The sequence below is a fragment of the Paenibacillus nanchangensis genome (genome assembly GCF_046543445.1).
GTDB classification, from domain to species: domain Bacteria; phylum Bacillota; class Bacilli; order Paenibacillales; family Paenibacillaceae; genus Paenibacillus_AQ; species Paenibacillus_AQ nanchangensis.
Window position 1 is genome coordinate 1 of record NZ_JBHOFD010000018.1, and the last position, 115,343, is coordinate 115,343.

At 51.3% G+C, this 115,343-nt stretch carries 89 protein-coding genes (1 of these 89 running past the window's edge); 25 read left to right on the forward strand and 64 right to left on the reverse strand.

Features of this window, described 5'->3' with window-relative positions; genetic code table 11:
- Window positions 1-658: 658 nt before the first annotated feature.
- The 5 genes from ACE6ED_RS15515 to ACE6ED_RS15535 all read left to right on the forward strand — a co-directional run bounded on the left by ACE6ED_RS15515 (window position 659) and on the right by ACE6ED_RS15535 (window position 5,303).
- Window positions 659-1,891, forward strand: coding sequence for an MFS transporter (locus tag ACE6ED_RS15515; RefSeq protein WP_410828099.1), 1,233 nt, complete (start codon window positions 659-661; stop codon window positions 1,889-1,891).
- Between the two features lie 341 nt (window positions 1,892-2,232).
- On the forward strand, window positions 2,233-3,126 hold the full coding sequence (locus tag ACE6ED_RS15520; protein ID WP_410828100.1) for a diacylglycerol/lipid kinase family protein: 894 nt from the start codon (window positions 2,233-2,235) through the stop codon (window positions 3,124-3,126).
- A gap of 211 nt (window positions 3,127-3,337) precedes the next feature.
- Window positions 3,338-3,817, forward strand: coding sequence for a GNAT family N-acetyltransferase (locus ACE6ED_RS15525; RefSeq protein ID WP_410828101.1), 480 nt, complete (start codon window positions 3,338-3,340; stop codon window positions 3,815-3,817).
- 177 nt (window positions 3,818-3,994) lie between these two features.
- Window positions 3,995-4,834, forward strand: a complete 840-nt coding sequence (locus ACE6ED_RS15530) for an alpha/beta fold hydrolase (RefSeq protein WP_410828102.1) — start codon at window positions 3,995-3,997, stop codon at window positions 4,832-4,834.
- A gap of 226 nt (window positions 4,835-5,060) precedes the next feature.
- Entirely contained in the window at window positions 5,061-5,303 is a 243-nt protein-coding gene (locus ACE6ED_RS15535; RefSeq protein WP_410828103.1) for a hypothetical protein, read from the forward strand.
- 88 nt (window positions 5,304-5,391) lie between these two features.
- On the opposite strand, the gene thrS is transcribed toward ACE6ED_RS15535, so the two are convergent.
- The 3 genes from thrS to ACE6ED_RS15550 all read right to left on the reverse strand — a co-directional run bounded on the left by thrS (window position 5,392) and on the right by ACE6ED_RS15550 (window position 10,911).
- Window positions 5,392-7,332 (reverse strand): threonine--tRNA ligase, encoded by a 1,941-nt coding sequence (gene thrS, locus ACE6ED_RS15540; protein ID WP_410828104.1) that lies wholly within the window; start codon window positions 7,330-7,332, stop codon window positions 5,392-5,394.
- A gap of 622 nt (window positions 7,333-7,954) precedes the next feature.
- Window positions 7,955-8,986 (reverse strand): alpha/beta hydrolase, encoded by a 1,032-nt coding sequence (locus ACE6ED_RS15545; RefSeq protein ID WP_410828105.1) that lies wholly within the window; start codon window positions 8,984-8,986, stop codon window positions 7,955-7,957.
- A 128-nt stretch (window positions 8,987-9,114) separates the two neighbouring features.
- On the reverse strand, window positions 9,115-10,911 hold the full coding sequence (locus ACE6ED_RS15550; protein WP_410828106.1) for an ABC transporter ATP-binding protein: 1,797 nt from the start codon (window positions 10,909-10,911) through the stop codon (window positions 9,115-9,117).
- 278 nt (window positions 10,912-11,189) lie between these two features.
- On the opposite strand from ACE6ED_RS15550, the gene ACE6ED_RS15555 reads away from it, so the two are divergent.
- The 6 genes from ACE6ED_RS15555 (at window position 11,190) to ACE6ED_RS15580 (ending at window position 18,089) form a co-directional block, all read left to right on the forward strand.
- Complete coding sequence (locus tag ACE6ED_RS15555) at window positions 11,190-12,206, forward strand: LacI family DNA-binding transcriptional regulator (protein WP_410828107.1); 1,017 nt, start codon at window positions 11,190-11,192, stop codon at window positions 12,204-12,206.
- A 95-nt stretch (window positions 12,207-12,301) separates the two neighbouring features.
- Window positions 12,302-13,714: a tagaturonate reductase gene (locus ACE6ED_RS15560; protein ID WP_410828108.1), complete on the forward strand. Its 1,413-nt coding sequence runs from the start codon at window positions 12,302-12,304 to the stop codon at window positions 13,712-13,714.
- A gap of 27 nt (window positions 13,715-13,741) precedes the next feature.
- Complete coding sequence (locus ACE6ED_RS15565; RefSeq protein WP_410828210.1) at window positions 13,742-15,229, forward strand: UxaA family hydrolase; 1,488 nt, start codon at window positions 13,742-13,744, stop codon at window positions 15,227-15,229.
- Window positions 15,226-15,948, forward strand: a complete 723-nt coding sequence (locus tag ACE6ED_RS15570) for a rhamnogalacturonan acetylesterase (protein WP_410828109.1) — start codon at window positions 15,226-15,228, stop codon at window positions 15,946-15,948. Before ACE6ED_RS15565 ends, ACE6ED_RS15570 begins: the two co-directional genes overlap by 4 nt.
- 170 nt (window positions 15,949-16,118) lie before the next feature.
- Window positions 16,119-17,219, forward strand: coding sequence for a mandelate racemase/muconate lactonizing enzyme family protein (locus ACE6ED_RS15575; protein WP_410828110.1), 1,101 nt, complete (start codon window positions 16,119-16,121; stop codon window positions 17,217-17,219).
- 27 nt (window positions 17,220-17,246) lie between these two features.
- Complete coding sequence (locus tag ACE6ED_RS15580; RefSeq protein WP_410828111.1) at window positions 17,247-18,089, forward strand: sugar phosphate isomerase/epimerase family protein; 843 nt, start codon at window positions 17,247-17,249, stop codon at window positions 18,087-18,089.
- A 180-nt stretch (window positions 18,090-18,269) separates the two neighbouring features.
- Here ACE6ED_RS15580 and ACE6ED_RS15585 read toward each other — a convergent pair whose 3' ends face one another.
- Window positions 18,270-19,970, reverse strand: a complete 1,701-nt coding sequence (locus ACE6ED_RS15585; RefSeq protein ID WP_410828112.1) for a DHA2 family efflux MFS transporter permease subunit — start codon at window positions 19,968-19,970, stop codon at window positions 18,270-18,272.
- 165 nt (window positions 19,971-20,135) lie between these two features.
- On the opposite strand from ACE6ED_RS15585, the gene ACE6ED_RS15590 reads away from it, so the two are divergent.
- Window positions 20,136-20,759 (forward strand): TetR/AcrR family transcriptional regulator, encoded by a 624-nt coding sequence (locus ACE6ED_RS15590; RefSeq protein ID WP_410828113.1) that lies wholly within the window; start codon window positions 20,136-20,138, stop codon window positions 20,757-20,759.
- A gap of 113 nt (window positions 20,760-20,872) precedes the next feature.
- Here ACE6ED_RS15590 and ACE6ED_RS15595 read toward each other — a convergent pair whose 3' ends face one another.
- Window positions 20,873-22,306, reverse strand: coding sequence for an erythromycin esterase family protein (locus ACE6ED_RS15595; protein ID WP_410828114.1), 1,434 nt, complete (start codon window positions 22,304-22,306; stop codon window positions 20,873-20,875).
- A gap of 381 nt (window positions 22,307-22,687) precedes the next feature.
- Between ACE6ED_RS15595 and ACE6ED_RS15600 the strand changes: the two genes are divergently transcribed.
- Together ACE6ED_RS15600 and ACE6ED_RS15605 are read left to right on the forward strand one after the other, a co-directional pair.
- On the forward strand, window positions 22,688-23,107 hold the full coding sequence (locus ACE6ED_RS15600; RefSeq protein ID WP_410828115.1) for a hypothetical protein: 420 nt from the start codon (window positions 22,688-22,690) through the stop codon (window positions 23,105-23,107).
- A 106-nt stretch (window positions 23,108-23,213) separates the two neighbouring features.
- Window positions 23,214-23,870, forward strand: a complete 657-nt coding sequence (locus ACE6ED_RS15605; RefSeq protein WP_410828116.1) for a copper amine oxidase N-terminal domain-containing protein — start codon at window positions 23,214-23,216, stop codon at window positions 23,868-23,870.
- An 85-nt stretch (window positions 23,871-23,955) separates the two neighbouring features.
- Here ACE6ED_RS15605 and ACE6ED_RS15610 read toward each other — a convergent pair whose 3' ends face one another.
- Window positions 23,956-24,201: a hypothetical protein gene (locus tag ACE6ED_RS15610; protein WP_410828117.1), complete on the reverse strand. Its 246-nt coding sequence runs from the start codon at window positions 24,199-24,201 to the stop codon at window positions 23,956-23,958.
- Window positions 24,202-24,328: 127 nt separating this feature from the next.
- On the opposite strand from ACE6ED_RS15610, the gene ACE6ED_RS15615 reads away from it, so the two are divergent.
- Window positions 24,329-25,126, forward strand: coding sequence for a hypothetical protein (locus ACE6ED_RS15615; RefSeq protein ID WP_410828118.1), 798 nt, complete (start codon window positions 24,329-24,331; stop codon window positions 25,124-25,126).
- Between the two features lie 228 nt (window positions 25,127-25,354).
- On the opposite strand, the gene ACE6ED_RS15620 is transcribed toward ACE6ED_RS15615, so the two are convergent.
- The 7 genes from ACE6ED_RS15620 to ACE6ED_RS15650 all read right to left on the reverse strand — a co-directional run bounded on the left by ACE6ED_RS15620 (window position 25,355) and on the right by ACE6ED_RS15650 (window position 34,955).
- Window positions 25,355-25,831, reverse strand: coding sequence for an NUDIX domain-containing protein (locus tag ACE6ED_RS15620; protein ID WP_410828119.1), 477 nt, complete (start codon window positions 25,829-25,831; stop codon window positions 25,355-25,357).
- Window positions 25,832-25,932: 101 nt separating this feature from the next.
- Window positions 25,933-26,325 carry a ribonuclease toxin immunity protein CdiI gene (cdiI, locus tag ACE6ED_RS15625; RefSeq protein WP_410828120.1) on the reverse strand — a complete coding sequence of 131 codons (393 nt, stop codon included), beginning with the start codon at window positions 26,323-26,325 and terminating at the stop codon, window positions 25,933-25,935.
- Window positions 26,326-26,341: 16 nt separating this feature from the next.
- Window positions 26,342-28,807: a peptidoglycan-binding protein gene (locus ACE6ED_RS15630; RefSeq protein WP_410828121.1), complete on the reverse strand. Its 2,466-nt coding sequence runs from the start codon at window positions 28,805-28,807 to the stop codon at window positions 26,342-26,344.
- Window positions 28,808-28,865: 58 nt separating this feature from the next.
- Complete coding sequence (locus tag ACE6ED_RS15635) at window positions 28,866-29,111, reverse strand: hypothetical protein (RefSeq protein WP_410828122.1); 246 nt, start codon at window positions 29,109-29,111, stop codon at window positions 28,866-28,868.
- 364 nt (window positions 29,112-29,475) lie between these two features.
- A complete protein-coding gene (locus ACE6ED_RS15640; RefSeq protein WP_410828123.1) occupies window positions 29,476-30,522 on the reverse strand; it encodes a glycoside hydrolase family 53 protein in 1,047 nt (348 codons plus the stop codon).
- Window positions 30,523-30,537: 15 nt separating this feature from the next.
- The gene (locus tag ACE6ED_RS15645) at window positions 30,538-32,886 is read right to left on the reverse strand and encodes a beta-galactosidase (RefSeq protein WP_410828124.1); all 2,349 of its coding nucleotides are present in this window, start codon (window positions 32,884-32,886) and stop codon (window positions 30,538-30,540) included.
- The gene (locus ACE6ED_RS15650) at window positions 32,886-34,955 is read right to left on the reverse strand and encodes a beta-galactosidase (protein WP_410828125.1); all 2,070 of its coding nucleotides are present in this window, start codon (window positions 34,953-34,955) and stop codon (window positions 32,886-32,888) included. Before ACE6ED_RS15650 ends, ACE6ED_RS15645 begins: the two co-directional genes overlap by 1 nt.
- A 132-nt stretch (window positions 34,956-35,087) precedes the next feature.
- On the opposite strand from ACE6ED_RS15650, the gene ACE6ED_RS15655 reads away from it, so the two are divergent.
- Complete coding sequence (locus tag ACE6ED_RS15655; protein ID WP_410828126.1) at window positions 35,088-35,948, forward strand: AraC family transcriptional regulator; 861 nt, start codon at window positions 35,088-35,090, stop codon at window positions 35,946-35,948.
- 72 nt (window positions 35,949-36,020) lie between these two features.
- Here the strand turns inward: ACE6ED_RS15655 and ACE6ED_RS15660 are convergent, their stop codons facing one another.
- From ACE6ED_RS15660 to ACE6ED_RS15750, 19 genes are all read right to left on the reverse strand, one after another.
- Window positions 36,021-37,580, reverse strand: a complete 1,560-nt coding sequence (locus ACE6ED_RS15660) for an ABC transporter substrate-binding protein (RefSeq protein WP_410828127.1) — start codon at window positions 37,578-37,580, stop codon at window positions 36,021-36,023.
- A gap of 74 nt (window positions 37,581-37,654) precedes the next feature.
- The gene (locus ACE6ED_RS15665) at window positions 37,655-38,518 is read right to left on the reverse strand and encodes a carbohydrate ABC transporter permease (RefSeq protein WP_410828211.1); all 864 of its coding nucleotides are present in this window, start codon (window positions 38,516-38,518) and stop codon (window positions 37,655-37,657) included.
- 145 nt (window positions 38,519-38,663) lie between these two features.
- The gene (locus tag ACE6ED_RS15670) at window positions 38,664-39,584 is read right to left on the reverse strand and encodes an ABC transporter permease (RefSeq protein WP_410828128.1); all 921 of its coding nucleotides are present in this window, start codon (window positions 39,582-39,584) and stop codon (window positions 38,664-38,666) included.
- Between the two features lie 199 nt (window positions 39,585-39,783).
- On the reverse strand, window positions 39,784-41,355 hold the full coding sequence (locus tag ACE6ED_RS15675) for a response regulator (RefSeq protein WP_410828129.1): 1,572 nt from the start codon (window positions 41,353-41,355) through the stop codon (window positions 39,784-39,786).
- The gene (locus ACE6ED_RS15680) at window positions 41,356-43,137 is read right to left on the reverse strand and encodes a sensor histidine kinase (protein WP_410828130.1); all 1,782 of its coding nucleotides are present in this window, start codon (window positions 43,135-43,137) and stop codon (window positions 41,356-41,358) included. It lies immediately after the preceding gene.
- A gap of 104 nt (window positions 43,138-43,241) precedes the next feature.
- Window positions 43,242-44,537: a galactokinase gene (locus ACE6ED_RS15685; RefSeq protein ID WP_410828131.1), complete on the reverse strand. Its 1,296-nt coding sequence runs from the start codon at window positions 44,535-44,537 to the stop codon at window positions 43,242-43,244.
- 126 nt (window positions 44,538-44,663) lie between these two features.
- Window positions 44,664-45,542 (reverse strand): carbohydrate ABC transporter permease, encoded by an 879-nt coding sequence (locus ACE6ED_RS15690; protein ID WP_410828132.1) that lies wholly within the window; start codon window positions 45,540-45,542, stop codon window positions 44,664-44,666.
- 13 nt (window positions 45,543-45,555) lie between these two features.
- Window positions 45,556-46,410 (reverse strand): ABC transporter permease, encoded by an 855-nt coding sequence (locus ACE6ED_RS15695; RefSeq protein ID WP_410828212.1) that lies wholly within the window; start codon window positions 46,408-46,410, stop codon window positions 45,556-45,558.
- Window positions 46,411-46,702: 292 nt separating this feature from the next.
- Complete coding sequence (locus tag ACE6ED_RS15700) at window positions 46,703-48,289, reverse strand: extracellular solute-binding protein (RefSeq protein ID WP_410828213.1); 1,587 nt, start codon at window positions 48,287-48,289, stop codon at window positions 46,703-46,705.
- Window positions 48,290-48,469: 180 nt separating this feature from the next.
- Window positions 48,470-50,764, reverse strand: coding sequence for an AraC family transcriptional regulator (locus ACE6ED_RS15705; RefSeq protein WP_410828133.1), 2,295 nt, complete (start codon window positions 50,762-50,764; stop codon window positions 48,470-48,472).
- 668 nt (window positions 50,765-51,432) lie between these two features.
- On the reverse strand, window positions 51,433-52,227 hold the full coding sequence (locus tag ACE6ED_RS15710) for a Nif3-like dinuclear metal center hexameric protein (protein WP_410828134.1): 795 nt from the start codon (window positions 52,225-52,227) through the stop codon (window positions 51,433-51,435).
- 529 nt (window positions 52,228-52,756) lie between these two features.
- Window positions 52,757-52,963, reverse strand: coding sequence for a hypothetical protein (locus ACE6ED_RS15715; protein WP_410828135.1), 207 nt, complete (start codon window positions 52,961-52,963; stop codon window positions 52,757-52,759).
- A 194-nt stretch (window positions 52,964-53,157) separates the two neighbouring features.
- Window positions 53,158-53,337, reverse strand: coding sequence for a hypothetical protein (locus ACE6ED_RS15720; RefSeq protein ID WP_410828136.1), 180 nt, complete (start codon window positions 53,335-53,337; stop codon window positions 53,158-53,160).
- A gap of 348 nt (window positions 53,338-53,685) precedes the next feature.
- Entirely contained in the window at window positions 53,686-54,831 is a 1,146-nt protein-coding gene (locus tag ACE6ED_RS15725; protein WP_410828137.1) for an alpha/beta hydrolase, read from the reverse strand.
- A gap of 49 nt (window positions 54,832-54,880) precedes the next feature.
- A complete protein-coding gene (locus tag ACE6ED_RS15730) occupies window positions 54,881-55,540 on the reverse strand; it encodes a TetR/AcrR family transcriptional regulator (RefSeq protein WP_410828139.1) in 660 nt (219 codons plus the stop codon).
- Window positions 55,541-55,900: 360 nt separating this feature from the next.
- Window positions 55,901-56,209, reverse strand: a complete 309-nt coding sequence (locus tag ACE6ED_RS15735; protein ID WP_410828140.1) for a helix-turn-helix domain-containing protein — start codon at window positions 56,207-56,209, stop codon at window positions 55,901-55,903.
- A complete protein-coding gene (locus tag ACE6ED_RS15740; RefSeq protein WP_410828141.1) occupies window positions 56,202-56,687 on the reverse strand; it encodes a hypothetical protein in 486 nt (161 codons plus the stop codon). Before ACE6ED_RS15740 ends, ACE6ED_RS15735 begins: the two co-directional genes overlap by 8 nt.
- Before the next feature lie 258 nt (window positions 56,688-56,945).
- Complete coding sequence (locus tag ACE6ED_RS15745) at window positions 56,946-57,122, reverse strand: hypothetical protein (RefSeq protein ID WP_410828142.1); 177 nt, start codon at window positions 57,120-57,122, stop codon at window positions 56,946-56,948.
- A 4-nt stretch (window positions 57,123-57,126) separates the two neighbouring features.
- Complete coding sequence (locus ACE6ED_RS15750; protein WP_410828143.1) at window positions 57,127-57,285, reverse strand: hypothetical protein; 159 nt, start codon at window positions 57,283-57,285, stop codon at window positions 57,127-57,129.
- A 309-nt stretch (window positions 57,286-57,594) separates the two neighbouring features.
- Between ACE6ED_RS15750 and ACE6ED_RS15755 the strand changes: the two genes are divergently transcribed.
- Window positions 57,595-58,491 carry a LacI family DNA-binding transcriptional regulator gene (locus tag ACE6ED_RS15755; protein WP_410828144.1) on the forward strand — a complete coding sequence of 299 codons (897 nt, stop codon included), beginning with the start codon at window positions 57,595-57,597 and terminating at the stop codon, window positions 58,489-58,491.
- Window positions 58,492-58,539: 48 nt separating this feature from the next.
- Window positions 58,540-59,877: an MFS transporter gene (locus tag ACE6ED_RS15760; RefSeq protein WP_410828145.1), complete on the forward strand. Its 1,338-nt coding sequence runs from the start codon at window positions 58,540-58,542 to the stop codon at window positions 59,875-59,877.
- A gap of 154 nt (window positions 59,878-60,031) precedes the next feature.
- Here ACE6ED_RS15760 and ACE6ED_RS15765 read toward each other — a convergent pair whose 3' ends face one another.
- From ACE6ED_RS15765 to ACE6ED_RS15795, 7 genes are all read right to left on the reverse strand, one after another.
- On the reverse strand, window positions 60,032-61,765 hold the full coding sequence (locus tag ACE6ED_RS15765) for a family 10 glycosylhydrolase (protein ID WP_410828146.1): 1,734 nt from the start codon (window positions 61,763-61,765) through the stop codon (window positions 60,032-60,034).
- Window positions 61,766-62,323: 558 nt separating this feature from the next.
- Window positions 62,324-63,955: an extracellular solute-binding protein gene (locus ACE6ED_RS15770; protein ID WP_410828147.1), complete on the reverse strand. Its 1,632-nt coding sequence runs from the start codon at window positions 63,953-63,955 to the stop codon at window positions 62,324-62,326.
- Window positions 63,956-63,991: 36 nt separating this feature from the next.
- The gene (locus ACE6ED_RS15775) at window positions 63,992-64,882 is read right to left on the reverse strand and encodes a carbohydrate ABC transporter permease (RefSeq protein ID WP_410828148.1); all 891 of its coding nucleotides are present in this window, start codon (window positions 64,880-64,882) and stop codon (window positions 63,992-63,994) included.
- A 29-nt stretch (window positions 64,883-64,911) separates the two neighbouring features.
- Window positions 64,912-65,838: an ABC transporter permease gene (locus ACE6ED_RS15780; RefSeq protein WP_410828149.1), complete on the reverse strand. Its 927-nt coding sequence runs from the start codon at window positions 65,836-65,838 to the stop codon at window positions 64,912-64,914.
- A gap of 24 nt (window positions 65,839-65,862) precedes the next feature.
- Window positions 65,863-67,161, reverse strand: coding sequence for a 6-phospho-beta-glucosidase (locus ACE6ED_RS15785; protein WP_410828150.1), 1,299 nt, complete (start codon window positions 67,159-67,161; stop codon window positions 65,863-65,865).
- 55 nt (window positions 67,162-67,216) lie between these two features.
- Window positions 67,217-68,200: an N-acetylglucosamine kinase gene (locus ACE6ED_RS15790; RefSeq protein WP_410828151.1), complete on the reverse strand. Its 984-nt coding sequence runs from the start codon at window positions 68,198-68,200 to the stop codon at window positions 67,217-67,219.
- Between the two features lie 21 nt (window positions 68,201-68,221).
- Entirely contained in the window at window positions 68,222-69,211 is a 990-nt protein-coding gene (locus ACE6ED_RS15795) for a LacI family DNA-binding transcriptional regulator (protein ID WP_410828152.1), read from the reverse strand.
- A gap of 779 nt (window positions 69,212-69,990) precedes the next feature.
- Between ACE6ED_RS15795 and ACE6ED_RS15800 the strand changes: the two genes are divergently transcribed.
- Both ACE6ED_RS15800 and ACE6ED_RS15805 read left to right on the forward strand, forming a co-directional pair.
- Window positions 69,991-70,401, forward strand: a complete 411-nt coding sequence (locus ACE6ED_RS15800; RefSeq protein WP_410828153.1) for a helix-turn-helix transcriptional regulator — start codon at window positions 69,991-69,993, stop codon at window positions 70,399-70,401.
- A 158-nt stretch (window positions 70,402-70,559) separates the two neighbouring features.
- Complete coding sequence (locus ACE6ED_RS15805; RefSeq protein ID WP_410828154.1) at window positions 70,560-71,027, forward strand: tetratricopeptide repeat protein; 468 nt, start codon at window positions 70,560-70,562, stop codon at window positions 71,025-71,027.
- Window positions 71,028-71,073: 46 nt separating this feature from the next.
- Here the strand turns inward: ACE6ED_RS15805 and ACE6ED_RS15810 are convergent, their stop codons facing one another.
- The 9 genes from ACE6ED_RS15810 to ACE6ED_RS15850 form a co-directional block, all read right to left on the reverse strand.
- Window positions 71,074-71,937 carry a carbohydrate ABC transporter permease gene (locus tag ACE6ED_RS15810; RefSeq protein WP_410828155.1) on the reverse strand — a complete coding sequence of 288 codons (864 nt, stop codon included), beginning with the start codon at window positions 71,935-71,937 and terminating at the stop codon, window positions 71,074-71,076.
- Window positions 71,938-71,951: 14 nt separating this feature from the next.
- Window positions 71,952-72,836, reverse strand: coding sequence for a carbohydrate ABC transporter permease (locus tag ACE6ED_RS15815; RefSeq protein WP_410828156.1), 885 nt, complete (start codon window positions 72,834-72,836; stop codon window positions 71,952-71,954).
- Window positions 72,837-72,866: 30 nt separating this feature from the next.
- Window positions 72,867-74,189: an ABC transporter substrate-binding protein gene (locus tag ACE6ED_RS15820; protein WP_410828157.1), complete on the reverse strand. Its 1,323-nt coding sequence runs from the start codon at window positions 74,187-74,189 to the stop codon at window positions 72,867-72,869.
- 168 nt (window positions 74,190-74,357) lie between these two features.
- Window positions 74,358-75,596, reverse strand: a complete 1,239-nt coding sequence (locus tag ACE6ED_RS15825; RefSeq protein ID WP_410828158.1) for a response regulator transcription factor — start codon at window positions 75,594-75,596, stop codon at window positions 74,358-74,360.
- On the reverse strand, window positions 75,554-77,266 hold the full coding sequence (locus tag ACE6ED_RS15830) for a cache domain-containing sensor histidine kinase (RefSeq protein ID WP_410828159.1): 1,713 nt from the start codon (window positions 77,264-77,266) through the stop codon (window positions 75,554-75,556). Before ACE6ED_RS15830 ends, ACE6ED_RS15825 begins: the two co-directional genes overlap by 43 nt.
- Window positions 77,267-77,413: 147 nt before the next feature.
- Entirely contained in the window at window positions 77,414-80,431 is a 3,018-nt protein-coding gene (locus tag ACE6ED_RS15835) for a glycoside hydrolase family 2 TIM barrel-domain containing protein (RefSeq protein WP_410828160.1), read from the reverse strand.
- 122 nt (window positions 80,432-80,553) lie between these two features.
- Entirely contained in the window at window positions 80,554-81,705 is a 1,152-nt protein-coding gene (gene dgoD / locus ACE6ED_RS15840; RefSeq protein WP_410828162.1) for a galactonate dehydratase, read from the reverse strand.
- A 13-nt stretch (window positions 81,706-81,718) separates the two neighbouring features.
- Window positions 81,719-82,363 (reverse strand): bifunctional 4-hydroxy-2-oxoglutarate aldolase/2-dehydro-3-deoxy-phosphogluconate aldolase, encoded by a 645-nt coding sequence (locus ACE6ED_RS15845; RefSeq protein WP_410828163.1) that lies wholly within the window; start codon window positions 82,361-82,363, stop codon window positions 81,719-81,721.
- 11 nt (window positions 82,364-82,374) lie between these two features.
- Window positions 82,375-83,328 carry a sugar kinase gene (locus ACE6ED_RS15850; RefSeq protein ID WP_410828164.1) on the reverse strand — a complete coding sequence of 318 codons (954 nt, stop codon included), beginning with the start codon at window positions 83,326-83,328 and terminating at the stop codon, window positions 82,375-82,377.
- A gap of 284 nt (window positions 83,329-83,612) precedes the next feature.
- On the opposite strand from ACE6ED_RS15850, the gene ACE6ED_RS15855 reads away from it, so the two are divergent.
- The 3 genes from ACE6ED_RS15855 (at window position 83,613) to ACE6ED_RS15865 (ending at window position 86,160) form a co-directional block, all read left to right on the forward strand.
- Window positions 83,613-84,281: a FadR/GntR family transcriptional regulator gene (locus ACE6ED_RS15855; protein WP_410828165.1), complete on the forward strand. Its 669-nt coding sequence runs from the start codon at window positions 83,613-83,615 to the stop codon at window positions 84,279-84,281.
- 486 nt (window positions 84,282-84,767) lie between these two features.
- Entirely contained in the window at window positions 84,768-85,388 is a 621-nt protein-coding gene (locus tag ACE6ED_RS15860) for a YczE/YyaS/YitT family protein (RefSeq protein ID WP_410828214.1), read from the forward strand.
- 58 nt (window positions 85,389-85,446) lie between these two features.
- Complete coding sequence (locus ACE6ED_RS15865) at window positions 85,447-86,160, forward strand: GntR family transcriptional regulator (RefSeq protein WP_410828166.1); 714 nt, start codon at window positions 85,447-85,449, stop codon at window positions 86,158-86,160.
- 159 nt (window positions 86,161-86,319) lie between these two features.
- Here ACE6ED_RS15865 and ACE6ED_RS15870 read toward each other — a convergent pair whose 3' ends face one another.
- The 7 genes from ACE6ED_RS15870 to ACE6ED_RS15900 all read right to left on the reverse strand — a co-directional run bounded on the left by ACE6ED_RS15870 (window position 86,320) and on the right by ACE6ED_RS15900 (window position 101,846).
- A complete protein-coding gene (locus ACE6ED_RS15870) occupies window positions 86,320-92,043 on the reverse strand; it encodes a GH32 C-terminal domain-containing protein (protein ID WP_410828167.1) in 5,724 nt (1,907 codons plus the stop codon).
- A gap of 180 nt (window positions 92,044-92,223) precedes the next feature.
- Window positions 92,224-94,503, reverse strand: coding sequence for a GH32 C-terminal domain-containing protein (locus ACE6ED_RS15875; RefSeq protein WP_410828168.1), 2,280 nt, complete (start codon window positions 94,501-94,503; stop codon window positions 92,224-92,226).
- Entirely contained in the window at window positions 94,500-96,968 is a 2,469-nt protein-coding gene (locus ACE6ED_RS15880) for a PfkB family carbohydrate kinase (RefSeq protein ID WP_410828170.1), read from the reverse strand. Before ACE6ED_RS15880 ends, ACE6ED_RS15875 begins: the two co-directional genes overlap by 4 nt.
- Window positions 96,969-96,992: 24 nt before the next feature.
- Window positions 96,993-98,621, reverse strand: coding sequence for an ABC transporter substrate-binding protein (locus ACE6ED_RS15885; RefSeq protein ID WP_410828171.1), 1,629 nt, complete (start codon window positions 98,619-98,621; stop codon window positions 96,993-96,995).
- Window positions 98,622-98,768: 147 nt separating this feature from the next.
- Entirely contained in the window at window positions 98,769-99,665 is an 897-nt protein-coding gene (locus tag ACE6ED_RS15890; protein WP_410828172.1) for a carbohydrate ABC transporter permease, read from the reverse strand.
- A 13-nt stretch (window positions 99,666-99,678) separates the two neighbouring features.
- Window positions 99,679-100,629 carry an ABC transporter permease gene (locus tag ACE6ED_RS15895; RefSeq protein WP_410828173.1) on the reverse strand — a complete coding sequence of 317 codons (951 nt, stop codon included), beginning with the start codon at window positions 100,627-100,629 and terminating at the stop codon, window positions 99,679-99,681.
- A gap of 248 nt (window positions 100,630-100,877) precedes the next feature.
- Window positions 100,878-101,846 carry a LacI family DNA-binding transcriptional regulator gene (locus ACE6ED_RS15900; protein WP_410828174.1) on the reverse strand — a complete coding sequence of 323 codons (969 nt, stop codon included), beginning with the start codon at window positions 101,844-101,846 and terminating at the stop codon, window positions 100,878-100,880.
- Window positions 101,847-102,249: 403 nt separating this feature from the next.
- On the opposite strand from ACE6ED_RS15900, the gene ACE6ED_RS15905 reads away from it, so the two are divergent.
- Complete coding sequence (locus ACE6ED_RS15905; protein ID WP_410828175.1) at window positions 102,250-103,578, forward strand: extracellular solute-binding protein; 1,329 nt, start codon at window positions 102,250-102,252, stop codon at window positions 103,576-103,578.
- Window positions 103,579-103,649: 71 nt separating this feature from the next.
- Here the strand turns inward: ACE6ED_RS15905 and ACE6ED_RS15910 are convergent, their stop codons facing one another.
- From ACE6ED_RS15910 to ACE6ED_RS15950, 9 genes are all read right to left on the reverse strand, one after another.
- Entirely contained in the window at window positions 103,650-105,254 is a 1,605-nt protein-coding gene (locus tag ACE6ED_RS15910; RefSeq protein ID WP_410828176.1) for a response regulator, read from the reverse strand.
- The gene (locus tag ACE6ED_RS15915; RefSeq protein ID WP_410828177.1) at window positions 105,247-107,037 is read right to left on the reverse strand and encodes a cache domain-containing sensor histidine kinase; all 1,791 of its coding nucleotides are present in this window, start codon (window positions 107,035-107,037) and stop codon (window positions 105,247-105,249) included. Before ACE6ED_RS15915 ends, ACE6ED_RS15910 begins: the two co-directional genes overlap by 8 nt.
- A 255-nt stretch (window positions 107,038-107,292) precedes the next feature.
- The gene (locus ACE6ED_RS15920) at window positions 107,293-108,240 is read right to left on the reverse strand and encodes an ABC transporter permease (protein ID WP_410828178.1); all 948 of its coding nucleotides are present in this window, start codon (window positions 108,238-108,240) and stop codon (window positions 107,293-107,295) included.
- 1 nt (window position 108,241) lies between these two features.
- Window positions 108,242-109,732: a sugar ABC transporter ATP-binding protein gene (locus ACE6ED_RS15925; protein WP_410828179.1), complete on the reverse strand. Its 1,491-nt coding sequence runs from the start codon at window positions 109,730-109,732 to the stop codon at window positions 108,242-108,244.
- 35 nt (window positions 109,733-109,767) lie between these two features.
- Complete coding sequence (locus tag ACE6ED_RS15930) at window positions 109,768-110,730, reverse strand: ABC transporter permease (protein ID WP_410828180.1); 963 nt, start codon at window positions 110,728-110,730, stop codon at window positions 109,768-109,770.
- A 77-nt stretch (window positions 110,731-110,807) separates the two neighbouring features.
- Complete coding sequence (locus ACE6ED_RS15935) at window positions 110,808-111,974, reverse strand: M24 family metallopeptidase (RefSeq protein ID WP_410828181.1); 1,167 nt, start codon at window positions 111,972-111,974, stop codon at window positions 110,808-110,810.
- Window positions 111,975-112,043: 69 nt separating this feature from the next.
- The gene (locus ACE6ED_RS15940; RefSeq protein ID WP_410828182.1) at window positions 112,044-113,054 is read right to left on the reverse strand and encodes a substrate-binding domain-containing protein; all 1,011 of its coding nucleotides are present in this window, start codon (window positions 113,052-113,054) and stop codon (window positions 112,044-112,046) included.
- 393 nt (window positions 113,055-113,447) lie between these two features.
- Window positions 113,448-114,236, reverse strand: coding sequence for a TrmH family RNA methyltransferase (locus ACE6ED_RS15945; protein WP_410828183.1), 789 nt, complete (start codon window positions 114,234-114,236; stop codon window positions 113,448-113,450).
- Between the two features lie 82 nt (window positions 114,237-114,318).
- Window positions 114,319-114,978: a potassium channel family protein gene (locus ACE6ED_RS15950; RefSeq protein WP_410828184.1), complete on the reverse strand. Its 660-nt coding sequence runs from the start codon at window positions 114,976-114,978 to the stop codon at window positions 114,319-114,321.
- A gap of 332 nt (window positions 114,979-115,310) precedes the next feature.
- Between ACE6ED_RS15950 and ACE6ED_RS15955 the strand changes: the two genes are divergently transcribed.
- Window positions 115,311-115,343: the 5' end (the start) of a small acid-soluble spore protein SspI gene (locus ACE6ED_RS15955; protein ID WP_410828185.1), read on the forward strand. 210 nt of this gene lie beyond the right edge of the window; only the first 33 of its 243 coding nucleotides appear in the window; its start codon is at window positions 115,311-115,313; the stop codon falls past the right edge of the window.

The window sequence follows — 115,343 nt, forward strand, 5'->3', positions numbered from 1 at the left end:
TGCAAATCTGCTTCAAAATGCCCCCAAAGTTTGGAAAAGCGAGACGGTGTTCAGGCAGGGAATGTTGTTATAACGTGGAGTTCGCACCTTCTTGTTGATATGGTTGGTCGCATTACCACGATCCGTAACAAGTGAGGTGTTTCGTATTATTAGGTCAGCCAGAGATTTTTCTTACTCACTCAAGGGTCTATGCCATTAGGGTCTATGCCATTTTCCAGCTGCGAAAGTTGAGTTTATTAGCAATTCGTGTAACTTGGAAGCTGTCTTCCTAACGTAAATCACTTCTAGGACAACCCGATGAGGTTAGGCACTTTACAACCGCCCCGGGAAGTTGACAGATTGGGCCGGTATCCTATATACTTGTCATAACAACTAATTGAATGGCGGACGCATGAAGATGAAGTCAGGAACGGTCCCTTGCATGCTGCTGCCGGTTTTGTCAGGAATACGCTGTTGCAGCATTATGTAGTTGCAGTATTTTGTAGTTGCAGCTTTATGTAGTTGCAGCATTTTGTAGTTGCAGCATTTTGTAGTTGCAGCATTATGCATCTGCAGGATGAAGCAGCTGCAGGATTACAATGTTGCAGGAAACACGCAGCACCGTTTTCTCTTCTCGGGGTGTCCGCACACAACTTTCCCGCAGAAAGAAGCGATGAATTTGAATCAAACGTTACACAGCAAATCCGCGCCCGGCGAGAAGCTTTGGGGGCGGAATTTTATTGCCATCAGCTTATCCAGCTTTTTTATTTTCATTACCTTTTACATTCTGGCGGTGACGCTTCCCGGGTTTGTGCTGGAGGAACTGCAGGGAAATAAAGACGGGATCGGATTGGTGACGACTGTCTTCGTTATTGCCGCCGTTATCTTCCGCCCGCTGGCGGGAAAATGGCTGGACGAAGTCGACCGCAAGCCGCTGGTTCTCGGGTCGCTCCTTTTATTTGTCCTTTGTACGGCCGGTTATCTCCTGATCCCGAGTTATGGCGTGCTGCTTATGCTCCGTTTTGTGCATGGCATCGCTTTTGGCGTGGCGGCTACCGCCACTTCCACACTCGTTCTGGACGTGATTCCCGCAGCGCGTAAAGGCGAAGGCATTGGCTACTTTAGTCTCTTTATGAGCCTGGCGATGGTAATCGGTCCGTTCGTCGGTCTGACGATCGCCGCGGATGCAGGTTACACGGCGCTGTTTTTCACCGTTGCCGGCTTCGCTCTTTTGGCGCTGCTGTGCGGTGCGGTAACCCACTACCCGCCGCGGCCGAAAACGCAGCTCAGCGGCACGGAGGATAAAGGCTGGAGCCTGCGGCGGTTGATTGAGCCGAAGGCGATGCCCGTTGCTTTGTCCGCTTTTTTCCTGGCATTCTCTTACGGAGGCATCTCCACATTCATTTCCGTATATGCGGGATCGCTGGGACTGGAACGGGTTGCCGGTTATTTTTTTATCGTGTTCGCCGCTATGGTACTGCTGTCCCGTCCGTTTACGGGCCGGCTGTTTGACCGCAAAGGCGCACATGTGCTGGTTTATCCGGGTATTTTTTGTTTCGTCGCTGGCATGATTTGGCTTAGCCAGGCATACGGCGCGGCTGCCTTTCTCCTGGCGGCCGGGGTCATCGGACTTGGCTATGGTGCCGTCATTCCCAGCTTCCAGACGCTTGCCGTCAAATCCGCACCCGCTCACCGGAGCGGGATGGCCACCGCCACCTATTTTGTCTTTTTTGATCTCGGGTACGGACTTGGCTCCTATCTGCTTGGTCTGATCGCCGGGTGGACCGATTACCATGTCATGTATTTTACCGGAGGTTTGATCGTTGCCTGTTCGCTGCTTGTCTATTACCTGCTGCATCATCGTCCGCAGCGGAGCGCCGCGGCTCCCATCCTGCCGGATGCAGGACGCTAACAACTCGACAGCCCGTCAGACGGATGATTCCATGCTGGCGGGCTGTTTGCGCCGGCGGTTGTCTTGTGCTGGTGATTGTCTTGTGCTGGTGATTGTCTTGTGCTGGCGATTGTCTTGTGCTGGTGATTGTCTTGTTCTGGCGGTTGTCCTCTGCTGGCGATTGTCCTGAGCAGCAGGTGACAGAACTTCGCTATAACCGCCATTTTTTCGGATTCCGGCATGCCAATTCACCACCCCCGATTAACGCCCGTGCAAACCGATCTGGCTGCACGTCACGCAATTGTCTTTTTTTCGGGTAAAAGAGAGAGAGGACTCTCTACATAAGAAAGGAACGTGCCGTGATGAAGCAGGCCATGGTGATTATGAATCCCTCCTCGGGCAAGGAGCTGGCGCTTGACTATGTAACGCCGGTGGAGGATTTGCTGAAGTTGGAAGGCTATGAAGTGACCGTAATGAAAACAGCCAAAGAGCTGGATGCCACGCGCTACTGCATCGCCGCCTGCGACCAGAATTTCGATCTTGTCGTCTCGATGGGTGGGGATGGCACGCTGCATGAAACGATCAACGGATTGCTCGGCCAGCCGCACCGCCCGACGCTTGGCGTGGTGCCAATGGGCACCGTTAATGATTTTGCGCGGGCGCTTGGGCTCCCCTTGGTTCCGGAAGACGCAATTGCCGCGCTGGCTTCCACCCGGACAAAGCGGGCCGACATGGGCCAGCTGAATGATCAGCTGTTCGTAAATGTTGTTGCCGCGGGATCGCTTGCCGAATCGCTTTCGGCCGTAACGACCGAAGACAAGTCGCGTTTGGGCGTTTTCGCCTATCTGAAGGAAGGCCTCAAGGAACTGGCTTCCCGTCCGGCCCATACGTTTACCGTACGTTATGACGACCTGGTGTGGGAAGGCCAAGCCGCCTTGTTTATCGCGGCGCTGACCAATTCGGTTGGCGGATTTGAGCGGCTGGCGCCGGATGCGGCCGTCGACGACGGGCTGCTGCACTGCTTCATTGTTAAAGACCTCGGCATCCTGAATACGCTGACGGTCAGTGTTTCCTTGCTGCTGGGGAATCTCCGCAGCCACAAGGATGTACTTTATTTTACGGCCAAAAATGTAGAAGTCAGCTCCCTCGAGCCGGTCCGGACCAATGTCGACGGAGAAGAAGGGCCGCCTCTGCCGATCAAGCTCCACCTGATGCCGAGCCATATTCGTGTCATTGTACCGGAAGATGCGGAGTAGATCATGTGTCTACACTTATATTCACGGGCGGTCTCAAAACACTGCATGTCCGCTGCCGGGTTCAAAACCATACTGTTCCCAATATAGCTTATAGCTGAAGTCTGAACAGCCGCCGCCAAGCGGGGCCTGGCCATTCTTACTTTTCCCGTTTATACTTGTGTTCATTGACGGCCCGGTGCCGTTGGATGACTGAACTGGGAGGGGAACACGGTTGGACTGGAAGCTGAAGACTTTTGAAGAATTGACCTTAAACGAGCTGTATACGATCCTGCAGGCCAGGACAGCGGTGTTTGTCGTTGAACAGGAATGCCCATATCAGGAGGTGGACGGCAAAGATATCTACTGCCGCCATTTGTTCCTGGAAGAGGAGGGCCGGCTGCTTGCCTACTCCAGGCTTGTCCCTCCTGGCGTTTCGTATCCGGAAGCTTCAATCGGGCGGGTGATTGTGGACGCCTCGGCCCGCGGCCGCGGGCTCGCACGGGAGCTGATGGCGCGGAGCCTCAAGCATCTGCGTGAAGACGGACATACCCGTGTGAAGATCCAGGCGCAGGCTTATCTGCACGGATTTTACGGTTCTTTCGGATTCGAGCCGGTCTCGGAAGTGTATGACGAAGACGGCATTCCCCATATTGATATGGTGCTGGATGAGCAGGAACAAGCGTTATCCGGCAGCCCGGAGCAAATCAAATGAATGAAGCGGCAAACTGGCGGCGGTAATCCTACCGGCGTTAGTTTTTTTATACTGCCCGAAACAAAGAATAGGGGGACCGGAGAATCAGGTCTATTATATAAAATTTTAATATCTTGAAATAGTGGTATAATGGTTTACTATGCTACCCGAATTCAGCGAATCCAGGAGGAAGCGTCAATGGACAGCGAACAGATTCTCATCCGCAACAACGTCAAAGTAACGGGCCATGGTTCTAAAACTCTTATTTTTGCCCACGGCTTTGGCTGTGATCAGAACATGTGGCGCTTTGTCGTACCCGCTTTTGAACAGAAGTACAAGGTGGTATTGTTTGACTTTGTAGGCTCGGGAAAATCCGATATAGGTGCCTACGATCCTCATGTTTATCGTGATCTGAACGGTTATGCCCAAAATATCCTGGACATTTGCTCAGCGCTCGAATTGAAAAACACCATTCTAGTGGGCCACTCCGTCGGTGCAACAATCGGTGCACTGGCGTCTATTCAAAGACCGGAGTTTTTTGAACGGCTTGTTCTGATTGGACCTTCCGCCCGCTACCTGAACGATTTACCTGATTACATCGGCGGATTTGAACGGGAAGATCTGATGGGCTTACTGGACATGATGGATCAGAATTTTCGGGGTTGGGCGAGTTATCTGGCTCCTGTCATTATGGGGAATACAGACCGGCCGGAATTATCCAAGGAGCTGGAGCTGAGTTTTTGCGCAACCGATCCTAAGGTGGCCCGGCAATTTGCGGAAGCAACTTTCCTTTCCGATTACCGTAAGGAATTCGGCAAGGTAACCGTACCTTCGCTGATCCTGCAATGCTCCGATGATGTGATCGCTCCGATGGAAGCTGGCGGTTATGTCCATCAGCAGATGCAAAACAGCGTTTTCCGGCTAATGGACGCAACCGGACATTGTCCGCATGTAAGCCATCCTGATGAAACGATTCAACTCATCAGCGAATATCTTGCTTCCATTGATTCAGTCCAGGGAAGCGAGATGCACCTATAATATGGACGAACGGTTGGATCACGCCCCTTGCGGTTATTTGTCGATGGATCGAAATCTAACTGTACGCACAGTCAACGCGACCCTTTGCCGCTTGTTAGAATATGAAAAACTAGGGATAAACGGCATCAGTATTGAATCCCTGCTAAACCGGTCCAGCCAGATTTTTTTTCGGATTTATTTCTTACCGCTGATTCAGCTTAATCATCATGTAAATGAGATGTATTTAATGATGAAAACGAGCAGCGGCGGAACACTTCCTGTTCTTTTAAATGCTGTGATTCGAGAGCGTGAAGGCGAATCGGTATACGATTGCGTCTTGATTCCCATGCTGCGCAGGAAGGAGTATGAGGAGCAGATTGAACAAGCGGAGAATACGTACCGGAGACTGGAAAATGAACTCAAGCGGATGAAGCACGAGCTGGAAAAGAAAAAGGGGGAAGCGGTATTTTTACGCAACCCTGAAATCTAGCCTTCGGATATCTTAAATGGCACCGGGAATCGGCCTCTCAGCCGTCCCGGTGCCTGTTTGTGTTTTCTCTTGTTTGATTGGCCTTACGCTACTCCAGCGACTTCGCCCGCACGGCCGCCGCAAGCTGCTCAGCCGCTTCGTCCAGCGGCTGGACGCCGAGGTCGCCTTCGCCCCGCTTGCGGACCGATACGGTCCGGTCGTTCCGTTCGTTTTCGCCGACAATGAACATGTACGGCAGCTTCTCCAGCTGGGCCTCGCGGATTTTGTAACCCAGCTTCTCGCCCCGCAGATCCGCTTCCACGCGCAGGCCCGCCTGGCGGAGCCGGTCGGCCACTTCGTTCGCGTAATCGTCAAAGGCCGAGGAAACCGGGATCACCTTCACCTGCTGCGGCGACAGCCACAGCGGCAGTGCACCTGCGAAGTTCTCGAGCAGGAACGCCACAAACCGTTCCATCGTACCGAGAATGCCGCGGTGCAGGACGACCGGACGGTGTTTTTGCCCGTCTTCTCCCACATACTCGAGCTCGAAGCGCTCAGGCAGCAGATAGTCCAGCTGGACCGTCGACAAAGTCTCCTCTTTGCCCAGCATTGTCCGGATCTGCACATCCAGCTTCGGTCCGTAAAATCCCGCTTCCCCTTCCGCTTCGTAGAACGGCAGCCCCGATTCCACCATAATCTCGCGCAGCACTCCCTGCGCCCGTTCCCACATCTCGTCGTCCGGGTGGTATTTCTCGGTATCCGCCGGGTCGCGGTAGGACAGCCTGAAACGGTAATCGTGAATGCCAAAATCGCGATAGACGCGTTTGATCAGCTCCAGTACCCGCTTGAATTCGTCTTTTACCTGGTCAGGCCGGCAAAAAATATGCGAGTCGTTCAGCGTCATCGACCGCACCCGGTGCAGACCGGTCAGCGCGCCCGACATTTCATACCGGTGCTGGATGCCGAGTTCGGCAAGCCGGATCGGCATCTCCCGGTAGCTGTGCATCGCACTCTTATAAATCATCATGTGATGCGGGCAGTTCATCGGCCGCAGCACAAACTCCTCGGTATCGATCGTCATTTTCGGGAACATATCGTCCACATAATGCTGCCAGTGCCCCGACGTATGGTATAACTCCACATTGCCCAGCACCGGCGTGTAGACATGCTCGTAGCCGAGGCTCGCCTCCAGATCAACGATATAACGCTCGAGGATGCTGCGCAGCTTGGCGCCTTTCGGCAGCCAGATCGGCAGGCCTTGTCCGACCAGGTTATTGAATGTGAACATACCGAGTTCCTTGCCCAGCTTGCGGTGGTCGCGTTTTTTCGCTTCTTCCAACAGATGCAGATATTCCTCAAGCTCCGTTTTTTTGTTCCAGGCGGTGCCGTAGATGCGCTGCAGCATCTTGTTTTTGCTGTCCCCGCGCCAATATGCGCCGGCGACACTCATCAGCTTGAACACCTTGATTTTACCTGTCGACGGCACATGCGGCCCCCGGCACAGGTCAAAAAACTCGCCCTGCTCGTAAATCGTAATCGCTTCACTTTCCGGCAGCGCCTCAATCAGCTCCAGCTTGTACGGGTCGCCCAGCTCCCCAAAAATCGCCAGCGCTTCCTCCCGGCTGACTTCCTTGCGCACGATCGGCAGGTTTTCCGACACGATACGCTCCATTTCTTTTTCGATCCGCTGCAGATCTTCCGGGTTGAGCGGATGCTCCAAATCCATGTCGTAATAAAAACCGTCTTCAATCACCGGACCGACGCCCAGCTTCACTTCCTTAGCGCCAAATAGGCGCTTCACAGCCTGGGCCATCAGGTGGGCGGTGCTGTGGCGCATTACGCCAAGCCCTTCTTCGGAATCCAGTGTGACAATTTCGACCTGCGCCCCGTCTTCCAGCGGAGCGGCAAGATCCACCACGATTCCGTTCAGTTTGCCGGCGGCGGCATTTTTGCGCAGACCGCTGCTGATGGAGGCGGCGACGTCCCCAATGCTGCTGCCCTCCGCGAATTCCCGGACCGAGCCGTCCGGCAGTTTGATGCTGATGCTCATCTTTTTTTCCTCCCTCCAGAAATGGAGCGGGAGCGGATGGCTTCACGCATGCAATCAAAAAACACCCGTCCCGCAAAGGGACGAGTGTTATACCCGTGGTTCCACCCAAATTTAATCCCGCTGCATACGTCTCATAAGGCTTATAGACGCTGAGGCGGAATCCTCTTCAGCATGGGATAACGGCCATGAACCGTCGATTCCTACTGCCGCCAAAGGCCGGGTCACAGCAGTGCCCGATTACAATGGCTGGGGTTCGGAACCGCAGCTACAAAGGGGTAAACCGATAGCCGTTACCGGAGGAACTTGCAGCCTGTGATTCCTCTCTCTGGACGGTCCGTATCTGCCGGCTCATGTCTTTGTCGATGCTGTTGAGCGTGAATTAGCTGTAATTATAGGGGGAACTTCTCCCTTTCGTCAAGCAGGCCGCCGCCAAAATTTTCCCGGTTGTTCCCGGGGAGGTTGTCAGAGTTGCGGAAAATGCCGCATTTAAAACCAAACCCTACAAAAAGTGCCGGACTCGAACTCAGCTACCGGAAGGAACCGTACCCGGCGCATCAGGCGCATCCGGCGCACCCGAAAATCCAGCGTCCCGCACAAGGTCCAACTGCCCAAGCGCCAGCCGTTATCGCGGATCAAGCTGCTTGGCCAGCCATGCATACGCAGGGCCGCCATGAATCTCATGTCCGCCTTCAAAAAAGTCGGCTTCCACTCCATCGGGAGTACCCGCTGCTTTGTAGATTTCCTGCAGCCGCCCCAGCGCTTCTTCGGAAGCATGGCGGGGAAACAGATGGTCGACCGCCCCGCATTCCAGGAACAGGGCGCGCGGAGCAATCAGGCCCAGCAGATCCGGCATTTCCGCATCCAGCAAAATACCCGGAATGTAGTTGTCCAGGCAGTGGCTGCGCGATAAAATACTCGCCTCAAACGTGCTGGCATAACCGCTGACGACCGCACACTTAATCCGCTGATCGAGCGCGGCCGCAAAGCCCGCAACCAGCCCGCCGCCCGAGATGCCCATTACGCCGATGCGCTCAGCCAGCACCTCGGGACGCGTCTCCAGGTAATCCAGCACACGCGTCGTTTCGTATACGCGGTAGCCCGCCATCGTGTGTCCCGCCAGCAGCAATGCCGCGGACAGGCGGAAGCAGGAATTTTGGCCCGGCTGTCCCGACTCCAGATTCTCCTTCAGCCGGCGGTCTCCGAAGCCGAGAATTTCGGGTGCCGCAACTACAAATCCCGCCTGTACCAGCGAGACCGCAAAATCGCGGTGCAGTCCCGGGTCGCCTGTCCGTTCCTCCCCTTCCGGCGTAAGGCCGACAATATCCCGGCTTCCGTAGCCATGTCCGTGCAGGGCAATCACCGCCGGACACGGGCGGGCCAAGGGCTGATCCGGAATCAGCATGTAGACCGCCATCCGCAGCCCCTCAAAGGTAGTGATTTCTACCCGCTCTCTGGTATAGCCTTTGCATTCGGTGCGCTCCAGCTCCACCGGATTCAGCTCTGCTTTCGTTTCGGGAACCGGGCCCAGCCGGCCGGCAAAACGCTCCGCCAGCTCCCCGCGCCATTCCGCCCAAGGCCGGCCGGGATGGAATCCCGCCGATTTCGGGGCACTCCCCGTTAACTCCGCCATATAGCTCGCCAATTTGTCTTCCATGTTCCATCCTCCTATGTTTAGCCGTAACCGGCAAAGCGGGCACAGCCTGCGTAGACCTAGCCCGTTCATCCCGTCACAACTCGCGCCGTTATGGTTTGTCTGTATCGCTTATCCTCTAGTGCTTTTTGTCATCCCTGAAGCTGCTTCAGCCGGTAAAACGCTCCGCGGCGCTCCATCAAATCATCGTACGTGCCGACCTCTTCCACCTGGCCGTTCGCCATCACCACAATCCGGTCCGCATCGCGGATCGTCGACAGACGGTGGGCCACGATAAACGTCGTGCGTCCCCGCGTCAGCTCGCGCATCGCCTGCTGCACCGAAGCCTCCGACTTATTGTCGAGCGCCGAAGTTGCTTCATCCAGCAGGATGATTTCGGGGTCGCGCACCATTGCCCGGGCAATAGCGATCCGCTGCCGTTGTCCGCCGGACAGCTTCCCGCCGTGCTCGCCGATCAGCGTATCCAATCCCTGCGGCATCTGCGCAATCGTGTCCTCCAGATTCGCGAGCCGGATCACCTCGCGCAGCTTCGCCTCCGGCACGTCCGGAAGGCCAAACGTGATGTTGCTGCGCACCGTTCCCGAGAACAAAACCGTCGTCTGGGGAACCACCGCCAGCTTTTGACGGTAGGTCCGCATGTCCAGCTGATCCATCGGAATGCCGTCGATCCGAATCTCCCCGCCTGTCGGGCGGTAGAAGCCGATCACCAAATTCAGCACCGTCGATTTGCCCGCGCCCGACTCCCCGACAAAAGCGATGCATTCGCCCGGCCGGACCGTCAGATTAAAATGGTTCAACACATGCCGGTCCGTCTCCTTGTAGCTGAACCGGACATTCCGGAATTCGTATCCGCCGGCCAAGGATTTCATCTTCATCGTGCCGCGGTATTCCTCCACCTGTGTGGAAGCAAGCACCTCTGTAATCGAATGCAGCGATTCGAAACCTCTGGCGAACTGCGGGTACACGTTCAGCATGCTGTTAATCGCGGCCATGATGGTGGCAAAAAAGCCTTGATACATCACCACATCGCCCACCTCGATCCGGCCGTTGAAAGCCATCACGCAGGTGAACGCCAGACACAGCACCTGAAACAGCGTAAACACCGCCCAGCTGGAGGCGCCGAAAAGCGCTTCGGTAATGTCAAGGTGGTAGCCCTTGCCCTTCAGTTTGAACAAGGTCGAGTCCACCTTCTCGATCTCCGCTTCGTCCAAGCCGTGCGCCCGGGTGACCGGGATCATCTCAAGCGTCTCGGCCACCTGGCCGGACATGTGCTCAATTTCCTGCCGGAACTCCCGGTTGCGGCTGCGGATGCGGCGCCGGAAAAAAGCGATCATCAACACGCCAAACGGGATAACAAGCACGAAGAACAGCGTGACCTGCGCGCTTTTGAACGCGGTAATTGTAATAGCAATCAGCACGTTGGTCACAGCGGGCATAAAAGAATACATCACCTGCTTGGACAGCGTCTCCACCGCTTCCACATCCCGCAGCACCTTGGCCTGCAGCTTGCCCGCACGGAGATCGCTGTGGTAAGACATGGACAAATGCTGCAGCTTACGGATCAGCGTGCCCCGCAGACCCGCCTCCACCTCCCGTGAAGAACGGCTCATAAAGCTAACGTGTGCAAAAGCCGACGGAATGTTCTGCAGCACCACTACGGCGGCGATCCCGATATCCATCCACAGCCAGGTCAAATTTTCCGTTCTCGGCCGGCTCAAATGGTTAATCATATCAGCCGTAACAATTGGAATAACCCAGGTCGGCGCATGTTTCATCACGTAAAACAGCAGGGACAGCAGCAGATTGACATGGAGTCCCTTATAGAGCAGCGCCAGCGTGCGCAGCGGCCGGTCTTTGCCGGAACCGCCGGTGTGAAACACGCGTTCAAAGTCAAATGTCTTGCCCTCCACCCTCTCCGTTCCTTCCAAGTTGTTGCCCCTCTCCCGGCTCTGGTGCCGTCCTTAGTCGCACAGGTTACGTTCGGGGCATCCATCCAGGCTGCGCTTAACGGCTTCAACCCGCATCCATGCGCTCCTCCCGCGGACCTGTCCCGCTTTCGGGTAAAAAACCAAGTTTATTATAGCGCTTTCACCGTCAGGTATCCAATATAATTTTTCACGTGTGCATAAATTGAAAATTCTTGACTGTACGAATAAGAGCTATTAAACTGAAATCGTTAACATTTTATTTTCCGGGAAGAGGTCTCATGATTACGATAAAAGACATTGCGCGCGTCGCCGGCGTCTCGCATACGACCGTGTCCAGGGCGCTGAACGGCAATCCGCTCATCAACAAGGAGACCAGGGAGAGAATCGCCAGGATCGCCGCCGACATGAATTACATTCCGAATTACAGCGCCAAGAGTCTGGTCATGAAGAAGTCGTACACCATCGGCTTGTTTTTCTCCAGTATCGAGCAGGGCACATCCGCAAGCTTTCTGGTGGACGCCATCAAGGGGATCAACCATGCGCTGGATGAGAATTACAACCTGACGGTCAGCGGAATCGACAGCCTGAACGGCTTCGAGGGTATTCATCCGCGGCGCTATGACGGCATTCTGATCATGAGCCAGAGCGACACGGACAACGCTTTTATTTATCACGTGAAGCAGTCGGGCATTCCGATGGTGGTGCTGAACCGCCAGCTGGACGATCCCGGCATTCCGAACGTGACCGCCGATGACCGTGAAGGCGTCAAGATGGCAATTGATTACGCGATTGCCGAAGGCCACCGCAAGCTCGCTATTATTGAAGGCAAATCCGGTTTCCGGTCCTCGGACCTGCGCCGGCAGGGTTTTCTTGACAGCCTGATTGCGAACGGCCTTCCGCCGATTCCCGAGTATTTTTCGCCTGGAGATTACAGCATCGAAAGCGGTTATACCCAGATGTCCCGGCTGCTCACGCTGCCCGATCCGCCCACCCTCGTGTTTTGTTCGAACGACGACATGGCAATCGGCGCGATGAACGCCTGTTACGACCGCAAGATTACCATCCCGGAGCAGGTATCCTTGATCGGGTTCGACGACATTATGTTTGCGCGCTACACGAATCCCGCACTGACAACCGTCCGCAAGCCGGTCGCCGATATCGGCGAGCTTGGCACGAAACTGCTGATCGGTCTGATGCGGACGCCTGCCCAGCAGGACCCCGCGGATTCCCGGCAGAGATTCGTCAAGACGGAGCTGACGGTGCGCAGCAGCGTAAGCCGGATCTCCCCTCCCTGAAGCATCACCAAAAAAAAGAGCGTCCCTCTTTTTTTGCCTTAAATTGTTCACGTGTGCAAAACATCACATCCCATTATTAAAGGAGACATGCGCAAATGAGTACAGAACGACTTTCCAGAACGGCACGGCCGGAGCTTCCGGCTTATCCTGAACGGATGATCCAATTTGGTGAAGGCAATTTTATGCGGGCATTTGTGGATTGGCAGCTGCATCAAATGAATGAGCAAGGCTTGTTCCAGGGCAGCGCGGTGCTGGTTCAGCCGATCGAGCAGGGGCTCGGAGGCATGCTGGCCGAACAGGATTACCTGTATACGGTGCTGCTGAACGGCATTCAGCAGGGCCAGCAGGTGAACTCGCGCGAGATCGTCACCAGCGTCAGCCGGGTCATCAATCCCTATACGGAATATGAGGCTTATCTGAAGCTTGCCGAAGACGACGGCCTGGAGTTCATCACCTCCAACACCACCGAAGCGGGCATCGCTTACCGTGCGGAAGACCGCCTGGAGGAATCGCCACCGAAAAGCTTCCCGGGGAAGCTGACCGCCCTGCTCCACAAACGTTACCAGCTCGGCAAAAAAGGCTTCGTCATCATCCCCTGCGAGCTGATCGACCGCAACGGCGAAAAGCTGCTGGAGCTTGTGAAACGCTACGCGGAGGAATGGAAGCTGGAAGAAGGATTCCTGTCCTGGCTGGAGTCGGAGAATACGTTCTGCTGCAGCCTGGTGGACCGGATCGTTCCGGGTTACCCGCGCGACAAAGCCGCCGAGCTCGAAGCGGAGCTGGGCTACAAAGACCAGCTGATGGTAACAGCCGAGCCGTTCCTGCTGTGGGTGATCGAGGGCCCGCAGTGGCTGGCAGACCGCCTGCCTTTGGCCAAAGCGGGACTGAATGTCATCGTGACGGAAGACATGACGCGTTACCGCGAACGCAAGGTGCATCTGCTGAACGGCCCGCATACCGCCATGGTGCCGCTTGGACTGCTGGCAGGACTGGAGACGGTGGAAGACGTGATGAACGACGACGTGTTCTCCCGGTTTGTCCGCGACCTGCTCGACAAGGAACTGGTGCCGATGCTGGATCTGCCAAAGGAAGAACTGCAGTCGTATGCCGAAGCGATTTTGGAGCGTTTTAAAAATCCGTTTATCCGCCATGAACTGACTTCGATTTATCTGAACAGCATTTCCAAGTTCAAAACGCGTCTGCTTCCGGTGCTGCTCCGTTACCAGCAGGAGCGAGGCACGCTTCCTCCGCTGATGACACTGTCGTTTGCCGCGCTGCTGCTCAGCTACCGGGGCGACAAGGTGACGCCGCAGGACGGCGCCGAAGTTGTCGGGCTGTTCAACACAGCCTGGAAAGACGCCGCGGGTTTTGTGCCGGCTATTTTGAAGGAAGAAAGCCTCTGGGGGCAAGATCTGAACGCCGTTCCCGGTCTGGCGGAGGCGCTTGCGGGCAAAATCCGCGAACTGGAGCAGTCGGGCAGCCGGGACGCTTTACTACAATTGGTATAGGGGAGAACAGCCATGAATCAAGTAGCGATCAAACGTCTGATGAAAATGAACGCCAGAGACACGGTGGCCGTCGCTTTAAAGCCGATCGCCGAAGGCGAAACGCTGGAGTTCGAAGGCCTGACGCTGACAGCGCGCCAAGACATTCCGCAGGGTCACAAAATCGCTTTGACCGACCTTGAAGCCGGCGATACCGTCCTGAAATACGGCGCCCCGATCGGGCACGCCATCACGGCCATCCGCCAGGGCGAATGGATTCATACCCATAATATCAAAACGAATTTATCGGGCGAAGAAGAATACGAATACCAGCCGGAGCTTCATCCGGTAACTTACCCGGTCCGGAACCTGACGTTTAACGGCTACCGGCGCGCGAACGGCAAGGTTGGCATCCGGAACGATCTGTACATCATTCCGACGGTCGGCTGCGTGAACGGCATCGCCGAACAGATGCTGACCGAATTCAAAGCGATTCATTCGGGTCCCGGCCCGTTCGACAACGTGACGGTGCTGAAGCATCCTTACGGCTGCTCGCAGCTTGGCGACGACCACCGGATGACGCGCAGTATTTTGCTGGATGCCGTGAAGCATCCGAATGCCGGCGGCGTACTTGTGTTTGGACTCGGCTGTGAAAACAACATCGTCGCCGAATTCTGCGAGCTGCTCGGCGAATACGACGAGAGCCGTGTGAAGTTCCTGGTCGCCCAGGAAGTCGGCAACGAGCTGGAAGCCGGCCTCGCGCTGCTGGAAGAGCTGTATGAAGCGGCCAAAGATGACCAGCGTGAGCCGGTTCCGCTGAGCGAGCTGAACGTCGGCCTGAAATGCGGCGGTTCGGACGGTTTTTCGGGCATTACGGCGAACCCGCTGCTTGGAGCCTTCTCCGACTTCCTTATTTCGCAGGGCGGCACCACCGTGCTGACCGAGGTTCCCGAAATGTTTGGCGCCGAGAAGGTGCTGATGGCCCGTGCGGAAAGCCGCGAGGTGTTCGATGATATCGTCTCCCTGATCAATAACTTCAAACAATATTTCCTGTCCTACGGCGAACCTGTATATGAAAATCCTTCGCCAGGCAACAAAGCCGGCGGCATCAGCACGCTGGAGGATAAATCGCTTGGCTGCACGCAGAAGGCCGGCTCCTCCCCTGTCGTCGACGTGCTGCAGTACGGAGAGAAGCTGCGCAAAAAGGGCTTAAGCCTGCTGCAAGCTCCGGGCAACGATCTTGTCGCCTCCTCCGCCCTCGCCGCTGCCGACTGCCAGCTCGTGCTTTTCACGACAGGCCGCGGTACGCCGTTTGGCAGCTTCGTGCCGACCGTGAAGGTTGCTACAAACAATGAGCTGTTCGCCAAAAAAGGCCACTGGATGGACTTCAACGCCGGACCGCTGCTGGAGACGCCGATGGAGGAAGTACTCGAGAAGTTCATCGCTTACCTGATCGACGTAGCCAGCGGAGCAAAAACGCGCAACGAACAAAACGACGTGCGTGAACTGGCGATCTTCAAAACGGGGGTTACGCTGTGAGCAAGCCCGTTCGTTTGTTCATCGCCGGCGATTCCACGGCGGCCGTCAAAGGCGGCGGCGACAAGCCGATGACAGGCTGGGGAGAATACCTCCAGTCTTACTTCCCGGCGGATCGGATTATCGTTGACAACCGCGCCGTTAACGGGCGCAGCACGAAATCTTTTATCGATGAAGGCCGGCTGGCGCATATCCAGCGGGATTTGCAGCCCGGAGACTATCTGTTCATTCAGTTCGGGCACAATGACGGCAAACAGGAGGACCCTGCCCGCTATACCGATCCGGAAGAGGCGTATCCGGCCAACCTGCGGCTGTTCGTCGAAACGGCACGGCAGGCAGGCGCCCATCCCGTTCTCCTGACTTCGGTCAGCCGCAGACGGTATCTTGCGGACGGCTCGCTTGATCCGCAGGCGGTCGATGGTTATCCCGCGGCCATGCGCCGGGCAGCCCGGGAGTGCGGCGTTCCGCTGCTCGACCTGTTCACCGCCTCCCAGGAGCTGTATAACGAACTCGGCCCGGAAGCCTCCAAGCGGCTGCTCATGCACCTGGCTCCGGGCGAGCATCCCAACTACCCGGACGGTGTGGCGGACGACACGCATTTTTCGGATGAAGGCGCCCGCGAGATGGCCCGGCTGGCCGCGGCCGCGATCCGCACCGAGCCTTTGCTCAAGGAGCTCGCGGCGCGGATGAAGCGGGAGAGCGTGCAGACGCAGACGGTATAGCCGCTTTATTGCCGAACCAGTGCCCGGCCATAGCCGGCTATAACCGGTCAGAACCGGCCAACCAACTGGACCACCATAGTCAGCTAACCCATTTTTCAGCACAGCAGCGGGCCGCCCGCGCCTACCCAGGCGGACGGCCCGCTGCTTGCATACGACAAGGAGTGAATGAAATGTCCAAGATCACGGAAGTTGTAACCGAATATTACCGGATTCCGCTGCCCGAGATTATGGAGGATGCCAAACACGGACTGCACACCCATTTTGAAGTGCCGATCGTCAAAATCCGCACCGACGACGGGCGCGAAGGTGTGGGTTACACCTACACCGGCGGCTTCGGCGGCCGGGCGATCTGTTCGCTCATCGCCAACGAGCTGACGCATATTTTGGTAGGCAAAGACCCTGCTTGCGTGGAAAGCCTGTGGGATCAGATGAACTGGGGTATCCACTACGTGGCCCGCGGCGGACTGGCCAGCTTCGCTATCGCCGCCTGTGACATCGCCCTGTGGGATCTGCGGGCCCGCAAAGCGGGAGAGCCGCTGTATAAACTGCTGGGCGGCGCCTCTCAGGGCGTAAAGTGCTACGGCGGCGCGATCGACTTGAATTTTTCGCTGGAGAAGCTGCTGCAAAACAATCAAAAATACCTCGATATGGGCCTCCGCGCCGTCAAAATCAAGCTCGGACAAAAGACGCTTGCCGAAGACATCGAACGGGTTGCGGCGGTCCGCGATCTGATTGGTCAGGACACCGTCTTTATGGTGGATGCCAACATGAGCTGGAGTGTGGAGAAAGCGATCAAGGCCGGACGCGAATTTTTGAAATACGACATCCTGTTCCTGGAGGAGCCGACCATTCCCGAGGATTATGCCGGATATGCACGGATTGCCGAGGAGTCGGGCATCGCAGTCGCCGGGGGCGAAAATCTGCGGACGCTGACGGAATTCCACCACATGCTGCAGTATGGGCACGTCGATTACCCGCAGCCTGACGCCTCCAATGTCGGCGGGATTACGGGCTGGCTGAAGGTTGCCCATCTGACGCAAGCTTACAATTTGTCGGTTTCCACACACGGGATACAGGAGCTGCATGTCAGCCTGCTGGCGGCGATGCCAAACGCGGGTTATCTCGAAATGCACAGCTTCCCGATCGACCAATATACAACCCGCCCGCTCGTAATCGACCGCAGCACAGGGCTTGCGATCCCGCCGGAAGAGCCGGGAACCGGCGTTGTTTTTGACTGGAACAAACTCGATCCGCACCGTCAGAATTTTTAAAATAAAAACATCACCCGGAGGTATAACATGACCGTTCCGCTTCAACTCGGTATCCGCGCCCATGATTTCGGCCAGCTTCCGCTGCCCGAGCTCATCGGCGGGATCCGGCAGTACGGGTTCTCCCATATTCAATTTGCCGTACGCAAGTCTTTTCCGGACAGCGTTCCCGAGTGGGAAGCGCTTAGTCCGGGAACGGCCGCGTATTACGGCGACGCTTTTCGTCAGGCAGGCATCCGCATTGCAGTGCTAGGCTGTTATGTCAACATCGTCCATTCTGATCCGGCAGAACGCAGACGTGCGCTGGACGCGTTTGGCACCCATCTGCGGCTCGCCCGCGATTTTGGCGCAGGTCTAGTCGGCACGGAGACCGGCAGCGTTGGCAGCGGATATACGGAAGCTAATTTTACGGAGGAGGCGTTTGAGCGCGTTGTCGAATCGGTCCGTGAAATGGTGGCCGAAGCCGAGCGCTTTGGGGCAACAATCGGGATTGAAGCCGGACTTAATCATCCGATGTACACGGCTCAATTAACGCGCAGACTGCTCGACCTGGTCCCTTCCCCCAATCTTCAGGTGATCCTGGACTGCGCCAACTTGATGCGGCCGGATAACACGCATGAGCAGGACGCCGTTGTCGCCGAAGCGCTTGAGCTGCTGGGCAGCCGGATTGCAGTCATTCACCTGAAGGATTTCCGCCTGGAAGACGGCAAAATCAAAATCGTTCCCGTTGGCCAAGGCGAACTCCGCTTTGAGCCCATCCTGCGCTATATGAAATACAAACGCCCGCATATTCAGGGCATTTTGGAAAGTACGCCGGAGCCCTACATCCGCGAAGCCGTTCAATTTTTGCAGGCGCTGTACCGGGAAGTGTAGGTGTTCAAACCAGCAATCTGCCAATCTGATCGGCATTAGGCATCTCTTGAAGTAGAGGCCGGTTCCCCTCTTTGGGTTCGAACCGACAAGTTCTGCTTTGGGAGGTGCATTTTTTTCATACCTAGATCCTAGGCGCAGGAGCAGCTTACATCTGTAGAATTTTAACCCTTACGGGTCCACTTAATTGTCTGCACGTTTAGGACGAAGGGCTGCCGCGTTCGATACAGGCTGACGTTTCCGGCTGCGGTCACTTAAATAGGCGAGAGGAATGCCAACGATAAGCAGCCAAGACGAGAACTTGAATGTCCCTCCAAACGCCTTTGCGGCAGCTTCGCGATAATCGTTCGTAATCGGGGGCAGTATACGCTGAACTTCTTCCGTCTGACGGGCCAAAGCAGCTTCTGCCGCTTTTCGCTGTGCTTCGGGCAGCTTGGCCGCCCGCTCTTTACTCTGCTCTGCTAGAGCAGCCCGAATCTGCTCCAGCTGCGCTTCGTCTGGCGGAAACGCCTGATTCGGATTCATGGTTTCCAGGAAATGAATAATCTGCCCCTTCAACTCAGGGAGCAAAACTTGATTGGTGTCGACCGCTTGGATTGCGGCCTGCTTTGAATCTGCCAGCCTATCTTCCATCTGGTTCTGGAGCACCGTTACAATAACCGCAACGCCCAGAACGCAGCCCAGCGCTTTTGTCATATTCACGATTCCCGACGAAATTCCCACCTTCTCCTCGGGCACATGGCGAATGGTTGAAGCCATAAGGGGCGCCATGGTAAGACCGATTCCTATTCCTGCAAGCGCCAGCCGGGGAATCACTTCGCCGGTAGTGGAGTTGGCATGTAATCCTCCTAGCCAATAAGAAGCCCCTATCAAAAAAACAATTCCACACACTGCAAACCACCGGGCCCCATACTTGTTAGACAGCGGTCCGGCGGCAAGCGACGCGACCATGGATCCAAGAGCGACAACCGACAGTATCAGTCCTGCCTTTAGCTCGGTCATTGCCAACACCCGTGTTAAATAAAACGAGGTCAAAAAGGAGATATTCATTAGCCCTGCTCCTACCACCAGGAGGGTGAGTGCCGAAGCGCTGAAAGGTTTTATTTTCAGAAGCGATAGCGGAAGCATGGGTTCCCTTCCCCTCCACTCCGCCAAAAGAAACAGCACGGTAAAGATGCAGCCGCCTGCCATTAAGAGCAGTTCTGCCGGAGAATCCCACCCGAAATCCTTGGCTTTTATTAAACCGTATGTAAAAAGGAACATCGCCGCTGTAATGGTAAGCGTTCCGGCGTAGTCTATTTTTTTCCCGGAAGTGGGGTCATAGGATTCCTTAATCAAAAAAATCGTTAGCAGCAGACTTAAGACGCCCAACGGAACATTGACAAAAAATATCCATTGCCAGCTTAACTTCTCTGTCAAAATCCCGCCCAGCGCAGGTCCGCTGGCAGCAGCCAGGCCGGAGATTGCCCCCCAAATGCCGATAATCGTGCCGTGCATTTCCTTCGGAAACAGTCTTGTCGCCATAGGGACAGTTACCGGTACGATAATTGCCCCTGCCAGTCCTTGCACAACGCGCAGCGCGATTAATGTCTCGACATTTGGAGCGACTCCGGCAAGAAACGATGTGGCGGTGAACAACACCAGACCGATAAGAAATAGCTTTTTTCGTCCGAACTGATCCGCTAACCGGGACGCAGTAAGGATAAATACGGCAAACGCCAGATTATATCCATTCATAATCCAGGAGATTTGCCCAACGTCCCCCCCATAATGGCGGGTGATTTCAGGTAAAGCCACATTTACGATGGTTGAGTCCAGCAGTGCCATAAAGAAACCCAGAATGATGGCGGTAAAAGGCAGCACACGATTGGAATGAACATTCATTTTCTCCACTTCCCCGATCAAAAGTTGAACCTTAGTTCACATTTGTGATTATATGAACTTTAGTTCAATTTTGTCAACAAAAAAAATATGAACTGGAGTTCATTTTTGTATTTGACACCTTGTACGTTCATTCTTTACAATCAGGGCAAAGGAGAGGTTATCACTTTGAATGAGAAAGCAGCGAAAGTCAGAAAACCAAAGCAACCGCGCAGCGTTCAGACGAAAGAAGCCATACTGCAGGCAGCGATGGAGCTCTTTTCCGAAAAGGGGTTTCATCATACCAATACAAAAGAGATTGCCGCCCGGGCTGGAGTGTCTACCGGCAGCTTTTATTCCTATTACATAGATAAACGGGCCGTCTTTATTGAGACCTTATCCGTCTATAACAATGAATTTCAACAGCTCCTGCTTCGTTCTCTAAATGAATTCGGGATGCCGGAGTTTAAAGCGCCCGAGCAGATGATGACGCATTTTTTGGACAGTATGATTGCTGCTCACGGTGTGTATACTCAATTCCACCAAGAGCTCGCGGTCATGTATCATTCGGATACGGAAATTCAGGCGATAATGAACCAGCAGTATCAAAAAGGGCTGGAAATGACCCAAACCCACTTGCTCCAGTGGAACGAAGAGCTTCGCACCAAGGACATTGAAGCCGCTTCCGTACTCATGTTTGAGACGCTTAACCGCCTAGTCGATGTCATCGTTTTCTCCGAATATCAACCAGACTTCGCGGATAGAATCAAAAGCGAGCTGGTTCAGATGGTTACGGGGTATCTATTCAAATAACAAACAAGGACCTCCACTTCCGCGGCTGGCGGAGCATGAGGTCCTTGTCATCATAAGTGAACTGCTGATAACGCTAAGTGACTAAGTGACAGGTTTAGTGCAAAAAGTCTGCCCTACTCTCCCTGCGTTGAAGCCAGGGGTGTCGGAGCGTGCACCTGGTCTATAACCAGCAATCCGTCGTATTGTTCTTTAGGCACAAACTTCATCGACATCTGACGAATCAATTCAGACGTCATGCCATCCTCCGCGGCATATACCGGCTGCCACATCCATGCTGTTTCTGCTGTTCTTTTGGTGAAAGAAGTCAAGTCAATGAAGGACTGCTTGTATCCGCTCTGCATGACGCGGTACTCCAGGCTGCCGGCTGGCATTTTTCGGATCTGGAACGGCTGGTTCGTTGAAATCGTAACGGCAGACCCTTGATTCATGTACAATCCGACCACGTACATTTTATCCTTGAGCTTTTGATGCAGGATCTCGCCCATACTCTTAAAACTGTTGATCCACTTTCCATTTTCGACGGTTTTCATCTTGGAAGTGTTTTTGGCCAGGTGGTCGTTATGCGCCCACAGGATCATCTTTTTGCCCGGGTACATTTCGCGGCTCAGCCACTCTACATGTTCGGCCATAATCCGGTCTCTGTATTCATAAGATTCCACCGTATCTTTCTGCATCATCCGCATAAATGCAATCCGATCCTCAAGCGACTTGACCGCCATGTCCAGCAGCTTCGGTTCAGTCGGATATGCTTTCAGCAGCTCTTTCTTATGCTTTTTCAAAAAGTCAATCGCCGCACGGTACTTGGGCGCATACGTCGCCTCCACTTTCTGAACCGCTTTTCGCTTTTCGGGACTGACGGTTTCCTCCAGCTCATTTCCGAAAGCCGCATACAATGCGCTCATGGCTTCCATGTCCATCTTTTGATAAGCTTCTCCGGTTGCGGGGTTTACCTTTGCCATCCATTTTCCAATAAACATAGTCGACAGATAAGATGTAAGCTGCATATCGTACCCGGCTAAAATCAGCGGATGATCCGTCTTGGCCTGCTCCTGAATATACTTGAACAGCTCCAGCGTTTCCTCGGAATGCCAAATCGGAAAAATCGAACCGCCCATCATCTGCTCTGGTGTCAGCTGATCTGTATTTGCGTTAACGGCCGCTGCCTCCATCATCCCGGACTCAAACGCAATAACATCATATCCCATTTCCTCATGCAAAAATTTAATCAGCCGGATTTTGACCTGGCTGTATTCCTTGACCCGGTGAAAATTCTCTCCCAGGCTTACAACCGTTTTGTTGGCCAACGTTTTTTTAAGAAACTGCAGATCCGTAAAATCCTCTGACGTCAGCGACCAGAGCGGGTGAGCTTGCTTTTTCATCGTTTGTGCCAGCCCTGCACTGTGGTTGGTGGTTGGGGTTTTGGTTGATGTTGACGTTGACGCAGTGGCCGGCACAGCGGTGTTCAGCAGCATAGCGCCCAATGCCAAAACCATGGCTGCTTTGCCGATTTGTTTTACATTTGAATTAAACCGTTTGTCTTCTTTCATTGTCGTAGCTCCTATGTAAAAGATTTAACGTCCTTGGCAGATTATCAGGAATCTATAAAGAATCGATAAAGCTGCCGTCCAAAGAAAAAATCCGGGTCACCTCCTGGGTTTAGTCCCGATTCAGCTGTCCCCATTCTAGCTGTTAGTATGGCCAAAGCAGGAGCGATGCTGAACGCCTATTACGGTTAGCTGAAGAAGTCAGCCAATGTTTGTTAGACGGCTTGTATCATTCTTTTCCCTGCAAATAATTAGGAGTAGGCTTGGCTGCACAAATATAGTAAGAGTTTAATTGACCAAATAGGATAACAGAAACTATAATTGGAATATTATGTTAATCGGTTGGGTGGCTAGGAATTTATTAAATGATTGGGAGACAAACCAATGACGATAAAGAAATTATTGGCTATATGCTTGTTGTTTTTAGTCGGTTTAACCGGTTGTAATGGAAACAGCCCCGAATCTCCAAATGGTATGGCAGTAGCAAATGATGAGTACCAGTACAATTTGATAATTACTAATAACAGTCCGCTATTTTTAAAAAGTGTAGTTGTGGCGCTTAAAGAAAAGGATGACGGCCAAATTAACGCTTTGATGGATAGCAATATTAATCATGGGGAAGCCGCAAAATTCAGAATTGAAAATGGAAAACACGCATTTAAAATTACGCTTAATCCAAAGAATAACTACTCCGTAAGTAAAGAATTCAGTGAAGTTTTTGAAGATGAGGAGGTTGTTGACTATCAAATAATAATTGAAGAAAACGAGGTGGTAATAGCTAAAAAGCTGACTGACGGCAGATAGCCGAAAGGAGTGGGAGAAAAATGGTATCGCCGATAAAAAGTCTGATCAGCAACATATATAGGGTAATTATGCTCTCTACTATAGAAAAGACAATGGAGGTAATTAAATGAAGCGTTTAACAAAAGTTGGTTTAACATCTCTGGTTTTAACTTCAGTGTTTAGTGCCGGCGCTTATGCAGCAACTGCACTTCCTAAAATTTTTGTGAATGGTAATGAAATAAAAACAAGTGTTCAGCCTAAAATTATTAATGGATCTGTATACGTTCCTATACGAGCTGTTTCTGAGGGGTTTGGGGCGAATATTAGCTGGAATAACACCACTAAAAGTTTGTATGTCAATTCGGATCCCAATTTTAAGGAGGAGCTAGCCAGGGCGGAGTATGTATTTTTACGGAATATGATCAACAAGTGGATTATGGCTTATGATGAAAGGGATTATACCACCATAGAGAAAGTGATAGCGGATGACTTCACTACAGATATTTATAAAGAATTTCCCGTAGGTGGTACGACTGAATCTAGCAGCATTATTGACTTCAAACTCATCGGTTACGAAGAATTAAACGGCGGATCGCAGCTAAAATTTACGTATCGTACAGTTTACAGACCGATTGACCATGAATACACGATTAGAGTCCAGGACTGGGCATTTACTGTATACGGTAATCAAATTCATTCCGCGAAGATTGTGCCTAATTCCACAAAATATTTGGATCGCTATACGACCGTTCCCAATGCTAATTTTGGGAAACCTCTTAAATGATCAACGTACAACAATTCGCATCCTAGGTCTACTTAATTACTGCTCTATGGTTTGTATGCCTACCCAAACTATCTTACTATTACGTTTACTTTTCTTTGGATTTTTTGATTAATGGTTCTACTTCTGCAAGCACTAAATAAATAATGCCTATAACTAGCGACAAAATACTCCACTGCTTCAATCCACTCCCGGTTACGTCTAATAATATTAAGAAAAATGATTCATTGTAGTTCGTTGCATTTGCACCATATATTGCTGCGCTAATATACCTGCCGATGTAGAGAAGTGCCGAAATTAAAATTAGTGAAATACCTGTACCTCTTCTGTTCATATTACCCTCTTCCATGTAATTTTTCAGACATCAAAGGCATCACAAAATCGATGTGTAATATATTACCAAATTCCGCGTATAGGGTAAACATTGTTAATCTCATTTTCACTGGCTGGGAGTGGTTTACATGTTATTGGTCCTTGACGGTATGAATGTTGATGCATTAACTAAAATGATTAAGATGTCATTTTCATGGGAAAATTGGTCGGCAATTTTAGAAATCTCGGAAAAACTTTTTGAACTTACAGCAATTATATATGATTCCAGTCAGCATCATCTTGGCAAAGTCCCTTTAAAAAGGAGTATGGCTTACTACTTTGGATACAGTCTCTGTATGAAAGGAATTGCTTTTCAAAAACTAGGAAGATTATCGGAGGCAAGAGTTTGCGTCAGTCAGTATTCAGATTTAAGTTGGATTAAAGATTTGGACGACGATGGTATTAGAGAAGTTGAGTTTTACAGAACGATATCGAAGGCGAACAATTATGTACTTGATCTGCTAGAAGGGAAAAATGAAGTTCTCCGGGAGTACATAGATTTTATACGCAATAGCGACAAAGAAGAACTTTTAGCAGGTCTTATAACGGTATTGGAGTCCGCCATTAAACACCATTATTGTATTGATTGGGTCTTAGATGAATTTAAAGACGAGGTAGAAAAATTGAATTTTAACGATAAAAGAGAAAATGTAAGATATTATGTGGACTATATGTATTTACATGTAATATATCGGTATAATAAGGGTTCAGTACCTGAAGCTATCAACTTGGTTCTGCATATGTTGGACATCAGCAGTGATTTAGATGATGAGGCAGGTTTTAGAAAATCTGTTTCTTTCTTCGAATCGCTAAAAGAACAAGCATCTACTTCTCAAAAAGCTAAGTATCAAGCTGTTATGAAAAATATGTATGGTATTGCTGACTAACTCAAATGAAGCCGTTACAACCGCTAGTTCGTTTCGGCAAATTCAGTCACAACTAACAGTGTATCTCCTTTTACCATGGCGTTGGTCTTTAGCCTAATACAGTCATCACAAGAATACCTCGTGTCGGAACTCGTATTCGACACGAGGTATTCTTTGCTTAGGATAAAAATATGCTGGAGGAGTCGAAGGTGAACGGATCGGGGGTAATACCGATTCAGATCTGACTTCCTATTTTTTTTCGAAGTCGGCTGCTTCTACTTGATCTTTACTAAATATATATTCCGGGTAATTGTTTATAAAAGGAGGAAGCTTACGTTCATTAAAGTATCTTAGCTCATACATTTCCTCATTACGCTGCCTTATTTCCCCACCCACATTCCTACATTCGAATACAATAGTCAAATATTCAACCTGATGTCCGTTGCTGTAGGTGTGACGCCGCTCTTTTCCTCCATAAACACCAATAATTCTTGTTGGTTCAACCTCCAGTCCTGTTTCTTCGTAGGCTTCTCTAATCATCGCCTGAGCAGGCGTTTCTCCCAGTTCAATAGCTCCAGCGATTAATCCCCAATGTTGTTCTTTGTGTTTTCTTCCGAATAAGATTTCTCCTCTGTCATTTCTAATTATTCCGGCTACTGACGGCACAAAAAGAAGTTCGTCCCCTATCTTCTCTCTTAAATTTCTGTAGTATTCCGACATTCCCATTGAAAAGCCCCCTAGTTATCTGACGATAATCGACCTGCTCAGTGTAACGGAATACCGTTATTTGGGTCAGCCACCTTATTAGAGCCTAAAATCTCATATCATTATTCTAATTTGAATCTCTTTCTGATATTTTTCAAACACTCCATAACCTCATCTTTTTGAACTGGGTTTTTCTTCAAATATTCCATGCTGTATTTTTCAATATAAGTATAGAATTCTGCTTCTTCCATTATCACTTCCTCATTCGATATATCATAGCTTATAGATACTTTATTCTCTCCTATATAATATTCATCATCGGGTATATAATAAGCTGACAAAGCACACCCGAATGACTCAGACCCACAAACATTGTCTCCAGATTCCGATTGAAATTCACTTAACATTCTAAATGGTTCTCGCGTATTTGAATCAAAAAAACCCATTGATAAAAAGAGTTGATGAATAATCCATTCTTTCCTTTCTGTATCTGTAACTTGTATATTATCATTCATAAAGTATCCTCCTCTGTCAAAATACTGGATAAATTGAGTTTATTTTACCCTCTACCACCAGCCACTCGAATTTCAACCCATTATCTGCAGCCCCACGATTTACTCCTTCTACCGTTGAAATACCTGCATTTTCTGAACCCGTTATAGCTTCTTTTGCCCATTTAACGATGTCCTCATTGGTAATAGGTGGACCATAAACTGTTTTGGGACGTTGGGCTGTTTTATAAACGACTTCTCCATTACTATCTAATTTGAGTTTTGTTCCACCATTTACATAGTCTGTTTCTAATGAAGGTATACGATACTTTATTTCATACACACCTTCTACTATTGGATGCGGTTTCGGTTCACCAATAATAAAATCAGAACGGGTCAAGTCATATTTCACTGCTTCACTATCTATTGTTTTATAAAAACCATCCAAATTGTGTGCACCTTTTACGCTGGGTCTACTCCCCCTTCCAATACCATGGCCATCAACCAAATGGTCAATCAATTCGCTGTTATCAAAATTTACAGTACTAGAAAGAGTATTAGCCTCACTCCTCCCCTCAGTGCCATTCCTCTCCGTCTCCCGCGGATTCGACAGTTCATTCATCTCCGGCCTTGTCAGCCCATCATTCCTCGGCCCAGAATACCCGTCCATATTACCGCCCGAGTTCATTTGCATACGCCAGTTCTTCTGCACCTCGGTAGGCTCCAAAATGTCGTGGTCCTTTGGCATCGGGCCTAAGTCTCTAGGGTTAAAGGGAAATCCAGGTCCGGCGGGTGATAACCCTGGGCCAAATCCGCTTTTAAAATTATCCATCATCTGCGGCACGGCATTTTTAGCCTTGTCCCACATCTCGGGGACGGCGTCTTTGGCTCTTTTTGCTTTCTCCATCAGTTTTGGTGCGGCATCCTTAAACTTTTTGGCCAGGTCACCAGTCATGTCCAGTCCTTCTTTAAAGACCTTACTCCCGCCAATGAAAACTGCACCGACTCTGGCGACGGCTTTGCCCCATTCCTTGCTCTCCGCGTAGGTTGCGGTTCCGTTCATCACTTTGTCTGTCAAGCGGTTCAGCGTGCCCAGCGGTTCAAGCAGTTCATCCTGGACGGTCTCGCTCAAGACAGCCTTCAGATCATCAATGCCCAGCTGTCCGCTTCGGATCGCTTGGGCCAGCTCATAGATGTCCGGAACCAGATTCACCGCACCCACAACGGTATCCAGCGCGTCCGACCCGAGCTGCACAACGATTCCTTCTCCCACCGCAACCGGCGTCAACAAGCCCGCTTCCTCAGTACTCTTCGCCAAGTCAAGCAGCGTATCGTCGAAGCTGCCGTCCGGCTTCCTGCCCTGCATCCCTTGAAACTTCTCCACCGCTAACAAAAATTCCTCGTTGTACCGCCCCGTAATTTCTCCGGGGTACATGCCCCGCTTTTTCAGTGCTTCCTGCATCGCCCGGATATCTGCGGGGGAGAACTTCTGGTTGTACTCTTCCATCAGCTGTCTTCGGATTTCCCGCTGCCGTTCCAGCTCCGCCGCTCTCTTCTTTGCGGCCTGCTCAATCGCCGGGTAATTGTGAACGGCCCAGTCCTGATAATTCGGGACCGTCATTCCGATGGCGATGACCAGCCGCAGCTCCTCCTCCTTCGGCATCGGGGAAAAATCCGACTTAAGCGGATTGTAGTCACAGGCTGACAGTGGCGGTCCTTTGTAATGCTTCCGCAGGCTGATTTCCGGTCCATACCATGCCGGATCAACACCAAGTCCCGCCAAAATATCCCGCTGCGCAGCAGCGGTCTGCTTCACCTGCTCCATGTACTGTTTGTGGTCATATGCCGCATACACGCTGTAAGCCGCCTGAGAGCGGGCCAGGGTATCGAACGCATTTGCAATCTCGTTCAGCTTCATCCGCGCCGCTTCCCGTAAGGCTTCGTCTCCCGTATGCAGCTTGTCCAGCAGCTCCGTAATCCGCGGCTCACTGCTGTAGGGGATCAGCCGCGTTTCGAGCTGCAGATCTTGCACACCGGTCACCGCTGCCTTTAGCAGATCCTTCAGTGACGGTTTCCCGCTCAACAGCTCCAGCAGATGCGCCCCGCCCTGCTCCTGCCGCCTCCGCCACATGTCCCACAGCCGGGCGCCAATCCCGCCGACCCGTTGGACCGCCGGGAACTTGCGCATAAACTTCGCGTTCAGCAGCGCCTTCATTTTGGACTCCGTGTAGCCATACTGCTCAGCCGTTTCCCGGACCGCCGTCGATTGGCGGTTCAGCTCATCCAAAATGATCTTTGTCTGACTCAGCACATCCCTGAGCAACGCTTCCGCCTTTGCGGCCGACTGCCCGACATACCACTCCTGCTGGTATTCATCCCTGGCAGCAGATAGGATGTTTGTAATTCCCCGTTCGACCCCGAACGCTTCCCGCTCCAGGTTCCGGCTGATCCGGTCCAGTGAGGCAGACAAATCCTGGAGACGGGAAAGATCGACTTTTTGCTGCATCTTGTGCCTCCTTAACCTTATGTATGAAAGGTCTGCTGGCTGTCAGACAGCCAGTAATTCAAGTACCTTCCCCAACGCCATTTTCCTCATAAAAAGCGGCACTTCCCCTTGTTTTACGAAGAACAACAGAGGGAATATATCTATTTCCAGTAATAACCATGCTATCATAATTTCTACTAAATTGACGAGAGGCTGATTGTCCCGAAGCAAACCAGGGTTTAGGAGAAAAGACCGAGAAGCTTCCCGCAGGTCTTCGCTCAAAAACACGGTTTTCCCCACAAAAAAATCCTACTAAATAATTCATCTAAACAAACCCAATTAATATACTCCAACTAAAAAAGTTCAACTTAAAAAAGCCCAGCCAGAAACTCTGACTGGACCTAACTATACGAGCAGCATATATCGAACAAGCAGCTTATATCAAAGCCTTATAAGAACCCCCGTTCAGCCACACACCGCTTTAGTACGCTTTAGTACGGTTAGTACGCTTTAGTACGGTTAGTACGCTTCAGTACGCTTTACCGCTTTAGTACGCTTTACCGCTTTAGTACGCTGTATCTCTTTAAGACGATTTAGCACCGCTGTTAGTACGCTCTAGCACCGCTTACAGCTCTAATACCGCTTTTAGCACCGCTTTATTAGCGTTTTAATACCGCTTTAATACCGCTTTATCCCCGCTTAAGCACAGACAATGAGTCCAACGCTTTGCCTTCATAATCAAACAACGTCAGATTGGACCAGTTGTTGGCGTGGCCGACGGACCATTCCGGTTTGCTCGGAATCCAGGCCGGCTCCCAGTAATGAAATCCGATGCCTTTGCCGCCCGGCGTACTGCGGATGACCTCGATAAAATCCCGTAAATACCGGGTCTGTCCCTCTACCGTGGCCGGATACTCCGGCAGCAGCTGGGTCTCGTCCTTCACGATCAGCTCCTCGCCCGACGCGGGCGGCGTAAGCGTCCACGGATAAGCGGTTTCCACCACCACAATCTCCTTGCTGTACCAGTCTGCCAGGTCGTGCAGATTTTGTCTCAGATCCTCCAGCGTACCGTGCCACCACGGATAAAAAGACAAACCAATCGTATCGAACGGCACGCCCAGCTCCGCAAACCGGTCATAAAACCTCCGGCTAGCCGGATTGTCCCCGCCCCGGTCGATATGGATCATGATCCGGATCCCTTCATCAACCCGTTTGGCTGCATCAATACCCGACTTAACCAGTTCGGCCAGGCGCCGCCACTGCTCATCCGTATCATATTGCTCGCCGCCTACTCTTCCTTCATCCCACAGCATGCCGGGGGTAATTTCGTTCCCGATCTGCACCATGTCCGGAAGCGCGCCTGCAGCCTGAAGCGCACGCAGCACTTCCTCCGTGTAATCACCAACCGCCTCGGTCAGCCGCTCGAAAGACAGAGCCTCCCATGCTTTGGGCTTCCATTGATTCATTGGGTCGGCCCATTTGTCCGAGTAGTGAAAATCCAGCAAAAAGTGCAGTCCCCGGCTCTTGATTTTTTGTGCCATCACGACCGTCCGCTCCAGGTTGCAGAACCCACCCGCCGGATCGTTCCACACACGCAATCGGATGGAATTGGCTCCGGCCCGCTTCAGGATGCCCAGTGCTTCCCCGGTATGTCCGTCCGCCGAATACGTCCCGCCGGTCTGTTCAATTTCATCCAGGAAAGACACATCCATTCCGTTCAAAAATATTTCGCTCATTTCGCCGCCTCCCTGTTAGTTCGTAAGCTTAATGCTGTATACCGGCTCCGCCTTAATGCTGTGGAACTCCGCAATTGCTTCTCCGTCAAACTGCCGCTCCACCGCCATCGCCGCATCGGCCGCCAGCGTAACCGAACCGGTACGCAGCGGTGTGGTCTCCAGGATCAGTTCTCCGTCCTTCAACCGGTCACGGAACCGGAACAACCCGATTTCCCAAGGCGCGCCGTTGTAGAAGTGGTCGTGGAACAGCCTGCCGCCGGCGAACGCATATCCGACATTACCGGTATAGTCGATGGACAGCAGCACATCCGATACACCGTCCCAAACCTCTTCCGCAAAGGTTAACGCCACTTTATGCTTATGAATAGGTTTCACCTGAAGCGGTACGGTCCGGGCCGGAACCCGGACGGTCCAAAGGGTATGCTCTCCCTCGCGGCTGCGGGTCAAAACCACATTTCCCGCTGCCTGGAAAGGGCTCCCGCTGCCGGCCGGATCGTATTCGCTGAATGTAAATTCAGACTGACCGATGCTGCTGAACTCCAGCCCATCCCCGGTCTCCGCAAGCGGAACGCTGGAAAACAGCACCCGGCTGTCTCCGCCTGCTCCGGTTACCCACAGCCGGTTCGCGTCCTCCTCCGCCATGACATAAATCCGGACTTCCCCGGCGCCGGCCCGCCGAATCCGCAGGATGGAAGACTGCGTACCCGGAACTACAGCGCAGAAGCTCCCATCCGCTTCCTGATGAACCGTACCAGAGTCACAGTCCACACGTTCGACCGACGCGCCCGCGATGCTGAATTCGGCGGCCGCAGGGTCAACGGCCCGGAAAAAGTAAGTTTCGATTTCTCCCGAGCGGTGCACGGTTACCGGCTGGGCTGTGGCGTAACGCAGCTGCACGCCGGACAGCTCCAGCTGCCATGGAAGCAGGAACGATGCATTTGGCCGCACGGTCAGTTCGCTGCGGACCGGAAAAACTAGCGTTTCACCGTTCAGTCCGATCCGGAACCGGACCTCCCGGTGCTCCTTCATTTCCACATGGTCCTGATAGTTGTTGACGAACAGGAATCCGGATTTGCCGTCGGTCCGGGCGGCGTACCGCAGCGGTTCGGAGTGCTCCGGCTGAATGGCCCCGGCGCCCTCTGGCAGCACGGTGGCCAGCGGCGCAAGCCGGGTGCCAAATGCCCGCAGGAAGAAGTGCAGCGACCGCAGCAGGTGGCTGAACTCGCGGACTTGGCCGAATTCGCCAAGCGGCGCCTGGAAATCGTACGTAATCCGCGGCGTCGTGCTTTCATTCAGGTACTGGCCCGTCGAACCTATCGGATTGGTTCCGCCGTGGAACATGTAATAGCCGACGAAATTGCAGCCGCCCGCGATTTTCATCAGGCTCATGGCCTGGACGCTTTCTGGCTCCACCTGAAAACGGCTCAAGTACCACGTCTGCATCCCCCCGCCCATCTCGCAGCAGGCGAACGGATAGCGGGTGCGGTCATAAGGAGGCCGAAACTCCGGGATTTCGGCAGCTTCATTGTGGTAATCGGCAAAGACATATTCGCCGGTCGGCTGCTGGTTCGGGTTCTTTTCGCTGATACTCCATGGAGTATACGCATAGCCGCCGTACAGCGGCAGTACCTCGTCTTCAAGCACGGGAGCTCCACCCCAGCCTGTGCTGGTGTAAATCGGCGCCTTAAGCCCTGCTTCCACAGCCATCTCCTTCAAAAGACGCATATGAGTCTCTCCGTCGCCGCTGCCTCCACTCATATATTCGTCGCCCTGCTTGGCGGTCAGCTCCCACAGCGCGGCGGCGGCGTTCCATTCGTTCTCCAGCTGGATGCCGATAACCGGCCCGCCTTCACCGAACATCATGCCTTCCGCCTGCCGGCCGATCTCGCCGTACAGTCTCCGGACATATGCGAGATACCCTTCGTCGTTGGACCGCAGGTCAAAGCTGCGGCCGAACATCCAGTCGGGGATGCCTCCATTGCGGACTTCGCCGTGGCAGAACGGGCCGATCCGGAGAATCACATACAAGCCGCACTCCGCGCACAGGTCAATAAACGCCCGCAGATTCCGGTCCCCCTGCCAGTCAAAATCCCCTTCGGTTTCTTCATGATGATTCCAGAAAATATAAGTGGCCACGATGTTGATGCCCGCCATTTTCAGCTTGCGCAGCTCGGTCAGCCAGCCGGAGGACGGGTAACGGGAATAATGAAATTCACCGCAAATTCCGAAAAAGGGTTCACCATTCAGCTCCATGTAATAATTGCTGAAACTGATGCAGTCGCCCGCTGGGCTGGTTCCTCCAAGTTTCAGGGTGGAAGGATAGATCTTTTTGGGCGCAACGCCCGCTTGGATGCTGTATTCCATCAATCCGCCCCCCTTTCTACCGCCCGTTTCAAAACAACGCAGCCGTTCACCGGCAGTTGGACGCGTCCGCCTGCTATTTCGCCGCTTTCCGCATCCGTATAACCGCGATCGTCCAGCTCCAATTCCTGCTCAGCACCACTGAAATTCATCACAAACAGGTAATCCGTCCCGCCATCGGTCCGCACCTGTGCGGTGACGCCATAAGGCAGCTCGGTTTCAAGCGCCCGGACAAGGCCGGCTTCGGCAGCGATCCGCTGGTAGAAATCGTTCAGGAAATCATCCCGCAGCAGGGTCGCCATATAATACGCTTTGCCTTTTCCCATATGGTTGACCGTCAGCGCCGGGCGGCCCGCATAAAAGCTGTCGGTATAAACGCCAAGCACTTCCGCCTGCTCCGCATGCACCAGCTCGCAAAGCTCACCGGATTCATAAACTCCCCCAAGGCCAAGCGCATTGCCATCCAACAGCTTCAGCCCGTTGCGGTCTTCGTCGTATAGGCCTTCAATCTCTTCGGCCCAAATGCCCAGCACCTTGCGGAGCGGACCGGGAAAGCCGCCCAGATGGCACAGATCATGCTCATCGACAATGCCGGACCAATACGTCGCCACCAGCGTCCCGCCGTTTTCGACGAACCGCTCCAGCTTGCGCCCGGTCTCCTCGCGGCACAGGTACAGCATCGGCGCAACAATCACCTTGTACGCATCCATTTCATCTTCGCTGCCGATGACGTCGGCCGGAATGCCCTGCGACCAGAACGCCCGGTGATGCGCCATAACCGTCTCTTCGTAATGAATCCCCATGTTGCGCGGTCCCTGCGCATCCTTAACCGCCCAGCGGTTGTCCCAGTCGAACAGGATGGCCGTTTCCGCCGGTGTCGCCGTGCCGGTCACTTCGGACAGACGGGCGAGCGATTCGCCAAGCTCGGCTACATCCCGGAACACCCGGGTATGCTCATGCCCCGCATGATCCACAACCGCGCCGTGGAATTTTTCGCTGGAGCCACGGCTTTTGCGCCACTGGAAGTACTGTACCGAATCCGAGCCATGCGCAATCGCCTGCAGCGAAGACAGACGGTGCATGCCGGGCTGCTTCAATTTGCTGACAGCTTGCCAGTTGGTCAAACTCGGCGTGCTTTCCATCAGCAGGAACGGTTTTTGCTGAATCGAGCGGTACAGATCGTGGTAGAAGGCGACCGAAGCCCCCAGCTCTACGTCATTGGTTCCTTTGTGCCAGCTTGGATAGGCGTCCCAGGAGATTACATCCAGCACATCCGCAAATTTGCGGTAGTCCAGCCCTTCGATCATATGCATGTTCGTGGTCGCCGGAAGGTCCGGGTTAAACGGCTTCACCGCTTCAATCTCATGCCGGCAAAAATCAACCGTCTGATCCGTCACAAACCGCCGCCAATCCAGGTTGTGCCCATGTACCGCGTTTTCCCCGTGCGGAGCCGGCGACTCCACCTGGGACCAATCGGTGTAGGTATGCGCCCAGAACGTGGTCCACCAGGCGGCATTCAACGCATCAAGCGAACCGTATTTGTTCCGCAGCCACTCCCGGAACGCCTGCTGGCACAGGTCGCAGTGGCAGTCGCCGCCGAACTCATTGGAGATATGCCAGCCGATCACCGCAGGATGATGCGCATACCGTTCCGCCAGCTTGCGGTTGATAATCGCGGTTTTCTCCCGGTATACCGGAGAGGTGTAGCAGTGATTATGCCGCATGCCGTGCAGATTGCGGACCCGGTTCGCCTCCGTCCGCAGCACCTCGGGGTATTTGGCCGACATCCAGGCGGGACGCGCGCCGCTAGGTGTCGCAAGCCACGCATAGATGCCGTTTTCCGCAAACCGTTCCAGCACCTGATCCATCCAATCGAACCGGAACACGCCTTCCTCCGGCTCCAGCGCTGCCCAGGAAAAAATCCCGATCGCCATCACATTGCACCCGGCCAGCTTCATGAGGCGGATGTCTTCTTCCAGCACCTTCGGATCATGTTGCCACTGGTCGGGATTGTAGTCCGCCCCGTGCATTAGTACAGGTAGTTTGCCGCTGATTGGAGAATGTTTTTTCATATGAGATATCGCTCCTTTTATAATTGTCGTATTCACTGATTCTATTTTGATCATAGTGCAAAATGGCTTTATAATCATTGAACAGAAGCATCTACAAATCGTCCAATCCGAACATGAAGGGAAAACCATATCATGATGCCTTTTTTGCTGGCCGAATCCGTAAGTCCGGACGCCCCGCTGCCGCTGTATGTGCGCTGCGTCGGCAGCCACGAGCAAAAACGGCTGGAGCGGCCGGACGGTTATCCGGCCCACCAGTTGTTTTTGTCGAGAAACGGCCGGGGAACCTTTTACATCGATGGGGGAGCCGAGCTCACGCTTGATCCCGGTACGGCGCTGCTGCTTCCGGCCGGGATCGGCCATGCCTACCGCCCGGACAGTGCGGACGAAGTGTGGGATCTCGGGTTTGCCGCCTTTCACGGCCCGGTCTCCGCCGCGCTGCTGGAGCAGATGGGCGAGCTTGTTCTGAAGCCGCTCCGCCTCCCCAACTTTAGCACGCTGTGGGAACAGCTCGAATCACTGTGGCACCTCATCAGCCTTAATGGAGAACGCGCCTATTGGGAATCGTCCAAACGGCTGTACGACCTGCTGCTGTCCGTGCTGGAAGGACAGCAGGCCGGCAGCAAGCCGGGCCGGAACCTCTATCCGGCCGGTCAGCCGAATCCGGCGCTGCAGGCTGCGGTCAAGCTTATTCACGATCATTACAACGAACGGCTCTTAATCGCCAACGTCGCCCGGGCGGCGGGTTATTCGATCCAGCATTTTCACCGGCTGTTCGCCGCCGATTACGGAATGACGCCTCAGCAGTACATTTTGCGGCTGCGCATGGTCCGCTCCGTCCAGCTGCTGGAGGAGAACCCCGGCATGCCGGTCGAGGAGGTCGCGGACAAGCTCGGGATGGACACCAGCTATTTCATCCGGATGTTCAAGCGCACCTACGGTGTTACGCCGAAGCAGCATGTCCGGCAAAAACTTGGTCCCGTGCGTCCCGAGTGACAAAAAAGCTGTCCCGGGAGCCCCCAGGGCCGCGGGACAGCTTCTTGTCTGTCAGCTAGGCTTGTGCGTTTCTTATTTTTGCGCCGCCAGGAATGCGTCGATTTGGCTTTGCATTTCGGCCTGGATTTCGTCGATGCCTGCGGATTTCAGCTGCTTCAGCAGGTCCGCCTGCCCTTGGTCCAAATCGTCAATCAGGCCGTATTCGAGCGGGATGGCGTAGCGCAGCATCACATTACCGACGTTGGCCGCCTGGTTCTTCACCTTGGTATCGTCGAATACGAAAGTCTCCAGCGGGTAATGGAATACTTTTTCCTGCCAGGAAGCCAGCATGTCGTCCGCTTCTTTCGGATAGGAAGTATCCGTCCGGTTCAGCAGGGAGTTCCATCCCCAGTTCGAGAAGCCGGTATAGCTTGTTGCGTTAGGGCCCGGGTTGTACTGCTTGTCTCCAACCGGCTCATAATGCTTGCCGGCGATGCCGTACATCGTCAAATCGTGAATTTCTTTGTCGTTCTGCAGCAGATCGATCAGCATCAGCGAACGTTCCGCATGTTTGGAAGTAGCGTGGATGGCCAGACCGTTTTGTGTGGAAATGGCGCTTTGTTTGTGTTTGTCCGGCGTCAGATCCGCAAACATCATTTCCGTGTCCGGCTTGTCGCGGCGCTGTTCAGCCACGTTGAAGGCTACTGTGCCCAGGTTCTGCGCGTAGGAAGCCACTTTGCCCGCTTTCATATCCTGCCATACGTCATTTTTGTTGCTGACGATGTTTTTGGACCAGGCGCCGCTGTCGGACAGGTCTTTATAGTACGTGAGCAGCTGCTTGAATTCCGGAGTGTCATATACGTTAAACAGTTTGCCGGCAGGATCGTCTTTTTTGAAGGCCAGCGGAACGTCCGTGTCTACGATATTCCAGTTGTTTTGCTGCTCAAGCATAATGTCGTCCAGCTCATGCCATTTCCAGCCGTCGGCCGGCTTGGCGCCAAAGCCGTTGACGCCTTTTTCGTTCGCAGCCACCGCTTTTACATAAGCGGCATACGATTCGGGGCTGTTTACAAGCTCCAGATTGTATTTTTTCCGCAGATCTTCGCGGATCAGGACGATTTTATCAACCACCTCGTTGCTGTTCTGGGGCACCATGTACAGCTTGCCGCCGACTTTAGCCTGCTCCCATGCCGCAGGAGGCAGCGCTTCCCAGGTCTTCGGCGCATACTGCTTCAGCATGTCTTCGGACAGCTCCATAAATCCGCCTTTGAGCGCCTGATCGTTGTAGAACGCCCAGTTTGCGGTGTAAGCGATGTCAAAATCTTCGTTAGCCGCAAATTTCAGCGGATATTTTTGCGTCCAGTCGGACCAGTCCAGGAACTCGACTTCGACGGTTGCGTTGATCTTTTCTTTGAGTTTTTTGTTCAATTCGCCGAATACTTCATCATAATCGACCGGCTTGCCGCCGATCAGCAGCATCTTCAGGGTTACTTCTTCTTCGGTGCCCGCATTTCCGGCTGCCGCGGTTCCGGTTGGAGCCGGGGCGCTGTTGTCCGCAGCCTTCTCATTCCCCCCGCCGCCGCAAGCGGCTAGCAGGCTCATCAGCATCAGCATCATGGCCAGCAGTGTTGCCGTGGTTCTTTTTTGTCTCATGACCGTTATCCCCCTTGATTGTACTAAAATATTATGATAACCAGGTTGCCCTGATGGTCATCCGTTATCCCCTATCAGCCCTTAACGGCGCCGATCGTAAGTCCTTGTACAAAATAACGCTGAATGAAAGGATACGCCAGCAGGATCGGGCCTGTCGCCACAATCGTCATCGCCATCTTCAGGCTTTCGGTCGGCAGGTTCGTATTGACCACCGCTCCCGATTCCATCATTGCTTTGCGCATGCCGTCCATGTTACCCAGCAGCCGGTACAGATAATACTGCAGCGGCATCAGATCGGAATTCGAAATGAACAGCAGCGCATTGTACCAGTCGTTCCAGTAAGCCAAGGCGATAAACAGGCCGATGGTGGCCAGCGCCGGCTTCGACAGCGGCAGAATCAGCTTGCGGAAGATGAGGAAGTCGCCCGCTCCGTCGATTTTGGCGGATTCGGTAATGGCTTCCGGGATGCTGCTCATAAAAGACTTCATGACGATGATATAAAACACGTTCAGCAAAAGCGGCAGGATCAGCACAATCAGCTTATCCTTAAGATGAAGGTAGTTCACCATCATCAGGTACCAGGGCACAAGCCCTCCGCTGAACAGTGTGGTGAAGAAGAAGTAGAAGGAGAAGTGATTCCGCCATTTAAAATCCTTCCGGGTCAGCACATAACCCGTCATTGCCGTCAGGAACAGCCCGACCGCCGTACCGATCACCGTCACGGTAATCGTAATGCCGTAGGCCTTCAGCATATCGGCCGGGTACTTAAATAAAATGCTGTACGCTTCGGCCGAGAAGCTGGTCGGCAGAATTTGAAAACCTTTTTCAATGATCGAGCTTTCCTCTGTCAGTGAGGAAGACACAACCAGGATAAACGGGAAGATACAGAACAGGGCCAAAATCGTCAGTGACGTGTAGCCGATCACGGACAGGAGCAGCTTGTCTCCTCCCTGCTTGCGTTTTTTATCCGGATGCGTATCCGTTCGTTTGTTTCTCGCGGCAACCGTTGTACTCACAGCATGACCTCCCTTTCTCTATTTCGCCTGCCTTCATCCGGGATGAATAGAGGCGGTATGGACTTTTCTAAAATAAAGCGCGGTCTTTATCGTATTTGCGAACCGCGTAGTTGGCAAGCATAATTGTGGCGAAACCAAGAATGGACTGGTAAAAGCCTGCAGCGGCCGACATGCCAATTTCGTTCGATGTCGTCAAGGAACGGAAGACAAAGGTGTCAATGACATCCGTGGAGGAGAACAGCAGGCCGTTGTTGCCGACCATGTTGTAGAACATTCCGAAGTCTCCCCGGAAAATATTGCCGATCGCCAGCAGCACCAGAATGATCACGGTTGGCATCAGGTTCGGCACGGTGATTTTCATAATCCGCTGGAACACGTTGGCGCCGTCGATTTCAGCCGCCTCGTACATTTCCGTATCAATGCTGGTAATGGCCGCCAGATACATGATCGTTCCGTAACCAAGCGTCTTCCAAGCCGATACGACGATCAGTATGACCGGCCAGTAGGCTGCGGTGTTGTAAATGTCGACGGGTTCCATGCCAAGCCCCTTCAGCAGCATGTTGAGGGTACCGACATCGAAGTTGAACAGGTTATAGGCGATCGCGCCGACGACAACCCAGGAGATAAAGTAAGGCAGGAACATGACCGTCTGCGCGAACTTGCGGAACCACTTGCCGGCAACCTCGAACAGCAGAATCGCCGCAAAAATTTGCAGGACATTGTTAACCACGATAAATGCGACATTGTAGAGCGCTGTATTGCGGGTTACGCGCCAGGCGTCGCCGGATTCGAAGAAAAACCGGAAGTTGTCGAACCCGTTCCAAGGGCTTCCGAATACCCCGCCGTCGTAATTGAATTGTTTGAATGCAAGGACGATGCCGGCCATCGGCACGTAAGCGAACAACAGGAAGAACAGCACGGCGGGTGTCAGCATCAGCAGCAGGGTCCGCTGCTTTTTCACCTCGCTCCAGAATCCATGTCGTTTCATCCGAACTCCCCTTTCTTGTCTCTCTATGCCTCAATTATACGGAAGCGTTTTCTGCCGGAGGATTCAGCCATTCAACGAAAAGTAATACTTTTGCACGGATGATGGGTTTGCTGGTGAATTTGTATCGCTCTATGCAAAAAAGACCGTCCCTAAAGGACGGCCTGCCCGCTGTACGCGGCATGTTTCTGCCTTCCGGCAGCTACACATTGTGTTTCTTGCGGTACTCTCCCGGCGTCATGCCCATGCTTTGCTTGAACTGGCGGTTAAAATAAATGATGTTTTTGTAGCCCATCCGCTCGGCGATTTCATAAATCTTGAGTCCGGGGTCCAGCAGCAGCTCGCAGACCCGCTCGGTCTTGCGCGTGTTCAAATAATCGCTGAAGTTTGTCCCGGTCTCATCTTTGAACAGTGTCCCCAGATAATTCGGAGTAAAATGAAAATGGGACGCCACTTCCTTCAGCGTCAGCTTTTGTTCCAGCCGGGCTTCAACAAACTGCATGATGTCTTCGATCCCTTTGCGTTTTTGCCGCTGGCGTTTGATGTAGAGCAGCTCGGACAACTCAAAAAACCGGCGCCGCAGCCACGACAAAATATCATCCAGCGTCTCAAACTCAAACAGCATATCCGGCTGGTGGCTTTCCCACTCCAGCAGCTCATACAAATTCTCATTGCGCTGCTGCAGATTGGCGTGAAGGCTGGAGGTCAGGCGCACGATCAGCTCGTACACATGGGTCCGGCCCGCCAGGCTGGTATCCTTCCGGAACAGCTCCTCCAGCACGTCATCAATGGTCACCAGATCATAATCGGTGATGGCGACAAGCAGCCGCTCGGCCGCCTCATGAATTCGGGTGCCCATCCCCGCCTGAACCGGCGCCTGGGCCGTATCCCGGATGACCCGGTTGTTGCCGAGCAGCCACTTTGTGCTGAGCGCAGTCTGGGCTTGTCTGTAAGAGGCGTGTAAGCTGCTTGCATCCGCTGCCTGGCTGCCAAGCCCTGCGGTAAGCGTATAAGACGAACGCTCGGCCACCGTCCGGGTCAGCCGGTCCAGCTCCAGCGCAAACGTCTCCGGCGGCAGGCTGCCGAGCACAAGGAACTGCGAATGGCGGACCGGAACCACCGTGCCCAGCCTCGCCTCCGCGGCCAGCGTGCGGACCAATTCACTGATCGCCTGCAGCTCGTCCCGGCGCGCTTCCTCTCCTAGTCCTTTCAACCGGCGCTCCAGATTATCGATCTCCAGCACGGCCACCGCCGTGCCATCCTCCAGAATCGGCTCCAATACTTTCGCCAAGTGCCCGCTTACAGATTTCGGCGCGGCGTCCTCCAGCCAGCGGAGCAGCAGCTCCTCCTGCACCAGGGACAGCACTTCCGTCATAGAGCGGTTTTGCTCCCGTTCCTGTTCGATTTGAGTACACAGCTTATTCAGCATCTGGAACAAATCCTGATCTTCCACCGGCTTCAGCAGATACCCGAGTGCGCTGACCGCAATGGCTTCCTGGGCATAACCAAAGTCCTCATGACCGCTGATAAAAACAATTTTGATATCGGGACGAAGCGCCTTGGCCTGACGTGCGAACTCGGTTCCGCTCATAATCGGCATCCGGATATCGGACAAAATCACATCCACCGGCTGCTCCTCCAGCAGCTTCAGCGCCGCAAAACCGCTGTTGGCCGTGCCGGCCACCTCAACCGGCAGCCCGCTGGCCAGCACCCGCCGCCGCAGCCACTCCAGGTCCACCGCTTCATCGTCCACCAGCAATATCTGTATCGCCACTTAGCGTTCCCTCCTTTGCGTGTCCTGCGGATCGGTTTGAAGCAGACGCGCTTCTTCTTCCTCATTTCCTCCGTCAGCGGGCAGTACAATGCGGACCGCAGTGCCCGCTCCGTACAAACTTCCGATTTGTACGCCGTACCCTTCCCCGTATCTCAGCTTGATCCGCTCGTCCACATTGCGGATGCCATAACCGCCGGATCGCCCCGCGGCTTCGGCGCCGCCGCCAAGCAGCGAATCCAGCGTCTGTTTCCGCATCCCGATCCCGTTGTCGATCACGCTGAGCTCAATTGTGTTGTTCACCTTGCGCCCTCTAATGATAATTGCAATGGATTCGCCGAACCAGGCATGCTTAAAGATGTTTTCGACAAACGGCTGCAGAATCAATTTAATGACCGGCGTCTCCTTGATTTCCGGGTCCACCTCCATATAAATCTTAAACGCGTCCGCATACTTCACCCGCTGAATATCCAGATAGGTGCCGACCTGCTCCAGTTCCTTCTCCAGCGAGATGGTGGACAACCCTTCATTCAGCGTAAGCCGGTAAAACCGCGACAAACCCTGCACCATCTCCGTCACCTTGCCGATTTCGCCGAGATTGGCCAGGCTGTTGATCGTCGACAATGTATTATACAAAAAATGCGGGTTGATCTGCGCCTGAAGCGCCTCAAGCTCGGCTTGTTTTTTCTGCAGCCCCTGCACGTAGACCCGCTTGATCAGCTCTTTGATGTTGCCGGCCATCACATTAAACGCATCGGCAATCTGCACGAATTCGTCGTTGCCCGAAAAGCGCAGACGTTTCTCCAGGTTCCCTTCCTGGAACGCGTGCAGCATGGCGGTAATGCGGGACATTTTGCGTCCGGACAGCCTGGCTACCAGGAACCCGATCAAAGCCATTCCGACAAAACTGATGGAGCACACAAACAAGATGAGCCGCTGCAGCTTGCGGGCGTTTTTGGTCAGATATTCGCTGGGCACCTGGGTTTCGACCACAAAGCTTGTCCCGGGAATGGGCTCCTCCAGCCGTAAATAATCGGACTTGCGGGCGATTCCGTCGCCGGGTCCCCGTTGAAACAGCGTTTCGTTCAGCCCGATATCCTTCAGACTCACGGTAAAGCCTTCTTCCACCGGAAACGTATCAAAATCGCCAAACAGATCCTCCAGGGAAGCGGTGATCCGCAAATAGCCAATTGTGCTGTAATCGCTGTACGAGATCAGCTTCCGGAAATGCGAAATATTGCCCAGCTTCCGGTCGGTGTCGATCTGCAGCCAGATGTCATCCTGGCCCGATCCGCGGAGTGTCTCAAACCACCGGGTCCCCTCCACTTCCGAAAGCGGTAAAATATAATAATCGCTGTCCTTGATCGGCATCTCCGGGTTGTCGCCCGCCACGACATTGAGGTCGCTGTTGGGCGTAAACAGCATCAGCCGGATGCTGTTCCCGAACAGCCGCAGCGGCGCCGTAATTTCAGGAATAATATAATCGGTCATCGTCAGGTAGATGTCATACGGCTCGCCTTTTACCTGCAGGGCCCGCTGAAACGACGAGCTGCCGAACATGGAATCGGACATCCGCTCGATCTCGTCCATCTGGTAGCGGATATTGTTGCGGGCCTGCTCCATGCCGGTGCGGATCGTCGTCTCCGCCATCTCCGTCCGGGATTCGGTCAGCACGGTGTAAGACATATAGCCAATCAGCACGTCGGTCAGCAAGACCAGCAGCAGGTAGGGAATCATCATCTTGTAGGTAAAAGGCATGTACCGCTGTTTCCAAAAAGACCGCATGTTGTTCCACCCCGGATTCAAATTTGACGGATAGCCGGCCATCTATACACCAACAGCCGGGGCATGAGCCCGCCCCGGCTGTGCGCTTGAAAGGAAGGAATCGGTTAGTTCAGCAGATTTACTGTAACAGCCCCGGCTTTGCGGATGCGTACGTTGTACACTTCCGGCGCACCCAAGGCTTGGATATATTCCTTGTAAGCCGCCGAATGCTCCTTGGGAATCAAGGCCATGATCACGCCAGCAAATCCGCCCCCGTGCACCCGGCAGGCGCCGTCGCCAATCGAGTCGATGTACAGCTCCGTCAAAGCCAAGTATACCGTAATCGCCTGGGAAGCGGGAGTGGAAGCCTGGTAGCAGTTCTGCAGCCACTTCCACGAGGAGTTGCCCGAAGCGGTCACCTGCCGCAGAAACTCGGACACCTGGCCGCGCTCCAGTGCTTCAATCTGCCGGTCCACCCGGTCATTTTCGGTGAAGAAATGCAGCGAGCGCAGCAGCGCCCGGTCCCCGGCGGCAGCCCTGACCGCCTGCACGCTGCCGAGCACATCCTGCTTCTCCACCTGCCGCAGCACAGTTGCGCCAAGCTCCTTTGCCACCGCTTTCATCTCCTGCGGAATCGAGGAGTACTCGTCGCTCAAGTCGGCATGATTTTCCCCTGTAGCCACGATCAGCAGATCGTATCCCTGTTCGATCGGGCTAAAATCGATTTCCTTGATTACCGGCGACCCTACCTCACGGAAGTCGATCGAGATTAAGCCGCCATATCCGCAGGCCGTCTGGTCCAGCAGCCCGGACTGCTTGTTCCACCGCTGGTTTTCAGCGTATTGACCGATCCGGGCAACAGTGACGATATCCATAGCATTCCCATTATAGAAATAGTTCAAAATGGTCCCAATCAGCATTTCAAACGAAGCGGAAGAGCTGACGCCCGCCGCGCTGATCACATTGCTGGTCAAGCAGATGTCGACTCCGCCGATGGCATAGCCAAAATGCTTGAACCCTTCCAGGATACCCTGCACCAGCGTATAGGTACTGGACGGATTGGACGGATCTACCTGCGCGTTCAGGTCGATCACGAACTGCTCGTTGTAAGTCACGCTGTGAATGCGGACTTTGTTGTCTTCGTTTTTTGCGGCAGCTCCGACACAGTCCATATTGATGCTGGCAGCGATTACCTTGCCCAGATTGTGGTCGGTATGGTTGCCGCTGATTTCCGTCCGGCCCGGCGAGCTGAACAGATAGACATCCCCTTCGCCGTAGCTTTGGTCGTACTGCCGGACCAGCGCCTGATAGCGGTCTGCCTGCAGACGGGTTTCGCCGGGCTGATTTCCGTATAATTCTCCCAATGTATGTTGAAACGCTTCCGATCCGATCCATTGCATCGTTTCCTGAATTGACGGCATTTCGCGACTCCTCCTCGTAATTTGCGGTAAAACGGACAGTCTCCGTCCACATGCTACCGCAAGTCGCGATTTTGTACTATGCAGAAAAGTAACTTCTATATGGACGGATATGACGTTTCGCGTGCCTTACCCTTTTAACGCGCCTACCATTACGCCTTTGACGAAGTATTTTTGCAGAAACGGGTACAGCAGCAGAATCGGCGCCGTCGTTACTATAATTGCGGCGTATTTCAGCGTTTCGGCCACATCCCGGCTTTGGATCAGTGTCGTTGTACCGATCATGTTGGCATTGTCGTTTTCCAAAATAATATTGCGGACCACAAGCTGAATCGGGAACAAGTCCTGATCCCTCAGGAAAATCATGGCGTTAAACCAGCTGTTCCAATGTCCCACGCCGTAGTACAAAATCAAAACAGCCACCACCGGCATGGACAACGGAATAAAGATGCGGAACAGGATCGTAAAATGGCCGGCCCCGTCCAGAAACGCCGATTCCTCCAGCTCTTTGGGGATCGACAAAAAATACGTCCGCATAATGATCAAATTGAAGGTGCTGACCGCTGTCGGCAGAATGAGCGACCACAGGGAGTTCAGCAGCCCGTAGGATTTAACGATCAGAAAAAACGGCACCAGCCCGCCGCTGAAAAACATGGTGAACACGATAAAAAACATAATCGGCTTCTGGAGCAGCACCCCCTCTCGGGACAAAAAGTACGCCCCAAGTGCGGTTAACGTCATATTGATGGCCAGTCCAATCGTCAGGATGAACAGGGTATTTTTGAAGCCCTGCATAATGGTCGAATTGCTCAGCACCGCCTTGTAGCCCTCCAGCGAAAAGCCCTGCGGCCACAGAAGAACGCCGTTAAAAGAAATCAGGCGGTTCCCTTCGCTTAAGGAAGAAAACAGGATATACAGCATCGGATACAGCGTCAAAACAATTAGGATTAGCATTATCAGCACATTTACGATGTCAAAAATGCGTTCTCCCAAGGTAGGTTTGATCATGTTGTTCCCCTCCTTACCACAGACTGTTTTTGCTGGTGCGTTTACTGAAATAGTTGGCCAGCAGCAGGATTGAGAAGTTGATGACGGAATTAAACAGGCCAACCGCGGCGCTGTATCCGTAGTTAAACTCCAGAATGCCTTTCCGGTATACATAAGTGGAAATCACATCGGCCGTTTCGTAAACACTTGGGCTGTATAAAAGAACTATTTTTTCAAACCCGATGTTCATGATATTGCCGAGCTGCAGAATCAGCATGATCATAATAGTCGGCAGTATGCCGGGGAAGGTAATATGGCGGATCTGCTGCAGTTTGGTCGCCCCGTCGATTTTTGCCGCTTCGTACTGCTGCTGGTCGATGCCGGAGATGGCCGCCAGGTATATAATCGTGCCCCATCCGATTTGCTGCCAGATTTCGCTGATCACGTAGATCGGCCGGAATGCGCCGGGCTGCTGCAGGAATGCAATCCGTTCGCCGCCGAAAAAGGCGATGATATCGTTAATCAGCCCATCTGACAGCGTGAAATAGCGGATAATGCCCGCAACAACAACAAGCGTAATAAAATGCGGCATGTAGGTAATCGTCTGCGTAATCCGGCGGAACCGCGAGCTTTTGATCTCATTCAGCAGCAGCGCCAGGATAATCGGCGCGGAGAAGCCAAACAGCAGGTTGGTGAAGCTGAGAATAATCGTGTTTTTGATTACCCGCAAAAAATAAATGCTGGAAAAAAACTCCTCGAAGTGCTTGAAGCCCACCCATTCGCTGCCCAAAATACCTTTGGACGGAATGTACTGCTTGAAGGCGATAATGGCCCCGTACATCGGCACATAATGGAACATCACGTAATAGACGACCACAGGCAAAATCATGAGATACAGCCATTTATTGCGAAGCAGGTCTTTGCCCAGCTTGGATTTCAACAATCAGTTTCACTCCTTCCAGATCCCTGGGGTCCAGTCCCCTGGGACGACAAGCTTTGGGGGTGCCGGCCGGTTCGTCAGCAGCTCCGTGGGCGCGGCCCAGACGATCCGCCGGCTGCACAGGCAGCAAGCTTCGGGGCGGCTGGGGCAGCAGCGCCATGGGCGCGGCTCAGCCGATCCGCCAGCTGCAGCGGCGGCAAGCTTTGGGGCTACCACTGGTCCCGGCAGCCCCACGTCAAATTTACCGTTTCAGGTAACGCTCGTAAGCCGCCTGCTGAATCTCAATGGCGCGTTCGATGCCCATGTCTTTCATTTTTTGAATATAGCCGTCGTAGCTGTCCACCGGTTCGCTGCCCATGATGATTTTCAGCTCGGCCTCACGGATCAGCGCGTTGATGTCGTTCATGATGCTGCTCATTTCATCCGCTTCCTCCGCCGTCGGCGTGATCGGCGGCAGCAGATGCTGTTCGTGGTTGGTTTTCTTCCAGACGTCCAGCGCTTCGGCGGTTTGTTTGTATTTTGCCGGCAGGTCATTGTCCTGCTGAATCATCGGGAAATTCGTGCCGTGCGAATATTTCATCATCACCTGGTCGCTGCCCAGCTGCTCGGGGTTGTTCACGACCAGATCGGTGTACACCGGTTTGCCGTTCTCCAGGTTGTAGGTGACGCCTTCAATGCCGAACGTATTCAGCATGCTTCCTTCCCCGGAGTAGGCGTAATCGAGCCACCGCATCGCCGCTTCCACATTCTCCGTGGTTGCGGAGATGGCCGCCGAGCTGGTGCCGGCATACGCGTTGTCCAGCTGGCCGAATTCAGGCAGCGCCCCTTTGGAAGCCGCCGGATAAGGCGCGGCGACAAAATTCGCCTTCGGGTCGGTCTCCTGAACAGCGGCATTATATTTCTCCACGTAGAACTGCCAGCCGATGGTGGCGCCGCTTTCGCCTGACGTCATTTTTTTGTCGACGGTTGGAGAATCGATGGAAGCGAAGTCCATGTCAATCAGGCCTTCCTTGTACCACTGGTTCATTGTTTTCAGGTAATCCTTATACCCCGGCTCCATATAGCCGTAGACCACTTTGCCATCATTCAGATAAAAGTTACCCATGACGTTGAAGGCGCCCGCGAAGCCCCCGGTCCGTTCGCCCAGGAACATCGTGCGGAAGGTAACCGGCGCGCTGGCGTTTTTCTTTTCCTTAAAAGCGGTCAGGACAGTATGCCATTCGTCGATGGTCTCCGGCACGTCCAGCTTCAGCTCGTCCAGCCAATCCTTCCGGATAATTGGACCGCCGTACACCCGCCCGGCCTCCGAACGGATAAACGGAAAAGCGTAATACGTTCCGTCGTCGGTTTTGATCATTTTGTCGATTTCCGGATTCTCCTGCAGCGTCTTTTTCAAATTCGGGGCGTATTGGTCGATCAGATCGTTCAGCTTCAGAATGTAGCCTTGTTCCACCGCCCGGTCCGGACCCCCGGGATACTGCAGCCAGGTGTTCAGGAAAATATCGGGAAGTTCTCCCGAAGCGAGCATCAGGCTGAACTTCTGATCGGTCATCGGGGTACCGCCCAAATGCTTGATTTTGATGCCTGTACGTTTCTCGTATTCATCGTCGATCGGCAGACGCTCCGGCGTGCCCCCCAGCTGTTCATTCATAAAGGTAAGCTCCACATTGCCGGGCATTGGATAAGCAAAATCCTTCGTTTCCGTATTGCCCGCCGTGGAATTCGCAGCGCTTTCATTACTTCCGTTGTTTGAGCTGCCGCAGCCGGCCGTAATCAGCGCCAGGCCCATGGTCAGCAGAAGCAGACTTTTGAACTTTCTTTTTTTCATCCGTGTGGTCACAGGTCATTACCCTCCATCTCGGTATAATCTTGCGCGCACCTTAACTGTATAGCGGGGGCCCTTTACGGAACAATCCTCATTATCCGAAACGGATCGCGAAAAACGAAAAAACAGCGCCAGGCCTAAGGTTGCCCGCCGCTGTGTTGCCAAAATGAAGATCGATTTCTCTTATTGTAGATTTTTATATCGTCCGGGCGTGATCCCTTCATATTTCTTGAAAACGCGGATAAATGCGTTGCCGCCCGAAAAGCCGACGCGTGAAGCGACCTCTTCGATGGTGCCGCCTTCCTGCAGCAGGCTTTTGGCCGCGTTAATCCGGACCTGGCTGATATAATCGTGCAGCCCCTGGCCGGTCTGTTCTTTGAACAGCCTGGAAACATACTGGGGAGCGAGGCCAAACTGCGCGCCGATCATCGAGACGCTCAGATTCACATCGCCATACCGCTCGCTGACAAAAGCAGAGACTTCTTCCCCGACGCGGGTGCCCGACAGCTCCGTCAGCTTCTGGCGGACACTGCCGCACGCCGCTATAAGCATGCCCAGCAGTTCCTCCCGGAATTCCTCCCGCGTCGTGCAGCTGAACAGGCGTTTCATCGGGCGCCACTCGTCCCGGGTAGATAGCGGCCGCGCTTCCTGGGGCACCGATTTCATAATGGCGCTCGCCAGATCAATCATCGCACATTTGACTAGCTCAATCGGCAGAGGAGACGCAAAAATTTGATCCAAAACCGTATCCAGCTGCGCTGCGGCGCCGTCGTGATCGCCCGTTTTGATTAAGTTAACTAATACCACCTCGTCGTTAATCGACAAATAAAATTCCGTGTCCGCCGGTTCGATGTCTCCATACCAGAGCGACAGGTTTTCCCGGGAAATAAGCCGGTACTCCTGCACTTCCAGCGCTTGAAGATACGCCTGCTGCAGATGGCGGATGCCCGTATGCGGCTCGCTGCCTGACATGATTAGACTAAGCGCATATTTTTGTCCGATAAAATCCAACGTTCCGGCGAGAGCCTCTTCGACATCCTCTTTCCATTTATCCTTGCGTCCGGCCGAAATATTGACCACGCAGGCCAGCACGCCGTCCATTTCCGTAAAGCTGAGCCGATGACGGTCTTCCAACAGATCATTCAAAATATTGGAGACGATAAAATGCGACATGCTCAGAGTTGACCCTGCATTCTCCTTCAGCGGCTGCACCTGGAACAGCAGCACGGCGAAGTCGTCGGTCGTCCAGTTAAAATGATGCAGCCTTGCCGCATCCTCCATGGACAAGCCCTCTTCGGCCTGCCCTTTGAGCAGACGGGCCAAATAATAGGTCTGCAGCACGCGCATTTGCTTATACTGGCGGCTGCTAATATCGTCGCGTTCGCGCAGGGCGGCGAGCACGCTTTTACGAATAAACGAATATTCATCCAGCACCCGGTGTGTCTCCTCATCCTTCGGTACGGAGAATACGTTGACCAGTTCACGGACGGGGTTGTAATTTTTACGCGCAAAATAGATGATGACTAGGCCGCCGATCAAAAAACACGCCAGCAGCCCCAAACCGTTCATGTTACGGATCTCGCGGGCCTTCTCCCAGAACACGCCGGGGGGAAACACACTGACGTATTTCCAGTCCGTCGTACCGGAAGTCATGTGGGCAACCAGGCTGCCCTGATCCTCGATCTCACGGAAGGAGCCGGCCGCCGCTGCCTGCTCAATGCCAGCAATGCTGCCGGCGGAATGGGAGCCGGACTGATTTTCTTTTTGGAACAGCACTTTGTTGTCGCTGCCCATAATGTACACGTCGCCCCGCTTTACCCAGTCGACATTTTGCAGCATATTGTTGACCTTGCTTCCGTTGAGCAAAATCATCAGCATTCCCTTTAGCGATTCTTCGGATTGCAGTGTGGTCAGCGGTTTCATCAAAACGACGCTGTCGCCCCACCGGTGAAACGTAAGGGTGGGCATTCGCCCGTCCCGCTCCAGCGTTTCCCCCCGGATGTCGGCCATCCATTCTTCGTAAGAAATACCGATCCACTGACGGCTGTTTTCATAAAATGTCCGGCTGTCCGCATACGTCTCGTCCGTCAGCAGCTTGTCCAGCTTGCCGGAGTACACGTAAATGCCTTTGACAAAATCATTGTTCGTCCGGTACCGTCCCAGCTCCTGGCGGAGCCGGTAGATTTGAAACGCTTGGCTTTTTTCGCCCGAGGACTCAATATTCAAAAACTTCGCCGTCTCGTTGTCGATGGACAGCTGCATCGCAAGCTTCTCCGCCTGGCTGACTTCACTGTCGATCATGTACTGCACCTGCTTCATCATGGCCTGTCCCGCCCGCTGGATCTCGTATTCAACGATTTCCTTGGTCTGCACATAGATGATAGCGCTCACAATCAGCGGAATCAGCATGATAACCGCGTAAGAGACAATCCATTTGAAGGCGACGCTGCTGCTAAACATAAATCGTGTCCGCATCATAAGCTGCACTCCCCGGAAGGCGATTGGGACTTGTGTGCCGCGGCTGCCAGCCGATGCTGACGGGCCGATGCCGCATGGACAATCACAGTCCTTGTATATAACAAACTCTATACATCAAACACTTACGAACTCTGCATCCAACGAACCTACACTTAAGGTTAGCGGAAACACAAAAATTGTAAAGCCTCCTATCGGCATGCTTATCCGGGACGGTTGTCCCACCGGGGCTTGCGATACGAGGCTGTGGGTTGTTTTTGTAAAAGGGGGCCGCATTTTGCGGCTGAAGGGCCGCTCTGACGGGGAAACCCGAAACACTTGTACTGCTGAGCGCAGCTTCGCCGCTCCTGCGGGCAGTTGAACCAAGGGTACTGCTGAGCGCACCTTCGCCGCTCCTGCGGCTCATTTGGACTTCCGGTCGCTGTTGTTTTCGGATTTCTTTATTAGATGAAGTCCTTACGCAGTAGAAATCCGAAAACAAAGGCGAACGCGTTCGCTCCTACAGTTCCAAATGGCCTCCGGATCGGCTTCGCCTCGAGGGTGAGGCTCAACCTACCACAGCTTCCATAGGTGACCGGGTGTGCAGACGGTCTACTCCCCCACCGCAATAGATCAACCAAAAAGCAGGCCCGTGCTGCCTCTCGCCTCTTGGCGCAGGCTGCTACGCCGCTTCACAGCACCCGAAACACCGGACGGTCTTCGACATAATAAACGGGCAGTCCGGGGAAGCGCTCGGCCAGCTCGTCCGTCAGCAGCCGCATTCCCGGCGCTTCACTTTCGGCATGGCCGAGCATGATCAGCGCCTTGTCTTGGCCTTGATGCACAGCATCTCTCACGTACTCGGGCGTTTCCCACTCGGGTCCTTCTCCGGCGATGATCAGATCCACATTCTCTTTGTGGAACAGCGGGACCGCCGTGCGTCCGCCGCCCCGGTAACCTACGAGAAAGCCGATCCGGGAGCATTCCATTTCCGGGTCTCCGGCAGCGCGCAGATAGCTGATACCAAGCGACTTTTTCATATGCTCCGCCGCTTCACGCAGCGGCACGGGGGGAATCTCGGCGATGGACCAGGCTGGCTGTACATCTGTGACGAAGGACTCCCAGCCAAGCGCCGACACCAGACCTTTCGTGATTCCGTCGGGACGGACCCGGTGGATGCGGTCGTGGTAGCGATACAGAAGAATTCCCGACTGTTCGGCCAGCTCTCTTTTTTTCAGGTAAACAGGATCGTCAGCGAGCCATTCCCGATCATCCTGATGGCTGAAGTATGCGCCTTCATGAGTTAGGATCAGGTTTGCTCCCAGAGCTGCCGCCTGCCCGATCACATGCTGTGATGCAACAAACGAGGTGACGATGCCGCGTATTTCGGTGTCAGGCGAAGCCTCGTACTCCAAGCCGTCGACGGTTGGCTCGCCTTTCGCCATCCCCTCCGTCAGCACTTTTGTTATATCTGCTAAAGTGTACATCCCGGAAATACCTTCTTTCTGGTCAGCGTGCTTGCCGTCCTTCCGCTGTATGAGAACCGGGACGGCGGTTTATTTTTTCATGCTAGCACCCTGAAATCGTCCGCACCATGGACAGATCGTGTAGAGTTTTACCCATTTCGGGCGTTAAGGCGAACAGAGATCGAGCAATTCACGATACCGGATACCACCCGGTACTACTTCGTTTTTTCCTGTTACGGTGTTCGTAGGTTCCGGCAGTCCAACTTATTATGGGCCAAGAGGAGCCAATTCTGCTAGTTTGGTTATTGCTAATGCAGTCGGTCGGAGTTTGTAGGCCAAGCCCTAATTGGGGTCCCGCTAACATACTTGACGATTTCCAGCGTCCTGATAAGCTGATCCAGGGGGCGGGAAGTGACAATAAAGGCCGTGGCTTCAGGCAGTGCCAGAAGGCTTCGTTTTCCATTCCATTCTGACAACCCAGGTGCAAGTTAGCCTGAAGCACGAAGTATGCAAAGAGAAAAAGAACTTCCGGAATCCGGAAAGGCTCTTTTTAAGGCTGATCGGTCACTCTCGATCTCCAATTTTTTGGATGGTCCGGCTGTGCCGGGTTCGATTGGTCTTTGTCCAGAATCCATGTGTTGCCGATCTTGACGGCTGTGACCTTGCCGGCCGCGCAAAGATTCTTTATATAGGCAGGTGACAAGTCCCATCGTTTGCTAGCTTCATCAACGCCCATAATATGTTCCAGCGGGTTCATTTTCTGTTCATCCTTGCCGTTTTCCAGTTTAGCCAAAGCGTGGCCATTGAAACTAACATCGTGACGATCTGTAGAACGATCAGCGTTTTGATCAGCATGGCGCTCCCTTCCTTTCCTTGGCTGAGTGTGCTAGAATGGGGGAAGAATAAACGTTAGGAAGGGCGGGGGCCAAATCCCGACCCTTCCCCGGAAAGCTATCCTTTCCGGTGGCGTTTCTTGGCTGATGGCTTCACCCGTTTGCGGCGGGTGGGGCCTTTTGCTTTTTGTCGGGCTGTTTGCCATTCAAACAGGGCTTTCATCAGTCCGAGGACTGCCGTTAGCGTCTGAAGACTGGCAACCGTTACCGCGACTCTAAGCAATTGTTCATCAGTCAAGGGAATCACCTCCCTTCCTAACACCTTAATTATGTCATATGCGATCACGCATGTATAGTACAAGATGTTTGCCCGACCAAACCTGCAGTTTCACGGTGAAGGAGATAAACAGCCCAATAATGAAACCGTCTGGCACGAAAGCCATGCTAATGCACAGGCAAAAGGGTATATAGCAGGATTTTGGACGGGAGAAAGAACGTTTGACGGAAAAAATCGGCATATAGTTATGTCGCGATTAAAAATAATGCCTGAAATAAGACAGAGCCGATAACCGTGTAATACGGTTATCGGCTCTGTGTCTGTACAGCTAGCTGTTTGACATGGTTTATCAGCAGCCTCTCGGTTAGGTCACTTGTTGCTGGTCTTCCTGATCAAGTGCACGCCATCGTATGCCAGACTTTCCACATTTGCAGCCTTCTGCAGGATGTAATGATCAGAAAAGTTCTTCGTATAGTCTGTAACAAGATTTCGCATCTCCATAGCATCCCGTTCGCCTCTGAGTTCCTCATTAACACCGGTAAACACGATGTCGCAGTAGTCTAAATGCGCAACACGATCAACAGAAAAATAATAGGTTTCCCTGCTATTGTTAGCGCCAATGATCGCATTCATGTTGTAGTTGGGTTCACGAAACAGCAGCAGGAAGGGCTTTTTAAGGTCGCTATCGAGAAGACCAAACGCACCGCTATCCAAGCCAATCCCGCAGGTGAACCGGTCGTCGTCCCGGCACACCATCGCCGTCGTGAGCCCTCCATAAGAATGTCCGACGATGCCCATGCCGGTGTCTAAGAGCAATCTGCCTGTAAAGATGGACTTCAGCTCTTCAGCGTCCAGTTTGTACAGATAATCGGCTACAAACCGTACATCTTCTGCCTGTAACTCACTAAACTCTGTTAACTTGGCAAGTACCGGGAGTGCAAGCACGTTACGGCACATCTGAACGGCCGTTTCATCGTCAGGCCGCATTTCCATCTTACCAGCCAGCACCAGCATCTCGGGATCTTCAGACAACGCTCTTATGGCCTCCGAAAAACCGTTGGACACATTAAACAGGCGTCCGTCTTTACGTTTATACATCGTACTATTCGGATGGCCGATGCTTACCACAACATATCCCATACTGGCCAAGTCCGTACAGAGCACTGTCCCCCATTCCGGAGAACCGCCCCCGCCGCAGACATAGAATAACACCGGATAGCGCTTTTCCTTTCTGGAGAGAGCAAGGTCGTCGTAACACTGGGTCTTGATATCTATAGAGAAAAAACCCTCCCCTTTAAGATACGCAGTGACAAGTGGCTGCTCCTTTAACATCTCGTAGACTTCAGGAAACATATATGTTGATGTAGTTTTACCTTCGTTACTGTCAGACGGATAGTACACAAACGCTGTCAGCTCTCTTTTTGAATGATCTGATGCCGTATACTCAAAATCCATCTGGGTTCGACCGACAGTATAGCCGCCAATTGGTTTTGGAAATGCGTCATAAATTTTCATATTCTTGTCCCCCTTTAATTAATAAAAGTGGCGAATGTGAAATATATATCTACTCCTTGGCTTTCTTGAGACCGCTAACAATCTCATAATATTTATGATCTTCAACCAGCCCATGACTCATAAAGTCAGCAAAGTATTTGCTAATCTTATGTTGCAGCTTAGAGTCCTTAATATCGAATTCCCTAAAAAACATGACTAAATTAAACTGCATGGACTCAAACATAAAAGAAATCAGGTCATCGTCAATATCAGGCCGGAGATATCCATCAACCCTCATTCGGCGCAAAGTGCCTTTGATTAAGGGGAATGACTCGCCCTTTAGCACATTCAGGTATATTTTAAGCAAAATATTCTCAGGAATGTACAAAAGTGTTTCAGTGAGTTTGATTTCCAACTCGTTCAGCGGCTCGGTCACAATGTCATTAACGTTATCAAATAAGCCAGCAAGGAAAAACTGGAAAATGGATTCTTCATTACTGTTTTTAAAATATGCAGCTCTTTTCTGGGTCACATTACGTACCAAGAGACAATAAAGGTCATCTTTGTCTTCAAAATACCGGTAAAATGTTCCGGGGTGCATGGACAAACTATCCAAAACCATCTTCATAGTTATATCCTCGTAAAGATTATCAACAAAAAGATGCATAGCGCTATTAGCTATTTCTTCGCGCCTTGCTTCATCTAAACGAAAGAAAGTATTTTTTGGCATAGATTCCTCCTTAACGAGGGGTATGAATTGATTCACACTATATCTGTAATCAATTCACACGTCAAGTAGTATTGAAATATTATTGTCATAAAAGATTAGAACCATTGCCTACTTCCTAAGAGATAAATTAATGGAGTTGGTTTGTTTTTTAAGTGGAGGACTTGGTGATTTCATTTAAATTAGAGGATTTTTCGGATTACAAAGCTATTTCTAAAATGATTGGTCTGTGATGTAAACGGTCATAGACCTATTTTTTAGATAGTTCAAAATAATTAAAATCTGCCACCATATAAATCTCAAACTAACATCCCTTCCTTTGAACCTACCGCGCCGTCTCGATATAAAAAACGGCTCAAGGATTTATCCTTGAACCGTTGCAGACATTTCTTCAAAGCTTGCATTCAGGCTTTTGAGCTTCAATGCCCGAAAAACATTATCTAACGTTTTTTGTTCAACATTCCCGCTTGCCGACTCGATCAACGAAATTCGTTTTTGAGTCGTCCCCGCCAAATCGGCCAGCTGCTGCTGGGTCAAATTCAACTGCATCCGTCTTGCAAAGACCATATTTCCAATACTCACGGAAAAGCTCTCCAGGTATTCCTGAACCTCCGAAATCTCTCGGGCTTTATCCATGAAGTCCTTATAGTTTTGGCCTAATGGCTTAGTCATGTTTACCATCTCCTATTAACGTAATGTGTTCCTCGGGATGGGTCAGAAAATGCTGATACACCATTTCAGCGTCTTTTGCAGCACGCTCAAACGCAGGGTCCTTCGTCTCAGGCTTAACCACACAATTAATAAAAAACAGAATTTGATTATCGCCTACCACGTGTTCAAAGAAAATGGCCCGGAAAGCGCCAATCCCTCTCCAATTAATACGAAATTCAATCAGCGGCACATGTCTTTCCAAATTCTTAACTAATTTAATCGTATACGGAACGCCATCTTCACGGTGGGTCTCAAAATACGTCTTGAACGCGTGCTGCAAGCTATACTTCTCTAAAAATTCAAACCCGCGTGTGATGAACAATAGTAGCTGTAGCTTGATCGCATCCGTTTTCGCCTCTTTAACTAACTGGTCAAGAAATTCTGACATCGGGATTTTTCCCGTCACCGGGTGAGTCATAAACTCAATTGTTGTCTTCATTATATCCTATACGACATAAATACGCAAACGAAACGCCTTATGCCTTCCCCTCTCGAAAGTAATAATTTTAGATTAAGCGCCCTTCTAAGCTGAGCATGGGCGGCAAGTGACAACAAAGGCAGCGGTTTCCGGCATGGCCTGAAGGCTTCCTTTTCCGCTCTTCCGTGCCGCCGGATCCCCCATTCGGAATAGAGCCGCAGCGATTTTCCAGCGGGTCGCTTCCGAATTCGCATCCCTGATTCAGGGGGTTGTCCGCGCTCATTTCTTCACTAGCTCCATCACAGCCTTAGCGTATTCTTCATTTGTGATTTTTCCGAAAAAATACTGAAACAGCAGTTCCTTTTCTTCAACATTCAGATCTGCACCTTCGAAACTTGCCGATGCATTCACTTCCTTAAAGATTTTTTCGAACTTCTCCCTGCTCCAATTGTTCACACAATCACCCCTTAGCTTCAATCCCTCTGGTTCCCGTTGGTTTCGAATCCTTTTTTTCCAAGCTGACCTTCTGCAGTTCAGACTCCTCTTCCTTCAGAAGCTCCTCATAGTTCCGCGTCTTTTTTTCTTCAAAGTCTTGCATTAATCTCTTCACTTTCATCATTTAATTTCCCTTCCTACATTTTCATTGTATCTTGCGCTGTCATCACAGCGGCTGTGGTACGCATCTAGCATAAACTCTCTAACTTCTACAGATAGGAGAGGCTAAAATTCCCTTATAGTTCCAATATACCGGTTTCCTGAAATCCTGTGTATGTCATTAATCGCTATACAGTGGTAAAAAGGTCTTACCTCTTCGGGCAAGTCAACAACTCCTTAACTTAATCGCTTAAGCTATTGACTCTTCCCCCGCCAAAATGTTAATCTTTAGAAAATTGCCGGATGGGAGACGGGATTGTTGAAAAAGACGACGATGAAGGACATCGCCTTGCGGGCCAACGTATCCGTTGCGACCGTGAGTTATGTGCTGAACCGAGTGGAGAATCAGACTATTCCTGAAAAAACACGGCGCCAGATCCTGGAGCTGGCTGAGGAGCTTCGTTATATTCCTAACTTGGCAGCCCGCTCGCTTGCGAATCAAAAAACCGGTCTGGTAGGCGTATTGGTCCACAAGTCGGGGCAAATGCCCTATTGGAAGTTGCATGCCCAACTTGTCTTTATTCATGCCCTGGAGCAGCGGCTTACAGCTGCGGGTTATCATACGCTGCTTTTTTCTCTGGATGGTGACAACCCTACGCTGGATATAATCGTCGAACGCAAGCTGGAAGCTGTATTTCTTATTGATGTAAAGGAAACGTCCTTCTACTCGATTTCCAGACATTTTGTCGAAGGGGTTCCCCTGATTCTGATTGACAGCATGCTTGAGGATAAGTTGTTCAAACAGGTGGTGTTCAATTACCGCTCAGCGCTTGAAAAAGCCCTGCCGGACGATCTGTCGCAGGTTTGTTTAATTATGGAAAGCTTCAATAACTTGCTGCTGGCCCGTTATATTCGCAGCAGTGTTCCTTTGGCTGATGATGCGGTCTTCGAAGTCCGCAATCTTCAGGATTTGATTTCAGCAACGGATCACCGGCGCTTCAAGCATGCAATTGTGATTAATGAATTCATTGGCAGTTATATCGAGAAGACGGCCAGCTTTGAACGCCTCACTGTAATCTGTACTTGTAATTCTCCGGAAATGTTGGGGGAACACGTAGAGAAAATTCTTTTTCATGGGGATAAATCAGAAGTGGCCTTTGATCTTATGCAGAAGCTGTTGGATCATCCGGACGACTCCGGGGAAAACATTAACTGCTATTATGTTGGCTAATTTTTTTTACAGTTTAACTTAAACGCTTAAGTTGAGAGGAGAATAACAATGTCCGATCCGGTTTTGGCCAGACAGGAGGCTTCTGCTTCTGCTTCTGCTTCTGCTTCTGCTTCTGCTTCTGCTTCTGCTTCTGCTTCTGCTTCTGCTTCTGCTGCCCCTGCCCCTACTTCCCCAAGCTTATGGGCCAACAAAAAATTTCTGCTGCTGCTTTGTTCCTTTTCCATTTCTCAGTTCGGCAATACCTTTCACAATATCGCCTTGAGCCTTTGGGTGCTCCAGACTACCGGCAGTGCCAAGTTGATGGCTGTACTGACGATCATTAACCTGCTGCTCAGCTCGCTTGTCGGGTCTATTGGCGGGACTTTTGCGGACCGGATGAGCCGGAGAACAATCATGCTGGTTACGGACCTGATCAGCACTGTGCTGGTTGCGGCGCTTGCTCTGGTGATCTCTGTCCCTTCGTCTTCTTTCCTTATCGTAGCCGCGCTTACAGCGATGACCACCGTTTCCGCCCTGTTTCAGTCGCCTGCCTACCAGTCTTCCATTGTCACCGTTGTCGGCAAAGAGCATGTCCAGCAAGCCGTTGGACTGCTTAACCTGTCGGAAAATATTTGCCGAACCGTCGGCTTTTCGGCGGGAGGAATTTTTGTAGCAGCCTTTGGTGCAGCGGACGCGATTTTATTCGACGCCTTCACGTTTGTTGTCTCCTTTCTGCTGGTCCTTGCCGTGCGTTCCCTGCCGATGCCAACCCGCGTCAATCAAGCACCCCAAGAGAAAAAGAAGTTTATTCAGGATCTGGGAGAAGGCATGCGGTATATCTGGAGGTTTCCTTTTGCCAAGGCAGTGATCATTATGCTTCCGACACTTACGCTATTTTTTATGCCATCGCTGATGTTGACCCAGGTCATGGCCGTCAAGGTATGGAAGTCCAGTCCGTTCCAGTTCGGACTTATGGAAGCTTGCATCCCGCTTGGCTATATGTTGGGTTCAGGCCTGATCCTCCTGCTCGGGTCCAGAATCAGACGGCGAGGTTTTTGGATTATGGGCGGTTTGCTCTGTATGGGCCCGATGTACATCCTGCTATCCTTCATCACTTCTGCTTCCGCAGCCATTCCTGTCATTTTGCTGATCGGACTCACCTTTTCGTTCTGCACTCTGCTGATCAACACCATTCTCAGGCTGGAAATTTCGGAGGAGCTTCAGGGCAGAGTTTTCGGCACGCTGAGTTCGATTATGAGTGTAGCTCCGTCGCTTGGCCTAACCATCGTCTCCTATCTCTCGGATCATTTCAGCCCCGGCCCGGTTATGGCCTCTATTGGATTGCTGCTGTTCCTGTTTGCCTTATATGCCTCAACCAAACTTAAGGTTATTCGAACCTATAGGTAGCTCTAAGTCGCTGTAACGCATTTCTTTTTTATCTCCCGAAAAAAGCAAACCTCCCCTGCCCCGCCCTAACGGGGGCGTGGCAAGGGAGGCTTGGCAAGGGACATTCTCCTGAGGGCTTCTCCCGGAACTTGAATCCGGAGTAAAAAATCAAGACTTAATTCGTAATCGTCACATTCCCAAACACGGCTTTGTTCCCCGAGTCATCCCCCGGATTACTGAGCGCCAGCCCGATATATACCTGACGGTTCATCAGAATCTGGACGGTTCCGACCGTGGTCCAGCGTTTTCCGTCGGACGAAACCGCGCCGGTGAAGGCATTTCCCTTCCGGGTCAGCTTCAGCCATTTGGGAACCGAGGCATCTGCTGTCTGGTCAACGGTGCTGCCTGTAGTCTCCGCGCGATACTGGAAGGTAGCGCCGTTTTCGGGAGTAATCATCATGTCCGCATGTTTCGCATCCCGGCCCAGCGTCTCCCGGATCATAACGCCGGCTTTAGCCCAACCGCTCATACGGTCGGTGGACCGCACCTGCACAATGATCTCCGTGTCGCCCTTCACAGGTTGATACACAAAGTTCAGCTGATCCGATCTTCCCCAAATATCCGTCGAGCTGCTGCTCATCGTAAATTGCTTTTTGGAAGACTGGTAGGAGGCGTCTCCCGGCGCCGAGCCAATATTTCTTGCCTTCCAGCCGGCTGGCAGCTGGGCCGGATAGTCCTGTTCCTCCGGTGTCGACCAGTCCGGTGTCGGCCAGGTTACACGTTCATTAATTTTCGCCAGCTCAGCTTCAGGCCAGGCTCCGTAGGAGAAAAACGATAAGCGTTTCACACCCGGATAATTTTCGCGAATGCCTTGATAAACCTCCTGATATTCATCATCGGTCCAATCATTATCCAGGGTTGGTACAATTTCCGCCGGCGTGCCGCTGATCCGGTCGCTCGTATCCTTCAGGATGCCGTACTCGGTGCTGTAAACCCAATCGCTGTTAAAATCCCAGTCGTCAAAATAAGCCATCGGCGCAACAAAGTCGATCTCTTCCTTGAATTTGGCTACGTTTTGACCAACCTCTGTAAACTCCGGCGGCAAAATATACACCCCAAGCTGCACCTCCGGATTCGAGGACTCGGAAATATCCTGGCGGATATCGCCTACGTACTGTCCGATTTGATCCGTCCGCCATTCATTCCACTGCTTCCGCTGCGGCGAATCCGCCTCAAAATTAATGCTGAGCGGGGAATACCCGAACTGTGCTTTATATTTGGCCACGGTGTAATCGCTGACGTCCATGTTGTAATTGTCAAAACGAATCCAGTCCAGCACTATGCCGTCAACCGGATAATTTTCAATCACTTCCTGAATGATGGAGCGCTCATACTGCTGCACTTCATGATGGAGCGGATTGACAAAATATTCGCTGCCATTGGAGCCTGTAAACGGCTTCCGGACCCCGTTAACCAGCGCCTGCATCTGCCATTCTTTGTGCTTCAGGAAAGCCTCCTGGTCATGGAACTGCGGAATCCAGGCATGGACTTTGATGCCTGCGGCATGGGCTGCGGTAATGACCTCCTGCAGGGCATCAAAATTTTCGTAGCCTTGCGCAACCGGAGCGATCTCGCTGTCATAAAACACCCGCCCGGACGGAACCTCATCGTCTTCATCCTGCTTCACGTTCATGCTGATGACATCCACGCCGTAGCGCTCGGACATCTCAATAAAAGCCTGAACATCCGCTGCATTCTTAAACTGGTTTACCGTTCTTACAATGACCTCCGTTTCAAAAGGGGGATTGCTCCCCTCCTCGGCCTTGGCCGGAACGGAAGTGCCGATCATCGAGAAAATCAACACGAGACTTAACACCGCTGTGAACTTTGTTCTCCATGCAAATGTCATATGTTCGCCTCCATAATCGTCTTATTGTATTTCAAATTATTTCGCATATAGACTGAACTTCGGTAGCACAGGTGAAGCGGAGCTGTCACTGCGGCGAATTTTGGCTTCCGGCCCGCTGTTATTTTCGGAGTTCAGCGCTGCCCAGTATAGGCTGAACGAAAGACGTACAGGTAGAGCGGGGCTGTCACTGCGGCAATTTGGGACTTCCGGTTGCTGTTATTTTCGGAGTTCTTGAATGGAAGTTCCGGATAGCGGTAGAACTCCGAAAATAAAGGCAAACGCGTTCGCTCCTCCATCTCCAAATTGCCTCCGTGCCATCCCCGCCATCCTGTATTTCAGCCGTTCAGTCTGTATAGAACGTAGAACTCCGAAGACAAAGGCAATCGCGTTCGCTCCTCCATCTCCAAATTGCCTCCGTGCCATCCCCGCCATCCTGTATTTCAGCCGTTCAGTCTGCATAGAACGTAGAACTCCGAAGACAAAGGCAGCTGCGTTCGCTCCTGCAGCACCAAAGGGCCTCCGTGCCTGCTCCTCTTTCCTGTCTAGCCATAGTTCAGTCTAGTTCGCGTTCATTTTCTTGACGTTTTCCTGCCACTTTTCCGTTTTGTATTGAAGCAGCTTATCCAGGCCTGCTTTTTCAGCGTTCTTTTTGGCCGTCTCCAGCGCCGCCAGCACTTCTTCATCCGACTTCGCCTGCACCATTTGCGCAAAACCAAGAGTATGGATATCATGAATGTTTTGGGCGATGATGCCGGTCTCCGTTTCCGGAACCGGGTCGGTGTTCACAAATTCCGTGATGTCTAAAGCGGTTTTCCAGGTCACTGTGGACTGCGCCACCGTTTCCCACGATTTCTGGTTGTCGGACAGCGACGCCTCAAGGCTCATTTTTGCCGTATCGATAAAGGTGGTATTGCCCGCCCAGTTAAAATCCTCGAATTTCCGCATCGTTTCCGTCCGTTCGTTGGCAGGAGTCGTCTTGTATTTCTCGTTGGGAATCGGCGCCCCGTTGGCATCCTCTTCATCCCAGTACAAACCTTTTGGACCAAAGAACAGCACCTTTTGCCCCTCCGGGCCTGTTATCCAATCAAAATAAGCAAAGATGGCTTCCGGGTCCTTCGCCTGCTTTGTAATTACATTGACGTTCCAGCCCAGCGTTTCAAAGCCGCTTACAAACACCTTGTTTTTGTCCAATCCGGCTTTGTGAACCGGCCAAATAATTTCATATCCGCTGTCCGGTTTGCTTGCTGTCAGCGCCCGGTGCCCCTCGGCTCCGTACGTAGTGATATTGGATTCGACCATAACCGCCACCCGGCCGGTATTCACCTTTTCCTTGACCGCATCCTGTGTTTGCTGCAGCGCATCCTGGGTAATCAGCCGTTCACGGAACAGCTTATTGGTATACAGCATCATTTCCTTGAAAGCGGGATCGTCATAGATAGGAAGCAGCTTGTCGCCTTCCGGATATCCCAGGAGCGAGATGAACTTGCTGGTGGCATTTTCCTTAAACCCGCCATACATAATTTCAAGTCCCGCGCCCTTTTCACCCACTTCAAGCGGGACTACATCCGGGTACTTGTCTCGCACCTGGAGCAAATATTGATACAGGTCGTCGAAGGTTTCCAGCGCCGGTCTGCCAAGCGCGTTGTATATCTCTTTATTAACCATCCAGCCGCCGTTGCCGAATTGCCCCGAGGTATACCAGTTCGGGATCTGATAGATTTTGCCGTCCTCGGACCGCAGCAGGTTCAGGGTGGATTCCTTTACATATTTTTTGAAGTTCGGGTATTTCTCATAATATTCATCCAGCGCAACCAGCCTTCCCGCCTGCACCAGCCGTTCCACCGTTGCTCCCCTGTCGGTAAAAATCACATCCGGCAGATCGCCGCTGACAATCAGCGTGTTCAGCTTTTCCGCGGACGCCCCGCCGGACTGCACCGGCTCCACCGTGACCTTCCGGTTCTCCTGAATCCATTTGGTCGCCTCATTTTCTCCCCAAGGCGCCGTCGTAAGCCAGTCATAGTTTCCATAAAAGCTGAAGGTTACGGGCTTGATTCCGCTGCCGTCATCTGCGGCTGCTTCAGTGTTCGAATTGTTCTGCGAAGCGTCAGACTTACCGTCTCCGCTGCAGGCCGTGACGAACAGCAGCATAGAGACCATCAGAAGCGATACCCATTTGAACCGATTGGACATGAATTCCCCTTCTTTCTACACAATATGGAGGGACTGCTATTCTTTCAGTGAACCGATTAAGACGCCTTTAACAAAATATTTTTGGAGAAAAGGGTACGTTAAAATAATCGGAACCGTAGCGACCATCATTGTAGCCATGGTGAGCGACTTTGTCGTAATCGTCCGGTTCCGGTTCATATGATCCAACGCAATGGCGTTCGATGAGCCAATTTCGGTCATAATATTGGAGTTCATAATTTGCCGCAGCAGAGTCTGTATCGGAAGCAGATGATCGGTTGTTATATAGATCGCTCCCGTGAACCAGTCGTTCCAATGCCCCACCGCCGTAAATAAAGCAATGGTAGCCAGCACCGGGCCGGAGACGGGAATGACAATCCGGAAGAAAATGCCGTAATTGCCGCAGCCGTCGATTTTGGCCGATTCCTCCAGCCCGTCGGGCAGAGCGGAAAAGAAGGTGCGGATGACAATCATGTTATAGACACTGATGATGCCCGGGATAATCAGCACCCAAAACGTGTCCAGCATCCCCAGCGAGCGGATCAGCATATAAGTGGGGATAAGTCCTCCGCTAAAAAACATCGTAATCATGAAAAACACCATATATTGCTTGCGGTAAAGCAGTGTTTTTTTGGACATCCCGTAAGCTAGCAGTGCCGTAAAAAAGACGGACAACAGCGTGCCGCTCAAGGTTCTTAAAATCGTAATCAAAAAGGAATTCAGCAGGCGGTCATCCTGAAACACGATGTAGTAGTTCTCCAGCGTAAAAGCTCTCGGCCACAGGGTTACACCGCCGAGCGCCGTGTCGCTCCCCTGGTTAAAGGAGATCACCAGCGCGTTCCAAAACGGGTAAAGCATGATCACCGCCAGCAGGACCAGAAGGATATAGTTGATGCGCTGCAGAATTTTATCGCCCAGGCTTAGTCTCATTTTTCATCCCCCCTATAGGTTGTAACGTCCTACCAGAGACTAACATCTGCCTTGCGGGCGATTTTGTTGGCCGTCACCAGCAGCAGCACACTGATCACCGCTTTGAACAGCCCTACCGCAGTCGCATAAGAAAATCTGGCATTCAATATTCCCACACGGTACACATAGGTGTCGATTACATCGGAGTAAGGGCGCAGGACAGGGTTGGTTGCCAGCAGCAAAATGTCCTCAAAACCCGCACTGAGCAGATTGCCGATGGCTAGAATCATAAAGATGATAATGACCGGAGCGATACTGGGGAGCGTAATTAAGTAAATCTGTCTAAACCGGCTTGCACCGTCTATTGAGGCGGCCTCGTACAGGGTTGGATCTACGCCCGCGATCGCGGCAAGATACACAATGCTTCCAAACCCGACTTCCTTCCACACATTGACACTCACTAAAATCGACCAGAAGTATTCCGGGATTGCCAGAAAGTTCACCGGCTCGTGGATCAGGTTGAACCGCTCCAGCAGATAGTTCACCGTTCCGTTGTCGACAGACAGCAGTGAAAACACGAAACCGGATACAATAACCCAGGACAGGAAATAAGGCAAATAACTGACCGTCTGGATAAACCGTTTAAAGCCCATATGTCCAACTTCATTCAGCATCAGTGCCAGCAGGATCGGAGCAGGAAAGGTAATAATCAGCTTGAGCAAACTGATGACAAGGGTATTGCGCATCACATTCCAGAATTCCGGCGCCTGGAAAAACATTTTGAAATTCATCCAGCCCACCCATGGACTTTGCAGAATGCCGTTAAAAATATCGTATTGCTGGAACGCCATAATCACGCCATACATCGGAATGTAGCTGAATATTGCCACAAAAATAATCCCGGGCCAAACCATAGACTGTAAATCCCATTGGCTGACAAATGTTTTCCATTTACTTGGTGTTCCGGCCGCCTTCATCCGCTATTCCTCCTCTGGCGCCTTCTAGTGAAACAACGGCAGATACGGTTTGTTTTTCTCCAGCATTTCATCCAGCAGCTGTTCAGCCACGGTGACCGAAGGCACCAGGGGATGATGAACCATGGCCTGCAGGGCAATATCACGGTCTCCGCGGACGGCCGCCTCAATCGTCAGGCTTTCGTACTGCTTCACCGCGGCCAGCAGACCTTTTACGGACGGCGGGATTTTTTGCAGCGGAATCGGCAGCGGGCCCTGCTTGGTCACCACACAGTTCACCTCAATGGAGGCATCCTCCGGCAAAAAGTCAATAATTCCGTTATTCCGTACATTCAGCGTCTGGATATCGCGGGAATCATTATGAATGGACCGCATCAGCAGTACGGCCGCCTCCGAGTAATAGGCTCCGCCGCGCTGCTCCAGCTGCTTCGGCTTTTCCTCCAGCTCCACGTTCCGGTACAGCTCAAACAGCTCTTCCTCGACCTTCTTCACTACTTCGGCACGTGAGCCGGTTGAAGCCGCCGCTTCCTTCTGTTCCTTCAGCATGTCGTCCGTCATGTAGTAATAGCTCAAATAATAGGAGGGGATGGCTTGCAGTCCGTTCAGGAACCGGTGGTCCCAGGAATCAAACGGCACATTGCTTGCCTTGTAGCTTTGGGGGTAATCAATCAGCTCCTGCAGCTTGCTTTTTCCGTCAATCACGACATCCGATACCCAGTGCAAATGGTTGATGCCCACAAACTCCGAGTAGATCTTGCCGGTAGGAAGTTCAAAAAATTCGGAAAGCCACTTTTGAAAGCCGATTGGCGAGTTGCAGAGGCCTACGCTTTTTACCGAGGAATATTTATGAACCGCTTCAGTGACCATGCCGGCCGGGTTTGTAAAATTCAGCAGCCAGGCATCCGGAGCCAGCTCCTCGATGTCTTTGCAAATATCCAGAATGACGGGGATCGTCCGCAGGCCTTTCATCATCCCTCCGGGACCCGTCGTCTCCTGGCCGATGACATCGTATTGAAGCGGAAGCAGCTCATCCCACTTGCGCGCTTCCAGCATGCCCACCCGGATTTGTGTACAGACAAAATCTGCTCCGGCAATCGCCTCTCTGCGGTTAAGCGTCTCCACCACTGTTATCGGAAGTCCGGACTTGGCAATCATGCGTTTGCTCAGCTCCGCAATGGTGTGCAGCTTCTCTTGTCCTTCCTCAATGTCTACCAGCCATACTTCGTTTACGGGAAGCTCCTTGTGATGCAAGATAATGCCTTCCATCAGCTCGGGCGTATACGATGATCCCGCTCCGATGACAACCAGTTTCAATGTTTCCTCCATGATAGACCCTTCCTTCGTCTTATTCATTTTGATGGGATGATCACTAGCCTAATCCTCACCTGCTTGCTGCATTAAAGACTTTTTCCATGGATAAACGGTCTAGAACCTCGCGGTTCACCTGCAGACCGCTGCTTTCCATTGCCAGGACAACCGAGCCGACAACCGGTTCACGGGTTAAAATCCGTAAAGCGGCATTTGGAGCCGACGGCTTCACTTTCTGCTCAATGGCGCGCCGGATAATGCCTGAGCGGTCTCCCTTGGTCAGCAGGCTGCCGGCAAGAACGATGTCAAAAGTGTCCCCCTCCATCCCCAACTGCCGGATTGTCGCCGCCGCGGCCAAACCAAGCTCCTCCCCTTGCTTGATCAGCAGCCCCGCAGCCACCTGATCCCCTTCCTCTGCCGCTTGAAACAGCAGCTCGGCAATATGAGGGGGCAGTTCTCTGAAATGATCCAGATAATCCTCTCTGAGCTCCGAAACATTGGCATAACCGAGCAATTGAGTTAAGCGCTCCGACAAAACCGTTTGGTTTTCTCTTCCCTCTTCGGCCCGGAGAACGCTGCGGAATACCTCGAGACTTAAATCATAACCGCCGCCAAAATCGCCGAACCGGTAACCAAAACCGCCGCATTGGTAGGCAGCGCCTTCTCGATTTTTACCGGCACAGTTCACGCCCGAGCCGCAAATCAGCACGACCCCGTAATTCTTTTCGGTCCCTGACCGCAGGGCATTCCAGGTGTCACAGGAAATCTCCGTCCGGGGAAGACCAAGCTGGCTGATCATCGGCCGCAAAATCTGAAAATCGGTTTCTCTGTCCGCTCCCGCCAGGCCGAACCAGGAATACTCCAGCTGATCCTTGCTTAGTCCGGCTGACGTAAGCGCTTCCGAGACCGCTTTCTGCAAGCTGGCTTCCGCCTGCTTGCGATTCTTCTGATGATTTCCGTTGCCTCCTTTGCCCACGCCAATGACCTTGCCCTCATCGCTGGCGATCATCGCGTACGTCTTGCTGCCTCCTGCATCAACTCCCAGGTAATACTTCACGGATCTGTTCACTCCTAATATTCAGGTTAATCTTACAGCTGCGGTCGATTCGCGGACGAGAAGCTGAGGAGCAAGCTTCGTTATCGCGGCCGGCATCACCTCCCCATTGATTAACTGCATCAATAAATCAACGCCAATGCTGCCCATTTGGGCTTCAGGCTGTCTAACCGTTGTTAAGCGGGGATAAAATTCACCCACAAACTGCTGATCATCAAAGCCCACGACCGAGATGTCATGAGGGACCCGGATTCCTTCTTCGCGCAGGGCCTGAACCACCCCAAGGGCGATAAAGTCATCCCCGCAAAAAAACGCTGTCGGCAGCTTGGCTTCACGAATCCACCGTTTGGCTACCTCATAACCGCCGCTCACCGTAAACCCGCAGGAATCGGTTCCGAAAGGCGATATACCGGCTTCATCCAGTGCCTGGATATATCCCCGTTTGCGCTCCGCCACACTCAGAAAAACCGAAGGCCCGCCGATATAGGCAATCTGAGTGTGTCCAAGGCCAATCAGATGCCGGGTCGCTTCATATCCGCCCTGGAAGTTATCGATGACGACGCTCGGAACATCCTCATGCTGAAACTGGTTATCCAGCAGGACAAACGGGATGTTTTTTCTACGGAGCTCCTCTACATAAGCTTTTTCTTCAATCGGGGACAACAAGATAATGCCGTCCACGCGGTCCTTCTGGAACAGAAAGTTAGCGCCCTCATCTTCATTTTCCGCTATCGATAAAGCTAAGAAAAAACCTTGTTCCGCCAGCTTCCGGTTCACCACGCGGATCACGCGGTCATAAAAGGAGTCGTTAAAGTTCGTGATCGACATCCCGATGACTCCCGTCTTGCCGCGCACAAGACTCCGCGCCGCCGAGTTGGGCTGATAATTCAACTCCTCCATCGCTTTGAGCACTTTCTGTCTGTTGGATTCACGTACGGACGGCGAATTGTTAATCACTCGGGATACGGTGACTACGGAAAGTCCCGACTTTTTGGCTACATCGTGAATGTTCATCTATGGTTTCATGCCTCCACCGCCTCCAAAAGTTTAAACGTTTTAACTTTTGAAGAAAATAAAAAATCTTTACATGTGATGATATATCTAAGCCCTGACTGAGAAACCGCACAAACCATGTTAGCTTCGCCATTTTTACAAACTGCATAAATCTTTAAAAAAGTTTAAAGGTTTTTACTTTGGTTTCATATTACTATCCTGCATGCCATCCGTCAATCCAAAAGCTGACATGCTATTAAATTTTTTGTATACGGTTAAATTCAAGGCATCCCTCCTCTCTCTTTATGCCAGTGTACATCGAGGAATTTTCCCACCATCTCTAATTTTTCTTTTATATCATCATTTGAATCCGTATGCGGCCCAATAGCAAGCATCTTATCCGCATCAGAATTTAGATTCTTGTTGGCGTTTTTTATTTTCTCACAGATTACGGTGAGAACCGTAGCTATTCCTTTTTTTTATTCAGCTATATATCCGTCCCCCTGGAAACATTTCCGGTAAAAGAAATTCCCGGCTCTCCCATACGCCAATTTTGATTTGCATAAATCCTACTCCCTTCAGATACATTCAGAAGCCTCTGTAGAAACTTTACTACAAGCAGCTTGGACATCACCATTTCTCATTTGTTGAGACAATGACAACCAAAACGAGAATTACGTTGTCTTATGCCATGTAACAGGTAAGCTAATTCATTTAACTAAGCGGTCATTGAGAGAATCTCCGGCCCAATATAAGATGTAATCGACTAGTCGCCACAACCAAAACTGGAGGTTACCCGAATGAATATAGAAATCGGAAAAAAGATCAAGTCCCTGCGGCTGCAAAAGGGCATCACGCAGGAACAGCTTGCTGCAAAACTGAATATGTCTTCCCAAGCCATTTCCAAATGGGAAAACAATGTAACCCTCCCTGATATTCAGCTGCTTCCGAGCTTGTCTGTGCTGTTTGGCGTCACCATAGATGAGCTGTTTGCATTAACGGATGATACCCACTTTGAACGGATTGAAAATATGATCAATACAGAACATGTTATATCCGCTGAAGATTTCGCTTATGCCGAACAATTCCTCAAGGAAAAGGTAAAGGAGACGATAAAAAAAGCCATTCGCTCACTCTGCTGGCCCAACTGCATATTCAACGTTCACAGGAGCATCGCGAGATTGCTTCCGCTTATGCCAAGGATGCACTGAACTGCACTCCTCACAGCAAACGAAACCATAACGCATTACGGGATGCGGAAAATGGCATTATTTTTGACTGGAACTTCTCCAATCATCATAAACTTATCGGCTATTACAGCAATTTTGTGCAAAGTCATCCTGACTACTGGCAAGCCTATGTATGGCTCATGAACTACCTGCTTGCAGACGGCAGATGCACTGAAGCTAAAGAAACATTGGAACAGCTAAACAGCATCCATCCAGGTTATTTGTATCCATTATACAAGGGACTGATCTGCAAGGAAGAAGGAGACCTTGCTCAAGCCTTAACACTTTGGGAACAGATGACAGATCAATATCCCGAGGAATGGCTTGCGTGGTCTTCCAGAGGTGACTGCATGGCCAAATTGTGCAGATACGACGAGGCCGTTGAATTTTATACCAAAGGTTATGAACTGCAGCCCCATCCAAAATATACGGATGCCTTCATAGCTATTGTCCACATCTACAAAATACAAAAACAGTACGACAAGGCTATTATTAAGCTTGAAGAAATCATTGCTCTGTTAGAAAAAGATTGGCAGATTACGGAGGGCAAAACGGTGGATGTATTCAAGGAAGAAATTAATAATCTCAAGGCCTTGTTAAATCAATAAAAAGAAAACAGCCCTTTTCAGCCAAAGCTGAGAGGGCTGTCCTTGGTCAACCTTTAATCGCGCCGTCGATCATCCCGGCAATCAGCTGTTTCTGGAAGATCAGCACAATGATCATCAGCGGAAGCACACTGATAACGGAACCGGCCATGATGAGATGATAAGGCGTATTGTTGCTGTCCTCAAGCGCTTTAAGGGCAACCGATAAAGTCATGTTTTCCTGCGATCTTAAGATGACTGATGGCCACAGGAAGTTATTCCATTGTTTGACGAACAGGATAATCCCCAGTCCGGCAAATCCCGATCTCAGATTCGGCAGCACGATCCGGCGGAAAATTTTGAATTCGCTGCAGCCGTCGATCCGCGCCGCTTCCAGCATCTCGTCCGGGAGGGACATGCAGTATTGGCGCATAAAGAAAATTCCGAAAGCATTGGCCAAATCCGGCAGGATGACGCCCCAAATGTTATCGATAAGATGCAGATTTTTATAAATCGAAAACAAAGGCACCATGGTCGCTTCATGCGGAATCATGAGGGACGCCAGCACGAGCACGAACAAAAACTGCTTTCCTTTAAACTTGTATTTGGCAAAAGCAAATCCGGCCAAACTGCAAAAGATTAACGCAAACACTGTGGAAGCCGTGGATAGCAGGAAACTGTTCCAGGTAATGATTCCGAATTTCCGCTCCATAAACAGCTCTCTGAAGTTTTCCCAATGCAGCGTTGACGGAATCCAAATCGGCGGATTGACAAAAATCTCACTGATGTCTTTTAACGATGAACTGAACAGCCAGAACAGCGGGAACAACGTAAACAGCGAGACAACTGACATGAGCACAAAAGCCAGCGACGAGGACCAGACAGGTTTGCTGTCCGTAAGGTGTGCGGCTTTTAATTTCATTGTTTTTTCCATAGTATCCTCCCCGCCTACTCTTTATCGTCGAAGATACGCATTTGCAGCAAAGAGATAACCATCATGAGAATAAAGAAGCAGACGGCGATGGAAGATGCGTAACCGAAATTAAAGTTTTGGAAGCTTTCTCTGTAAAGCATAAGCACCGGAGTCAGAGTCGAGTTCAACGGGCCGCCTTGGGTCAAAATAAACGGTTCGGTAAATAGCGAAAACGTTCCGATTGTGGACAGCACCGTGCAGAACAGCAGCATTTTTTTAACTAACGGGATGGTAATGAAGAAAAAACTTTTGATTTTGGTAGCCCCGTCCACGTAAGCGGCTTCATACAAATCCTTCGGAATGTTCTGCAGTCCCGTAAGAAGCAGCAGCATATTATAGCCAAGCCAGCGGTAGAGCACCATCATTGCGACGGAGAACCGGGCCCACCACGGGGATTCCAGCCAAGGGATCGGACTGTCGATCAGGCCTAAGTTTCGAAGCACGCTGTTGACCAGCCCGTCTTGGGTGTTCAATAACAGGATGAAGACAAAGGACACGGCGACAACGGACACAAAATTCGGGACAAACAGCGCCATCCGGAAAAAACCTTTGCCTACCATCCAATTGGAATTCAGCATGGACGCCAGAATCAGTCCTACAAACAGCATGAGCGGAACATACATCAAAAAGATCAGCGTACTGTTCCAAAGCGACAGCCAGAAGTCGTTGTCCCTAAACAACTGCGCGTAATTTTCGAACCCGACATATAACTTTTCACCGGATCCATTCCAATCCGTCAAACTGATATATACCGAATACAAAATCGGATATAACGAGAAGACAAAAAACAAGATGAAATAGGGTGATATGTAGAGGTAAGGAGCAACCAACATCTGCTTGTTCCACTTGGATGCTTTCATATCATTCCCTCCAATCCTATCAAGATGAAATTAGTTTCTCTTTGTTTTGCTGCGGAGTTCCGCCGCCATCTCACTCAGAGCCTTCTCCGAACTGACATTGTTCAGGAAGACCTTGGCCCAGACATCGGTCATCAGTTTATTGGCCATAGGAAAATCGGACGTGTACGCAAGCGGATACGTATTGGCTAACGAATTGGCATAGACCTTACGGATCGGCTCGTTGTTAAAATATTCGGACGGCTCCTCCAGGGAAGCATTGTCACTGAGCAGCATGGCCGGGAACAATCCGGCATCCGTCATCATTTTCACTTGGGATTCTTCGCTGCCAAGCATAAATTCAATGAACTGCCATGCCTCCTCCGGATGCTCGGAGTTCTTGTTGATCGCCAGGTTCGCCCCGCCTTGGTTTGCGCCTGTATACTTGTCATCCTTGGACCATTTCGGCATCATCGTGACAGACCATTTGCCTTTATCCGCCGGGGAATATTGGTTTTCAATGATGGCATCATGCCAGGAACCGCCTACCACCGTAGCGATTTTTCCGTCGCGGATTGCATTCCCCCATGGGTCGGTGTTGGCACGGGCATCAAAGACAAGGCCTTCATTTTGCATTTTGATCAGGAAATCGGCACTTTCTTTGATTTCAGGCGAATCGACGGCAACGTTGCCTTGATCGTCGAAGTACCACAATCCACGCTGCCACATCATCGACTCGAACATCCGGTTGCTGGAGTTGGTCTTGGAATCCCCATACATCATCGCTCCGGTTTTTTCCTTGATCAATTTCGCTGCTTCGTAATAGTCGTCCCAGGTTTGGATTTTTTGGGCTACCTCCTCAGGAGCGGTAGGCAAACCGGCTTTAGCGAACAGATCGTTGCGGTAGAACATGACGACCGGACCGCTATCCCACGGCATGGCATACACCTTGTCATCCTTGGTGGCATCTTTCCATTTATAAGCGCTCATTTTGTCCTTGTAAGGAGCTACGCGGTCGGTGATATCAAGCAAGGAATCGATTTGAACGATTTGGGACAGGTTGGTGGATTCCACAGTGATAATGTCCGGAACTGCATCTCCGGTGCTTGAAGTAATCAGGTATTTGGAGTACAAATCCGTTGACTTCATTGTCTGGAACTCGATTTCAATATTCGGATATTTGGCTTGGAAGGCTTCCATATTCAAATCCAGCCCGTCTTTTGCGGTCTCCCAGATCCAGACTACTAATTTCACCTTTTCGTTTCCTTCAGCCGGAGCGTTGGAAGCGGACTTTTGGTTGTCCGAAGAACAGGCTGCCGTCAGCAGAGAAAGCAGCAGACAGGTGATAAGGACGTACAATAATCGTTTTCTTTTCACGGATGGTAACCCCCTATGTCAATTAGATCGTGTGGTACATGATTTATAATAAATTCTTTGAAAAGGCTTTCAAACCGACGATTGTTCGATTATAGTGCGATCTTTTCCGATCCATAAAAAAATGCCCGGCTAAGCCGGGCGGCAGGAGCAATTTGTTTGATTATGCCGTCATTTTGTTTGCAGACGGTATTGTCCCGGCGTAACCTCCGCCTGTTTCTTGAACCATTTTGAAAAATACTTTACGTCTTGAATCCCGATTTTTTCGGCGACTTCTTCCGTACGTATCGAGGTTACGCTCAGCAGCTCCTTTGCCCGTCTCAGCTTGCGCTCCGCAATAAACGAGATGATGCTGCAGCCCGTAGCTTCCTTAAAAATCGTGCTGAAATAACTGCGGCTGACGCCGATGACCGCTGCGACATCCGCCGCCCGGACGTCCTGGTCCAGATGCTCGTCGATGAAATCGATGGCTTGAAGGATATCCTCCTTGTGGGCCGTGCTGAGCAATCGGGTATTCTGCTCCAGCAGGCGGATACGATTTAGCCGGTGTAAGGCTTCCAGCCATTCTTCCGCGCCCGTAACGGGTTTGCACTGCCGCCATTCCAGTTCACGTTCGTTGATTTTTGCTTCCACCAGCTTGGACAAAACAAGCTCCGTAAGGCCGCTGCTGCAGGCAAGGAATCCGGAGCGTCCGCCCGCTTCAAGCCATTTCATTTGGCCTGGATAAGCCAGCGACAGATCCTCCCACCGTTTCAACAATGGATCCGGAGCCGGAGCAGAATCTGAATCAGAAGCGAAATCGGAGGAACTCCCCATTTTGGAGGATAGATAAATATGAATCAGACTCGAAGCAGACAACATCCATTTCCACTCGCCGCGCAGGCGTGCCAAAAGAAATTCTTTCGCCGGATAACTTTTCCTGCCAAGCCATTCGTTTAAGCACTCTTTTGTCCGGTCCGGCTGCTCGGCTGCCTGCTTCGGAACTTCCTGGTGTTTCTCCATGGTTTCCTTATGCTTTTGATAAATCAGGTTCAGGGATGCATGGATATGATCGTCGTCCATATCCGTTTTGACGATATAATCGTGAACGTTTAATTGAATACCGAGTTTGGCATAGTTAAAATCCCGATGGCAGCTTAGGAACAGGATCGAGGTGTCCGGCGATACCTTTCTTATATTTTGGGCCAGTTCGATCCCGCTCATTTCCGGCATAACAATATCTGTAATCACCAGGTGAGGACGATGCTCCAAAAATTTTTGCCAGCCGATGCTGCCGTTCGGGGCATCATCGCACACGATCATCTGGTGCTGTTCCCAATCGATGGTCATCCGCAGCCCTTTTCTCACCAGCTGCTCGTCATCCACGATTAATACTTTAATAGGGAATCGGTTTCCGTAGTTTTTGGCCATGTCAGTGTCACCTTCGTCCCTTGATTTCGGATGGATGCTATTGTCAGCCCGTAGGCATCCCCGTAATGAAGCTTAAACCGTTCATCAACATTCCGCAGGCCTAATCCGCCCCGTTTACCCGGCACTTTTTGGCCGGAACCGATGTACTTCATATGCTCCGGTGTAACCCCTGCGCCATCGTCCTCCAGGATCATGTACAACAGATTTTTTTCCTCGAAAATCCGCATTCGAATATAGCCTTGCCCGTCCTGAAAACCATGAAAAAATATGTTTTCCAGCAGAGGCTGCAGCACCATGCGCGGAATCAGGTTATCTTCAAGCCCGGGCTGTACCTCCAGTTGAAAGGTAAAACCATCTTCAAACCGGTAACGCTGAATCTCGATAAAATGTTTGGCGATCTCGAGTTCTTTCCTCAGGGGAAGGACCGTTTGTTGAAAATTCAGACTCCCATCCAGCACGACGATCAGGTGCTGCAGCATTTTTTGGATGTCCGGCCGGTTGGCCAGTTTGGCTTTCCATTGAATGGAGTTTAAGGTGTTAAACAAGAGATGAGGATTGATCTGATAATGCAGGCTTTTCAACTCGGCGTCACTTTTCAGCTTTTCAGTCCTGCTGATCTCATGGACAAGCTCCACGATTTGCCCTGTCATTTTGTTAAACGACTCGCTTAAAAAACCAAGTTCATCCGACGACTTGACGGGCGTACGGATGAGCAGATCGCCTTCACCGAAACGGCGCATGGAATGGGCCAATTTTCTGATAGGCATCGTAAAACGGATCGAATAGAAGCTGGCCATAAGGACGCCAAGCAGAATCGCCAGGGTGCAGATAAAAGCGGAATACCGCAAAATCACCGATGAGGATTCATAAAAGGTGTTATACGGCACTCTTGCTTCGACCACCCAGCCCTCCGTATCAAGGACCCTTGACCATACTTTATCGTCCTCCCGGATCCCCTCATCCGACGCTGTCTGCAGCAGAACCGTACCGGAGGCGTCTGTGATCCGCAGACGGGCTTTGGTATCCTTTTCAAACGAATTGATCAAACCTAACACTGTATCCGCTTTCATGTCGATCAATAGCCGGCTCCCTTCCGGCAGCCCGAAGGACCTGTTTAACGGTACCACGCTGCTGATTATATATTCGCTGCCGGGGCTCGCGTAATAGTCGGGAATATGAATCATTACATGCCTGTTATTATATTTCGAGCTATCGGACCAGAAGGCGGAAGCCGCCAGACTGTCTGCATTAATCTGGTTATTTCCGATGACTCTGCCTGAAGGCGTAATGACCGCCACTTTAACAAGATTTGTGCTCTCCAGGGACGTAATATAGTTCTGGAAGTCTCTTTCTTCCACATATTGCTCATACGTCGCCGGAACTTCATCCCCTACAATGATCGAAGATGCAATCAAATAGGACAAAATGTTGCCTGTCATCACATCCATCTGCTTAAGATTACCGTCGACATGCAGTTTAAGCTGGTCCACCGCATAAATCACATAGCTACCGAATTGGGAAGTAACCACTTTGGACGATTGATGAAAAGAAAAATACGCAAGCGCCCCCACCGGCAGTGTGGCCACAATAAAGAATGCCAGCATCAGCTTGGTTCTCACGGTGCCCGCTTTCCGGATGCGGGAAATCATCCTCTCAAACACACTCTTCATGTTATACCTCTTCTGACTTTTAGTAAGAGAGTTAGCGGCCATACCATAGGAAACGAAGTCTTCACAGTATAACAAAAACCATCTGAAATTTGAATAAATGGTGTCCCTTAAAATCTCGCGATTAGGGACACCATTATAGAATACGGTCTAGTCTTCTTTAAACAAAGGCAGGATGTTTAGTTCGAAGGAGAACTGCTTTTCGTCCAACCGGTAAACCTCCAACAATTCCGGCCCGCACGAGTTGGAACCTACGCCGCTCATCTTGTAATCCAGGTGGAGGATCGTTTCATCCCGCCGGACAAGCTCATAATGATGTTTGGCGAGGGTTAAATCCTCCGGTGTATAGTGGCTGGCATTAAACGAAAATGGCCGGGCGCTCGTAAATTTCAGCCCCATCCCTTGTTCATTTGTTGCGGTTACCCATTCGGTGCCGTCGTGTGAGCCGTTTTCCTGCGGCATAATATACGGGACAAACAGTTCATCCACTGTGGTCAGGTATTTGCCTTTGAGTGTACTTTGGCTTTTATCTATATAGCTCTCACGAGGGCCGTTTCCAAAATACTCTACCTCCTCCGTGCCCGCCGGCATCACAACCTGAAGGCCAAAGCGGGGCAGGAACAGCAGGTCTTCACGGACGGTAACCTCCGTTTTCAGCCCTATTTCTCCATTGGCAGTTACCCGCCAGTATGCAGCACCGTGCAGCAGCGGCGGTTTGATGTAACCTCCAAGGGAATAAACGACGCGGATTTCTACAGAATTTTCATCCTGTGCGGCTACTGCCGCTTCATAGATATGAGGCAGCGCGCGGTCATAGCCTTCTTCCATCCACTGCCGTTTCACTTTGCGGTCATTGTCCGTTGGAGCCCGCCAAATATTGAAGCCCAAAGGCTTGTAAATCATTTCAACTCCGTGTTTCGTTATGGAGGTAAAGCTGCCTTGATACAGGTCGAACACATAGCGGAAATCGAACCCGTCGATCGTTACCAAGGCGTCTTTTTCCGTAATCCGCAGCGTCTGTCCGTCCATGCCAGAGGCGGCTTGAGCTGCCTTCCGGACTTCCACCGGCAGCCTGAATTGTTCGGAAACCACTTCATGTCCGGATTCGGACCAGAGGGTATGTTCCCGCAGCCGGAAAGTCACCGTGAGGTAAAAAACTTGATCCGCAAATGCCGGCAAATCATAGTCCAGCTTTATCAGCTGTGAGGAGTGCGGCGCAACCCCATCTACCCGGGTTTGGCCTTGACTGTACAGTTCTCCTTCTTTTTCAACCTTCCAATACAGCGTAAGATGGCCGAGATCTACGAAGTCGTACAAATTGGTAACCCGGATAGACCCGGCAGCCAAATCGTCTTCTTCGATCCTTACAGGAGCGATCACTTTTTTGAGTTCCAGCAATCCCGGATGAGGAACCCGGTCAGGGGATACCAATCCATCGATGCAAAAATTCCCGTCATTCGGCTGATCCCCAAAGTCTCCCCCATAAGCATAATACGGCGTTCCTTCCGCATTTTTCGTCAGGATGCCATGGTCGCTCCACTCCCAGACGCAGCCGCCCATCAGCTTCGGATACTTGTAAATGACGTCCCAGTAGTCCTTTAGATCGCCTGGCCCGTTGCCCATCGCATGGCTGTATTCGCACATAAACATCGGCTTGGTGCTGTTTTCATCCTTCGCATAGGCTTCAATGTAGGCCGGCGAGGAGTACATCCGGCTTTCGATGTCCAGCACTTCCGTATCCGGGCTTCCAAAATGCCGGGGGTCGGAGCCTTCGTAATGAATGGGCCTGGAAGCATCCCTGGACTTAGTCCATCGCGCCATCGCCATATGATTGACGCCGTAACCGGACTCGTTGCCCATCGACCACAGGATGACCGAAGGATGGTTTTTATCCCGTTCCACCATACGCTGGGCCCGTTCGACAAAGACATGCTCCCATTCCGGAAGCCGGGTCAGCATATTGAAATCCCCGACGGCATGAAACACCCCGTGGCATTCCAGGTCCGCTTCATCGATGACATAAAATCCGTATTCATTGCACAGCTGCAGAAAACGCGGATCATTCGGGTAGTGGGACGCCCGGATCGTATTGATGTTGTGCAGCTTCATCAGCTTCAGATCCTTGATCATATGATTGACCGGGATCGTCTGCCCCAGCTCCGGATGGGAATCATGCCGGTTGACTCCCTTTAATTTGACGGCGGTTCCGTTAATCAGGAAAACCCCGTCAACAATTTGTATTTTCCTGAATCCGACCGAAAAATGTAGCACCTCATCCGCGGCTCTAATGTAGAGATTGTATAGATAAGGAGTCTCGGCGCTCCACAACTTGGGATGGCTGACTTGAAACATCGCGCTTCCTTCCCCGTCGACGGTTACGGTTTCACTTGCAAGCAGCACTCCATTTGCATCGGTGAATTCGAGCTTGGCATTCACTTGGCCGAGAGCTGAAAGCTCGCAGGTAAGACTGCCCGATCCGGAATCCGGGTCCAGTTCAACGCGGTTAAACACATCAACGATATGTTCGGGGCTGCGGGCCAGCAGATACACGTCCCGGAATATGCCGGAAAACCGCCACAAATCCTGATCTTCGATGTAGGAGCCGTCGCACCATTTTAATACCATAACCGCAAGCTTGTTGCTGCCCGAATGAACGTACGGAGAAATATCAAATTCGGCCGGCATGCGGCTTCCCTGGCTGTATCCCACCCAGATGCCGTTCACCCACAAATAAAAGCAGGAATTGACCCCTTCAAAGACGATATATTTGCTTTTGTTCTCCCAAGCGCTGGAGATATTGAACTCCCGCACGTACAATCCGGCCGGATTGTCATTCGGCACATAAGGCGGATCGCAAGGAAACGGATAATTGACGTTGGTGTAATGCAGCTGGTCGTATCCCTTAACCTGCCAGCAAGAGGGGACAATGAGATCATCCCAGTCGTTAACATCCGCATCGTTACGGAAAAAGTCATGGTCTACTTGCCGGACGGACTCCTTGTATTTAAACTTCCAGTTCCCATTCAGGGTCCGGTAATACGGGGAATTCCCCCGCTTTTGCTTGCGGGAAGCTTCCGCATCCGCATAAGGAATATAATAAGCTCTGGGCGCTTCGCGGTTTTTCTCCAGCACGCTGAGGTCTTCCCAGTATTTTGGAATCTGGATCATCTTGTTTCTCCCCTCCGAGAAAATACTTTGAACAGTTTCATTGTATTTGAAATGAAAGGGCTCTCAAACCGACTCTTGTCCGATTACAGGGTCATTTTGTTTGATTAACGCCGGGGACGGTTTTACCATTCCGCGACCGATCCGTCCTGATGCCTCCAAACCGGGTTTCTCCACCGGTGAGGCGCCTCGGCCGCCATTCTGATTACGTATTCTTCGTTGACGGTGATACCCAGCCCGGGGCCTTGAGGGATTTTCACAAATCCGTTGTTATAGGAGAACACGCCGGGATCAACAATATAATCCAGCAAATCGTTGCCGGCATTATAGTGAATCCCCAAGCTTTGCTCCTGAATCACCGCATTATGCGCCGTCGCGTCCACCTGCAGACAAGCAGCAAGCGCAATCGGGCCCAGCGGACAATGCGGCGCAACGGCAACGTCGTAGGCTTCCGCCATAGCAAAGATTTTTTTACATTCTGTAATTCCGCCCGCATGGGATAAATCAGGCTGAATGATATCGACGTATCCGTCCTGCAGCAAAGTTTTAAAATCCCAGCGGGAAAACATTCTCTCCCCGGTAGCGATCGGGGTACTGGTGTGGTTGGCTATGTCACGCAGCGCTTCGTTGTTTTCCGGCAGCACGGGTTCTTCGATAAACATCAGCTGATAAGGCTCAAGCGCTTTGGCCAGTACTTTGGCCATCGGTTTATGGATACGTCCGTGAAAATCAACTCCAATTCCGAAATCCGGCCCTGTTGCCGTCCGAATGGCAGCTACCCGCTCCACCACCTGATCCACTTTGGAATAACTGTCGATATACTGCATTTCTTCCGAAGCGTTCATTTTAACCGCCGTAAAACCGGCCAGCTGTTTCTCCAATGCCGCTCTGCCCACATCGCTTGGGCGGTCGCCGCCGATCCAGGAGTAAACGCGCATGGAATCGCGGCACGCTCCGCCAAGCAGCTGATGGACGGGCGCATGAAACGCCTTCCCCTTGATATCCCATAACGCCTGATCAATGCCGGCAATGGCGCTCATCAAAATTGGCCCCCCGCGGTAGAACCCGCTCCGGTACATGACCTGCCAATGATCTTCGATGCGCAGCGGATCTTTGCCGATCAGGTAATCCATTAATTCGTTGACCGCAGCCTGCACCGTATGAGCCTTGCCTTCGATTACGGGCTCTCCCCAGCCTACAATGCCTTCGTCGGTTTCAATTTTCAAAAACAGCCAGCGGGGCGGGACGATATAAGTGCTGTACTTCGTAATTTTCATGATTGATCTCTCCCTATTCTCTTGCTTGATGAATGGCATGTATGAACTGTTCCGCACGTTTGGTGATATCCTGATACCGCTCTTCTTCCACTGCCTGCTTATCAAGCAGCGAACTGCCCAGCCCTACCGCAACCGCACCCGCCCGAATAAACTCCGCCACATTATCCAGCGTAACTCCGCCTGTCGGCATCATCGGGATTTGGCCGAGCGGCGCAGACAATTCTTTTATGTAATTTACGCCCAGAGAAGAGCCGGGGAAAATCTTGAGCAGATCCGCACCCATCCGGTAGCCCTGCCATACTTCGGTTGGCGTCATCACGCCCGGAATGGAAATCACCTCATGGCGGACTGTCGTTGTTACCGTTTCTTCATCCAAAACCGGCGAAAAAATAAATTGCGCTCCGGCTTCAATTGCCTTCTCTGCGGTTTCTGCGTCCAGGACGGTCCCTGCGCCAACCAATACCTTTTCCCCGTATCGTTCGTTTAATAAGGCGATCAGCTCCAGTGCCCTGTCGCTGTCCACTGTGATCTCCAGCGCCTTTATTCCGCCCGCCACAAGGGCGTCCGCTATGCGCACAGCCTTGTCATACGGAGGTCTGCGTACAACGGCAACAACCCCTGAATCCTTAAGCAGCTTTACCTTTTCCTGTTTGTTCATTTTGCCCCCCCTTAACGCTCAACGTTTTGATAACCGGTTTGCCCGCTCAGCATGCTTTGCAGTTCTTCTTCATTGGGAAGCCCTTCGGTGTCCCCTCGGACGCCAACCACGATGGCACCTACGGCATTTGCCCTTAAGACGGCATCAGCCAGAGTGTCCCGGCGCAGCAGCCCGCTGATGAACCCGGCGGCAAACCCGTCTCCCGCCCCTACGGGATCTACCTCCTGAACGGGAATGGCAGGCACATGCCCCCGCTCCGTTGATGACTGATAATATGCGCCGTCCTTGCCAAGTTTGACGATAACCCCTGTAGCGCCAAGCTTAAGGAAAAATCCGGCGATTTCCTCAGGCTCCGGCCGGCCGGCCAAAAACTCGCCTTCATCCAATCCGGGAAGGATATAATCCGCCTTTCCAGCCAGTTCGGTCAGCCTCGCTTTGGCCGTTTCGCGTGTCCAAAGCTTCCATCTGATATTGGGATCAAACACAACGGTAACTTGATGGCGTTTTGCTACATCCATCGCGTGCAGCGTCAGCTCGTAGCAGCTTTGGCTCAAGGCTGGAGTAATCCCGGTAACATGCAGAATTTTGGCCTGGGCAATATAAGATTCATCCAGTTCCTCTTTCGTCATCAGGCTGGCCGCTGACCCTTGGCGATAGTAGTACACTTGAGTTTTTCCGGCGGACTTTCGTTCTTTGAAAAATACGGCCGTTGGGGCAGCATCGGTATAGGTACAGCGGGACGTATCCACGCCTTGACCCCGAACGCTCTGCAAAAGATATCGTCCAAAAGGATCCTGCCCCAGCTTGCTGAACCAGCCTGCAGAATGGCCTAATCTGGCCAGCCCGATCGCTACATTGGATTCCGCTCCCGCCATTTGTTTATGAAACTGATGTACGTATTCCAGCGGCAACTCCCGGTCCCCGCTAAACAGGACCATCGACTCGCCAAAAGTTACAACCTCCACCCGATCTCCTCCTTAGGTTCAGCAGCTGATAGGCTGCTTAACTAAATGCGAAAATAGATCATATCAATTTCACTCAACAGATAATGAACACGAAAAGAACTGATCTTTTTCGCATAATAAAGCAGTTAAAGTATAAAGAAAGAGCGTTTATGCAAAAATAGATAGTATGTTTATGCTGGTATCATATTATCTTTAAATTCCGATGTCAATATGTCTATTGCATTAGCGGGTTGAGGAAAGTCTATGCTAAAATGAGGATTATATATGAAGCACAGGGGACGCCGATGATGAAAAAAAGCACATTCACTACGACGATAGATTTGCTTAAAAAGAAAATTGTGGATGGAGAGTGGCCGCCCGGATCGAGGATCCCGACGCTTCAACAGATCTCGAAGGAGCTGGAGGTCAGCGTTACTACCGTCAGAGAAGCCTTGAGGGCACTTGAAAGCCAGGGGAATGTCAGTATTGAACACGGCCGGGGAATGTATGTCCGGAACGATCCCTTATTGCTGGAAGATCCTACGGCTGATTTAAAGGAACTCGGGGATATTTCGCTAGTTAAACTGCTGGAGGCCCGATTACTGATCGAACCGGAACTGGCCGCGTTGAGCGCCGAACGAGCCACGCCTGCCGAGGTTAAGCAGCTGCGGGAAATGGCGGATGCCATGGTCCGCCAAATGGAGGACGGCGGTCCGTTTCTGGACACCGATTTGTCTTTTCACCGGCTGATTGCCGGATCAGCCCAGCACCCCGTCCTGCTGCGGATGATGGAATCCATTTATCCCCTGCTGGCCGAAGGCCGCAAGCAAACCAACACCTTACCGCATATGAGAACCAAAGCTTCGAATTATCATATTTTAATCGCTATCGCTATCGAAGAACGGCACCCTGAGCAGGCCAGACAGCTGATGTATTATCATATCAATGACATGCTGCAAGCTTTAAAAAAGTGATTGGAACAAAAGAATGCAGTTTAGACGTGTACCGGAATCCATGGTCGTTGTGAACGGTCAACCGGGACACGTCTTTTTGCTGTTTACACGCACCCTTGTAGAAGGTTTAGAACAATTATTTACTACCAAGATGCGGGACCGATGCTTTTGAGCGGGAGGGGTTGTTGCATAGCATTGTTGCATAGCGCGTCGCCTTATAGCATTTGCGGTACAGCATTTGCGGTACAGCATTCACCCTATAACACTACCGGTAAAGATCATTCTATTTTGTTGTATTTACAACAAAATGAGTTTTGACTATACTTGTTATGGGTCACTGACTTTGTAATAGTCACAGATTTCGAAACGGTCTCTTTTTTTGTTATGAAGATTCCCCGTAAAAACATACTTGGGAAGGATTAAAAAATGTCTGAATCCAAAACAAATATCATAAACCACCGAGCCGGAATAACCCCCCGCTTCGCAAAGACAAAGAAATTTAACTTTATAACGTTTTTCCTTTTTTGCTGGGGGATTATGGTGCTGACGTTTGGAGTTTCCCTAACGATTCTCTCTGATCTTGGCGCTTCGCCATTTGATGCGCTTCTAGTTGGCTTATCCTCGAACTGCGGTTTTTCCGTCGGAACGTGGGAAGTGCTGATTGCCCTTCTGCTAATTGGCTGTAATTCGGGATTATCCCGGCAAAGACCAGAATTTCCAGGCTTGTTAACGGCTTGTATTACAGGTCTCGGCATCGATTTATGGCTCCATTTATTAACCCCTTTGATTCAGCCGGAGCTATGGCTTAGTAAGATTGTTTGTTATACTGCCGGAATCCTTACAATCGGGTTGGGAACATCCATCTATTTGTACACGAACTATGCGCCTACTCCGGTGGATCGGTTAACTTTGGTACTTCAAGCCGTAACCCGGCTTAATATTTTGTTTACTCGAACCATGATCTACCTGACTTTTTTGCTTGCCGCCCTTATTTTTAATGGCCCTATTGGCATGGGCACTCTGCTGACCGTTTGTTTGGGAGGTATCATTCTTAGTTTATTTATGCCGCTAACACAAAAAGTTTTGGACAAACTGCCGCATGGTAATACCCACCAGACAACTACCTAACTCTATCAAAAATGAACTATTACGAGTACACGATGTAAATAATAAGCGAGGGTGCACCATGTTAAACGCGGGGAACGAACAACCTTTATATATTCAGTTAAAAAAAGCAATCCAGTCCGCCATTCAAAACCGGACCCTCAAGGAAGGCGGCCAGATCCCGACCGAAACGGAGCTTAGCAGGATGTATTCGGTCAGCCGGATCACGGTGCGCAAAGCCGTTGCGGAGCTGGTTCAGGAAGGCTATCTGGTGAAGCGGCAGGGCAAAGGCACCTTCGTCAACACGTCCCGGGCCGATCGCAAAATCAGCCATGCCGCCAGCTTCTCCGCCGCGTGCCAAGCTAGCGGGCTTCCTTCCCAGAGTTTTGTGACCGAGCGCAAGCTTCTGAAGGCGGATCATGACACCGCCGAGCGGCTGCGGCTGCATCCGGGTGACCAGGTGCTGTACATCCAGCGCAAAAGATACGCCGGCGGCCTGCCGCTTATGCTGGAGAATAACTATTTTGACTACAGCCGGTTTGCGTTTCTGATGCATGAGCCGCTGGACGGTTCCCTTTATGATCTGCTGCGCACCAAATACCAGATCGATCCCGGCAAGCCGGGCGAAACGATCCTGAAGCTCGCGCTCGCGGATGAGCAGCAGGCCAATCTGCTGGAGATTCCGATTGGCGAAGCGCTTTTTTACATGAGAACCGTCATTTGCGATCAGAATAACCAGCCGGTTCATACGGGCAAGCAATATTTTATCGGCGGCCGGTATCAGTTTCTGCTGTAGCAATCCGCATAGTAAGTTATCCGCATAGGATTTCAGCAAAGCTGTATGTCGGTGTGAACTCCTTCTTTCGTAGTATGATTCTCGGTATAATGCAGAGAAAGCCGGAGTTATAGCGAAGGCGGCTGACATAACCTTGCTACTCCGGCTTTCTCTTAACTGTTATTTATTTAATACATCAAGTAGCAGTGAGATAATTTGCGCACTTTCTGCACGGTTCACAGTTTCATGAGGCATGAATAACTGGTTACCGCGCCCTTTAACTAATCCTAGCTCCTTTAAGGCAGCCACTGCATCTGCAGCCCAACCGCTTATTGTAGCGTCGTCTTTGAAATTGCTTTGGCGACGGTTAACAACATCCTCCTGTCCTGTATGAAACAGATATGCTTTGTAAATCATGGACGCCATTTCTTCACGACTTAGGGTGTCCTCCGGCGAAAAGGTATCCGTGCTTCTTCCGGTTACAATCCCCGCTTCGTATGCAGCTGCAATAGAAGAAGCATACCACTTCGTGGGTGCTACATCCTTGCATATGGTGAAATTCGCCCCTGTTATATCGAGTGTGCGAGTAATCAAGGAAGCGAACTCAGCTCTGCTTACCTTTTGCATTGGAGCGAATGCAGCTTCACTCACACCCAGAACAATTTGCTTCGCAGCCATCCTTTTTATAACATCATGGGCCCAATAGGAGGCATGGAAATCTTCAAATGATTTATCATAAGTAAGGATGGCATACTTACTGAAATGTCTTACACCTGCCGTCCATTTACCGTCCACATAGGTTCCACCCCTATATTCCAGTCTGCCGTCATCTGCGATGTAATAAATGCCCGTTAAATCTTGACGAGAATTCTCCAGCGCATTCAATCTGATAGTAACGGGTTGGGAAAACTTCTCGAGCGTTAGTTTCGTTCCATCGGGCTTTACAATAGACAATTTAAATTCGTAAATCTCTCCGGCCACTGAAATGGCTGCCTGATTTCTCTGACCAGCTTGCCTAACCAGCTCTTTGCTCTGCTCTGAAGTTAAAGTTTCCATTTCAAAGGAGATCTTTGCCTGCTGCAACTCGCTGCCGGTAACCATTGACTGTAAATCCTTTAATACGTCTGCGGGAATTTCAATTTCCACATCTGTATGTTTGATCTTCAGGGCATTCTTACCTTCATTTGCTGCCAGCGTCGCAAGGAACTGTACCTGTCGCTCTCCTTTTTCCATCTCGAATAACAAGCTGCCCTGACTGTCCGGTTTGCTTTTCTGATTTACAGGCTGACTCGGAGAACTGGTTGAATCGCTTGGACCGATTGGACCGGAAGGGTTTGTTGGGCCAGACGGGTCAGTTGGACCCGTTGGGCTGGTCGGGTCCGTCGGGTCAGTAGGATTTTGCACCTTAACCGGTACATTAAAATCATCCACGTTAATATGTCCGAAACCGCCTGTGGATTGGTCAACCACCTTAATATAAAGCTCCTGTCCGATATACTGCGATGCATCCCATATTTTACGTTGATACTCCTCATAATTCGTGGCTGTCTCTTTGAACAGCTCCTTTCCATCCGATGCCCGGACCAGCGCCACGTACAGCTTTTCGATATCGCGTCCGCCGCTGACCAGGAAGTTGATCTTGCCGTTCCCGCCAAGGACGAAAGGCTGTGATTTCAAGGTTCCCGTCAAGCTGTCGCCGCCAGCCTCCTCATTAAAGCCCCACAAATGATAGCCGCCAGGAATCTTATGCGACGGATTGAAATAGATCGTCTCCCAGAAAAACTGTTCATCCGTTACATGAACATCCTGAAAGGCGTCTCCTTCTGTAATCCAGCCCGATAAGTCTCCTGTGGCAAAATCATGGTTAGGCAGATCCGTAATATCGGTGTATACAGAATTGTCCCAGTTGTCAGGCACATCAACAGGAGCAGCCGGTTCACCTGTCAAAGCATTCATATTCCATACTTCCATCGACTTGACCGTAATATCGTTGTCGGCCCACACCTTGAGGCCCAAGGAATCATATCTTCCTGTATAGACACGTGTGGTCAATTTTTTCTTGTAATTCGCAAAAGCTTCTACAACCGAGCGGTCCAGATAAATATGCAGCTTCAGATTCTCTCCGTCCAAATCCACATATCCGCCCTGAATACCGTCACCGCGCACATCCGGGTCAATGCTGCTCTTGGTCCGGTCCACGTTAAAGGTTCCATCCGTCTTGTCGTAGTAAATCAGCGTTTCCTCTTGGCCGTTATCGGAGCGCCGTACTTTAAGTCCAAATTTCTGTGCTTCGCCCGGATCAATCTCCATCACAATTTCCAGCAGGTCGCCTTTGACATTTTGAATCAATTGATTGGCCTTCTCCAGATTTTTGTCCGCAAAATCAACCAATTTGGCACCCCGCAGACTCTGTAATTCCTGAATCGGCTCAATGCGCAGCTCATCCTGCTCATCCAAACTCAGAGAAACCGGCAGCGCCAGATTATGAGCCCATCCGGCTTGGTATTCAGCCTGCGGTGTTCTTACATTCTGCACCATGGAGAACACGACCGTTCTTCCGTCAGGGGTGACCATACCGCTTTCTGCGGTTAAATAGCCATCACCCACATCCATTTTGGATGGAGCATCCTGATCGGGTATGAATTTAAAGTGATCCCGGTCCCAGGTTCCAATCCAATAGAACACCTCAACATCTCTTTTCACATCGTTCGCCGGCGGAACCTGCTCCGGTTTCTCATGCGGATTAATCATAAAAATATACTTTTGCTTGCCTGTGCTATCCTGTCCTAACGGCAGCAGCACCGGCAGTTCCCATACCGTACCAAGTTCGGGATACAAGTTTCTGTCACTGATGTATAGTGGCCCCTTATACTCCCAGTTGTACATATCGTTGGATTCATATACCAGAGCCGTGCCGCTGCTGAAATCTTTCAAACCGGAGGTTACCAGCTGATACCACTTATCCGTCTCTTGGTCATACCACACAAACGGGTCCCTGAACTCATTATGGATACCGTTACCATTCTGCTCCGTAACCGGTTCAGGGTACTTCTCCCACTTCTCCAAATTAGGATCCGACAAATCAGCCGGTGTTGCCAGCCCTGTTCGCTGGTTCGGCGATAAAGCGTCATTACCGGCGGTATAGAAGAGAACAGGGTTGCCATCCCGGTCATAGGCTGCGCTTCCCGACCATGCGCCATCAGGATCAAGAGTACCTGCTTCAGGTGCAAGCGCGAGCCTCACATTCTCCCAATGCACCATGTCGTCACTCACCCAATGCCCCCAGTGGATTTGGTGCCAATACGGACCTTGCGGATTATGCTGATAGAACAAATGATATTTGCCGTTATAATAAATCGGCGCATGCGCTTCATTCATCCAGTTTTGCGGAGGCATCGCATGGTATTGCGGACGATGCTGATCTCCGTCGAACACACTGGGGTCCTCATCGATATCCCCATTTGGAATGTCCGGAACCGCGCCGCCGTGAAGCGTTTTTACACTCTCGTATTCAGCAAGGATCTCCTGGCTCGTGAGCGCTGTGTTCTGCAGTTTCACCTCATCGATGAGTCCGCTGAACATGTTGTAAGAGAATAGGCCTGCGAACTCTACGGATTTATTATTTTTACCGATCATCAGGCTTGCTGAAGAGGATGTGATCGGAACATTAATGGGGGTTGCCTGGGAGGCAACCTGCTCACCGTTCAGGTATAATTTAATCTCTCCAGTCCCCTTGTCGAAGGTGGCGGCGATATAATTCCACTTATATTTCTCAAGCGGATGATCGTTAACCCATACCTGAATCCACTGACCGCCGATTCCTGCCTGCATGGACCATGTGCCATGCCGGTACATGCCAAGCGCAAAGCCTTCAGCCTTATCCTGATCAGATTGATTCACGATGGCAGACAACTTATTGCCGTCTCCCCACTCATAGCTGCGCGGAGCCACCCAGGCTTCGATCGTTAGAGCATCGCTTACGGGGATGGTATTCTTCGCGTTAACCTCAATATCATTCGAGTACCCGTCAAACAGCAGGGCGCCGCCCTTTACTCCGCGAGGAGTCCATCTCGGATCCTTGGAGGCCATGTATCTGGCGTTGTTAAATACGTAGTTGACCTCATGCTCCAAATTGCTTACTTGCTCCAACGCCTTCTTTCCTTGGCCTTCATCGAAATTCATATAGAAAATGTTGCCCGTACCGTTTGCCTGGAAAGCATCAACTGAAATACGTGACTGATTCGACCGATCGACAACCTTGATATAAAGCCTCTTATTATAATGTTCGTACACATTCCAAGTGATATTGTCATTTGCACTCACATTACCGGTTTGTTTAAGCAGTTCGTTCGTGCTTGCATCATATAGTGCGACATAGACGTCCTCAGGATGAACGATGTCTACAACGGAAAAGGTAATGGTTCCATTCCCTTTAAGGGTGAAGGCGCTGGAAGTGATTGAACCCTCCCCTTCCACACTGGACTTGGCATAGAAGCTGCCTTCTTTACCGGCAGCGGATTCATCCGTCACTTGAAAGGCATCTCCGTCAACCGTCCAGCCTTCAAAAGTTCCAGTCTCAAAACCGCGGTTCGCAATTTCGGTCGGGATAATATTGTCAGCCATAATCCCCTTATCAGGAACCATTTCATTAAAGGTGTGGAAAGCATCCGCAAAAATCACACCCCAATCCGAGAGTGCATGGTCGACGATCTCGATATATAGTCTTTTGCCGATGTACTTGGACAGGTCGGCTTTATATTCTTGCATATTCGCGAGCCTCATGCCCTGCGCCGGATCCGGAAAGCCAGAATCGTTAAACTCGCTGTTTCCATATCTGGCAATCAGTTTTCCCGTATCCGCATCGCTAATGCTGACATAGGCCTGATCCGTGTGCTTGCCTCCGCCCAGTCTGAAGGTGATCCAGCCTGTTCCTCCTAGCTCAAAAGTGCTGGAACGAAGCACTCCTGTTGCCGCTTCATTGTATTTCCAGCCGTTTAAATGATAGGTGCCCTCCTGGTTATACGGGATTTGTTCCGCCCACCAGGTAGTTTCGTCCGATACGCTGTCCGTCCCAAACGCTTCACCTTCCATAACGGTCCACCCGGTCAGATCACCGGTTTCAAAGCTTGGATTCTCGATTTGGTAGCGCTTGAAGTCCGGCTTAATATCCGTGGCTACAACGCCTTCAGCCGGCTCTGATTCATGATACATAAAGAATGCATCAGCAAAAATCAATCCCCAGTCCGAGGTTGCATTATCTACGATCTCAACATACAGCTTCTTGCCCAAGTATTCGGAAAGATTAGCCTTGTATTGCTCCATATTGGCAAGCCGCATTCCCTGAGCGGGATTCGGAAAACCAGCGTCTGAAAATTTGTTATTGCCATACCTGGCAATGACCTGACCCGAATCGGCTTCTACGATATTTACGTAAGCCTTGTCAGAATTTTTGGCGGCGCCGAGCTTAAAACTGATCCAGCCGCTGCCGCCCAACTCGAAGGTGCTGGACCGGAGCACTCCTGTTTCACCCTCGTTATATTTCCAGCCGTTCAAGTGATAATTCCCTTCTTGGTTATACGGGATTTCTTCCGCCCACCAAGTGGTTTCGTCCGATACGCTGTTCGGTCCAAACGCCTTCCCCTTGATAACGGTCCAGCCTGTCATGTCTCCTGTTTCAAAACCCGGGTTGATAATTTCATAGACGGAATCTGTAACCAAGACACCCAAACCATCATTTGGACTCTGATAAACCGCATCCGTAACGGACGGTCCTATCGCCTTTGAAATAGATATATTCTCTGCTGTAACTCCTGCTGCGGCAGAAATTCCTGGAGCTACAAGTTGAAGGATCATAACCACAACAGCCATTCTCGAGATCAATATATTACTTCTTTTGTATTTCATCAATGAGCCTCCTTCGTTCATTCTTATTCATACAAACTTTTATTCGCAATTTGCAAATTGCTCTACTATACATGAATGCATAATAATGAAATAAGAACAGACTCAATTAAAGCGCTTACACAAAGGCTAGTGACGTATAAAGTTTACTATTATACGGTAAAGAGCGCCGAAGCGCTCCCGTTACCATATGGACTGCATCTCCCATATTTCCATCGACTTCACCAGTAGATCGCCATCTCCCCAGATCTCTAGTCCCATGGCATCCAAGCGGCTCGGATATACCCGGGTCGTCAAGCTTTTTAATCCGTTGGCATACACTTCGACCATTGATCGGTCCAGATAGAGATGCAGCTTCAGATTCTCTCCTGACAGCTCCAGCTTCCCGCCTTGGATCCCTTTACACCTTTCACCGGGATGCAGTGTTGTTTTGGTCCGGTCAACCAATAGCATCGCATCGTTTATATCGTAATACAGCAGTGTTTCTTCCTCACCACCCGGCGACTGCCGGACCTTGAGTCCGAGTTGGTTGGCGCTGCCCGGCGCAAGCTCCAATTGGATCTCGAGCATATCGCCTTGAATCTCCTTGAGCAGATCATTTGCTTCAGCTAATGTCTTGTCCCGAAGCGATAGCCGATTTTCGCCGCGCAGCGATTGAAGCTCTTGAATCGGCTCGATTCCCAGCCGTCCATCCTCTCTCAAATATACGCTTAGCGGAAGGCCGCCGTTATGAGCCCAGCCCGATTGGTACTCCAGTTCGGATGTACGGTCTCCTTGGGCGATTGTAAAAATGATGTTCCTGCCGGTTACCGGATCGACCATGCCGCTGGGACCGGTAAAATGGAAATCGCCGACATCAATCAATTGAGGTTCCTCATGATCCGGCAGGAATGACAGGCTGGTTTGGTCGAGCTTCCCGATCCAATAAAACACCTCGACATCAGCACCCGCTCCAACAGGGCTGACCAGCAGAAGATGCTTGAAATCGCCATGCTTGTCGGCGCCAAGAGGAAGCAGGACAGGAAGCTCCCAAATGGGCCCAAGATAGGGGAACTTCTGAATATCCGCTTGAAAAAAAGGACCTTTGTACGTCCAATTCAACATATCTTCTGAAGCAAAGGCCAACGCTGCGCCGCCTCCTCCTTCCATCCTCGATCCGACCAGGGCATACCAGCCGTCCGCATCCTTCCATACAAACGGATCACGGAAATCTCCGAATGCTCCTATTCCCTTCTTCTGTACAATAAGCGGCTCGGGATGTTTGACCCACCGGACCAGATCAGGGTCTTTGTCTTCGGAATAGGTGCTTCTTGCAAGCGCGACGCTTTGGTTTGGAGAAGCACTGTCATTGCCCGCTGTAAAAAACAAGACAGGAAGGCCGTCCGCATCATAGGACGCGCTTCCGGACCATATGCCGTCCGGTGCAAGCTGATCCTTCTCAGGCGCCAGAGCTATGGGCAGATCACGCCAATGCACCAGATCCTTGCTCACCCAATGTCCCCAATGGATATGATGAAAAAACGGCCCCTGAGGGTTATGCTGATAGAATAAGTGATATTGTCCTTCAAAATAAACCGGCGCGTGCGGCTCGTTCATCCAATGAGCCGGCGGGCTGACATGATATTGCGGTCTGTGCCGGTCTGCCAGCAAAGGTGTACGGTCCAGTTTAATTTCGTCATATTGCAATGGCGGCCGGACGCCTCCATGTGCTGAATCCAGCACATCCTGATAAGAAGAGGCCACCTCTTCCGCACTAAGTGCCCGGTTATAGAGTTTCAGTTCATCCATAATGCCGCTAAACATATGAAGGCTGAAGACTCCCGCGAGCGAGCTGCTGTGATTATTTTTCCCAATAAGCAGATCTGTGCCCGCTGCCTCAACCAGACGCGAACCGCGGGTAAGAACTTCCGAAGCAATTTCGCAGCCATTCAAATACAGCTTAAGTTCGCCCTCATCCCCATTAAACACGGCATTTACGTATGACCATTCATTTTTGGGCAGTTCATGGCCGTCCGGCGACCAGATTTCCTTCCAGTCTCCTCCCTCCAGTCCGATTTGGAAGGACCATGAGCCATGACGGAACATGCCAAGCAGATACCCCTGCTTACGCTCCTTATCGTAGCGGTTCACTATGGCGGCCAGTTTCCCTTCATGCCCCCATTCAAAAGTACGCGGCGCAATCCATACACCGATACTTAATGCGGACAAATGATTAGGCCCGCCACTTTGATTGTCTTCGTGAGCGGGATGAACAATATAGGTTGAGTAGCCATCAAACAGGAGCCCGCTCCCCGTTACCCCTCGTCTCCATTGCGGAGCGCAAGGTTCGGTAAACTCTGCCTGGTTAAATACATAGCGGATATCATTAAGGGTCTTGGATACCCCCTCCATAGCGCTTGCTCCGGTTCCTTCATCAAATGCCCAATGCATTAATAATCCCCGGTTATCTGTTGTGACGCTCATGCATCATCCCCCTTTGATTCCTGCCCTCTACTTTCCTCTTTGTCATGAATAGACTTAAGCAAATGGACTTGGAGCGAGTTCAGGACAACACGGCCTGCTTCTGTTTTCACCTCAATGTTTTCTATTGGAGCATCAGGAAAAAACTGATCGGTCAGCACAACCAACCCGTTGTTCGCAAACACTTCAACCGCGTTACGGTCCAGCCAAATCTGCAGCTTGATTCGTCCGTCTTCAGCTGCAAGGCTTGCTCCGTGCCGGCTCGCAAAAGACGGATGGAAATCCGTTACTCCCGATTTCGAACGGTCTATAAACAGCCATTCCTTAGCCGGGTTATATCCGATAACCATTTCGCTATGTTCAGAGGATCGCAGATGAATCTGCACCTTGTCTCCAGACTGGACATCGATCTCCGCTTCCATCTCTATCAGTTCGGTCCCCGTTTTTTGACTGAACGGATTCTCGGGGGTAATTTCAACCTCATTCCAGATCATAGAGTCTGCGCGCAGCTGCTCTACTTCCCGGACAGGCGTTTGGGTTAGAACTACGCTCCCTTTCTTGCTGGTCAGCGACAAGACGCGAGGCAAAGTCATTGCGCCTCTCCATGAGCCGGTTGGTGTCTCGTTGGCGTACTTCCAGTTGCTCATCCACCCGATGAGTACACGCCGTCCATCCTGCTCGGGTAGATCCGACCACGTAACTCCTGCATAGTTGTCTCTGCCATGATCCAGCCACAGGATATGATCAGCCGGGTTATCATTAATGAACGTGTTTCCATCGAACTCTCCAACAAAATATTGCGTACGCGATCCTTCCGGACAGTCCGGATTATCCCCAATGCTTATGATAAGCACCCATTTGGTACGACCGGTGTCATCCACCGGCAGTTCAAACAGATCCGGGCATTCCCATACGCCGTCATGCGAACCTTCTCCTCTGCCGAACTCACCGGTCAGTGTCCATTCACGCAGATTGGGAGATGCATAAAACCGTGCATGGTCTCCCGCAACAATAACCATAATCCACCGCTCACTTTGCGGATGCCAAAATACCTTCGGATCCCGGAAGTCAATAAGTTCCTCTTCGGAGAGCACCGGATTTCCGTCATACTTGTGCCAGGTTTGGCCTTTATCGCGGCTGTAAGCCAAGCTCTGCCGCTGGCGCGGCTGCCCGGTCTCCGGATGGGTGTCCGCATGGGTAAAGATCGCAACGAGTCCAGGGGAATCTTCAAATAAACCGCTGCTATTGTTCCAGTCCACTACGCAGCAGCCGGAAAAAATCGCGCCATGCTCATCCGGGAATAAGGCAACCGGGGCATGCTCCCAGTGAACCAGATCCCGGCTTACCGCATGCCCCCAATGCATGGGTCCCCATTTATTGCTGTAAGGATGATATTGATAAAAGAGATGATAGCTTCCCTCATAATAGACTAAACCGTTTGGATCATTTGCCCAGTTGGAGGAAGGTGAAAAGTGAAACCCCGGTCTGAAACGTTCCTCCGTATTTTGCTCTCCGGACTCTATCATCTGGTTAATCTCGTTTGTCGTCGGCATGGACCCCAGAGCCCCCTTTCGTGTTGTTACTAACGCTCCGCCGGCATTGGCAAAAGTCAGCATCTCAATCATTTGCTGGTTGGTCAGCTCATGTAATGAACTTCCACTTCCCAGGATTTTATACAGCAAGCAGCCCAAAAAAGCATCGCCGGCTCCTGTGGTGTCGATGGCCTTGACCTTAAACCCGGGCACGTATCCATCCTGACCAGCCAAACGGTAATAGCAGCCTTTGTCCGCTAAAGTAACGACGATCAACACGATACCGAATTGTTGCTGGAGCTCTAGTGAACCTTTTTCCACCTCGCTGGTGCCTGTAATAAAAGTAAGCTCTTCTTCCGAGATTTTCAGGATATCGGCATAATTTAAGCCCCAAACAATATTTTGCCTCGCTTCCTCTTTACTCTCCCATAACGCAAACCGGATATTTGGATCAAATGAGAGCAGAGCTCCGGCTTCCTTGGCCTGAACAACTGCCGTTTGGGTAGCTGAGCGGGCAGGCTCCTGGGTCATGGATAACGAGCCGAAATGAAGTACCCTACTGGCTTCAATACGCTCGAGAGGGAGATCCTGCGGGTGTAAAAATGTATCCGCTCCCGGCTTCCGAAAAAAGCTAAACGTTCTGTCCCCCTGATCATCGAGATGAACAAATGCCAGGGTTGTACCCGCTCCATTAGTTGTTGAAACTCCTGTAACATCTACCCCGATGCTGAGCAAAGTATTATGCAGCAATGCACCAAATTGGTCTTCGCCCACCTTGCTGATCAGCGCCGATTTGGCACCCAGGCGGGACAGCGCCGCGGCTACATTAGCCGGAGCACCACCCGGATTGCATTCAAACTGCTCGTTCCCCCCGGCTGTACGGCCTGCTGGAGTAAAGTCTATCAACGCTTCTCCGATAGAAATCACATCAAGCACAATTTCTCCCCACCTATCTTCTATTTATTTCTTCAGATTTGCGTTATAACGATCCAATCCGTTCTGATAAATCTCCATCAATTCGTTCAGACCCATTTTTTCCAGGGTCTTTACATAGTTGTCCCATTCTTCATCAACGCCGCCATCCACAATAAATTTTCCTCTTTGGGTATTTACATACTTGATTAGTTCAGGCTCAATCTTGTTGATGGTGTCCAGTTCTTCCGGCTCAAAGAAAATACTCGGATAGTTTTCCTTTTCCATAAACGGGTTGTAGTATTTCTCCAGATCATCGGCACGCTGTTGTGCCCGGGGTTCCAAATCGACAACTTTTCCGAAGTCATCAATCGTAATGACGCCAGGTGCACCCGATCCCGGGGCCACCTTTTGACGGAATTCACCGGCTGAGGTTCCCTCAGGAAGCGGCAGATTCACAAGTTTTCCGTTTTCGTCCTTTTTGTATACGACATCCAGCGGGCCCCAGTGGATTTGAGCGGCCATGTAAGGTTCAAACTGCTGGTCGATCCAACGCATTGTGATTTCCGGGTTTTTGTTTGCTTTTGTAATGACAAAGGATCCGCGTCCAGGCCCGCCGCCGTTGGCGCGTCCAATCATTTGTTCCCCGTTCGGGCCTTTGAGCGGAGACAGAAGTACATAATCTTTGGCGCGTTCGGGTCCGACAACTTCTTCAACTTCCCACCAAATATAAGAACCCAAAGTTTCTTCTGTTGTCTTTCCTTTGGCCAGATATTGTGCTGCGTCTTGAGTAAAGGATTCCGGATCAATCAGGCCCTGTTTGTACCACTTTTCATGGAAGTATTTCAGAGCTTCCTTATATTCGGGCTGGGTTGCGGTAAAAATCACTTTCCCGTCGCGGACCACCCGGTGCTCCAGGTTATCCGGAAGCCCAAAAGCTCCAAAGAGACCGGCAATATCCATACACCACTGCATGTGCATGAAACTTAACGGGATTTCATCCTGCTTCCCGTTGCCATTCGGATCTTGATTTTTGAAAGCAAGCAGCGCTTCGGTATACTCATCCAGTGTTTCGGGTACTTTCAGGCCTAGCTTATCCAGCCAGCTCTTATTGATAACGTGAAAAAAGGGATTGGTTCCAAGGTTGTTTTCTTCCCAGGATGGCAGCCCATAGATATGCCCATCCGGCGCTGTGAGCGAGGATTTAATATCGGGACGGCGCTCAAGAAGCGCTTTCAAATTAGGCGCATATTGATCAATTAAATCCTCCAGCGGGATTAGGGTTCCGTCTTCACCATAGTTGATTAGCTCGTAATCGGTAAATCCGGCGGCATAGAAGGCGTCCGGTAAATCTCCGCTCGCGAGCAGCAGGTTTTTCTTTTCGGCATAATCGGTATCGGGGATATTTTCCCAACTAATCTTTACGTTGGTCTCCTTTTCCAACCGCTTAAAGATTTCCATTTCAGAGAACTCTGGCGCCAATGCTGCCTTCGGTGAAACCATTCTTAATGACACGGCTTCCTTAACAATCGGAAGTCCCGTCTGATTAAAATTCGCTTTTGTTTGTTCAGCATTTACAGCCTGATTCTTTGACCCGCCATTGTTCCCGGAGCAGCCGCTTAGCGCAAATGCTCCGGCCAGTGCCAGAATCCCCGCATTTTTGAATAAAGACTTCATTTCACATAACCTCCCTTTTTAATCATCCCAATCGCCTATATTTCCGCTTGCTTCCCTGCCCCTACCGTATGGAATAACAAATCTCTGGAGCACATCCCCCCTTTCAAGCACCGGTATCCCCAAAGCTCAACTCCATAGCCTCAAGCCTCAGCCCTTAATCGATCCGATCATCACGCCTTTGACGAAATACTTTTGCAGGAAAGGATACAAAATGAGCAGTGGTAAACTGGATACCATGATGACGCCGTATTTGATCAGTTCTGTAACGCGCATTTTGGCTGCGTAGGATTCGACATCGATCATCATGCCCGAATTGACCTGATTCTGAACCAGAATATTGCGAAGCACCAATTGCAGCGGGTATTTGCTTTCATCGTTCAGATAAATTAAGGCGTCGAAAAATCCGTTCCAGAAGCCAACAACATGATACAGCACCATGACCGCCAAGATGGACTTCGACAAAGGCAGGACAATGCTCCAGAAGAATCGGGTGTTGGAACATCCGTCAATGGATGCCGCTTCCCACATTTCATCCGGTATGGTTGACTGAAAAAAAGTTCTGACAATGATAACATTGAACACGCCGCCGGCTCCGGGAATCACAAGGGCCCACATCGTGTTAAGCAGGTGCAAATCCTTAATCAGCAAATAGGTGGGAATGAGCCCTCCGCTAAAAAACATCGTAACCAGCAAAAACCACATAATTACGGATCTGCCCGCCAAATCTTTCCGGGCTAACGGATAGGCCGCAAACACCGTTACAGCTACGCCGATGATTGTTCCCAGCGTTGCATAATGAATGGAATTGGCATAGCCGATCCATATGGACGAATCACTAAAAATCCGCTCATATCCATCCATCGTGAATCCCTTCGGAAACAACCATACTTCACCTGAGTAGATAGAATTGGGATCACTGAATGATGCAACGAGTACAAAATACAACGGGTATAGTACAAGCAGCATAATGACGGTCAGCAAAAAGTAGTTGATGATATCGAACCATATGTCCCCTCTGCTCTTGCGTTTCAATAGTTGGCTCAATGTTAGCCCCTCCTTACCACAGACTGGTTTCTGTCATTTTTTTAGCGATCCGGTTAACGGTGAAAATCAGGACAATGTTAATAAGTGAGTTAAACAGGCCAACCGCGGTGGAGAAGCTGTATTGAGCCTTCTGAATCCCCATTTCATACACATAAGTCGGGATAATATTGGAGGTAGCGTAGTTCAAATCGCTCTGCATCAAAAATGCCTTTTCAAAGCCGATGCTCATGATATTGCCGAGCGCAAGGATCAGCAGGATGACGATGGTCGGCAGGATGCTCGGAATATCCACATACCATACCCGCTTCCATTTGCTTGCTCCATCCATAATTGCGGCCTCATGCAGTTCAGGATTGACTCCGGCAAGGGCAGCCAGATAAATAATGGTGGAGAAACCCGTTTCCTGCCATATCCCTGATAAAATATACAAAGGACGGAACCAGCCTTCATCGGCCATAAACAGAATAGGATCGCCGCCAAACCAAGTGATGATGTGGTTTACAATTCCACTGTTCGGTGATAAAAAGACATTTAGCATGCCGACAAGCACCACGGTAGATATAAAGTGCGGCGCGTAAATTACCGTCTGCACAAATTTTTTGTAGGTTTTGCCCAACATCTGATTCAGCATAATCGCAATGATGATCGGAGCCGGGAAACCAAACAACAGGGATAAAAAGCTGAGGGAGAGTGTATTCGTGATGATGGTCCAGAAGTTATAAGATTCGAAAAAATCGATAAAATGTTGGAACCCTACCCATTCACTTCCCCAGATCCCCTGGCTTGGTGAGAAGTCCTTAAAAGCAATTTGCACTCCGTACATGGGGTAGTACTTGAATACGAGATAAAGAACAACGATTGGCAGCAAAAACAGATATAATTCATAATTTCGTTTGAAACGATTCCACTTTTTGCGAGTCGGTTTGATTACCGGGTGATCCGGCGCACTGATTCTTGTGCTCACACTTATACTCCCTTTCACTGTTAAGTACCAGCCAACTTGAAACGTTTCCAATTTTACATGAGAATCATCATTTACAGTCATTTCCTTAGGAGGGGGACCGTCATCGTTTCGTTTAACCTCTAGAAGAACTGAGTATTTTTCACTTACTGAGTATTTTCACTTTATGTGAAACGTTTCCAATTTGCGCAAGGAAAAACGTCAGCTTGTATCCTCACCAATGAACTGATGTTTTTCCGCTCCTAAGGAGATCATGTAGTTTCACCTTGCCGGAAGGTGACAGGAAGTCGATACACCTGCTTATCCAAGGTAATCCCGTCAATCTTGTTATAGAGAAGTCTGATTGTCATCCGCGCCATTTCTTCCACAGGCTGCCTGATCGTTGACAGGATAGGATGAAAATAAGGATGATCCTGAATGCCGTCATAACCAATGACCTTTACATCCTCCGGAACACGAATCCCTTGTTTACGTGCTCTTTCGATATAATTGGCGGCCAGCATATCGGTAATCGCAAAAATCCCGTCCACATCGCCGTGTTTATTAAAGAATTCGCCAAAATAGGCACTATCGTCTATAATGGGATCCGGTTTTTCGTAGACCACATAATCAACGCCTAAACCCTCCGCCTCATCAACAAACCCTTTTCTCCGATTCATGGTTTCACTGAAAACAGAGGTGACGCTTCCTATAAATGCCAGTTTTTTCGCCCCGGCTTGAACAAGCTCCCTTAAGGCCAGCCGTCCTCCCTCATAATTATCCGAGGTCACACAGGTGATCTTTTTGTTAAAATGTCTGTCGATGCTTACAATTGGAATGTCGTTGCTAACATTATTTTCGATATCATTGTAAGTTATGCCTACGATACCGGCCACTTTGTTTTGCCGGAGCATATCCACATAATACAGTTCCTTTTCCGGTTTGCCGCCGCTATTGCACAGCATAAGCTTAAAGCCTTCCCGGTCCAATTCATCTTCAATGTAGTAAGCCAATTCGGAAAAAAACGGGTTCCAGATGCTTGGGAGCAGCAATGCCACCATCTTCGATTTCTGCATTTTGAAATTTCTAGCCACTTCATTAGGAAAATAATTTAGTTCTTGTATAGCCTGCTCCACTTTTCTGCGTGTGTCGGGTTTTACCGCTCCAGAGTTGTTAATGACTCTCGAGACGGTTCCCACAGCAACGCCAGCTAAGTTAGCTACGTCTTTAATGCTTGTCATTCAGCACCCCCGAACTCTCTTGTGAAGTTATAATAACACTAAGTTGGAAACGTTTCAATATCAAAATTGGAAACGTTTCAAATTTAGAACTGCAAAATCGAAACTATAGTAATTTTCTAAAATTGCATTTTATGGTAAGTAGGAGATCGGTTCATAGATTGAAGACGGCTTCTGAAGCATTATAAGGCTCTTCATAAAAGCCGAGCTGGATCAACCCAAGGTTATTCTCCCGTTTGGACTGCTTGCGGGTTCGTCTTCATAAATCTCTATCTCCCCTAGTTGGGGTTTATTTCAAATTTCATTAATACAAACGGATGGCAATTCCGGAAAACATTTCTGTCGATTTAATCAATTAATCCCACTATACTATTAGAGAGATAACCCGACTTTGCTCTGGGGGTGTATGGACAAGTCTATGCTCAAATCCAAGCTGTTTTATTATCTGTTATTACTGTCACTCCTGGCCCTGGCAGCCGTCTTTGTCTTCAACACCCGTACAAATGAGCGTGGAACCAGAAATGAAGCAGCCCAATCACCGCCGCCGGCCCCTGGCCGTCCTGATCAGATCAGCATTCTGATCGAAAACTCCTATCTGCCCTATATGAGGCAAATTGCTGCGCGGTATGAAGAGCAATACGGGATCAAAGTCGAGATCCGCTCCACCGATATCAACTCGCTGCATGACCAGATAGAAGACAGCATCCTGCGAGGAGGCACAGATTTGGATCTTATCCAGGTCGATACGGTCTGGACCACCGAATTCGCCAGAACCGGCTTGCTTGAGCCTCTGCGGAATTATGTCTCCGGAAGCGTAATTGACAAATTGGTCCCCATTGCTTATAACCAGCGGGTCATCAGCAATGATTTGTATGCGCTTCCGGATTTATATGCCTTCCCTGTCCTTATGGAAGAGAAGTTTCTCTACTATAATGAAACAATGCTGAAAAGCGCCGGCATTTATGCTCCTCCAGCCACCTGGGAGGAACTGAAAGACATGGCGAAGTACATTCAGGATAAGGGGCTTGCCAAGTACGGCTTGATCTGGAGCTGGAAGCCTGGCGAAGGCCTGATCACCGATTATACGCTGCTGGCCAACGCCCTTGGCGTGCAGGCAAAGGATGCCAACGGCCGCTGGGTATTTAATGAGGGCGGCGGCGTGCAGGCGCTGGAATTCATGGTGAACACCCTGCGGAGCAGCGGTTTATCTGATCCGGCTTCCCTAACTGCAGGTGAAATGTCGGCTATTGAGACCTTCGCGGAGGGGAAGCTGCCTTTTTTGATCAGCTGGGCTTATGCCGATCCGATCCTCAGCCGCAAACCCGGCTTTAAAATGGCGCTCGTGCCCGGTTTCGAGGGATATCAAAGAAGCTCCACCGTTACCGGGGGCGGCGCACTCGGCATTACCCGAACCTCACGTCATAAAGACTGGGCCTGGAAATTTATTGATTTGACGATCAGCCTGAGAAATGAAGTGTCCGCCAAGGACCAAATTGGAGGCCTTTCAGTCTGGAACGAGCAGGTCGACCAGTTCGAGAATGAGGAAAAATACCTGAACCGGAACCTGATGACCGAGCAATTCGAATATGCGATCAACAGGCCGAGCATGTCATCTTATGTGGAGTGGTCCAATGTGCTGCAGGATGCCATCACCTCGGCGCTCACCGGCAAGAAGACAGCCAGGCAGGCGCTGGATGAAGCCAAGGCGGAAATCGAAAAGCAGGGCATCAAATAAAAAATCTCTATCCCCGCTTATTTTGCCAAACCGGCCGGGGATAGAGATTTTTGCTGTGCGCCCTCTTGGCGTTATAACGCATTGCACCGGGGGCCGAACAAGGTTTCTTTATATTCCGAAGGCGTCATTCCATAATATTTTTTGTACACCTGTCCGAAGTATTTGCCGTCCGCGAACCCGACCCGGCGGGCAACTTCCAGTACTGTCAAACGCCGGCTGCCGGTGAGTAATTGCTTGGCCTTTTCCACCCGTTTTAGCGACAGGTATTCATTAAAGTTAGTCCCCAGCTCTTTTTTAAACATTCTGCTAAGATGGCTCGCGCTCACATGGAACAAGTCTGCTGCCAATTGAAGATTCAGCTCGGCTTCGGCATAATGATCATCTACATACCGGGCGATCCGCTCCGCCAGGCTTCTTCCCATCGCTTCTTCCTTCCTCCATAACGCCTCCTCGCAGGCCAAGGCCGTAATCCGGCTTAACAGGTCCGTGTATTCTTCAAAGGTCCGCAGGCCGGTGATTCCCGCAATGGCATCCGTGATTTGGTCCTTTACCTTCCACTCCGGCACATGCTTGGACAGGCCGAGCAGGAAGTCAAGACAGCTGTTCAAGGCGATACTTTTATTCCTGCCGGCTCTAATGCCTGCCGTGAATTCATCCAAATACCGTTTCGCTTTTGGCTCGTCACCGTCAAGTATTGCCTCAAACCATTCCGCATCCATGCGGCTCAAGGGAGGCCTGCCAGAGCTGCTCTGAAGTGCATCCTGCAGCTTTGGCATCAGGCTTCCCCAGAACACCTGGGTCTCGAGCAGCTTGAGCGCATGCTGGAAGGAGCTGTACAGCTCGCTGATCTCCTGGAAGCTGGTGCCGATGCCGACGCTGATTTGCTTTTTTAAATACATTTCGATGTTCTCCAGACATTCGGTTGTCGCCTCCACCACTCTTTTGCGGATAATCACCTGCTGCAAGCCGGGATCTGACTTAACGACGACAACGCTCTTCCCTTCCATATCCACGATGGAGGTCGCCATTTGGAAGCGGCGGTACGTTTCATTCACTATATTGTTGACGGCATACTGATACAGGGAGGCATACTCTTCATAAGAAAGATCCGAGGGATTATACATCTCAAATACCACAACCGTACCGCAGCCGAGCTGGATACCGTAATCCTTCAGCTTTGTACGCATAGCGGCCATATCCTTATTGCCGTTCACAATCACATTCATGAGGATGCCCGTCTCTACGATTTCCGCGTTCTCCCGCTTGGAGTCGCTGGCTGCCTGCAGCAGAGAAGCCTTCTTGCTGTTGATCCTGTCCACCGCCTTAAGAATGCAGGCATTCAGGTCCGGAATTTTGATTGGTTTGAGCAGATAATCGAATACTTGATGCCTTACTGCGGTACGGGCATAGTCGAATTCACTGTATCCGCTGAGGAGAATCGTGATTATCCCAGGATAATGACTTTTGATATGCTCGGCCAGCTCCAGCCCGTTCATCCCGGGCATCTTGATGTCGGTAATGACGATATCCGGCTTAAAGCGTTCAATGACTTCTATGCCTTCCAGTCCGTTGGCGGCCGTCCCGCATACGGTGCAGTTCAGCTTGCCCCAGTCCACCTTCTCACTCAGACCCCGGCTTACGATGTCTTCATCATCCACAATCACGATTTTATACAATGTCCTTCCCACCTTCATCCGCAGTATTAGAAGACGCAGTTACCTTCTCCATTACAGGCACTATAATCTCAACAATGGTCCCGCTGCCTGGCATGCTGTTAATCGTCAGACCATAGCTTTCGCCAAACAGCATTTGAATTCGTTTGTGGACGTTTTTCATTCCGTTGCCCGTCCCTTTGGCGCTGCCGAGGTCCACCTCGCCCGTGAATTCCAGCAGCCGGTCCCGCTTCTGTTCCTCGATCCCGACACCATCATCAATCACCCGGAATCTTACGCTCCCTCCATCCATAATCCCGATGATGCTCAGGTTGCCCGGACCGACTTTATTCTCCAGACCGTGCACAAACGAATTCTCCACAATGGGCTGCAAAATAAACCTGGGAATCCATAGCTCCGCAATGTCCTCGTCCAAGTGGATCGAAACCGTGATCCGACTCTCAAAACGGGTCTTCTGAATAGCTAAATAAGCATTGATATATTCCAGTTCCGAGCGGACCGGCACCATTTCCCGGTGATCGGCCAGGTTCGCCTTCAACAGCTGCGCCAGAGAGATAGTCACATTTTCGATCTTGTCATTCTCACCGTACATCGACAGCCAGCGGATCGTATCCAGCGTATTGTACAAAAAATGGGGATTAATCTGGGCCTTAAGCGCCCGGTATTCGGATTCACGCTGAGCCAGCTCCTTCTGGTACACCTCGGAGATCAAATAATTGATCTTGCCCATCATCTGGTTGAAGCTGCGCCCGAGCCGCCCGAACTCATCCCTCCGGTTGATTCTGACCTGCTGATCGAAACGGTCTGTCTCCACCTGATCCATAACCCGCTTAAGCGCGTGGAGCGGAGCGATTAAGCGGCTGGCCGTGAACCAGGTCAAGAGGATGCCCAGCAGCACGCCGATCACTCCAATCGCGGTGATCCAGCGTCCGATAAGCTCCGTGCCTTTAGAGATTTCCTTAAGCGGCACAAGCGAGACTACTCTCCACCCTTCCTGGGCCGATACGAAGGTGGTGAACAGCATTTTTCCGTACGGCTCCATATTCAATAAAGAAGGCTCCTCGGCGGATTGCAATTTTGCGCGGCGGAGCAGATCTCCCACGTGGATATCAGGAACCTCGCTGCTGCTGACAACGATACGGTCCTGCTCGTCAAACACATAGCTGTAGCGGTAAGGCTCGGATTGGAGACGCTGCTTTAAATAATCGTCCTTGAGCGAAATCGTTATATAACCGAGCATCTTAAGCGAATCCCGTTCGCGGATGGCTCTTTCGATATAAATAACTCCTTTGTTGACCCTCCAGGTGATTCTTCCCACATTGTCATAACGCTGTTTCTTCAACTGGGACTGTACATCGTCCTTATTGTTCACACTCCCGGAAGTGTTATAGTTTAGCTTGACCAGGAACTGCTGCGTATTGAAGAGATAGACGGTTTCCAGCTTATCGGTGGAGTACAGGATTTTGGAAACGACCAGCTGTTCCAGCGCGCTCAACTTCTCATAGGTAAGCTGGTTCGTCTGCAGCAGCATCGACTGGATTTCTGAATCTTCGGTAATGCTGTCCATCAGCTTGCCCATATACGAAATGGCATCGTCCATATTCTCGCTGATAAATTGCACTTTCTGGGTATCATTTGTCTTGGCGTCGTTAAGATGAAAATTAATGGAAACCGCGTAAGTGACCATCTCGATGATAGCGATTACAAGAATCAGCATGACTACAACCATCAGAATCATCTTGCGCTTTACGCTGGAAGACAGGTAGGTAAGCAGTGCGCGCCTCAATATCCAGCAGCTCCTTCAAACATAGGTTGTACCTATACTACCAAGAATCCTTTTACATGTTAACAAACAAAATTAACCTGTCTGCCGCAAGTCCATAATCCGCACATTGATATGCTCGGCTGACCGGGTCGGTCTGCCTGGCCGGCCTGCCGCGTATCCAACATGGATCACCTTTATTCTCCACATAGTGAAAACAGCCGAACGCCCCATGAAGCGGTTCGTCCGGCCTTTACTCTTTCGCTATGCGTCTTTCGCTCACGAAGCTTCCGCAGCTGCGGATTTCGTTTTGACCATCCGGGAAATCGCCAGGGCGGCCAGGATAATGATCAGTCCCCGCACGATCGGCTGGACAAAGGATGAGATGTTCAGCAGATTCATAATGTTCATAACAACAGCGAAAATGAGCAGTCCGATGAAGCTTCCGCCGATGGTGCCGCGGCCTCCGGTAAGGCTGGTTCCCCCGACAATCACGACAGCGATGGCCACCAGCTCAAATTGAAAACCCGAGCGCGGTTCACCCATGCCGATACGGGAAGTAATCAGCAGTCCGGCCAGGGCGGCAAGCACGCCGCTGATAATATATACGATTACCTTGACGCGCTCAACCTTAATCCCGAACAACCGGGAGGTCTCTTCCCCGCCGCCGACAGCCAGCACATGTCTGCCAAACGGCGTACGATTCAGAACGAAATACCCGAGGAGGAACACCACTACGACATAAACGGCGGGAAGCGGAATGCCCAGCAAACTTCCGTTCGCTATATTCGAAAACGCAGGGGTCACATTACCGATAATTGGCCCGCCGTTTGTGTACCAGAGAGCAACGGCCCGGAAGATCGCCATCGTCGCCAGTGTCGCCATAAAAGGCTCAACCCGGAATTTCGTCAGCACAACTCCGTTGAGCGCACCGACAAAAGCACCGATCAGGATCACCAGCGCCAGAATGCCCCACACGCCCAATTGCTGCGTATTGGCACTGACGACCGCCGTTAAAGCTACAATAGACCCGACCGAAAGGTCGATCCCTCCCGTAAGAATTACAAGTGTCATCCCAACGGCAATGAGCGCACTTTCCGCACTGTATTGCAGCAAATTCATCAGATTGGCGTACGTAAGGAACTGATCGGACAGCAGTGAACCTACGATCATTAACAGGAAGAGGGTTGCCAGCGGCAGATAGCTTCTCCATTTCGCCATATTCATTTCATTTCACCTCCTGCAGTGCGTATTCCATAATTTTTTCTTCGGTTGCTTCGTCCCGCTGCAGCTCGCCGGTAATGGTTCCGCCGGAGAAGACGAGAATCCGGTCACACATTCCCAGAAGCTCGGGAAGCTCGGAGGAGACCATGATTAGGGACAGGCCCTGGCTCAGCAGCTTGTTGATTTCCTGGTAAATTTCCATCTTGGCCCCGACATCCACCCCCCGGGTAGGCTCTTCGAGAATAAGAATTTTATAATTATCCAGGAGCCAGCGTCCGATAAGCGCCTTCTGCTGGTTGCCTCCGCTGAGAGAACGGATCGGCGTCTTAATGTTCTTCGGTCTCACCGACAGCTGCTGCACCAATTCATTGGCCTGCCTGCTTTCCTTCGGCTCACTGATCAGACCGAATGTTCTAAATTTGCGCAGCGAAGTAATAGACATATTGGTCCGCACACTTAAATTCAGAAATAACCCTTGCGTCTTACGGTCCTCCGGCACAAACGCAATCCCGTCCGCAATGCACTGCCGCGGATTTCTTGGAGCGAACGGCTTGCCGTCCAGCACCATCTTACCCGAATAACCTTTGACCAGCCCGAACAGCACTTTAGTCAAAATGTTTCCGCCCGAGCCCGCCAATCCGGCTATGCCGAGAATTTCACGTTTGTTCAGGCTTAAGCTCACATTATGCAGCAGCTCAGGCACATTCAAATCAGAAATCTCCAGCACTTTATCACCGATCTGTTCCGTGTTCACAGGATAATATTCATTCAGCTCCCGCCCGATCATCAGCTGGACGAGCCGCGCTTCATCCGTATCCTTGATATCCATCGTTTTTACATGCTGTCCGTCCCTCAGAACGGTAACCCGGTCAGCCATAGCGAAGATTTCCCGCAGCCGGTGCGAAATATAGATGATCGTTACCTTTCTTTTTCTGAGCTCGGCAATCGTCTTAAACAGCACAGCCAGCTCGTCTTCGTTCAGGTTTGCGGAAGGTTCATCCATAATCAGCAGTTCCGCGTTAAACGAGACGGCTCTGGCGATCTCGACCATCTTCCGTTCCGAAATGCTCAGCTCTTCCATTTTCTTATAAGGATCTATCTTGATGTCGAGATTGTTCAGCAGCACTCCCGCTTCCTTATACAGCGTCTTCCACTGAAGCAGGGCCCCCTTTTTCGGTTCTCTCCCCAGAAAAATATTCTCCGCCACCGACAGTGCGGGAATCTCCTGGATTTCCTGAAACAACGTGCTGACCCCGCTGTTCTGCGCCATATAAGGCGACAGGAACTTGACGGACTGGCCTTTGAAATGAACGCTGCCTTCCGAAGGCAAATGAACGCCGGATAATATTTTGATCAGGGTGGATTTGCCGGCCCCGTTCTCGCCGACTATCGCATGGAATTCCCCTTCGCTAATGTTCACGTTAATATCCTTCAGCGCATAATGATTGCCGAACTGCTTGGAGATTCCATCAAGTTTAAGGATGACATTATCCATATCGTTCCCTCTTTGTCATATACATGGATTTGTAGTTACTTGCGGTTCTTGGAAGCGGAAAAGATGACGGCAGCCAGAATGATAAGGCCCAGAATGAACTGCTGAATATAAGGATTCATGTTCAGGAATACGAGCAGATTAAACAGCAGACCGGCGAGCAGAGCACCTAAAAATGCTCCCCAGATTGTGCCTTTTCCGCCGGATAAGCTGGCTCCGCCCACCACGACGGCGGCGATTGCGCTCAGCTCCATGCCTGTTGCTCCGCTGTTGCCGGACATCGGCTGATAAGCGCCGGTTCTGGAGGCAATCAGCAGGCCCGCTATCGCGGCGAACAATCCGGACAGCGCATAAACGCTAAGCTGCACTTTTTTAACGTTGATGCCCGAGTTATAAGCCGCCACCCGGTTGGACCCTACACTGTAGATCTGCCGCCCAAAAACCGTTTTGTTCAGCAGAATGAATCCGATGATGTATAACACCAGCATGATAATAACGGGATTGGGAATAGACCCGATGTACCCGCCGCCAATGGAAAGAAAGCTGTCGCTCGCGTCTCCGCTGATGCCTTTGCCTTTCGTCATATATAGCGTGGTTCCGTCGATAATTACCTTGGTCCCGAGCGTTACGATGAATGGCTGCAGCTTTCCGAAGGTAATCAGTATGCCGTTAATGAGACCGAGGAACAAACCCATTGCCAGGACAACAATCACAATTACGCCGGTTGGCGCCTGCAGCTGAACGAGCATAATGGCCGTTAAACTTACCGCCTGCATCACGGAACCCACCGACAGGTCAATGCCGCCGATCAGTACCGCCAGCAGCATCCCGATCGACACGATGGCCGGATAGGAGATCTGCCGTAACAGATTTGAGAAGTTATAGGAAGTGAAGAACTCCGGTGAGAAGATCGGAGAGATTAAGGTGACGATTACGATAAACAGCAGCAGCAGCGTCTCTTCCTGCTTCAAAAGCGTACGGGCTTTCTGAATGGTTTCCATCTGCCTGATTCCCCTTTATTTAATGGGACAATAATGGCTTTGCTTACTGAGCAAAGCCATCATTGTAATCTCAAATTTTAATCCTGGTACCAGTTGCAGACATACGGATGATTGGTCAGCGACTCCGGTCCGTCTTTGCGGATCACAACCGTATCTTCTACACGGGTGCCGGCATATCCGGGAATAAGCAGAGTAATTTCAAAAGCGATCGTCTGGTTCTCGACCAGAACATCCTGGCTGTCCGGACCTACTACTGGAATTTCCTCCTCCGGATCCATGCCTGTGGAGTGGGCACAGCCGCGGCCTTCACCGGCCATGTGCGGATATCCTTCGCGCTTCAGCACTTCGTTAGCGGCCACATCGGCCTCCGCGCCGGTCATGCCCGGTCTTAGAGCAGACATTCCCGCTCTCCATGCTTCCAGACAGGTATCGAGCAGGCGCTGTTTCTCCGCATCCACCTTGCCGTAAGCTACACCACGCGCCATATCGGACGAATACCCGTTATAACGGCAGCCGATATCGATGAGGATCGTGTCGCCTTTGACAATTTCACGGTCACGCGGGCGGGCCAGGAAGAAGTCCCCCGAGTTCGGTCCCGACTGGACCATCATGTCGAACGAGACGGTGTCCGCACCGTTCGCGAACATGTGCGCCATCGCTTGACGCGTCACTTCTCTTTCGGTCAGGCGTTCGGTAGCGAGCAGCTCGTGGATTTTTTCAATCCCCATGTCCGCCAACCGGCCGGCTACTTTCATATTACGGATTTCCGTTTCGCTCTTGATCGATTTCAAATACTCGATAATATTGGTTTTCTGCAACACCGAGGTTGGATTCAGACTGTCGCGGATCGTCTCATAAAATTCAAGGGCGCAATATTTCGAGCCGCTGAGGCCGATTTTGGCGGAATTCCTGCCTTTCTGGAAATCCTTCAGCACATTGCCGAGCTCCTGGCGGATGCCTCTTACATCGGAGAACCAGGTCTCATCGGCGGCATAGGATACCAGACTGCCTTCCGCGAACAGCGTAGGTTCGCCGTCAAGCGGGATAAACACCATGGCCGGATACGGGAATACCCCGTCAAATGCGCGATAGTTGGCTAACCAGCGGACATTACTCATCCGGTATGAGTCTGAATATACCAGCAGCCCGTCCAGGCCTTCCGCTTCCATTTTCACTCTTGCCTTCTGCAAACGTTCCTTGTACTCGGTTACCGGAATTTCCTGCAAAGCGTCTTCAAAACCCATGATGAATTCCTCCTATATTTATAATTGGATTGGTGTTGGCGGATATTGGTGTTGGCGGATAGGTGACCTTTAAAAAGTTGAATTCGGATCGTAGAAATCATCGACATTCGACTTGTCGATTACAGGAGAGTCCAGAATCACTCTCTTCTGAATCTCTTTGCCGTTCGCCGCATCGACCGCCAGCTTCACAGCCGTCTCGAAGCTCCATTCATTTTTCACGGACATCATCAGCTCATCTGTGTTCTTGATCTTCTCCAGCGCTTCCTTCTGGGAGTCCATGCTGACTACCTTGATCTCGCTCATCCGGTTTGCTTTCTTAATGGCTTCAATCGCGCCGAGCGCCATCTCGTCATTTTGAGCGAAGACGAAGTCAATCTTGCTGTTGGCCTGCAAAATATTTGTCATCACCTGCATCGCCGGCAGCCGCAGCCATTCTCCGGATTGCTCTGCAACGATCTTGATATCCGGATACTTTTGAATCTCCGGCATAAATCCCTTCGTACGAAGCTGGGAGTTGGTCGACTCGACGACACCGTTGAGGATAACCAGATTGCCCTTTTGGCCCATCTTGTCAGCAATGTACTTCGCCGCCTGCTGGCCCATCGTCACCTCATCCGAAGCAACAAATGTCGTATAGGGAATGCTGTCATCGTCCGGTACGCCCGAGGCTGCGATAATCAGCGGGATGCCCGCTCTATCCGCTTCCTTGTATGCGGGGTAAATCGCGTTTCCCGACAGGCTGCTCACGATAAGGGCATCGACATTGCGGGCGATCAGGCTCTCGATGTTGGCAATTTCCTTGCTGGCGTCCCCTTGTCCATCTGTCACAATAATCTCTACCCCGAGATCAGCGGCTGCTTTCTTTGCCGTGTCTACGTTAGCAATCCGGAACGGGTGATTCATGACCGTCTGCGAGAAACCGATTACAATTTTTCCGTCTCCCGATTTCCCGGATGAATTGGAGCTTTCGGATGTGCTGGCCCCTTCTGTCGATCCTGCATTACCAGCCCCTCCGCCGCACCCTGTAACCGCTATCAGGAGTACTAAAAACAATGCTAGTACCGAAGTTTTTTTCTCCATCTTTATTCCCCCCGTGTCATTAGTGTTGACCTAGCCGGCGTCCTCCTTCCAGTGTTTATAGCTTGTTGCCTTGAATTGATTATATAATTAATTTCCGCCCGGTTAAGGTTGAAAAAAATGACATCAGGGTTGAAAGTTTTGATCCGGGAGTAAAAAGAAAAAAACAAGACAAACTCCTGAGTTCCGTTCCGGAACAAAGGAGTTTGTCTGCAATCTAAAGCCCAAGCCTTGTTCCGGCTTGGGCTTTGCTGTGATGTTGTCTTGGACCTTATCTGCTTGCATCATCTCTTCGCTGATTAACGCATTACCCGGCAATCTGGCTCGGCCATCCCATGGCGTGCCGTTACTTTGTAACATGGAAGTGACAAGAGGGATTACAACTCTGATCAGGACTTACCCCATCCGCTGCCGCATCGCCTCAAACAGCAGAATCGTCGCGGCCATCGCCGCGTTTAGCGATTCTGCGCCGCCGCGCATCGGGATGATGACGCTGCGGTCGACTAGCGCCGCCGCTTCGGGCGATATGCCGCCGCCTTCGCTGCCGATCAGCAGCCACTGGCCGCCGCGAAAATCGTACGAATAACAGGAGTTCGTCGCCTGCAGCGACGTACTGACCAGATGCACACCTGCCTGGCGCGCACGGGACAACAGCTCGGCCAGGTCGGCTTCGACGACTGGCAGATGGAACATCGATCCCATCGTAGAGCGGATCGTTTTTGGGTTATACAGGTCGGCGCAGCCGTGTCCAAGCACGACTCCGTCCGCCCCCGCAGCGTCCGCGCTGCGGATGATCGTGCCGACATTGCCCGGGTCCTGCACGCCGTCCAGCACGACAACCAGGCTGTCCGGACGCTCTAGCAGCGCTTCGGCCCCGCTGCCCCGTTTGCGCAGCACCGCAAATACCGGCTGAGGCGTCCGTGTGCCGCTGCATTTGGATATCACCGCCGCCGACACGCCGATCACTTCCATCCCCTGCACTGCCTGAAGCAGGTCTTTCAACTCGGCAGGCATTCCGCGTTCGATATCGTACGCCAGTACCTCGACCTCTTCTTCGGCTCGCAGCGCTTCTTCGACCAGATGAATGCCCTCAATAATGTATTTGCCGCTTTTATCCCGGTGTTTTTTCTCCTGGAGGCTTGCCCACTCCTTGACCCGGGCGTTCTGGGTCGACACGATTTCCATCTCTCATCCTCCGCTTAATCAAAGCAAAGACCGCAACCCTGCTTCTGCGGTCCTTGTCCTTATTTCTGTTTAGGTTTTCCCGTCACTGAAAAGCCAATTCCAGCTTGGTCAAGTTGTCCTTCCGTCCTACCACCACAAGAACATCCCCGGCGACCAGGCGGTCCTCCGGATGCGGGGAAATGTTCATGTCGTCCCCTTGGCGGATCGCCATAACGTTGCAGCCAAAACGGGCCCGCAAATCCAGCTCCTTCAGATTCTGCCCGACCATGGAATCGGGAACGAGCAGATCGACGATGCTGTAATCGGGAGACAATTCAATATAGTCAATGATATTGGGCGACGTAAGATGGTGGGCTACCCGGAGCCCCATATCGCGTTCGGGATAAACGACTTTGTCGGCGCCGATTTTGGCGAGCACTTTGCCATGCAGCTCGCTTTTTGCTTTTACCACAATTGTCGCTACGCCCAAATCCTTCAGAATCAGCGTCGTCAAAATGCTGGACTGAATATCTTCCCCGATCGCCACAACAACCACATCAAAATTACGAATTCCCAGGGCCCGAAGCGCATCTTCGTCCGTAGAATCCGCGGATACCGCATGGGTCACGATGGACGAGATATCCTGGATCCGCTGCTCATTGCTGTCTATCGCCAGCACTTCAAAGCCCATGCCAGACAGCGCTTTGGCAACGCTGGAGCCAAAACGGCCCATGCCAATGATGGCGTATTGTTTTTTGGCCATACCACAACGTACCTCCCCGCACGAGTTCCAACCCCAATCCCACAAAAAGCCAGTCTCAGCTGGCCGGCATCCAATCGAATAGAACCTAGAACCGGTCTGTTCGTTCCGTTCTGTTCCCCTCATTCACCGGATACCGCACCTGCGGCTTCATGGAACAACGCTTTGTGCAATAGGGTCAACATGCCCTTTAGTATAGCACAACCTGCCGGAAACTTGTATGTTTCGGCTCATTTGGGGGAACCTACCGGCAAGCCCCATCACCGGGCTGCTGCCGGACAGGCGTTCCTTCCGGGCACCGGCCCGGCAGCACCCCGATAATACAGGAGGAATCCATGCCGATTACGCTGAATCTCCGCCAAGCCGTG

Coding starts and splice junctions, on each gene's coding strand:
- ACE6ED_RS15905 (WP_410828175.1), top strand. CDS start 102,250: ATGGACAAGTCTATGCTCAAATCCAAGCTGTTTTATTATCTGTTATTA.
- ACE6ED_RS15865 (WP_410828166.1), top strand. CDS start 85,447: ATGTTAAACGCGGGGAACGAACAACCTTTATATATTCAGTTAAAAAAA.
- ACE6ED_RS15530 (WP_410828102.1), top strand. CDS start 3,995: ATGGACAGCGAACAGATTCTCATCCGCAACAACGTCAAAGTAACGGGC.
- thrS (WP_410828104.1), bottom strand. CDS start 7,332: ATGAGCATCAGCATCAAACTGCCGGACGGCTCGGTCCGGGAATTCGCG.
- ACE6ED_RS15800 (WP_410828153.1), top strand. CDS start 69,991: ATGAATATAGAAATCGGAAAAAAGATCAAGTCCCTGCGGCTGCAAAAG.
- ACE6ED_RS15645 (WP_410828124.1), bottom strand. CDS start 32,886: ATGGAATACAGCATCCAAGCGGGCGTTGCGCCCAAAAAGATCTATCCT.
- ACE6ED_RS15670 (WP_410828128.1), bottom strand. CDS start 39,584: ATGAAACGACATGGATTCTGGAGCGAGGTGAAAAAGCAGCGGACCCTG.
- ACE6ED_RS15710 (WP_410828134.1), bottom strand. CDS start 52,227: ATGTACACTTTAGCAGATATAACAAAAGTGCTGACGGAGGGGATGGCG.
- ACE6ED_RS15605 (WP_410828116.1), top strand. CDS start 23,214: ATGAAGCGTTTAACAAAAGTTGGTTTAACATCTCTGGTTTTAACTTCA.
- ACE6ED_RS15870 (WP_410828167.1), bottom strand. CDS start 92,043: ATGAAATACAAAAGAAGTAATATATTGATCTCGAGAATGGCTGTTGTG.
- ACE6ED_RS15725 (WP_410828137.1), bottom strand. CDS start 54,831: ATGAAAATTTATGACGCATTTCCAAAACCAATTGGCGGCTATACTGTC.
- ACE6ED_RS15535 (WP_410828103.1), top strand. CDS start 5,061: ATGATGAAAACGAGCAGCGGCGGAACACTTCCTGTTCTTTTAAATGCT.
- ACE6ED_RS15690 (WP_410828132.1), bottom strand. CDS start 45,542: ATGATCAAACCTACCTTGGGAGAACGCATTTTTGACATCGTAAATGTG.
- ACE6ED_RS15660 (WP_410828127.1), bottom strand. CDS start 37,580: ATGAGACAAAAAAGAACCACGGCAACACTGCTGGCCATGATGCTGATG.
- ACE6ED_RS15935 (WP_410828181.1), bottom strand. CDS start 111,974: ATGGGTTTTGAAGACGCTTTGCAGGAAATTCCGGTAACCGAGTACAAG.
- ACE6ED_RS15930 (WP_410828180.1), bottom strand. CDS start 110,730: ATGGAAACCATTCAGAAAGCCCGTACGCTTTTGAAGCAGGAAGAGACG.
- ACE6ED_RS15830 (WP_410828159.1), bottom strand. CDS start 77,266: ATGAAGAGTGTGTTTGAGAGGATGATTTCCCGCATCCGGAAAGCGGGC.
- ACE6ED_RS15715 (WP_410828135.1), bottom strand. CDS start 52,963: ATGAACCCGCTGGAACATATTATGGGCGTTGATGAAGCTAGCAAACGA.
- ACE6ED_RS15585 (WP_410828112.1), bottom strand. CDS start 19,970: ATGAATGTTCATTCCAATCGTGTGCTGCCTTTTACCGCCATCATTCTG.
- ACE6ED_RS15760 (WP_410828145.1), top strand. CDS start 58,540: ATGTCCGATCCGGTTTTGGCCAGACAGGAGGCTTCTGCTTCTGCTTCT.
- ACE6ED_RS15630 (WP_410828121.1), bottom strand. CDS start 28,807: ATGCAGCAAAAAGTCGATCTTTCCCGTCTCCAGGATTTGTCTGCCTCA.
- ACE6ED_RS15610 (WP_410828117.1), bottom strand. CDS start 24,201: ATGAACAGAAGAGGTACAGGTATTTCACTAATTTTAATTTCGGCACTT.
- ACE6ED_RS15620 (WP_410828119.1), bottom strand. CDS start 25,831: ATGGGAATGTCGGAATACTACAGAAATTTAAGAGAGAAGATAGGGGAC.
- ACE6ED_RS15575 (WP_410828110.1), top strand. CDS start 16,119: ATGTCCAAGATCACGGAAGTTGTAACCGAATATTACCGGATTCCGCTG.
- ACE6ED_RS15845 (WP_410828163.1), bottom strand. CDS start 82,363: ATGAACAAACAGGAAAAGGTAAAGCTGCTTAAGGATTCAGGGGTTGTT.
- ACE6ED_RS15730 (WP_410828139.1), bottom strand. CDS start 55,540: ATGCCAAAAAATACTTTCTTTCGTTTAGATGAAGCAAGGCGCGAAGAA.
- ACE6ED_RS15615 (WP_410828118.1), top strand. CDS start 24,329: ATGTTATTGGTCCTTGACGGTATGAATGTTGATGCATTAACTAAAATG.
- ACE6ED_RS15635 (WP_410828122.1), bottom strand. CDS start 29,111: ATGAATTATTTAGTAGGATTTTTTTGTGGGGAAAACCGTGTTTTTGAG.
- ACE6ED_RS15520 (WP_410828100.1), top strand. CDS start 2,233: ATGAAGCAGGCCATGGTGATTATGAATCCCTCCTCGGGCAAGGAGCTG.
- ACE6ED_RS15740 (WP_410828141.1), bottom strand. CDS start 56,687: ATGAAGACAACAATTGAGTTTATGACTCACCCGGTGACGGGAAAAATC.
- ACE6ED_RS15655 (WP_410828126.1), top strand. CDS start 35,088: ATGATGCCTTTTTTGCTGGCCGAATCCGTAAGTCCGGACGCCCCGCTG.
- ACE6ED_RS15695 (WP_410828212.1), bottom strand. CDS start 46,410: ATGATTTTGCCTGTGGTCGTCTATTACGTGATGTTCCATTATGTGCCG.
- ACE6ED_RS15755 (WP_410828144.1), top strand. CDS start 57,595: ATGAAGGACATCGCCTTGCGGGCCAACGTATCCGTTGCGACCGTGAGT.
- ACE6ED_RS15940 (WP_410828182.1), bottom strand. CDS start 113,054: ATGGAGAAAAAAACTTCGGTACTAGCATTGTTTTTAGTACTCCTGATA.
- ACE6ED_RS15780 (WP_410828149.1), bottom strand. CDS start 65,838: ATGAAGGCGGCCGGAACACCAAGTAAATGGAAAACATTTGTCAGCCAA.
- ACE6ED_RS15785 (WP_410828150.1), bottom strand. CDS start 67,161: ATGGAGGAAACATTGAAACTGGTTGTCATCGGAGCGGGATCATCGTAT.
- ACE6ED_RS15900 (WP_410828174.1), bottom strand. CDS start 101,846: ATGACAAGCATTAAAGACGTAGCTAACTTAGCTGGCGTTGCTGTGGGA.
- ACE6ED_RS15705 (WP_410828133.1), bottom strand. CDS start 50,764: ATGATGCGGACACGATTTATGTTTAGCAGCAGCGTCGCCTTCAAATGG.
- ACE6ED_RS15945 (WP_410828183.1), bottom strand. CDS start 114,236: ATGGAAATCGTGTCGACCCAGAACGCCCGGGTCAAGGAGTGGGCAAGC.
- ACE6ED_RS15810 (WP_410828155.1), bottom strand. CDS start 71,937: ATGGAAAAAACAATGAAATTAAAAGCCGCACACCTTACGGACAGCAAA.
- ACE6ED_RS15640 (WP_410828123.1), bottom strand. CDS start 30,522: ATGAGCGAAATATTTTTGAACGGAATGGATGTGTCTTTCCTGGATGAA.
- ACE6ED_RS15600 (WP_410828115.1), top strand. CDS start 22,688: ATGACGATAAAGAAATTATTGGCTATATGCTTGTTGTTTTTAGTCGGT.
- ACE6ED_RS15735 (WP_410828140.1), bottom strand. CDS start 56,209: ATGACTAAGCCATTAGGCCAAAACTATAAGGACTTCATGGATAAAGCC.
- ACE6ED_RS15925 (WP_410828179.1), bottom strand. CDS start 109,732: ATGGATAATGTCATCCTTAAACTTGATGGAATCTCCAAGCAGTTCGGC.
- ACE6ED_RS15885 (WP_410828171.1), bottom strand. CDS start 98,621: ATGAAGTCTTTATTCAAAAATGCGGGGATTCTGGCACTGGCCGGAGCA.
- ACE6ED_RS15805 (WP_410828154.1), top strand. CDS start 70,560: ATGAACTACCTGCTTGCAGACGGCAGATGCACTGAAGCTAAAGAAACA.
- ACE6ED_RS15580 (WP_410828111.1), top strand. CDS start 17,247: ATGACCGTTCCGCTTCAACTCGGTATCCGCGCCCATGATTTCGGCCAG.
- ACE6ED_RS15775 (WP_410828148.1), bottom strand. CDS start 64,882: ATGAGACTAAGCCTGGGCGATAAAATTCTGCAGCGCATCAACTATATC.
- ACE6ED_RS15875 (WP_410828168.1), bottom strand. CDS start 94,503: ATGAGCGTCACAACAGATAACCGGGGATTATTAATGCATTGGGCATTT.
- ACE6ED_RS15835 (WP_410828160.1), bottom strand. CDS start 80,431: ATGATCCAGATTCCAAAATACTGGGAAGACCTCAGCGTGCTGGAGAAA.
- ACE6ED_RS15815 (WP_410828156.1), bottom strand. CDS start 72,836: ATGAAAGCATCCAAGTGGAACAAGCAGATGTTGGTTGCTCCTTACCTC.
- ACE6ED_RS15545 (WP_410828105.1), bottom strand. CDS start 8,986: ATGGAAGACAAATTGGCGAGCTATATGGCGGAGTTAACGGGGAGTGCC.
- ACE6ED_RS15750 (WP_410828143.1), bottom strand. CDS start 57,285: ATGATGAAAGTGAAGAGATTAATGCAAGACTTTGAAGAAAAAAAGACG.
- ACE6ED_RS15770 (WP_410828147.1), bottom strand. CDS start 63,955: ATGTCCAATCGGTTCAAATGGGTATCGCTTCTGATGGTCTCTATGCTG.
- ACE6ED_RS15650 (WP_410828125.1), bottom strand. CDS start 34,955: ATGAAAAAACATTCTCCAATCAGCGGCAAACTACCTGTACTAATGCAC.
- ACE6ED_RS15825 (WP_410828158.1), bottom strand. CDS start 75,596: ATGGCCAAAAACTACGGAAACCGATTCCCTATTAAAGTATTAATCGTG.
- ACE6ED_RS15950 (WP_410828184.1), bottom strand. CDS start 114,978: ATGGCCAAAAAACAATACGCCATCATTGGCATGGGCCGTTTTGGCTCC.
- dgoD (WP_410828162.1), bottom strand. CDS start 81,705: ATGAAAATTACGAAGTACAGCACTTATATCGTCCCGCCCCGCTGGCTG.
- ACE6ED_RS15795 (WP_410828152.1), bottom strand. CDS start 69,211: ATGAACATTCACGATGTAGCCAAAAAGTCGGGACTTTCCGTAGTCACC.
- ACE6ED_RS15685 (WP_410828131.1), bottom strand. CDS start 44,537: ATGCCGTCAATTCAGGAAACGATGCAATGGATCGGATCGGAAGCGTTT.
- cdiI (WP_410828120.1), bottom strand. CDS start 26,325: ATGAATGATAATATACAAGTTACAGATACAGAAAGGAAAGAATGGATT.
- ACE6ED_RS15920 (WP_410828178.1), bottom strand. CDS start 108,240: ATGAATATGGCGAAATGGAGAAGCTATCTGCCGCTGGCAACCCTCTTC.
- ACE6ED_RS15680 (WP_410828130.1), bottom strand. CDS start 43,137: ATGCGGTCTTTTTGGAAACAGCGGTACATGCCTTTTACCTACAAGATG.
- ACE6ED_RS15555 (WP_410828107.1), top strand. CDS start 11,190: ATGATTACGATAAAAGACATTGCGCGCGTCGCCGGCGTCTCGCATACG.
- ACE6ED_RS15765 (WP_410828146.1), bottom strand. CDS start 61,765: ATGACATTTGCATGGAGAACAAAGTTCACAGCGGTGTTAAGTCTCGTG.
- ACE6ED_RS15700 (WP_410828213.1), bottom strand. CDS start 48,289: ATGAAAAAAAGAAAGTTCAAAAGTCTGCTTCTGCTGACCATGGGCCTG.
- ACE6ED_RS15855 (WP_410828165.1), top strand. CDS start 83,613: ATGATGAAAAAAAGCACATTCACTACGACGATAGATTTGCTTAAAAAG.
- ACE6ED_RS15595 (WP_410828114.1), bottom strand. CDS start 22,306: ATGAAAGAAGACAAACGGTTTAATTCAAATGTAAAACAAATCGGCAAA.
- ACE6ED_RS15560 (WP_410828108.1), top strand. CDS start 12,302: ATGAGTACAGAACGACTTTCCAGAACGGCACGGCCGGAGCTTCCGGCT.